This is a genomic window from Streptomyces sp. NPDC033174 (genome assembly GCF_055577795.1).
On sequence record NZ_JBVIPQ010000015.1, the window covers coordinates 1 to 105,559 of the forward strand.

The following is a 105,559-nucleotide window of genomic DNA, read 5'->3' on the forward strand; positions in this document are numbered from 1 at the left end:
CAATGACCCCGCAGCAGCCAAGTACTGCCAGCGGTTGCGACAGCTCGCTGTGCTCGTGTCAAGGAACCTGCCCAGCACCAAATGAGACAGACTCTAAGGGCTGTCCCGCAAGTGCGGCTGTGCCGTGACCTGAGGCCGCTCGATAGGGTCAGGGCCACAGCCGACGGAAGAGGATCGTTTGATGGCGACGTTCGACCAGCTGACCGAGTGGGCCGGTCTGGGGCATGTCGTGCGAGCCGGACGGGACGTTGTGGCCGGCTGGCGGATCCCGGACTTTATGAAGGCACAGCTCGTCGAGGTGGGCATCCCGGCCGCTCCGCGCCTCATCGAACGAGTCGTGATGCAGAGCGACGCTGAGCCAGCCCTCCTCACCTCCCGGGGCCCGCTCTACCGTCTCACCGAGCAGGCGGACCCCGATGATCAGGCCGAGCGGTCATCGTTCGGCGTCGAGCCGGAAACCGGGGCGGTCTACTTCGTCATGCCGGACGGGGAGGCGGGCTTCGCCAACTCGGGTATCGGTGTGTGGCTCGACGTCCTTCACTGTTATGGCAGTCGCGTCAAAGCCTCCGACCTCCTCAACGAGCCGGACGGCCCCGAGGAGTACCTCTCTGAAGAAGAGGAAGAGCGGGCCTTCGCCGAGCTGAATCGGCTGGCCGAGGAGCTGAAGGAGATCGATCCGGCGGCCTTCAACGGCTACGAGGGGTTCCTCTGGCCCGGGCTCCTGGACCGCTGGCTCTACTGACCTCGGCCGACAGATCCAGGGCCCGGAGGTTTGGACCGTGCAGGGATGCCAGGCCCACCACTGAGATGATCTTCATGTGGGGGCTGTGATCACGGCGTCGGAGCCGTCATGGATAGCGCCGTACTCCGGTCTGAGCCCGAAGCAGTTCGGGAAACTGATCACCATGCTGCGGCGCGAAGGGCCGCCCCGCGTTTGCCGGGGCCGTCCGTGGAGCCTGCCGCTGGCAGACCGGGTGTTGCTGGTTACCGCGTACTGGCGGACGAACCTGACCTTGCGGCAGCTGGCTCCCTTGTTCGGGATCTCGAAGTCGGCCGCAGGCGGGATCGTGAGCCAGCTCGGTCCCTTGCTCGCGCTGCGGCTGCGGAGCCGCTTCCGCAGAGACACGGTGCTGATCGTAGACGGCACCCTGGTGCCGACACGGGACCACAGCGTGGCGGAGCAATCTAAGAACTACCGCTACTCGACCAACCACCAGGTCGTCATCGATGCCGACTCACGCCTTGTCGTCTCCGTCGGCCGGCCCGTGCCAGGCAACCGCAACGACTGCAAGGCATGGGAACTGTCCGGAGCCAAGAGCTCGGTCGGCAACACCCCCGTGATCGCCGACGGTGGCTACCGCGGCACCGGTCTGATCATCCCGCACCGCCGCGAACCCGGCCAGACCGAGCTACCGGCCTGGAAGGAAGCCCACAACACCTCCCACCGCAAGGTCCGCGCCCGAGTCGAGCACACCTTCGCCCGCATGAAGACCTGGAAGATCCTCCGCGACTGCCGCCTGAAAGGCGACGGCGTCCACCACGCCATGCTCGGCGTCGCCCGCCTCCACAACCTCGCCTTGACCGGATAGTGGATCTATGCCGACGACTGATGAGGAGCACATCTGAGATCACTTGCGGGACAGCCCTTAAAGCGTGTTGCAGAAGGCTTCGGTTCGGGTATTTCCCCTGTATGGGCGGGGTGTTGAGGGCTGAGCCGTTGTGGGTGGAGACGTTCACGGGTCTGCGGATGCGGCAGTTCGAGCGGCTGCTGAAGGTCGTGCGGGAACGGGGTGGAAACGGTCCCGGTGGCGGCCGGCCGTGGTGCCTGCCACTGGCGGACCGAGTCCTGCTGGTGGCCGTCTACTACCGCACGAACCTCACCATGCGGCAGCTCGCGCCGCTTTTCGGCTGCTCGCCGGCGACCGTCTGCCGGGTGATCCAGCGGCTGCGGCCACTGCTGGCCATCGAGCCGGCCGCCCGCCCGGCCGACGCGGTCGAGCGGCTGTGGATCGTGGACGGCACCCTCATCCCGGTCCGCGACCGGAAGGTCGGTGCGTCCTCACGCAACTAGCGGTTCTCTGCGAACGTGCAGGTCATCATCGACGCCGACACCAAGCTGGTGGTCGCGGCAGCCCGGCCGGTGCCGGGCAACACCGCGGACGCGAGGGCCTGGCGGGACTCCGGTCTGGCCCGGCACTGCGAAGGCGTGACCGTGCTGGGCGACGGCGCCTACATCAACACCGGCCTCGTCGTCCCGCACCGCAAACGCCCCGGCCGAGCCCTCCTGCCGGGCGAGGAAGAGGACAACGCCGAGCACCGCAAGGTCCGGGCCCGCGTCGAGCACGCCTTCGCCCGCATGAAGCACTACAAGATCCTCCGCGACTGCCGCCAGCGCGGCAATGGACTCCACCACGCGGTCCAGGCCGTCGCCCACATGCACAACCTCGCCCTCGCCGCATGACCAGGCAGGCCCTGAAGTTGGTCCTGACCTGCCCAGACACGACCTTCTGCAACACGTTTTAGATTACCGACGCCGTCTGCCACACCTACGAGATGGCCGGCGTACGCCTGATCCTCATCGACGAGATCCACCAGCTCAACCCACGCACCACCACCGGTGCCGAGACCGCCGACCTGCTCAAAAGACCTCATCGAACGCATCCGCGCGACCTTCGTGTACGCAGGTATCGACGTCACCAACACCGCCCTGTTCTCCGGAGTACGCGGAGCACAACTCGCCGGGCGGGCTTCCCTGGTGGATTGCTGAGCCTTCCCCGCACGTCTCGGCACACACGAACCCTTCCGCGAGCTCATCACGAGCGTAGAAGCAGCACTCGATCTGCGGGCACACTCCCCCGCCTCGCCGCCTACCTCCACCAACGGACCGCAGGAAGGATCGGGAGCCTGACCCGCCTCATCCGCCAAGCAGCCGTCACCGCCATCAGCGACGGCACCGAACGCATCACCAAAACCAGCCTCGACGCGATCCGCCTCGACCTCGCCGAAACCCACCACCGCCCCACCATCCGCAGGACGCATACACCCAAGCAGTAGCTCCCGAGCCGCCCCGACACCCTCACGACACACAACGCTGCGACCAGGAAAAACACACACCGGCCTTTACAGGGCAGGACTATCCGAGGGACACGGAAAAACTCCCAAGGAAAACGGAAGAACCCCACACCAAAAGTCCCACAGCCCCACAAGACCCCGCCCACACAGTCTCAACCAAACCAGAAAACCCCCAGCACAAGACGACACCCACACCTCAACCGCACCCCCACGAAACGACACCAACGCGAAGCCGTGACGGCGCTGGGGAACGCTCTCAACCGCACCTGACGCACGCACGGCAACGGCGGCGAACCCCCAGTGTTCTCCGCCGTTGCCGTCAACTACTGCCGTCAAGCCCTTCAGAAGCCTCGACAGGACCCACCTGATTTGGCTTCCAATTTGCTGGAGCGTTGGGAAAATCGCGGGCGGATTCCCATGCCCGCGAAAGACCCCTGCAACAAAGGAAGCCACCTCATTCCAAATCTGGGCCTCGATCAAGAAATTCGGCGGCGGCTACGACCGCCTCCATCAAGCTGGCAGCATCGAAAGACGAACCAGATACTGAAGTATCTTCGACGCGATAGCGACCGGCATCCAGAGGCTTGATGTGAATCTCGCGCGATCCCTGCACTCCAAGATTCGTACTGAGCCGCAAAGTCCCATGACTCAAATTCGGAAACAGTCGGCGGAAGCGATACTCCACGTGAGCGGCCTCCACAAGAGGTCGCTCCTCTTCAAATATCTCCGAGTTCAGGAGCCAGTCCCACTGGGCCGGGACCGGATCACCCGCCTCCCGCGCCTTAGCGAGTCGCGTCAGCATCATGAAAGGAAAGTTCTCCGCGAACTCGCCTACCGGCATCCCATCACGCCACGCCACCGACGCAGCAACCAGCTCAGCGAGATCATCGGTGGCACCTTCCGCCCAGACAAACCGGCCCTCTTGGACACCAACGAAGAATGTCCTTGTAGACTCGTCGAGCCACACCAAGACCTTTCCACGACTTGAATCCACCTGCGCGGTGGAGATGACGCCCGGCCCAACCTCGGATTGGCTGCGCACTCCGGCCAAATCGAGGCCGACCTTATCTGCCGCTTCGGTCATGGCCGAAGATAGCGAGCCAGCATCCTGAATCTCCGGATAGAGATCGAAGTTGATCATTCCCATCAGCGCTACACCGTCCACAAACTTAATCTATGTAGGGGCGAATTCTACCGAACGAACCCCAGTCAGGCTCCGGCACTGAGAATTCAACGAGAGAACCACCCTTACCCGGCCGGTAGAACTTGACACTGTCCCATGAACGTCCACCATGAACCACAGATCTTGCAATCATGCCCATCTCGATATCTGTGGCATATGGGTGCCCCGGGGTAAGCCCGTCCCTCGCAGCGTCAGCGAAAGACCCAACTCCCTTCATGTTTACGTGAAGAGTGTTGCTGGTATCCCTGATCGCCGCCTCTACCGGCCCTTGCCAGCCTTCCAGTTTCCCGAAGTGTTTGTAGTCCAGCTTTTCGGCCCACTCATAGGTGCCTTCAGCTTTCTGACCCAGCGCAACGTTGCAATTGTGAACGAGTACTGGAGTCTGTCCAGCCAGCACATAGTACGCGTGGATGTCTTCGACGGTGAGGTCGTGCGTGCGCTGGAACTTGGTGTAGTGGCGGAGTGCGGTGATCTGGACGTGTGTTCCGGCGCTGGTGCGGAGCCACTGGCCGACTTCGAGGTCGCCGGCCTTGACCCATTTGCGCAGGGTGGGTACCCAGAAGGGGTGGGTGTCGGTGGCGACGATGCTTGACAGGACACCGTTGACGGTCACCGTGATTTCGGTGAAGTCCTTGTCGTCCTCTGTCCGGATGGTTTCGAGGACCTTCTTTTCGTGGTTCTTCCCCGTAGCGGTATCGGTTGTGACAACGACGTCTCCGGCCTCTACGTCTTCTATTTTCTTGTGGGAGCCGTCGGCCATGAGGACTTCGGTGCCGGGCAGGAAGGAGTGGCACTTGCCGAGACCCTTCGCGGCCCCCTTCGCGGCTCCCTTTGCCCCTCCGCCTACTCCGGTGAAAAGGAGTCCCAAGGTATCTACGAGGGCTTCACCGTCTTCGTAGCCCGGTGAGCTCGTGTCGAATCCTGCTTGCTCCGCGAGGCCGTCGTACAGGCCTTGTGCGGATGTTCCTGTGAGCGACAGCAGCGGTGTAGCGATGTCGACCATGGCGACAAGAGCCCGCCCTGCGCCGGCGGCGGTATTCCAGTTCCACTGGAGCTTGCGGCGATTGAGGTACGTCACCGAGCCCCAGTTGACTCCCCCGGTCTGGTACCAGCGCTTCCCGCCGCTCTCCTCCGTCCAGCTGCTCCATTTCCATCCGGTCCCCTTGTACTGCCAGGACTCGTGGTAGTTGACACTCGCGCCACTCTTGGAGTCACTCGGTACACACGTGCTCGAGTTTCCTCCACACACACCGTCCGGACGCAGGCCCGTGGGGTCGGAAGAGGTTGCGGGGCTGTTGTTGGCGTAGTTGTAGCCGTTGAGCGACTGGTGCTGGTCCAGGGAGAGCAGCGGGTCGACGCTGATGAACTGGCCGAGGCCCGGGTCGTATTCGCGTGCCCCGATGTGGGTCAGACCCGTGGTCGTGTCCGCGGGCTTGCCGAGGAAGGCCTTGTCGTCCGGCCAGGCCGTGGGCTTGGTGCCGCGGGGGGCGCCGAAGGGCGTTGAGTAGCGCTTGGTGATGGCCAGGGTCGGGGAGTCGAGTGCCAGGCTGCTGGTGCCGTGGTGGTCTCCAGCGAGGAAGGTCAGCTTCGTGCCGGAGACGCCCACTGTGGCGGTGCGAACGGCGATCGTATGGCCCGCGGCCGTGTAGTAGCGCGTGCCGGAGAGGGTCTGGCCGGTGCCCTTCTTGGCCAGGCGGACTTCGTTGCCGCCGAGGTAGAGGACGGTGTCGCCGTCGCCGGTGGCGCGGCGGATCAGGAGTTCGCCATTGGCGTCGTAGAGGTAGTCCGTGCTGAGCGCGGGCTTGGTGCCGGCGGCTGGCTCATTGGTGCCGACGAGCTTGCCCTCGGTGTTCCATTCGAGGGTCTGCTGCGCCTGGATGCCGGGACGGCTCGTGGTGTTGCCGGTGGTGTCGTAGGCGTAGGTCTTGGCCGTCGCCCCGGCGACGGTCTTGGCGAGGGTATGGGGCTGGCCGGTGGCGCTGCCGTAGGTGTATGTGGTGGTGATGTTGCCGGCGGCGCGGTTCTGTGTCTCGGTCTTGCGCTGGCCGCCCTCGGTGTATGTGTAGCTGGTCCAGTAGGGAGCGGCGCCGTCCAGGTTGGCGGCGGTGCGGCCGGTGGTAGCGCAGTCCGCGGTCTTCGGTGTCCAGGCCTCGGTGACGCGGCGGTGGCCGTCGTAAGTGAAGCACTGGTAGTCGGCCTCGGAAGTGCCGCCGAGTGTCGCCTTGTCGAAGATGGAAGTGACGTTGCCGGCCGCGTCCTGGCTGAAGGTCAGGTCTTGGGCCATGTATCCGTGGACGTCGTCCGTGACATTGGATCCGGTGAGCCGGCGGGTGCCGTCCTCGTAGTTGTAGGTGAGGTAGGCCTTGTTTCCGGTGGTGCTGGTGCCGAGGCTGAGCTGGCGCAGATCACCAATCGGCGAGTATGCCGCATTCTGTACGTAACCGGTCAGGCCGGTCGATGTGAGCAGCTGGCCCTGGCTGCCGTACTTGTAGCTGACAATTTCGGAGGACAGTCCACCGACGGCAGGGCTGCCGCTCTGCCTGACGGTGCCGTCCATGTTGTAGACGGTGGAGAAGTCGAGCGTCTGCGGGACGCCTGCGGTAACGAGTGGATCAGTGCTCGGCAGGGTCAGCTGGCTGCCGGTGACCTGGTACAGAGGGTCGTAGCTGGTGACCTTCTGGGTGTAGGCCTTGCCGGTCACGCCGCCGTCGTAGCGGACGGACGTATCCCCTTGGCCCTTGGCCAGGGTGTCGAAGGTCCAGGCGGCGAGCTTGGTGGCGTCGGTCTTGGCGGTGCCGTCCCACATGCCGGTCTTACGGCCGAGGGTGTCGTACTCGAAGGTCAGGGCCTTGTTCCGGCTGTCCTTGGAGGTGACGACCTGGTCGAGGGTGTTGTACGTGCTGGTGGACTTGCCCTTGTCGGGGTCGGTCGCGGTCGCCTGACGGCCGAACAGGTCGTAGGTGTACGTCCAGGCAGCTCCGTCCGGTCCCAGGACCGTCTGCTGCTGCCCCGCCGGTGTGTAGGTGTACTTCGTGGTGGTGTAGTCGGTGCCTGTCGGGACGGGGCGCGGGTACTCGCGGCGCTCGGTCGTCTGGCCGAGGGCGTTGGTGATCACCGCTGTCGCCTGTCCGCCAGCTGGTGCGGACGCGGTCACCATGTCACCGGTGTAGACGGTTTCGGTGGTCCAGCGGGAGACGTTCCTGACCTTCGTTTCCGCCTTGACCGCGCGGCCGGCGCCGTCGTAGGTCGTGTCGACCTGCATGGGAGCCTCACCGCCGTCGGTCTGGGCGGGAACACCCGTGGGGGCGGTCTGAGAGTCCCAGATGTCGGTGAGTGCGGAGGCGGCGAGGCCGCGCTCGTCGTAGAGAGTCTCGGCGATCAGCCGGCCTCCCTCGGGCGAGGGCGACTGGGTCTGCCGGGGGCGCAGCAAGGAGTCGTACAGGGCGTAGCTGGTGTTGTAGCCGCTGGCGTCACCCTTGAGCGTCGCGGTGGAGACCCAGGACATGGCTGAGGCGGTGACGCTGTAGTTGAAGACGTAGTTGGGGGTTTTGCCCAGGTCCTTAGATCTGTTGGGCAGCCACGTCTTAGTGACGCGGCCCAGTGCGTCGTATTCGGATTCCGTGATCTTGCCGTTGGGGTCGGTTGACTTGAGGGCGGCGCCGGTGGCGAAGTCCACGAGCCTCTCGGCTGCGTGACCCTTGGCGTTGGTGACGGTATTCCCGGTGAGCGGACCGGTCGTCGCGGGGGTGTAGGTGGTGGTCAGGGTCACCATGTCGTTGGTGTCCTTGACCGTGAGCGGACGGCCGAGCGCGTCGAAGGTGGTGGTGACCGTGTTCTGCCACACCGGCTCGTTCTCGGCGGTGTACGCCTTTACGCGGCTACTGCGCCACGGTTCGCCCTTGGTCGGCTGCTGTGCCGTGGTCCAGGTGGTGGAGTCGTAGGTGGTCGCTGTGTCCGAGATGATGTCACCGGGAGCGCCGGGTGTCTCTGGAAGGTCGAGCTCGGTGTCCAGCACTGCACAGGGCTTGGCGACCGTACGCGTTCGGGCGATGAGGGAGTTGATGCCGACCGAGTCGTTGCGGGCGTACCAGGTTCGGGTGCACGTCTCGTCGCCCTCGACGGCGATGTCGCCCTTGTCCTCGGCACGGAAGGGCATGCCGTAGTCGTCGTACTCCGTGATGGTGGAGCGGATCCGGTCGCGGATCGGGGCGACGGTGGTGATGCTGGTCCGGGTGTGCGTCGCGCCGGTCCTGATGTAGTACGCCTCGGTGTCGGCGTAGGACTTGTGCTGGGTGGCGGTGCGCTTGGACCAGGGGTCGTTGACAGTTCCGCCGATCTCCGCGCCCGCGGCCCCGTTGTAGGTGACGGTTTCCCGGGCGAAGCCCGCGTACTGGTCGGCGTCGGTGATGGCGGGGGCCTTGATGCCGGCCACGCTGACGGTCTTGCGCAGGTCCTTGTCCGGCGTTCTGCCGTCAGCTCCGAGGACGCGGTCGCCGTTCATACCGCGCAGGTAGATGGACACGGTCTTGGACTGCGTCTTGCCGTCGAGGCCGTGACCGGTGATGTGGGTGACCTTGCCGAACCCGCGCCAGCTCGACCAGGTGCGCTCCTTCTCCTTGGTGAACGGGTCGTCGTTGTAGTGCCAGGCTCCGCCACCCTGGTAGGTGTACTTGTGCTGAACGCCCTCCGAACCGCCCTGGGGATCGGTGGTCGACACTGTGAAGACGGGGTACTTCTGGAACCAGTCCAGCCGCGCCACTTCCTCACCGTTGGGTGACCAGTAGACCGGATAGCAGCGCTTGGTGTTCTTGTCCACCGCCGGCATCGTCTGGCCCGCGGCGCAGTCGGCCGCGTGGTAGTTGACGATGGTCGCGGATCCGGTTTCCGACGTGACCGTGTAGAGACGCGGCTTGTAGAACGGCAGGATGTCGTCGGTGTCGCTGTCGACCCGGTTCGCCAGGAAGGTGTGGGTGAAGGTGACAGGGTCCAGCGAGATCGCGGTGCCCCGCTTGCCCGTGTGCCGGATCTCCGATAGCCACAGTGACTGGTCGGTGGAGTCGCCGGTGTCGCCCGGGTCGAGGTACTGCTGCTTCAGTGCCCAGGAGTCGACGGCGACAAAGGCCGGCGTGGTGGCGGCGGCGTCCCAGGCGTAGGTGGTGATGCCGGTGATCCGCTTACGGTTGAAGAAGGACGGGCCGGTGTTGCCCGTGCACTTGGCGTCCTTCTTGCAGATCGCGTCGAAGGGGACGTCGGGCCAGTTGTCGCGCGTGTCCTCGGTCAGCGAGTCACAGCCCGTACCGGCGGCCACACATCGCTCCGCGACGGAGAAGACCACCTTGTTGGAGGCGGCCGGGGTGCCGCTGAAGAGGGCTCCGGCGCGCTGCCCGTAGCGGATCTCCCGCAGAACGCCACCCCGGGTGTAGGGGGTGCCGTTGTCGTCGTCGCCGAGCTTGTCGTAGTAATTGATCCCGGCGTCGTACCAATACGTCATGGCATTGCCGTGGGTGTCGACGACGTAGTCGAGGTTCCACCGCCAGGCCTGCGTCTTCGCACGGGAGGCGAACGCGGTGCCGGAGGAGTAGCCCGGCTCGCCGGAGTCGTCACCGAAGACCGGCACGGTCCACACCGAGTCAGTGGTGTCTGCCGCTGCGGCGCCGTCGAGCTTGTTCAGGCCGAAGACGTACTTCGTGCCCTCGCCGGTAATGACGGTCCAGTACTCGCCATTGTCGTCACCGTTCTCCGCGCCGGTGCCGGGTATGACGGTGGAGGCGTCGTCGTTCTTCAGCCGCCACTTGCCGCTCGCGTCGTCCTTGACCAGTTCGGTCGCCTTGCCGTTCAGGACGAGGGAGGCGTTCTCATACTTCCAGCACAGGTCGAACTTGTCCGTCTGGCCGTCGTCATCGCACGAGCCGTACTTGCGCTCGACGTAGGACGACGTGATGTCGAAGCCCTCACCGATCGCCGTGCCCTGGTTGTTGGTCGACGCGGTGCGGCCATCCACACTGCCGGAGTCGTACGAAATCGTCAGATCCGGCTTCGGGCCCGCCGCCGACGGCGGCACCCGCAGGGGATACGACCAGGTGAAGTTGCCGGAGGAGCCACCCGCCTCCCACGCCGACGAGGACGCCAGAGGGGTTGCCTTGTAGTCACCGGCGGCCGACTGGGCACCGGCTGCGAGTGCCAGCACCATCGTCTGCCCGGCAGCCGGCGCGGCCGACCGGGAGGCGGTGGACTTCACGGCCGTCGACTTCAAAGGGGCCGCTTTCGGGGCGGCGGAAGGCTGGAAGTTCAGCCGGGCATCGAGTTGCTGTGCCTTGCGTCGGTTGGTGAAGTCGAGCGGCGTACGGGTGCGGCATTTCGCCGCATCCGGATTGCTGAGGGCACAGTCGGGCAGACGCTGGGCCTGGAGCCGCCCTGCCCAGTCACCACCGAACGCGGAGGCGAAAGCCGCATAGTTGATGCCGAGCTCGGCGCTTCCACCCTCCGCGGGGCCGGTGACGGTCAGTACGACGCCGTTGACTCCAAGCGCGGCTGCCTGCTTCTGGTCGAGGACGTTCACCTTGACCGCGTTGCCGGCCTTGAAGGCCTTCTTCCCCTTGAGCACCTTCGGCTGGCTAAGCGTGAGAGGCAGGGCACCCGGCCGCGCTTGGACCGTGCCCTTGGCCGGCAAGGTGAGTGTGGCGGTGCCGGCCTTGGGCCAGCTCACGCTGCGGCCGCTCTGCTGGGCCTTGGCCAGGGCCGAGGCCTTGGCGGTGTTCGCCGCCGCCTTGGCCAGCAGCGCCGCGGTCTTCTTGTCCCCCTTCGCCGTGAAGGCAGAGACCTTGTCCGCGCGGGGGGCCTCCAGCTTGGGCTTGCCCAGCGGATCGACTTCGGCTGCGAAGACCGTGGGGGTGAGCAGACCGGGAAGAAGGGAGAAGCCCGTGAGCGCAGCGATACGGCGACCGCTTGCCTTGCTGCGCCATCGGTGCCGATCGCCTCTCAAGGCAGTCGGTATGAGCCGGTTCATGTGAAGTCCGTTTCCAAGTGGAGTCGCCGAACGGCGAACGTCTAGCGGCCCTCGCCCAGCAGCGAGGATGATGTCAGCGGTGGGAGAATTGGGCGGAGGAGCTGCCCCGGACGGGCCAGGTCAGGTGCAGTCCCGGCTGGTCTCGGACCTACTCGTCCCCGGCGGGGCCCATCACCTTGGAGTCGACCTGCTCAGATGTCATCGCGCCGGTCCAGATGCGGATTTCGTCGAGCGCGCCGGGCAGGTGATGCCCGGTGACGCCGTTGGCGGAGCCGCGGCCTGCCGCGAGATCCCCTGCTCCAAGCATCGGCCTGCCGAATGACGCCTTACCGTCCTCCGCCTGGGGGGCGGCTCCCAGATAGAGATGTGTGTTGCCGTATCCGGAATCGGCTGCCTCACCGGCGTCGAAGACACCGGTGACTTGTACCCAGGTGTCCAGCGCGGCCTCCTGCTCGGACGGCACGGAGGCGGACTCAACCACCTTGCCTGTCGCATCGGTCGCGGTACGGCCGAATCTCCAGAGGTAGCCCGTCGCCGACACCTTCTCCGCCCACAGTGCCCAGGACGACTCCGTCTTCGACGGCGTCTGCTGACCGAGGACCTGAGCGCGGTAGCCGACCGGTTTGCCCGCCAATTTGGCGCTGTCGAGCTTCACCCTTGCGGTCACCGTGAAGGATCCCGTCTCGTCGATGACCGGACCAGTGGTGGACATGGCGCCGGATACGCCGTCCAGGAGCAGTTCGTTGTTCACCGGGTCCAGCGTGGCGCCCGTGGAGGAGAGGGTCATGCCCGCGCTGGCGTACGGCGTCCGTTGCGGCACGGTGCTTCCGGAGGCGAGGGAGGCGTCCCAATAGCCCACCAGCTCAACCGCCGGCACGCTGTCGTCCTTGAGTGCGCTCTCCTCACGGATCTCGTCAGCGGTCAGCGGACGGTCCCAGGCCGCGATCTCATCGATGCGCCCGAAGAAGTGGTTCCCCAGCATCGACCGGCCGATGTACAGACCCGAGGGTGACGTTGTCGGCGTGTAACTTGCCTGGCCTGCGGACAGCACGACCGGAGCGCCCTGCGGGGCGCCGTTGACGAACAGCTGGATGGTGTCGTTCGTCTTATCCGCATCGCCCCTGGTGTCGAAGACGCCGGCCAGGTGCGTCCAGACCTTGGTCGGAGGATTGGCCGTGGCGGACCAGGAAGTGACGTACGCCGGATCCTGAACATCTGTGGCAGCGCGGTTGAAGCCCCACTTCTTGGCCGTGGCCGAGTAGTACAGGTTGAACAGCGTCCCGGAGGCGCCCGGCGCGGAGGCCACCACCCGGTTCTGGGAGGTGTTCGTCAGCAGTGCCCAGGCGGAGATCGTGAACGATTCCTTCGTGTTCAGCGGCGGCGCGTCGGTCGATGCGTAGCCGGTCTGCTGTACCGGGTCGGTGACGTCGTCGTTCAGGGCCAGGGAGTAGTCGCCTGTGCCGCGGCGGCCCATGACCGACCAAGTCGCGGCCTTGCCGCTTGTCGGCTGGCGCAGGATGGCCGGGTGACGCACACCTTCGGTGGCACTGTCAGCGGCCGTGGTGATCGTCGATCCGGGCGTGCCGTCGTCGAAGTGCCAACGTCCGACGGCGCCCTTGGCCGGGGCGACCTTGAAGGCGACTTCCTTCGGAGTTCCCCAGCGTTGGTTCACGTCCTTGGCCTGGACGGTGAGTACCTGGACACCTGACAGAGGCGGTACGGGGCGGATCGTCGCGCTTGAGCCCGTCTCCACGTGGGCAGTCTTCTCGGCAATCAGCTTCCACTGGAAGCCGGTGATGTCCGTGTCGGCCGCGTTCGGCTTGATCGTGAACGTGGCCGCCACCCCAGGACCGCCCGCGGGCTCACACGCGTCAGTGGTGCACTCGCTGTAGATGGGGTCCGTGGGGAAGAGGATCTGGGGTTCCTTCGGCGCGGTCGTGTCGACCTTGAAGTAGCACCACGCCGTCACCCCCGACCCCACACTGGACGTCACGCCGTTGGTCGTCCAGAACGAGCGCGTCCACGCCCGGTACCGGTACAACGAGCCATCGGACCGGGGCGTGACACGGACCCTTTCCAGGGTGTTGTCCGGGTGGTAGCCGCTGGTCGGAAGCGTCGCGGCCCATGACTTCACCCAGCCCTGGGCGGGATCGGAGCGCTCGACATCCATGTAGGCGCGCAGCGAGCCGGCGTATTCGCCCGACTTGGGAGCCACGAGCGTCTGCACCATCGCCTGCATCATGGGATCCGACCGCGTCGAGATGGTCGGCGCGGCGGCATTCGTGGAGCAGTACTGCACCGTCCCGTTGCCGGGGATGAGACCGACGCTGGTGGGCACGCCCGGCTTGGGCACATAGGTGACCTGCAATTCGGCGTTCTGGTTGAACCGCTTCCAGGCCGAGGCGTCGCCCTCGTCCTTGGCCCGCAGCATCAGCGTCAGGCGGGAGATCTTGCCATCGGCCAGCGAGCGCACCGTCGCACGCAGGTTCTCGTCCGTCTCGGCGCTGTTGTCATGGAACTCGATCCACGAGTCCGGCTGATCGGGCGAGCAGTTGGAGCCCCGGCCCGCCGATACGTCACGGTCACCGAGATGGTCGAGCTCGGCGGGTCCCGGCCAGCGGGTGGCCTCGGAGATGTTGTCGGTGCGCTTGAGGTCCACCCAATGCGGATTGCAGTCGAACGACCACGTCTCATAGGCGCGGAAGGTGGCGTCGATGACCTGCTTGCCGACGAGCTTGGTGGGGGCGAACTCGTAGTACATCCGGTTTGTGTACGAGGAACCTGTAGTGCAGTAGTACGGTCCTGACCGGCTGCAGTGGCCGACGCCGTAATCACCCTCGAAGTTCCAAAACCGGTCCCCGTCCGAAGACAGCACCGTGCGCTCGGAGTACCCCACACCCATCGGCGGATCGATGTAGACCGGGTAGACAGTGTCCGCACCCCGCAGGATGCCAAGGTCCGGCGTCAGCGTGACCGCGCCATCCGCGACCTGCACCGGCAAAGGAGCGCTCGCGTCGCCCTTGCCCGGCTGGGACGGATCCTCGGGCTCCGCAGGCCCCTCGTTTGCGATGTCCACGCCGGCGGTGCCGTAGGCCGGCGCCTCGACGGACACGGTGCGAGCCATCTGCGTCTGAAGACCGGCGGACGCGTCGCCCGCCGAGTCCCACATCTGACCGGCCGGCCCCTTGAAGACCACATTGCCGTCCTCGTCGATGGCCCGCAGGCCACCACCCGGACTCGGCCGCAGAGCCAGGCCCTGGCCCTTGGCGGACAGCTTGATCTGCCCGAGCTGCGGATTCGCCGCCGCCTCGGCCGACTTGACGACCAGGACCTCGCGGTAACCCTCGGAAGTCGCGGTCAGCTGCAGGTCGACACCCTTGAACACCTCCGGGTAGGTGGCCGTAGGACCATCGAGCACCGGCTCGGGCAGCTTGCCGGGCCAGCCGAAGGTGAGCGCACCCTGCTCGTTGGCCAGACGGATCATCCCCTCACCGCTGCCGCCCCCGGAGAACGACAACTGCACCCCGGCGGCCTTCGGCCCCACCGAACCGTCCGGACGGTGTTCCAGCGAGGCGTCGACCGCCCGCCACGCCCCGTCCGCACCCCGCACCCGCTGCGGAGTCGTCGACTGCGTCAGCGTGAACGTCCCATCCGGGTTCGCCATCGTCTGCGTGTACTCGCTGCGCTCGGCGACCACCTCCACCGGCTCGCCACTCGCGGCCGCCTCAGCGGACGCACCGGACAGCGCAAGAGACTGCGGCACCTGGGACACGACATCGGCGAATGCCGGAGTCGGCAACGCCCCCGCTCCGAGTGCCCCCGCGAGCAGTGCCACTGCCACCGGTCTGAAAGCGCGCAGGCGCACGAACATGACTCCCCCACCCCGGGCCTCCCCAGACCCGTAATAGAACACACGGTCCATTCACGGACCGCATGCGGACAGTACGGTTCCGTGGCCATCGAAGGCAAGGCCGAAAAGGCGACACCGGTGGCGCATACAGCAACCTCGCTGACCCCAAACCGCGCGAACCCCGGATAGACCTGACAGGTCCTCAAGTAGCGGTTTGGTTGAAGCAATCGCACCGCGCGGGTGTGAGGCGCGGACCCGGGTCGATTGAGCAGCCGGACGCAGGCGGCCCGTACAACGACTACGAACTCGTGCAGGCCTGGCGGCGGCAGCCGGAGCGCCGCAGGCCGCGGCGCCGGCCCCCGCGCGGTACGCCGCGATGGCGCCCGCGCGCCCGGCGCGCGCCCACCCAGGTGGTCGCATTCGCATGCAAGTTGGGCCCGTCGATAAACACCTCGACATCAGTCACGGTGATCGGGGACGCTTCGCGCGATGACCAGAATCGACGACACGCCGCCCGCGTGGGACGAGCGCACCCAGCTCACCACGTTTCTCGACTACACACGTGACACCACCCGCGCCAAGTGCGAGGGCGTCTCCGCGGAGAACGCACGCAAGGCGCTCCTGCCGGGCTCACCGCTGATGACCATGAGCGGAGTGATCAACCACCTCCGCTGGGTCGAGTACTACTGGTTCCAAGTGGTCTTCCTCGGCGAGGAAGACCAGGGCCCCTGGACCGAGGAAGACCCCGACCGCGAGATGCGCATCGCCGTCGACTTCCCGCTCACACAGTTGCTCGACGAATACGCCGAACAAAGCGCCCACTACCGCGAACTGGTCGCCGGGAACGGCCTGGACAAGCAGGCCCAACGAGCCGTCCGCAACGGCCTGCACGTCGACCTACGCTGGATCCTTCTCCACCTCACCGAGGAGACGGCCCGCCACAACGGCCACCTGGACATCCTGCGCGAGATCCTCGACGGCACGACCGGCGACTAGCAGTGCTTTGTTAGCTGGTGTCGTAGGGCTGTTCTGGGATGGGTTGTCGGCAGGTGGGGCAGGTGCCGGTCCAGGTGGCGAGTAGGTATTGGAGGAGGTCCAGGGCTTGGTAGAGGGTCAGGCCCCCGGCAGGGGCTTTTGGGGTCCTCCGCCGTTCGGTCAGGAACAGGTGGGCGGCGGTGACGAGGGTGACGTGGCGGTGCCAGCCGGTGAACGAGCGGCCTTCGAAGTGGTCCAGGCCCAGGGCCGTTTTCAGGTCGCGATAGTCGTGTTCGATCCGCCAGCGCGACTTCGCGAGCCGGACCAGGTCCTTGGCGGGTATGCCGGCGGGCAGGTTCGAGATCCAGTACTTCACCGGCTCGGCCTCGCCCTCGGGCCACTGCGCGATTAGCCAGACCAGCGGCATCGTCCCGTCCGCCGCCGGTTTCGGGCGGCGGCCGGCCAGGCGGACCCGCAAGAGCACGAAGTGCGAGCTCATCGCCGCTTTCGAGCCCTTTCGCCAGGTCAGCGTACTCCCGTGGCTGCGACCGGCGGCCAGCACGTGGTCGCGTAAGGAGACCGGCCGGGTGCGGTAACGGGGCAGCGGCTTGGGGCCGAGCCCGCCGTAGGCAGGCTGACGGGGTTGCACGGCTTCCGCGTGGGCGGTCATCTCGGCCTTGGCCTGGAGGACGTAGGCCAGGCCGCGATCCTCCAGGCCGTGACGGAAGTCGGCGTTCGCGCCGTAGCCGGTGTCCGCGACCAGTGCGGCGGGCCGCAGACCGATCCGCCCGAGTTCGTCGAGCATGTCCAGCGCGAGTTGCCACTTCGGACGGTGGTGCTCGTCATCAGGGATCCGGCAGGCCGTCCGGCGTGCGGCGGCCTGGGGCCCGTCCCAGCTTGCGGGCAGGAACAGCCACCAGGACAGCGGGCACGAAGCGGTGTCCGACGCGGCGTGGACGCTCACACCGATCTGGCAGTTGCCGACCTTGCCCAACGTGCCCGAGTACTGGCGGGCACCCCGGGCGAGGCCTTGCCGTCCTTGGGGAAACCGGTGTCGTCCACCACCCACACCTGCGGCCGCACCACCCGCACCGCCCGCCAGGCCAGCCGGGCCCGCACGTCGGCGACAGGCCAGGTCGAGGACGTCATGAACTGCTGCAACCGCTGATGGTCCACCCCGAGACGCTCGGCCATCGGCTGCATCGACTGTTGACCGCCTGCGGGCCCCGCGCCGAGGCCTCGTGGACCAGGCAGCGCGCCTCGTCAGGTACGGGGCGCCCCTGCCTTTCGATCAAGGACGACCTGGTCTCAAGGCCGCGTAAAGCGGCTGTTAATGTCGCGCGCACCTGTAGGAGGGGGAGGAATCTCTTGGGCAACAACCGAAGAATCGTCACTGCTGCGCTGACTCCGATGCTGGCCCTGGGGGCGGTCGGTGCCGGAACCGTGGCCATTGGCGTCTTGGCGCAGGCCACGGATGCGGCAGCAGCCCAGGCGGGCACTTGGAGCCCGCCGCGGGAAGGGGCGGAGTCGTTCGGCAGTGCAAGCATCGCCGACCTGGCGACGACGACGGACGGCACGGCCGTGGTCGTCTGGACCGACCTGGCCAGCGGGACGAACCAGTACAACGTGCATGAGGTGAAGGTCGCGATCCGGCCCGCGACCAGCACAGTCTGGGGTGAGGTCAAGGCTCTGGGCCTGACGTACTCGTCCTATTCGAACCAGATCGCTCTGGTTCCCGGATCGGACGGATCCATGACTGTGGCCTGGGAGGAGAGCCTGGGCCGGGGTCTGCGGACGAGCGTCATGGCGAAGGGGGCGACCACGTGGTCCGAGCCGACCGTCATCGCCGGCGTGTACGACATCAAGGACTTGGCGTTCGCCCATAGTGCGGCGACCGGTAAGAGCGTGGCCGTCTGGACCACTGCTGACTCGAGCCCGGACGGCAAGAACCGCCGCGTCTACGTGTCGGAGCGCACGGCCGGCGGCGGCTGGTCGGAGCCCGAGTTGCTGACCGATGTCTCGGTCGGGAGGCCCCAGGTCGCGATCGCGCCGAACGGCACGACCACCGTCGCCTGGACCGACCGGACCACGCCGGTGCGCACCGTCAAGACAGTCGACAAGGCACTGGGCGCATCCGGGTTCACCGACCCCGCGACGGTATCCGCCCCGAACGGCGGCGGAGTCGAGCTCGCCATCGGGCCTGACGGAACGGCCATGCTGGCCTGGGGCACGGTGACGCACTCGGAAGACGAGGTCCCCTACGCGAACCTCTCGGTCCGTCCGGCCGGCAGCACCACCTGGGGCACCCCCGAGCGGCTCCAGACCGAAGACTTTCCCTCCTTCCTCGACGGTCCGCTGATCGGGCCGAGCGGTGACGTCACCCTGGTCTGGAAGGCCTGGGACAGCACCGCGAAGCGTTGGACCGAGAACGTCGAGACAGCCACCCGTGCGGCGTCCGGAAGTTGGAGCACGGTCAAGCGCCTGTCGTCGACCGCGGACTCGTACGGTCAGGCCGACGCTGCCATCGGCTCCGACGGGACGATCCAGGTGGGCTGGCACCAGGCTGACGCCACCGGCCTGACGTCGTTCCACACCTCGGCCCGGATCGCCGGGCAGTGGACCACACCCGTCAAGCTCAGCACGGGCGATGCCTACAATGGCCGACTCGCAGTGGCGCCTGACGGCAACGCGTCGGCGGCCTGGCTACAAACGGACAGGCATCTGTGGACCGCCGGCACCGGGCTCACCACGCCCCCGCCCGCCAAGCACCGCGACTACGTCGGCAACGACGGGTTCCCAGACCTCTACGCACAGACGACGTCCGGCGTGCTGTACGTCTACCGGGGCAACGCCGGCAAGACGCTCACCTCAAGGGTCGGCGGCGGGACCTGGCCGACCACGTCCAGACTGGTCCCCTTCGGGGACCTCAACGGCGACGGCTGCAACGACACCCTCGTCACCACGGGCGCCGGTGAGTTGTACCGCTACCACCCCGTCTGCGGCACGCCGGTCACCCCCGCGGCGTCGCGCACGCTGATCGGCGGCAGCGGCTGGAACGGTTTCGACGCCCTGACGTACTCCGGCGACTTCAACGCCGACCGGCTCCCCGACCTGGTCGCCCGTCAGATCTCCACCGGCGACCTGTACCTGTTCACAGGAACGCAGTCCGCCGGGCTGACCCGGATCGGGAAGATCGGCTCCGGCTGGAAGTCGCTCACGATCGTCGGGACCGGCGACCTCAACGGCGACAAGCACGCCGACCTGATCGCCCGTACCTCCACCGGCTACCTCTACCGCTACCTCGGCACCGGCCGCGGCACCATCGGCTCCGGCATCAAGATCGGCTCCGGCTGGGGCAGCATGGTGAACATGATCGGCATCGGCGACCTCACCGGCGACGGCAAGAACGACATCCTCGGCCGCACCACCGCCGGCGACCTCTACCGCTACGCCGGCACCGGCACCGGCACCGGAGCCATCGGGACCGGAGCGAAGATCGCCACCGGCTGGAAGTCCTTCGCCAACATCAAGTAAGCCCGGCCGAGGAGCTCCGAGGAGTCCGCTATGAGGTCACGGTGCGCTTCGTGGACCAGTCCACGAAGCGCACCCGTCCTGACCGGGGTGCCGATCGCGACGGTGTGGATCGGCTGCCCGTCCGTCGGCTGATTCGCGCACGACGCCTGCCCATCGGCGACCGCTGCTGCCCCAGTTCCAGGCAATGGAGGATCGACGGGTTGGGCGGTGACCTCTTTTCCCACGAGACAGTCCAGATACTCACGCGCGCCATCACCCACCTGGTATCCCCCCACTACCTGCCGTTACAGTAACGCACGTTGACAGGCCGTCACCTGCTCCTGCCCAATCCGAGGGCGGTGGATCCGGGTTCGGACCACCGGGGGCGTACACATGAACGAGAAGCCAGGAGCGGGCCTCCCCCGGTCTCACTCCTCGAGGCCGGGCCGGCGCCAGTGGAGTGGAGCCGGATCGCCGAGCACGAGTCGTGGCGCAAGGAGGTGCACCGGCCCGCGACCTACGTGCACAAGTGGTGGGCGAGGCGCCTGGGCAGCGTCGCACGCCACTTACTGTTGGCTGCCGTGTCCGGACCGGACGACTCCGTTGCGGACGCCGCGGCCAGGCTGCGGGGGCTCGTCGTCTATGACCCCTTCGCCGGATCGGGCACCACCCTTGTCGAGGCGGCCAAACTCGGGGCCGCCGTCGTCGGCCGCGACATCAATCCCGTCGCGACGCTCACCCAGCGGCAGGCGCTGCAGCCATGGGATCTAGAGGTGCTCGCGGACCTCTTCGGGCAGGTCGTCAGGAAGTGCGCCTGTCCCGTCCAGGAACTGCACCGCACCGTCTCCAACGAGCCGGTCCTGCACTACTTCTGGGTGGCCCTCGCGTACTGCCCGGAGTGCGGCGAGGACGTGGAGCTCTTCACCACCCGGGTCTTCGCCCGCCATGCGTACCCGCGCCGATTCCCACGCGCGCAGGCCATATGCCCGGGCTGCCGGGGCATCTGCGTCACCGACCTGAGCAAGGACGAGAGGGGGCACTGCCCCGCCTGCGGCATGACCTTCCCGTTCCAAGGGGCGCCCGCGGAAGGTTCATGACATGTCGTCACGGACACCGCACCCCTGTCATTGCTGCGCTGAACGGCGCCGTCCCGGAGCGGCGCATGTACGCGAAGCTGGTGCTGCGCGCCAACGGCCAGCGTGAGTACCGGGCGATCGACGACTTCGACCTCTGCCTGTACGACAAGGCGGCGAAGTCCCTCGCCGACACATCGCCCGATGAGCTCGTCCACCCGCTCGGCGCGCTGGAGGAAGGCGTCAGCACCATCCAGGCGCTGCGCTGGGGGTACGACTCCTGGGAGCGGTTCTTCAACGAGCGCCAGCGTTACAGCCTCACTGATCGGCGCGGCGCTGCGCGATCTGCCCGGGGCTTCCGCGGAACGCGAGGCGCTCATCGCATCGTTCGGCAGAACCGTCGAACACCACAACCTGTTCTGCTCCTACAAGGGGGAGGGTACCGGTCCGGTCCGCTCGGTCTTCCACAACCACGTACTGCGACCGGAGAGGTGTAGCGTCGAAGGAGACCCCTGGGGCGCCCAGGGGGGATCGGCCGGGTTCTCCGGGGTGCTCACCCGGCTGCACAAAGCGGCCCAGTACAAGAGCACCCCGCTGGACTTCAAGGCCGAGGCCGACCGGATCCTCGCCGTCGACCAGTCCTCGCTGCCCGAACGCCCGCCCCCTGAGCACGACGTGGCAGCAGTTCGTGCGGAATCCCGCAACGGCCTACACCACCACTGGCGACGCCTCGCGAACGGATCTCCCCGACAACAGCGTGGATCTCATCGTCACCGACCCCCCCTACGTCGACAACGTCCACTACTCGGAACTTGCCGACTTCTTCCACGCCTGGCTCAGCGCCATGCGCCCCTACCAGGGCTACCCGGACATGCCCAGCACCCGGGCCGTCCAGGAAGTACAGAACGCCGCCCCTGACGGATTCCAAGCCACCGCAGCCCGCGTCTGGCGCGAGTGCCGACGCGTCCTCAAGCCCGGCGGCTGCCTCCTGTTCAGCTTCCACCAGTCGCAGACCACGGGCTGGTGCGCTCTGATGCGGTCGCTGTCCGACGCCGGCTTCACCGTTACCACCACCCGCGCCGTGATCGCCGAAGTGGCGACCAGTCTCTCCAAGACCGCAGCGGCGGAGCCCAACCGCATCGACGTCATCGTGCTGTGCCGGGACACTGCCGACACGTCTGCCGGGGCAGCCCCCGACCTCGACCAGGCCGCCGCGCAGGCGCTGTCGGAAATCCAGAGCCTCAGGGAGGCCGGGCTGCAGGTGGGCCCCGGCGATGTCCGCACCGCCGTACGCGCCGCGGTCCTGGCCGCAGGAACACGCCAGGCAGCCGCCGACTGGGAGACCCTGCAAGCAGAGGCAGACCAGCGAGCCACGGCGGCGGTAGCGGAATTCAACACCACCTGACTCCTGCGGGCCGGTGCCAGCCAGCCTCGCCCGGGCCAGCAGGGGAACCGGGTACGGTCCCAACACGCGGGTCGCCCACGCGGCTCCCCGCCCTCGTACTGCTGCCGGTCGCCTGCCGAGGAATGGGCGGCCGCGTCGCACTGCTCACGACCATCGCCGTGGTCCAGCTCAGGGGCGGAGGCGGTCTTGCGGCGGCGTTGCGCGGAAGAAGGCGTCCAGGGGTTCGTCGACGGCGCCTTCGCGGCCGGTGCCGGCGGCAGCGGCGTCGAGGAGGGGTGCGAGGTCTTCAGTGTCGCAGGGGGTGAGGACGAGCCAGCGCAGGATGACCTGCCGCACGATCAGCCTGAGGTCACGCAGGGCGGCCAGCTTCTTGCCCTCGTCCTGGTCCTTGAGGACGTCTCCGTGCACGTACTTGGAACGCGCGCTGTACGCCTCCTGCACGCTTGTCTCGACCTGCTCGCGCAGGGACGGGGTGAGGAACAGGGCAGCTGCACGGGACCGGATCTTTTCGCTGATGCCCTCATGCTGGTCGTTAGGGCTGGCCATCAGGGCTTCCAGCGCGATGACGTAGTCCAAGTGCAGCTCGTCGGCCTCCTGCTCCCACACGCCGTAATCGCTGTGGGTGCGCTGGTAGGCCTGCAGCAGGTGCCGGGCTGCGCGCTCCAAGCGCAGGGCGCGCCTCCTGGGCAGCCTTCGGCTGCTGGTGGTGCCGTCCATGACGGCGTCGATCTTTGCGGTCACGGCGGCGCAGAAGGCTTGCAGGCGCGGAAGTTGTTGCCATGTGACGTCGAAGCTGCCCGTCTCGCGGACTTCGACTTCCTCGTACCCGCCGTCGTGGTCCTCGTAGATCTGAAGGGTGGTGGGCACGTGGTTTGGGTGCAGCCCGAACTCGCGGCCGCGCTCGACGTCGAACACCGCGTCGACATGGAGGAGTTCGGGGCTCCACAGGATCAGCGGCAGCAGCGCCCTCCAGTGCCGGGCTTCCGGCCGCGGGCCGGTGAAATCGAACCAGGGTAGGCCGCTGCGGTCCGACGCACGGTCCGGATCGGGGGCGTGGACGAACGGTGCGCCGGCCAGGAGACCCAGGTCGAGTCCTCCCGGCTGAAGGCCGTGGAGGGCCGGCATCGGGCCCAACTGCCTCAGCTCGTCGGCGGTGAAGGTCTGCACGGTGTACTGGCCCAGCGGGATCCGTGTCCCCTCGGGGAGTTCGCCGCTCAGCAACAGCCAGTCCTCCACTGCCGGCGCGGGCGCCGTACAGAAAGCGACGAAGCTGTCCGCAACCTCTTCCACCGGCACCGTCGCCCCCTGGGCAACCAGACGGGTCGCGTCCCCGAGCCCTGATCCGCCCAGGAGTGTGGACCATCGGGGCACCCAGTCACCATCGGCCTTGCCGTACAGGTCGCGGTGCTCGGATTTCGGCGCGGCGCCCACCACCGCGTTGACCACGGCATCGAACTCCGGCTGCCTCGACAGCGCTACATCGGTGATCGCCTGGGGTATCGAGGGCAGGTCCCGCGCCTGCTCAAGCCAGGCGAGGACGGCCTGACGCAGTGGGACGGTGTCTTCCATGCGGCACGAAAATAGCGCACCTTCACCGCCCGCGAGACTCAACCACCTGGCCACCGCTCCTGGTCTGAGCGGCCGTTCCTTCGCCGGCCAGCCTGGCGCGGTCCCGGCGATTACCTGCGCCGAGGCCGCCCCGCTGGCGTGCTCAATCGCTCTTACCCGGTAGTCGTGACACCGCGTTTCAGCCGCTGTCCGTTCTTGTTGGCAGGGCCGCCGCGAGCGAACTGCGAGCGCTGCGCGCCCGCGTTGCTCGTCGAGCGGCCCCGGCCTGACGGGGGCTTGCGTTCGATCCGGTGGTTCTGCTCGTCCCGGATGAACTGCTCGGCGGGCTCGTTCAGGTTCTTGAAGAGTTCGTTGTCGTACCAGGAGTGCCTCTTGTCCCACACCCGGGACAGAGCGTCCAGCCAGTCCTGGTGTTCACGCTCGGGCACGTCACAGACCGTGAGGAAGGCCAGCATCTGGTCCTTGCTGAGCATGGTGGTGCCGTCGAGCATGCGGCGCATCGTGCTGCGCGGCAGACGCCCCAGGCCAGCCCGGCGTTCCATCTCGCGCAGCGGCATAGCACCGGCCCGGTGGTACATCTCGCGCAGAGCGGCACGTAGTTCCGCCGCGTTCTCGACCAGTCGGGGTCGGGGAGCACTGCCGAGCACGTGCATAATGCTGTGCTCCACGGCACGCGCGTGGCGCCAGCGGCGACGGGCCTGCTCCAACGATTGGCCGCAGGCCACGGCATACGCCTCCACCACCGGCAGGCGCGGGACGCGCTCACCGCTCGCAGCGCGCTGCAGCGTGGTGGCCGAGTACGCGTTGCCGGTCCTCGCCGCGAGCTCGACATACGTGAGCTGGGCGTTGGTACGGATCTCTCGCAGCCACCCGGCGAGAGCCAGGAGACCCAGGTTGAGCGCGGCGATCGGCTTCTCAGGACGTCCCATGACGCCCCCTCAAACTATCGGCAGGGGCAGCGGGACCCGGCGGCCGAAGCGCAGTGTCACCACAGCCCCCACCGCGATCAGACCGGCACCGGTGAGCAGTCGGAGGACGGTGCCCGGATCCATGCCGCCCCACGCGAGTGCGACGCTGGTCAGGACGATGACGATGATGACGGCGGTCTCGGTTCCGGTGAGACGGTGCGGGGCGGGCGTACGGCCCCCCGCGGCATGGCGTTTGCGACTCATGCGAACTCCCTGTTGTGATCAGGCGGCTGCACTCGTGGGTGTTGCCGCCGGCGGCTGCGGACTCCTCACCACACCTGGACGGTGGCACGTCCAAGGGGTCTAAGACGTCGTTTCTGATGGCGTGATCGCTCGTTGAGCCGTGCATGACGGATCTGGTCGAGAGGTTGGTGCCGGACGAGTTGTGGGTGCTGTTCCGGCGGGTGGTCCCGCCGACGGAGGTCATACGCCCGCAGGGCGGCGGGCGGCGTCGGGCCGGTGACCGCGAATGCCTGGCAGCGATCATCTTCGTGGCCACCTCGGGCTGTACCTGGCGGCAGCTGCCACCGGTGTTCGGGCCGGCCTGGCCCACCGTCTACCGGCGCTTTGCCCAGTGGAGCCGGGACCGGGTCTGGGCCCGGCTGCACCGGGTCATCCTCGACGAACTCGGTGCTCGGGGCGAGCTGGACTGGTCGCGGTGCGCGATCGACTCCGTCAGCGTGCGGGCCTCAAAAGGGGGCCGCTGACGAGACCGAATCCGACCGACCGCGGCAAGCCTGGATCGAAAATCCACTTGATCACCGACCGAAACGGCGTGCCACTGTCGCTGGGCATCTCCGGCGCCAACATGCACGACAGCCTCGGCCTGGAACCGCTCGTACGTGGGATCCCGCCCATCCGCTCCCGCCGCGGCCCGCGCCGCCGGCGTCCGGCCAAGCTCCACGCCGACAAGGGCTACGACTACGATCACCTGCGAAAATGGCTTCGCGAGCGTCGCATCCGCCACCGCACCGCCCGCAAAGGCATCGAGTCGTCCACGCGGCTCGGCCGACACCGCTGGGTCGTCGAAAGAACGGTCTCCTGGCTGGCCGGATGCCGAAGACTGCACCGCCGCTACGAGCGAAAAGCCGACCACTTCCTCGCCTTCGTCGGCATCGCCGCAGCCCTCATCAGCTACCGCCGACTCACCAACTGAAACGACGTCTTAGGAAACAGCGAACGAAGAAGTCAACGACCCCACGGCCCCGCCGCACAGGTTAAAGATCAAGTTAGGAGCAGGCACTGACACCCCACCGGGAAACGGTACGACGGGCACCTGGCCAGGTCCTCCTCCTGATCACGGATACGCGGAGATCAACCTCCTTGCACGAGGCCAGCCAACCAGCTTGTCACCACCGACCACGCCCGCAGCCGCGCTCTTGGCCCACCTCACTCCCACGCCACCACACCACCCCTGACCAGCACAGACTCGCTCCGCCTGATCCACCCGACAGTAGAAAATCCTTCAACGATCACTAGATTCCGCAACGATCACTGAACTCGCATTTCAGAGGACTCTTTGGCTCTTGAGCCTCCACGGAAACCCCAGCTCAGATCAATACGGCACGACGACTAGAAATCCCGTAACGATCACTAGATCAGCAGCTCAACGCATCACTCATGCAGTGATCCTTTATGGATTTGTCACACTCCGCGTTCGTCACGGTACGGACCCCGGCCATCGACACCCTCACCACGACCGTGCGCACGCTGATGATCCTGGGACAGCACCAGCAGACCACCGCACGGCCCTCGCTGATCGTCACCGGGCCGGCAGCGGCCGGAAAGACCACCGCCCTCCTGCATACCGGGCGCACCTGCCACCTCGCCCACACCCGACAGCACCCGCCATCGGACCGCAGCGCGCACGCATCGGTGCCCGTGGCGTATGTGCTTGTCCCGCCCGCGGCGAGTGCGAAAGCCCTCGCGACCGAGTTCGCCCGCTACCTCGGCATTCCCGTGACCGGCCGGATGACGCAGGCCCAGATCACCGACGCCGTCTGCCACACCTACAACCACACCGGCGTCCGCCTGATCCTCATCGACGAGATCCACCGCCTCAACCCCCGCACCACCACCGGCGCGGAAACCGCCGATCTCCTCAAAGACCTCACCGAACGCATCCGCGCGACCTTCGTGTACGCCGGCATCGACGTCACCACCACCGCCCTGTTCTCCGGGGTACGCGGAGCACAACTCGCCGGGCGGGCCTCCCTGGTGGAATGCGGAGCATTCCCCGCACGCCTGGGGAAACACGAACCCTTCCGCGAGCTCATCACGGGCGTGGAAGCAGCACTCGATCTGCGGGCACACCACAAGGGCACGCTCCCCCGCCACGCCGCCTACCTCAGCACCTCAACTACACCCCCACGAAACGACAATCCCGTTCGTCTTCTCGCCGACGTCCAGCTGGGCCAGGACCGGGCCGGTGGTGTGCTCCAGTGCGGCGAGCAGGTGCATCTTGCGGCCGTTCGCTTTGGCCGCGCCGCGCAGGCTTTTGCCGTCCACTGCGAGACCGCGCGGCCCGGTCACCTTCGGGCGGCGGTCGGCGAGCCAGCGTCCGACCGCCCGATCCAGCGCGTCGCCGTCGATGCGGGCCAGCAGCCTCCTGACCGTCGTTTCCGCAGGCAGGAGCCGCTTTGGGAGTAATGGGTCGAGGCGTATGCCGAGGCGTTCCAGGATGTGCGGCGGGGCGTCGGCGATCCACTCGCTGACTGCCAGCACAGAGGTCGCCCCCGTCAGAACCGCGCACGCGGTCAGCGCGAGCACGGCAACCAGAGCATGCCGTACGCCGCGTGGGTCCCGCGGTCGGGCACCTCAGCCAGTCGCTCCAGCAGGCGCGGTACCTCTCGGACACGACCTCGGGATGCTCGCGGAGCTGGTCAAGGGCCGGCGGGATCAGCAACGGGTGTAGCTCCTTTGGAGGGACGAGCTGAGCCGGTGCGTTGCCACTAGTGAATCCGCAGGGTCTGTGCCGGTGGGACCGTCCCTTCAATAGGAGCTGGACCCGACGGCGATGGTCTTCCGGGGGGCTTGGGGCGGTCGCCGCTGCTGGGCGCCAGGCCCGGGCCCCGGCGGTGGAGTGGCATCCGCGCCTACCTGACGGTGTTCCCCCGAGGCACCCCCAAGCCGCGCAACGGGAGCGTCCGACTGAGGACGAGGTTGGTGGTGGTGCTCCCGAACTCGGCCAGCTCGTCGACGATCTCCTCCAGGTGGGCCATCGACGTGGCCGCCACCTTCATGATGTAGCAGTCGTCTCCGGTGGTGCGCAGGCACTCCAGGATCTCCGGGCGCTCCTCCAGCAGCCGGCGCAGCGGCTCGTGCCGGGTTCCCGGCCCCGGGTACTTAAGGCGGACCACCGCCATCACTGGGTAACCGGTCCGCTCCGGGTTCACCTCCGCACGGTACCTCGTGATCACCTCGGCCTCCTCGAGTCGGCGCACTCGCTCCTTGGTCGCCGACGCGCTCAGGTTCACCCGCCGTGCCAGCTCGGTGAACGGGATCCGGCCGTCCCGTTGGACTTCTGTCAGGATCGCCCAGTCCGTCGCGTCAAGACTCTCGGTCATGCGTCCATTTTACCGGCGGATCCACGGCTGAACCGCCTCTGAACAGGCGGGAATCCCTTCTGACGACCCATACGTCCTGCCTAGGGTTGGGCCCTGTGAAGATCGGAGTGAACGTCCCCAATTTCGGCCCGGGCACTGACCCCGGAGTGCTGCGCAGCTGGGCCCAGACCGTGGAGGGCCTGGGCTTCGACCTACTGATGATCTCGGACCACATAGCCATCACGCCGGATGTCGCCGAGCGCTATCCGGCACCCTTCTACGAGCCCTTCACCACCTTGTCCTGGTTGGCCGGCCTCACCACCCGTATCCAGCTCGGCACGACGGTCCTCATCGCTCCCTACCGGCACCCGCTGCTCACCGCCCGGATGGCGGCCAATCTGAATGAGCTGAGCGGCGGCCGGCTGGTCCTCGGCGTGGGGGTGGGCTGGGCACGGCAGGAGTTCGCCGCCCTCGACATCCCGTTCTCACAGCGCGGACAACTTACCGACGACCACCTGCGGGACATCCGGGCCGCCTGGAAGGACACCGCGTCCTACGGAGAGCGCCGGATCCCGGTGTGGGTCGGCGGAAACAGCGACGCGGGGCTGCGCCGGGCCGTACGACTCGGAGACGCATGGCATCCGCTCCGCCCCACCGTGCCGTGGCTGCGCGAAGCCGCGGGCAGGCTGGAGACGTACGCGGACGAGCAGCACTTGCCCGTGCCCGCCCTGGCTCCCCGCATCGCCCTGCGACTCACCAAGGAACCGGTCGACGGAGCGGGACGGCTCGCCGGGGAGGGCACCATCGACCAGATCATGGACGATCTCGACCAACTGCGGCTGCTGGGCGCCAAGTCCGTCGTCCTCGACACCTACCCGGGCGACCCCCGCGCGACGTGTCACCCGCAGGCGGCCTGGCAGGCCCTCGCCACCGTGGCCGCGCACTTCCACGAGCCCGGCACCCCATTCCGCACCACGATGGAGCAGTCATGACCACACCCGACGACCACACCCTCCTCCGACAGGCCATCTCGCTCGCGGCCAGGGCACGCGCGAGCGGAAATCCGCCCTTTGGATCTCTGTTGGCAGGACCGGACGGGACGGTCCTGGCCGAGGAGTACAACACGACCCTCACCGACAACGACGTCACCGCACACCCGGAACTCAAATTGGCGAGGTGGGCCGCAAGAGAGCTCGACGCGCAGACGGCGGCAGGCACCACGATGTACACCAGCTGCCAGCCGTGCGGGATGTGCGAGGCCGTCATCCAATGGGCAGGGCTGCGGCGAGTGGTGTTCGCCCTGTCCAACGAGCAGCTCCTGGACATCAGGCCGGGCAGCAACCGACCGCCCGTGCCGCAGGACGGCCCCGCGCTGCTCGACGAGGTACGGCCCGCGGTCGAGCCCTACTACCGCTGACCGCCGGGCCCGGGAGCGGAGCCCGCCACCAGCGGAACGCACCTGGGTACGCTCGCCCTCCAAAGGAGCCACACCCATCAGCAATGATGCGTCGACAGGCACGGTCTCCCACTCGGATCATGGGGCGTTGAGAACTCCATGATCTTGGAAGCTGTGCCTGTCACATTCCGGGGCCAGCTCCGAACTGACAGCTCGTCACGAACCGGGCGTCACGCGACTACGCCGAAGCCCTGGCCTGTGACGCCGTTGGTAATCCAGGCTTCAGCCCTTCGTCCGCGTCACCTCACTCCCCGCAGATGCGTCGCCGGAAGGGCTCGTAATGCGCCCCCGTCGGAGAACGCGGCCTCGGTCAGGTCGTCGGGGCTCTCGCCATGGCGCGCGAGGAGCTCCGCGAGCGCAGTCCTGGCAAGGTCCGGGGTGGTCCGTACCGCGCTTGCGATGTCACCGTCGAACACCTCACCGGCCACCCCGCCCGCCCTTTCACCACCTGGGCAACCGACCACACTGCCGACTTCACCACCCCCTGATCGTCGGTACCCCCGGCAGAGGACTGTGCTCGCACAAATGGTCCTTTGCCAGAGCAAGATCAATCAGGGGTCCAGGAGATGCCGTAGGTCCCGGACTGACTCGCCCAACTCGTTCTCACTCAATTGACGTTCTTGCAGGCGGCCCACCGCTTCAAGCCGGCTTCCAACAGCGAATACGCCTCGTCCTGGCTGATCCGCAGGGTGAACAAGGACACCGGCTCGCCGCCACGCTTGTGCTGCTGGTAATGGGCGTTGCACAACCCTCTGCCGATGGCAGGCAAGCCGCACGGCACGGTGAGTTCCTCTGCCCCAGGCCCGGTACAAAACTCCGGCATCGTCCGCCGCCACTGTCGGATCGAGCGCAGTCGCACGGCCTGTTGGACCGAATCGGCCGTTCACACGGCGGGTACAGGGAGGTTCCCGGCGGGAACGCCTCGCAGGTCTTGTCGTCCCGACCAGAGTGGGCGGGTGAGAGATCATCTGCATGTCCGTCACGGCCGGAGGGTATGGGCCGGGTCTGACACTGCCTCCATGCCTGCCCCGGGACCGCCGACGGCTCATGCATGCTCGCCCGGACCTCCTGCGAGAGCTCACGGGTGACCCGCACCTCCGCCTCGGTCGGCGGATCCGCGTCAAAGTCTCACTCGTCGCAGGCCTCGAGCCCGCGTACACGTAGTCGCAGGCCTCGAGCCCGCGTACACGTAGCGGATGCCCAGCTTCTCGGCCACCGAGCGGTCTGATGCCGGCCGGCATCAGACCGCTCGCCACCAGCACGTCACCGTTCTCGGCCGCCTTGAAGGCGGCCGCGTCCGACGGCGGCGCTCCCGTCCGCAGCGCGCGCACATCCCGCCCGAAAGGCACCAGTTCCGCGCCGACACCGGCCAGAAGTTCGGCGAACTCCTCGTCCGGCGGTGCGCACACGCGTACCGCCGGACGAGCTTCCGCAACTACGCCGCCAGTCCCGCCAGGGGCGCGATGTCGCCGCGCGATCCGTACGCCATCAACAGCACACGCATGTCGTGTTTCTCGATTCTGCAGGTGCCGGCATCGGCCGGGTCGGTGCGGCAGGATCCGGGTCTTCCGGGTCTTGCCTGCCTCGCGCCCGTTGGGGCGGGTTCGTGTCGGGCGGTGCTGATCAGCGGGATGAGCGGGCCCAGGGCAGTTCGCGGGTGCCTTCGGTTCCGGGTACGGAGACGAGGGCGTAGCAGTCCATCGCGACGTGGGCCCTGGGCCGCTCCGGGCGCGGCATGGGTGCAGTCCGACCACTGCCCCATCCGCATGTGCTGAGGAAACGGACTTGCCGGCGATCAGTCCCCGATCGCCTGGTACAGAGTGGTCCAGAAGTCGTGCATCAGGTGGACCGAGTCGGGGACTGAGGTGCCGACCTGGGTGAGGAGGATGCCGACGACGTTGTTGACGGGATCGGCGTAGGTGGAGGTGCCGGCGCCGCCGTCCCAGCCGAACTGGCCGACGGGAGCGTAGTCGCCGCGGTAGGTCCGCACCGCCATTCCGAAGCCCCAACCGCCGTGCTGGCCCTGGCCGAAGGAGATGTGGACGTTGTTGGTGGCCAGCTCGGTGCGGGCGGCGTTCTGCGCGGGGGTGAGGCGGTTGGTGGTCATCAGCTGCACCGCCTGCCTGGACAGGATCCGCTCGCCGCGGTGCTTGCCGCCGTTCAGCAGCATCTTGAAGTAGGCGTGGTAGTCGTCCGCGGTGGAGACCAGACCACCGCCACCGCCATGGAACGCCGGAGGGCTGTTCCACCGGCCGCCCTTGGACTCGTCCCATACGTGGAACTCGCCGGACGCCGGGTCGGGGGCGTAGAGGACCGGCAGCCGATCGATCTTGTCGTCCGGGACGTGGAAGCCGGTGTCCTCCATCCCCAGCGGGCCGAAGACGCTGTCGCGCAGCGCCTCCTCGAAGGTCTTGCCGGTCACCCGGGAGACCAGTACGCCGACCAGGTCGCTGGCGAGCTGGTACTGCCAGTGGTCGCCGGGCTGGTGCATCAGCGGCAGCGCGCCCAGGCGGCGCAGCCACTCGTCCTGCTCGGGCATCGGCGTGGGCAGGTTGGGCGTCAGCCCCTGTGCGAAGACCTCGTTCATGATCGGCGTACCGATCGAGGTCATGTCCATACCGAGGCCGAAGGTGGAGGTCAGCACGTCCCGGACGGTGACTGGACGGCGCGCCGGGACGGTCTCGTCGATCGGGCCGTCGAACGCCTTCAGCACCTGACGGTCCGCCAGCTCCGGCAGCCACCGGTCCACCGGGTCGTCCAGCCGCAACCTGCACTCGTCGAGCAGCACCATCGCCGCCGCTATCGAGACCGGCTTGGAGGTGGACGCCATCCGGAAGATGGTGTCCCGGCGCATCGGGGCGCCGCCGTCGTGCTGCATCGTGCCGAGCGTCTCGACGTGCGTCTCGTCGTCCTTGCTGTACAGGGCGACCACGCCGGGAATCTTGCCGGAGTCGACGTGGCGGGCCAGCACGTCGCGGATCTTGCGCTGTCCGGAAGCGGTGAACTGGGACATGGTGGGGTGCTCCCTGGTCGGGTGGAAGTGTCGGGTGGAGGGGGAAGGAGGAGGTGACGGATGAGGGGGGTCAGAGGCTGCGGGCGGAGATGTTGCCGTTGCCGCTGGTGGCGCTGATCTCCAGCACGGGGGAGCCGTTGTTCTTCAGGGCGTTGCTGACGCGGCCGTGGCCGGGGTCGGCGTCCAGCGTGGCGGAGACGCCGGGGGCGGCGGCGATCGAGATGTCGCCGTGCTGAGTACGGAGCACCACCCTGCCGCGCACCGCCTCGCCGATGGTGATGCCGCCCCGCGCGGTGGAGATCTCCGCGGGGCCGCCCAGCCGACCGACGCGGACATCGCCGTCGACGGAGGTGAGACGCAGGCCTTCCACGTCGGCGATCTCGATGCGGCGGTGGGCGCCATGGACGGCGACGTCGCCGAGCCGGCCCTCGGTGCGCACCTCTGCGGCGGCGGAGGCGGCCTCGACGCGGGAGCCGGTGGGGAGCTGAACCGTCACCTCGACGGATCCGGGGTTGCTCAGCACCTGGTTCCTCGCCTCCGGCGCGATGACGCGCAGCACGCCGTCGCCGAACTCGACCGTGGTCTGCTCCGCGGCCTTCACATCGCGGCCCTTCCCGGCGTCCGCGGGACGCACCTCGACGGTGGTCTCGGCGCGGTCGGCGGCGAGGATGCTGATGCGTCCGGCAGGTATCTCCACAACGGCGGCGATCGCGCCGGGGGTCTCGAACTTCTGCATGGGGCGTTCTCCTTGGTGGGGTGGTCAGGCCGTGGCACGGCCAAGGCGGTGGGGTGGTCAGGCCGTGGCACGGCCAGGTGGTGGAGTGGTCAGGTGGTGGGCAGGTCGAGTTGGTATTCGTGGGTGCTGCGGTGGAAGCGGAAGCCCAGCTGCCGGTTCACGGCGAGCATGTGTGTGTTGTCCTGGGCGTTGTCGGTCTCGATCTCCACGATTCCGGGCTGCTCGGCGCGGAGCCTGCGCACCATCTCTGCCTTGACCCACAGCCCGAGCCCGTGGCCGCGGTGTGCGGGCACCACGGCGGTGTCGTACTGCAGTGCCCGGCGGGTCTCCCCGGCCCGGATGACGATCTCGGTGTATCCGGCCATCTCCCCCTTGCTGAGCGCGGCGATCGTCAGCAGTACGTCACCGCGCTGGGCCAGCACTTCGGCCATGGCCCGGACCCGGTCGGCGGTCCAGGTCTGGCTGCCGTAATCCATGTCGCCCATGGGCATGTCGTTCATCGCGTTCTTGGCAGCGGCGAACGCCTCGGCCAGGTCGTCGGGAACCGTGCCGGTCCAGCCGGCCAGTTCGTAGCCGGGATGCTCGGCGTCGGCCGCGGCATCGTCGGCCCGCGCGACGTCGAGCAGCAGGTGGTCCAGTGCCAGCACCCGGCGGAAGCCGTGGCGCTCACTGAACGCCTCGCCCGGGCTGTCGGCCGCGGCTGCCGCGACGAGGCTGCGCCGGCCCTCGGCGCGGCAGGCCGCCACGACCGCCGACAGGAGGAGCGAGCCGGTTCCCAGGCGCCGGTGTGCGGGATCGACGTGGAGTTCCAGTTCGGCCAGGTGCTGCTGGCCCGTTGAGGTGAACAGCCGCAGGCCGGCAACTCCGACGGGGGCGCCGTCCGCCGCGGTGGCGAGCCAGGTCAGCCGGCGGCTGCCAAGGGCGACCTGGGTGAGCTGGGCGTGGATATGTCCGGGGTCGGGGGCCGGTACTCCCGGCCGGTCGTGGGCCGTCGAGGCTGCAACGACCTTGTGCCACGCGGCGGCCTCGGTATCCGAGACTCGTTGGAGCGGCGTGACGTGTGCGGATGGGGACACTGTGATGCCTTTCGTGGTAGAGGTCGAGGGGCGAATTCGGCCGGGCGATGGACCAAGAGGGCGGCGTGGTGAAGGTGTGTCAGGCCGTGGTGCCTGCACTCCAACGGTCGAGAGCGGCGTACGCCGGGATCCATCGGGCGGTGCAGGCGGCGTACGCGTGCGCGGGCAGCTGGGCGAGGAGCCTCGTCATGGTCGGCTTGTCGGCGCCGTCCAGGAGCCACGGCAGCAGAAGGGGTGCGTCCTTGCCGATGTGCTGGGCGTGGACCTGGCTGAAATGGGCCCACTGCTCGGCGGTCAGCGTCCGCCGCATCAGCGGGATGGCCGTGTCCTCCTCGTGCTTGAGGTGTCCGGCCAGGCCGCGGGTCAGCGCGTCGATGAGCTGACCCAGCCACAGCGGGTCGGCTCCGGGCTCGGTCAGCAGCTCGTCGATGGCCTGGACCACCGGAGCAATGGCGGCGTGCTCGGCCTCCAGCACCTCCAGCAGCGCCAGGTCCTTCGGGCGGCCGGCCAGATTCAGCCGCAGTGACGGCCACAGCGCGCTGTCCTCGGCAGCGTGGTGCGCGCGGAGGGCCTGCTTGAACAGTGTCCATCCGGCAGAGGTGGCCAGTACGCGCACCGGGTCACGGTCCGCGGCGGTGGTGACCCGGTCGAGCTGGGCCAGTTCCCGGCGCAGGGCGCCATGCATCGCGTAAATCACGGTCAGGTCGATGGCGTCGCTCATCGGGCCGGACGAACGCGGCGTTCTTCACGTTTCTTCATGCGTGCTTGCATGCCTCAAACGATCTTGCGATCCGTGCATATGATCAAGCCATACTTCCACGCGGTTCGATAACCGCTGGGTTATCAACACAGGGGGCGGGGGCCGGTGGAGCTGCGGGACATCGAGATCTTCCTCGTGCTGGCGGAGGAGCTGCATTTCGGCCGAGCCGCACAGCGGCTGCACGTCTCCCAGGCACGCGTCAGCCAGGCCATCAAGAAGCAGGAGCGGCGCATCGGGGCCGAGCTGTTCGCCCGCACCAGCCGCACGGTTCGCCTGACGGAGGTCGGCCGGCAGTTCCGCGACGATCTGCAACCGGTCTACGCGGGCCTGCATACATCCCTTGAGCGCGCCAGGCTGGCGGCCCGCGGCATCACCGCACAGCTCCGCGTCAGCATGATGCCCTTCAACGTCGCCGATCTGCACCCCTACTGGAAGGCGTTCCGCTCGCGGTATCCGCATTGGGGACTCCAGATCCGCCCAGCACCCTTCAATGATCTGTTCGGCCAGCTCCGCAGCTGTGCCATGGACGTCATGGTTGTCTGGCTGCCGGTGGAAGAGCCGGACTTCACCGTCGGGCCGACCCTGTGCACCGACGCCCGGATCCTTTCTGTGGCCGCCGACCACCCGCTCGCCGGACGGGACACCGTGCCACTGGAGCTGCTCGCCGACTTCCCGCACGGCACTGCCCACGTCATGCCGGACTACTGGGAGGACAGCTATCTGCCCTTCTACACCCCACGCGGCCGACCGATCGAGCGCCTCACATCCGCAACCTCGGACAGCTCCGATGAGCTGATCAGCCACGTCGGTATGGGCGATATCATCAACATCTTCCCCAGCCACGTCATCAGGTACTGGGGCATGTCGCACATCCGATGGCTTCCCCTCCCCGACATGGCCACCATGCACTTCGCTCTGGTCTGGCGGACCGAAGCCGAGAACGACCTCATCCGCGCCCTGGCCGACACCGTGCGCGACCTGGGTGTATTCCGCTTCTGATGAAACATGCCGAAAGATCCCGCTTATCGTCAATAGCCCTGATTCTGGGGCGAGTTGGGAGCGCACCGCACAAGCCGCCTACGGGTACGCGAGGGCAAAAATCACCCTGCGGAGCTACGCCCCGGGTTCCCGGGCCGCACGAGCGGCCCGGGAACCCACAGGCGCGGCTAGGGTCTGTTGCAAAAGTGGATCTTGTTCGTTGATGATCACTTCCTGTGGGACGTGGGGATCTGACGAACGGCCAGTGGGCCCGGCTTGAGCCTCTGCTGCCGCGGGGTATCAAGCCGGGTCGGCCGCAGGTGTGGACGCGGCGGCAGCTGATAGACGGCATAGGTGGCGGACCCGGACCGGTGCCCCCTGGCGCGACGTGCCGGAACGCTATGGGCCGTGGGACCGGGTCTATGACCTGTTCCGGCGCTGGCAGCGGGACGGCACCTGGGCGAGGATCCTCACGCAGCTCCAGGCTGAGGCGGACGCCAAGGGCCTGATCACCTGGGACGTGAACGTCGACTCCACCGTCTGCCGGGCCCACCAGCACGCCGCAGGGGCGGCGAAAAGGGGGACCTCCAGAAGGAGCCGCCCGGCGGAGTCTTCGTCGAGCCGGCCGACCACGGTCTCGGACGGTCCCGCGGCGGACTGACCAGCAAGATCCACGTCGCGGTCGAGCAGGGGCAAAAGCCTCTGTCGGTGGTGATCACGGCCGGGCAGCGGGGTGACTCCCCGCAGTTCGAGCCGGTCCTGGAGGCGATCCGGGTCCCCCGGCTCGGGCTGGGCCGGCCACGCAAGCGGCCGGACCGCGTGCGGGCCGACAAGGCGTACGACTCCCGCAGCAACCGTTCCTACCTGCGCAGACGCGGGATCAAGGCCACCATCCCGGTGCCTGCGGACCGGGTTCGCAACCGGCTCAAGCGCGGCTCGCGCGGCGGCCGGCCGCCGACGTTCGACAAGGACGACTACAAGCAGCGGCACGCGGTCGAGTGCGGGATCAACCGCCTCAAGCGCCACCGGGCCGTCGCCACGAGGTACGACAAACTCGCCGTCCGCTAAGCAACCGTGCTGGTCGCAGCCATCAACGAATGGCTGTGACCAGCACCGTCGCAACGACCCTCAGACGACGTCGAATTCGTTGCCCTCGGGGTCCTGCATGGCGGCGGCGTAGAGCCCCATGTCCGGCTCATCCTTAATCCGCAGCACGGTGGCACCAGCTTTGACCAGCCGTTCCACCGTGGCCTGGACCCGCTGTGTGCGGACGTCCAGTGGGACGTCACGGCCCCCACCGACCTTCAGGTCGAAGTGCCACCGGTTCTTGGCGGCCTTCGGCTCCGGAACCTGCTGGAACCACACCCTCGGTCCACGTCCCGCGGGATCGGTGATCGACTCCGGAATATCCCCGGCACCGGCCGGCAACTCTGCCTCGGGCACCCCCACCGCCGCCCAGTAAGCACGCCACGTGGCGTGCCCGCCCGGCGGAGGCTCAGGCACGTAGCCCAGGGCTTCGGCCCAGAACGTCACCATTCTCTGCGGATCGGAGCAGTCGATCGTCAGCTGCACTGTCATCTCCATGCGCGGAGCATCCCAGGCAGGCCTGACAGACGATCAACTTTCGCAACAGGCCCTAGACGCCCGCGCCCACTCCGCCGCCATCAAGGCCGTCCTCGCCTTCGCCGATCTCGAACAGCACCCGACAGGCGACAAGAGCGCCAGGCAACGGCTCACCGACGCCGCCGACCAGCTCGACATCACAGCCGCGCACCTCACTGCCTGGACCGGCCGAATGCACCAGCTCGACTGGCTCAGCGCCCGCAGCCTGACCCAAAGCGCCTGGTCGAAGCTCGTCACCACCCTCAACACCGCACAGACACACCTGGACCAGCCCAGCTGGTACAACCCCGCCGACGCGCTGAACGACCTCCTGCACGTCTACCTCGCCAGCCGCAGCATCCGCGCCCCTGTCAAGGACTCCCCAGGGCTCACGGCGCTGATCAGCCCGGCCGTGGAGGCGCCGTTCGTACACAGCCAAGGCCTGCTGCACCAGCTGGAGCAGGCTCTCACCCACGACCCTCAGTTCACCGACCACCCGGACGCCCAGACGCTGTACGACGCTGTGCGCCAGCGGCGCCAGCAGTCGGCTGGTGAAATGGCACGGCAGGAGGCGGTGCCGGGAAAAGCCCTGGAGGGCCGTCCCGCACTTGCCGCGCTCTTCCGTTCTGACGCCACCGGCCTACGCGACGACCTCGAGCCTCACCAGCTCGACCGGCTCGAGAACCTCGCGCACCAACTCGCCAGGGACTACGCCCCCACCGGCAACGCTCGCGTGGACACACACCTGGAGACCCTGCTCGACATCCTGAAGACCAGCCCGGCCTGGAAGCCAAGCGACAGCCACTACTTCACCCCGCTGCTGGAGCACTTCCTGCGTTTCCTCTACGACCGGTTCGACGCCCAAGCCAACCTCTACGGTGAGCGCACCGCCTACCTCGGGCCGACGCGCAAGAACGCCGAGGGCGCCGTCGACTTCCACCAGCACATCGGCCCTCTCTTTCCACCAGGCAGCGTGGAACGGGAGAAGTGGGACGTCGCCAGCGGGCGCGCAGATGTCATCTATACGCCCGAGCTCGGGAGCCGCTTCGTCGCCGAAACCAAATGGCGCACCACGCGGTGGAAGACCCACGAAACTGTCGAGCGGGATTACCTCGCTCAGGCCGCCAATTACACGGCCACCGGGCCGCCCTTCGCTCTGCTGCTTGTCGGCGATGCCAGCGACCACTCCGCCGGATACCGCGACATCGAAGACAGCATCTGGATCATCCGGCATGCCCGGAGCGCTCCAGAAGTCCCGCGCCTGATCGTGACCGGCGTGCTCCCGACCACACGACCGACCCCACGCTCCCTACGCGTGGCACGCTCGTCGCCGCCGTTGACGGTGGCAGGGCGCGGCGGCCCCGGCTGACGCGCAACCGACTGAGCGCGCCCTATCCCCGGCCGCGGCCGTGTCGCTCATCCGCTGCACCCGGACGTAGGAGCGACCAGCCCACGTAGATGTCGGGGTCGATGTGCAGGTCGACGGCGGCGAGGACCAGACGCTGGAGTACGCCCGTCTCCAGTGCCTCCACCTCCCACTGCACCGGGTGGGCGACATCGAAGCCGTAGCGGCGGGCCAAGGCTGGCACCTCGTGCAGTCGCCGGGAGGCCGTACCTGCGGGCGGCGCCGTTACCGGCGCGGGAAACATCGATTGGCTCAAGCAGTTCGACCTGTAGGAACTTTGAGATACCGGGACGGCGCGGGCCGGGCACGGCGTGAGTTACACGGTCTTCTCAAAGCTCCTGTTCTCTTCTCGGATCATGCGTCGGAGGCTGGTGCGTGCTGCACCCAGGTCATCAGTGAGCTAGCTGAAAAGGCTCACTGCTGCTCGGGCCCGGTAGCGCCGGCGGCGGTCCACGTCGATACCGACGTGGACCGCACGGCCGGGCCTCCTTCCCGAGCTCATGCATATCCGACGATGGAAGTCGTCAGGCTGCGCACGGAGGGGCCCGGCCCTCATGGGGTCGGGTCAGCGGACGCCGGCCGTCTGCCGGCGGCGCACGTACACCCCCGCACCGCCGATCGCCACCAGGGCTGCGGCCGCGCTGACGGAGATCGGCTGCCAGGACGCCTCGGCCGCCGGTGTCCCGGACGCGGCGGGGACCTGTTCCGGCTGTTTCTCAACGAGGCCGCCGTATCCGCCGGCCAGGCCCTTGCGGTCGTACGCCGAGCCGGGCATCTTGTCGCCGTAGCGGGCGGTGACCAGCTTCTGGTAGGCGGCGAGGGTGACGCCGCGCTTTCCGCCGAGGCCGGTGGTCGCCTCCTTGTTGAGCGGCTTGACCATGCCGTCGGCGGTGAGCCGGTACCAGGCGTGGATCTGCGGCTCGGTGAAGGTACGGGCCTGTGCAGTGCCGCGCTCGGCGAAGCCGACCTCGGCGTCCCCGTCGCGGATGCCGGCCAGCTGCCAGCCCTCGGCACCGACGTTCCGCGGGCCGCTTCCCGTCGTGGCGGCGTTCCCCTTGGGCGCGAGCAGTACGGCGGCGTTCTTGCCGTCGGATGCGGTCACCCGGGAGGCCAGGTAGGAGAGCCGGAGCGCAGTCTGAGGGGTCGCCTGGGTCTTGCCGGTCACGAACTCGGGGCTGAGCTCGAACATCGGCACCGGGTCCTTGAGATCGAACCCGGGCGGCGCGGCGTCCGCGGCGGGTGCGTTCCCGGGGGTGCCGACGGCGCCGCCGTCCGCGGCGGGGGCACTGCGGGGCTGTCGGGCCGAGACCAGGAAGCGGGAGACGGTGTCGCGGAGTTGGTCGCTGCGGATGGCCTGCTGGGCGGACTGGTAGCCCGCGATGCCGTCGCCCTCCGCGGCCTGTGCGGGAACGATTCCGCACAGGACGGCGGCGAGTGCGGTCGTGGCGAGGACGGCGGCCCGGGGTGTCGCGTGCCTGGCGTGTCGCGTGGTCTGCATGGTCGGTCTGCTCCTCAGCCCTGGATGCCGATGCGGGAGTGGGTCCACTGGAACGAGTTGTTGTTCGTGTATGTGGAGTGGTTCCACCAGGTGTAGGTCTGGGTGGTCTGCCACGGGTCGCCGACCGCGATCATGTTGGTGGCCTTGTCGTAGCCGTAGATGACGTTCATGTGACCGCCGCCGGTGCGCCAGCCGAACCGGACGGCGAACGGGCGGTTCGCGTCGATCTCGGCGGCGGACTCGCCGAACGAGGCGTTGCGGTACAGGCTGCGGCCGCTGTTCCTCAGCCCCAGCTTGGCCAGGCCGTTGGCCATGTCCTCCAGCGTCGCGGGCTGGTTGTTGCAGTCCACCCAGGTGCCCTGCGCGGCGAGTTGGCAGAACCGCTCCTGGCTGACGGAGCGGCCCCAGTGTTTGGCGATGGTCACGCCGGAGGCGTCCCAGCACCACTGGGTCCTGACCTGCTTCTGCATGTCGATGCTGAGCGTCTTCGCGGTCACGGGTTTCGGGTTCGGGTTCGAACCGCAGGCCGGAAGGGCCGTGGTGTTCTCGTAGATGAAGGCGTCAGCGATGTAGTACGAGCCGGTGTAGATCCACCGCGGGTTGTTCTCCACGGTGTCGCCGGTGGTCCGGCAGGACATCTGGATCCTGTCGCCTACCTTCGAGGATCCCTTCACCTGGGCCGAGAGGGACGGCTTGGCCCGGTGGTTGATGGTCTTGTAGTTGCCCTGGCCGCCGATGACCGTGCCGCTGACCACATCGGCCTGGGCGAGGGCACCGAAGCCGAACAGCAGACCGCCGGAGACTGCGGCGGTGATCGCGGCTATCAGCGCTTTCTTGCGGCGGGACGCGCGACGCTTGTGCATCATGCTCCTTGATCTGAGAAATACGGAACTTGCCTGCCGGGCAGCCCGGTCGTCCGGTCTGCGCGACAGATGTCGAAGGGCGCCTGGCCCGGCGGGCGGCGCACCGTTAGGTGACGGGCAGTCAGCCAGCTGGCGCGGAACGGAACGGCGCGGAAACATCACGGCCGCCACGACGCTTGGGCTCACAGGACGCGCTGGTTACGGACCGCTTCACCCGTCGCCCCGCGGCTGCCTGCGGGATCGGGCCCGGCGGACCAGCAGCATCCCGGAAGCGGCCCCGGCGAGGGCGGCCATGGCCAAGCCCGTCGTGGCCCAGGAGAGGGTGCTCCCGTCGCTGGCCGGGGCGGGCTGTACGGATGCGGCGGCCGAGGGCACGGCTGTGGTCGAAGGGCTCGCAGGAACAGGAACGGGAGGGGTGGGCGCGGCGGAAGTGCTGGGCGGTGCCGGGTCGACGACCGGTACGGAGACCTCGCGTTCGGCGTGTCCGAGGGCGGGGAACCCGATGTTGACGTGCACCTTCCAGGTGCCGGGTGGCAGGACCTCTGCCGTGCTCCAGCCGGTGCGCGTGCCGGAATCCCGGACCAGCTTCCAGGGGCCCACGCTGCGGGTGCCGTCCGCGCTGGTCGCGTTCACCGTGGCGGCGACCGCCTCCTCGATGGCGTCCCCGTCGTTCTCCCAGGTGATGTCGGTGGTGAGGTGGCCTTCCCGCTGCCCGGTGATCACGACTTTGACGGTGTCGCCGTGGGCCTGGGCCGGGGGCGCCAGAGCCAGGGGCTGGGCGAGGAGGAGGAACAGGACCCCGAGTCCGGTACGTGCCCGGGGGCTGTGGCGTGTACGCATCGTTGTGGTGCTTCCTGGTGCGGTGGGGATGCGAGGGGCTGCCACCGCTGCGGTGCGGTGGATGTGGGGTGCTGTGAGGGAGCCGGCGGACGGCCGCAGAGGGAAGGTGGCCGTCCGCCGGCGGTTGATCAGACGGTCGAAGGTCAGCCGACCTTCTGGACCGTCCAGACCTGCGTTGCGCGCCCGTCGGCACGCTGGAGGTCGAGCAGCAATTCGCCGTAGTACGGGCGGTTGCTCACGGTGAGGGCGTATCCGCCGCCCGCGTCGGTGATGGTGGTGGTGCCTGAGCGGGAGTTCAGCTTCCACTGCTGGGTGGCGGCGCTGCCGCAGGGCTGCTGCGCGATCCACATGCCCTGGGCCGGGGCGCCGCCCGTTTGCAGGCACTTGCCGGACACCGCGGACTTGATGCGGAACAGCCCGCTGCCGGCGTCCTCGAACAGCCACTGCTGCTGGGCGTAGCCGTTGGAGCGGGCTCCCACGAGGAGGGTTCCGTCGGCGCTGCGGCCGCCCCACAGTTCGGCGGCCATGCCGGTGCTGCCGTTGCCGAGGGTGTAGCGGGTGCCGGGGGTGACGGTGCCGCCGCCGGCGCCGGTGGTGCGGAAGGTGGCGACGTTGCCGGGGCCGCTGTCACGGCCGGCGGCGTCGCGCACCGAGACGGCGACCTTGTACTCCGTGCCGGGCTGGAGGTTGTGGATGTTCAGCGTCTGCGACTGGACCCAGGTGAGGTGTTTGCCGTTGAGGAGCACCTGGTACCAGGCGGCGCCCTCGACCTTGGGCCAGCTTGCCACCGCGGAGTTGGACCGGATCTGGCCGACGGTTACGGCTGGCCCACCACCGGGCTTCTTGGTCGGGGTGGGTGTGGGGGTGGGCTGCGGGTTGGGGTCGGGGTTCGGGTTGCCGCCCTTGCCCTTCATCAGGAACTGGTTGTCGGCGATGTTCCAGTGTGTGGCCAGGTAGCTGCCCGGCTTGGGGCTGGTGTGGAAGTAGTCGTCGTGGTTGCAGTCCAGGATGTTCTCGGACGCCTTGTTGGTGCAGATGTTGCGCATCTGCGGGTAGTACGGCGTGTCCGAGTAGCACATCACGTCCCACTCGTCCGTGCAGTGGGCGCCGCGGCTGGTGTTGGGGGCGCTGTTGTTGACTGCGCCGAGGTTGTGGCCCAGTTCGTGCGCGGCGGTGTGGCCGCCCCAGCAGCCGGAGTCCGTACGGCCGTAGGAGGGGCCGAAGTTGCTCAGGTTGTTCTGGCCGGGGCGCTCGTCGCCGGCGAACGTGCCTATGCCGCAGTAGACCTGGCTGTCCGCGAAGATCATGTACTTGCGGTCGCGGCGGTCGAGGCCCTTGGCGGCCAGCGCGTTGTTGGTGGCGCTGAACTCGGCGAGGGCGGAGGCCGGGAGCTCGATGTTGAGCACGGTCGGCGTGCAGTCGGCGGCCGTCACGTAGCGGATGTGCCGGACGCCCGCGGTCTCCTGGGCGCTCGCCGAGTAGATGAGGTCGGCGTCGGCCGCCCACTTGCGGAACGACGCGAAGTACTCCGAGTAGCGGTCGCGGCCGGGGCCGTGCACGTATACGACCTGGACGCGGCTGCCGGTGCTTCCGTCACCGTCGCACTGGACGGTCTGCCCGGCGGGCCCGGCGGCCGCGGCCTTGCCGCTGCCGCCGGCGGGGGCCGGGGCCGGGGCCTTCGACGCCGGGGCCTTGGCGGATGCTGCGTCGGCGGCGGGCGCGCCCTGAGGACGCCCGCTGACTTCGGCGGCAGCCACTTCGCCGGACTCCGGGCGGGCCGGATCGGAAGCCACGGCCTTCGTCTTGACGACGGGGGCGACGTCGGCCTTGATGTCGACGCCCTTCGGCGGGGCGTCGGGACCATGGCTGCACAGCCCGGCCTCCGTGCGGTAGACGCCGACGCACTTGTCGCCCTTCGGCGCGGCCTTGAGGCCGTCGTAGACCATGCCGCGCCTCGTGTCGTTGACGGGCGCGTCCGCGATGGGCGCAGGCTCCGCGTCACGGGCCGGCGCGGCGGCCGGTGTGAGCGCGTCCGCGGCTGCTTCGGCCTGAGCGGCGGTCCCCGCCTGGGCGTTGTCGCCGAGCCCGAAGTAGGTGATGCCCCCCGCTAACACCGCGGCCGACGCCATGGCGGCGGTGAGGAGTATCAACCGGCGGGGCTTGCGCCGGTGTTCATGTCTCTTTCGACGGTGACCCGTCATGCGCACCTCAAATCCTTGGTCGGAGGAGTGGGTGCACGGAAGCCTGCCAGACGGGCGCGGTGGAGAATTCGGACAAACGGGAATGGACTTCGAGATACCTGACCGTTACCTTGGCGGCTGAATCTGATGACATATCAAGTTCCTTTAAAAGGAAGCTAGTTACGCGTGTAGAAACGTAAAGGTCCAGGCCATTTCGATGATGTCGTTATGGAATCGAGATAATTGAGTGAGGCTTACTGACGGAAATTCAGTCAGCAATTCATCCAATTACTACCGGACGAATTCCCCCTGTTACGATACGTAAGGAATCCCTCGCTCCGTCTGAGGGGTGACGGACTCGGCGATGCGAAGGCCTTAGACATCGTTTCTATGGCGTGATCGTTCGTTGAACCGTGCATGACGGATCTGGTTGAGCGGCTGGTGCCGGACGAGTTGTGGGTGCTGTTCAGGCGGGTGGTATCGCCGACGGAGGTCGTACGTCCGCAGGGTGGCGGCCGGCGTCGGGCGGGTGACCGCGAGGCATTTGGCCGCGATCATCTTCGTGGCGACCTCGGGCTGCACGTGGCGGCAGCTTCCGCCGGTGTTCGGTCCGAGCTGGCAGACGGTCTACCGGCGCTTCGCCCAGTGGAGCCGGGCCCGGGTCTGGGCCCGGCTCCACCGCGTCATCCTCGACGAACTCGGGGCCCGCGGGGAACTTGACTGGTCGCGCTGCGCGATCGATTCGGTCAGCATGCGGGCGGCAAAAGGGGGCCTCTGACGGGACCGAATCCGACCGACCGTGGCAAGCCTGGATCGAAAATCCACCTGATCACCGACCGGAACGGACTGCCGCTCTCGCTGGGCATTTCCGGCGCCAACATGCACGACAGCCTCGGTCTTGAAGCACTCGTGCGGGGCATCCCGCCGACCCGGTCCCGGCGAGGGCCTCGTCGACGGCGCCCCGCCAAACTCCACGCAGACAAAGGCTACGACTACGACCACCTGCGCCGATGGCTCCGCAAACGCGGCATCCGCCACCGCATCGCTCGGAAAGGCATCGAGTCCTCTGGGCGGCTCGGACGCCACCGATGGGTCGTCGAACGGACCGTGTCCTGGCTCGCCGGCTGCCGCCGGCTCCACCGCCGATACGAGCGCAAGACAGAACACTTCCTGGCCTTCGTCGGCATAGCCGCAGCCCTCATCTGTCACCGCCGCCTCACCAAATGAAACGACCTCTACTGAGTTTTTCGTTAGTTCTGTGGGTGTGACGGGCTTGTTGGTGGAACCCTGTTGTCGTGTCTTTCGAGCCTTCGTCCGTTGCCTCCAAGCCTGTTGTTCCCTCTTTGACCCGACCGCAGTTGGCCGAGGCCCGGCGTGTGCGGGCGGCCGAGTTGTTCGGGCAAGGGCGCTCGAATGCCGAGATCGCCCGGATGCTGGAGGTCAGTGACGAGAGCGTGCGGCGGTGGAAACGGATGTGGGAGAAGGGTGGCGCTCACGCCTTGCGGCGACGTCCGGCCACGGGTCGTCCGCCCAAGCTGGACGACGCCCAGGTCGAGCAGGTGCGGACCGCGCTGGAGCAGGGAGCCCAGGCGCATGGCTTCGAGGCCGATCTGTGGACGCTGGAGCGAGTCGGCCTGGTGGTCGAGCGGGTGGCGGGGGTGTCTTTGTCGCGGGCGTCGGTGTGGCGGTTGTTGACCGGCCGGCTGGGGTGGAGTCTGCAGCGCCCGGAGCGTCGGGCGGTGGAGCGGGACGAATCCGAGATCGCCCGCTGGATCGCCCATGAATGGCCGCGCATCAAAAGGGGGCGGTGAACACACGTGCCTGGATCGTCTTCCTCGACGAATCAGGAGTCTCGCTACTGCCTCAAGTCCGCCGCACGTACGCACCCCGCGGCCGCACCCCGACACTGAGGCATTGGCTGAACTGGAACGCGCCTCGATGGCCGCGGCCCTCGGGTATCACGCCGCGGACCCCGATCTTGGTCCGCGGTTGTGCTTCCACCTCAAACCGGGAAGCCATGACACCGCGGCTCTGATCGAGGTATTGGAACAGGTCAAAACGTTCTATGCCGGGGAGCGGGTGGTGCTGGTCTGGGACGGGCTGTCCGCCCACTGGAGCCGTGCGATGCGGGCCTGGGTCGCCGAACAGGACTGGCTCACCCTCGAGCGATTACCCGCCTACGCACCCGAGCTCAACCCGGTGGAACTGCTGTGGTCGGCGATCAAGACACGCGAACTCGCCAACCTCGCCGGCAACCACCTCGCACACGTCGCCGACGCCACCGAACGAGGCATTCGCCGCATCAGTCAGAACCATCAACTCCCCTGGTCCTTCCTCGTCCGCACCGGACTCAACATCCACCCACCAGGCCCACACAACTAACGAAAAACTCAGTAAGGGCGGCTCGGTCAGCGCGCCGGAGCCTGCTGGCCGGTGCGGTCCTTCAGGTCTCGCTCATGCAGCAGTCGTGCGGTCTGTTCAGACACTGGTGCGGCCAGCAGCGCGGTGACCAGGTCGACCAGTCGGCTGGTGAACAACCGGTCGTCCCTGCGAGGGCGGGCGGCGGCACGGGTGGCGAGTTCGGCGTGGCAGAAGCGCATGGCAGTGAAGCGGGTGTGGAGCACCGCGGTCGACTCGGGAGTCAGCAGAGGGTCCAGCAGGCGCCGCCACGCGTAGATGCTTGAGCTCTCGTTCGGCACGATGAGCTCGACCAGGGGTTCGGGCCGGTTGAGCAGTTCGGCCACGATCTGCAGGAACTCGCGTCCGCCGTCGGGGTCCGCAAGTTTCGCGGCGGCCGGCAGCACCAGGGCGGCGGCCAGCGAGCGAAGGTCGGCGGCCCCGCTGTCCTCGTACTGCTGCAGCAGCACCTCCCGGCGAGCGTCCACCGCAGGGAGGTGCTTGTCGAGTACGGCGCGCAGCAGCCCCGCCCTGTCACCGAAGTGGTACTGCAGGGCCATCGCGTTGCGCTGATCCGCAGCCCGTTTGATCTCACTGAGCGAGACGCCGTCGACGCCATTCGCCGCGAACAACTGCTCGGCGGCCCGGATGAGCTTGCCGCGGGTGTCACGGAGCTCCCGGCTCCGGGGCGGCATGCGGGGCTCGGGCGTCTCTTGTGCTGTCACGGAGGCCATGGTAGCGGCATCATGCCAAAGTGATACGCTTGCATTAATCATTGATTCAAGCATTTTGGTATACGTGGGAGACCATCCATGCCCCGGGACTTCGAGAACGACCCCGACGCCCTGCATCCCGCCACCTCGTTCCGTACGGATGCCGCCCTGCGACCGGACGGAGGGGTCCGGTGAAGGCGCTGACCTACCAGGGCCGTCACGACATCCGCTACGGGGACGTCCCCGACCCGGCCGTCACCAGCCCCACCGACGCGGTCGTCCAGGTCACCACGGCCGGTATCTGCGGCAGCGACCTGCACATATACGGCGGCAACGGGTTCAGCCCGGAGGCCGGCTACACCCCGGGACACGAGTGCGTCGGCGTGGTCGTCGACACCGGTAGCCAGGTCACCCGCTTCAAGCCCGGCGACCGGGTCCTGGTTCCCGCCTCGGTCGGCTGCACCCTGTGCGCAACCTGCGCGAAGGGGCTCACCGCCAGGTGCGAGCGCGCCCAGGCCCCGACGGACCTCTGCTACGGAGTCAGCCCCAAGCTCCAGGGCAGTCAGGCCCAGGTCCTGGCCGTGCCCCATGCGGAGGTCAACCTGGTGCACTTGCCCGACGGCATCTCCGACGAGGCCGCGGTCGTCCTGACGGACAACGCCCCCACCGCCTGGTACGGCTGCCGTCGCGCCCGCATCCAGCCCGGCGAAACCGTCCTCGTCATCGGTCTCGGGCCGGTCGGCCTCATGGCCGCACAATCCGCCTTCGCCATGGGCGCCGCCCGTGTGCTGGGCGCCGACCTGGTCGCCGAGCGCCGCGCCTTCGCCGCCACCCTGGGCGTCGAACCGGTCGAAGGCGAGGACGCACGGACGGCAATACGGGAGATGACCGCAGGACGCGGACCGGACGCCGTCGTGGAGGCCGTGGGCTCGGACGCCACCATCCAGCTCGCGCTCAAAGCCGTCCGGCAGGCGGGACGGGTCAGCGTCATCGGGGTCAGCCAGAACAAGGCCTTCCCCTTCCACATGGGAATGGCCCAGGTCAAGGAGCTGGAGTTCGCCATCGGACTGTGCTCGACTCACTATGAACTCCCTCCCCTGATCGCCCTCACCCAGGCAGGCCGGATCACGCCGGAGGTCGTGGTCTCCCACCGCTTCGCCCTCTCCGAGGGCCCCGCGGCCTACGACCTGTTCAACAGCCGCGCCGGCGGCGTCCGCAAGATCCTTCTCGACCCTGCCCGCTGATCACCTCGGCCCAACCGCGGCCGGCGGAGGCAGTCGCGCGCGGAACGTCTGCGGCTCGCGGGCCGGCTGGCCGACGATGCGGCGGACCGGCACTGTTGCTCGCCTTCTTCGGGGTCCGCGTCGATGGGCGCCGGAGAGTGCTTCGCCTGCACTATCCACTGACGGTCTCCGACCGTCGACATGGCGTCGACGAGCGGCTGTGTGCGGTTGAGGTACTCGTGCCTCTCGCTGGCCGTCATTGAGAGCGTCACCATCATCGCGAGGATGAACTCCGGCCATGTCGCCTTGCGGTCCTCGTCCCTTGCTGCTTGAAGGATGTGGTTGGGGGAGATCGTGTTGTAGATGGGCGACTGTCTCCGCCGGGTAGTTCCGGCCCCACCAAAACGGTGAGAAGTGGCTCCGTCATGCGTTCGAGTGCCGGGCCGGTCGGCGGTCCGGGCACAAGCGCAGCCAGCGAGAAGAGGCCGTCAGGGCCCGGGTGAACGGTCGCCCGCCCGTTCAGTGGGTGGGGCCAGAACTTTCCGTTCCCCCGGGGCCGCTGGACCCCGTTCAAGACAGGCGACCGCCTGTCGACGTCTGCCGCGTACCGTCACCGGCCTCGCTGACCGCCTGCCGGCCCAGACCTCCTCGCCCGGCCTGCCCGAGCATCCGGACTACCCCCGCATCCTCGCCGTCTTCAACGAGGCCACCGCCATGCTGCGGGCCCGTGATGTCTGCGAAGCCCTCGACCACGAGCTGCTGCCGAAGAACATCGAAGGCATCCGCGCCAAGCTGAAACACCTGGTCAAGCTCGACGTCCTCACCGAGACGCCGGCAGCTTCACCAGGAAGCAGTAGCCTCCCGAATCCCCGCCACCAGTACTCCCGCCCCCAACCTCACCAGGAAACGGACATCACCTCACGAACCGACCTCTGAGAGGGATCGGAGCAGGGATTTCTGCATCACCGGCTCATCACGGGCGCGGGAGTAGAGGCCCTGGTCGGCAGAGGCGTCTTTCAGTGCGTGCAGGATCGTGCGCTGGACGTCGGCGCCCAGGTCCCAGAGTTTGTCGTAGTAGGCGTCGGACTGGCCGAGGGAGAAGAAGGATCCGTCCAGGGCGTCGAAGCGCTGCGGTATCGGTGTCCGGCTCGGTGCTGTCATGCCGAACCGGCCGATCTTGACGAGGCCGACGTAGTGGCGGGCGACGGCGGCAACGAGCAGCAGCCACGCCAGATCCCGTAGCGTCGCCGGGTCCCGTCGCATCTGCCGGGCGCGACGGCGCCGTACCACCGCGTCGTACGAGGCGTGCAGCTGCCTGCCGTCGCGGTACAGACCGCTCTCGCGCGGACGGGGCTCCGGCGGCTCCGGCAGGTAGGGATCGCCGACGGGCGCGTCCGACCACCGCCCGGCCAGCTCGCGCCGAAAGCGCGGCAGCCGCCGTACCGCTTCCAGCACGCCAACCATGCCGAGGGCCATCGCGGCCACGGCGGGCAGCACGGCCAGCAACCCCATTACGCCCAGCGCTGCCAGCGCCACGCCGCGCAGGAGCGCCGCGGCGTGCGCGCGCAGCCGCGTCGGGGTGGCGACCGCTCCGGTCGGCACCCACGTCGTTCATCCCGGCCGATCGGAGCAAGCACCCACCCAGTCTGGCACGTCCGTTCGAGACCAGGCCCAGGAGGCGGCGCTGTCAGGCGACAGTTCCGCCCGCATTGCGGATCAGCCGCTGGAGCACCTTCACCGTGGTGATGTAGTCCGCCTCATCGATGCCGTCGTGGAGGGCGGCGCGGATCGCAGGGGCGTTGCGTGCGAGGTCGACGCGGGCCTGTTCCCCCTCCTTGTGAGCCACAGGCGGGCCTCGGTATCGCGCGTCAGCCAGCCGCGTTCCAGGAGTACCTCGGCCTCCGCCGCCAGATCGTCTTCGGGCCGGATGTAGGAGGTCATGGCCTCCCGCAGTTGTCCGTCTCCCAGCGGGCGAACCGCTCTCCGGGCGCAGCGCGACGGCAGTGGACGGCGGCCGAGCCGGGATGGCGACGGACGGCGGATCAGCGGCTGGCGGCCCAACTAACCTCACGCCCGTAGGCCACCGGCCCGCTGTGACTGTGGGTCGGGCAGCACCCGGTTATCAGTCTTCCTCGTCGATCAGTGGCGGCCCTGCGTAGCCAAGGTCGAGTACGTAACGTTCCTGGACGGGCGACTCCGCCCACGCCTCGGTGATCTGGTCCAGTGTCCAGTCGTCGGTGATTTGTTGCAGGACCTGGTCATAGTGCGCCTTGGCAGGTTGCCTTCCAGTCCACCAGGCATGACCGGTGTATACGCCAGGCTCGGGAAGGGTGATCTCTCCGGCGGGTCCGAAAGTGAGCTGGTTGACCACTAGGAGGCCTGTCTCGGACTCGAGCGTCACCGGTACTTGTCCTTCGGCGTCGGCGGGTGGTGTGGGTGGTGTGTCCCAGAGCCGGATGGTGACGTTGACGGGCATGTCTGGCTGCAGGGAGAGGAGGTACAGGTGGTAGCCGTTGCCGGCCACCACCTGCTGTCGGGCTGCCTCGATGGCCTGCTCGTCGCCTAGGTAGGCGTCAGCGTCGTAGACCTCGATGATGCGCCGGTCAGGGCGGGCAGTGACGCTGTGCTCGGCGACAGGCTTCACGGGGTGCTCCTTGGTCAGGGGGTGATCTTCACGTAGAAGGGGTCCCCGTCGAGTATGCGGTTGTTTATGTACATGGTATTGAGCCTGCGCCCGCCCGTTTCGTTGTCATCACCTTCGATGAGGCGGACAGAGAAGCGCCTGTTTCCCTTCAGGGACCCTTCATGGGTGCTGGCGAAGGGATACTCGTCACACTGGAGCCGTGTCCCGGAGTATTCGCCCCAGACCTTCTTGCACTCCTTGATGGAGTTCTTTCGCTGGTCTTCGATCAACTTGGCGTCCACGAGGCGATGGAGAGGCTCCTTCTCACCTGGCACAGATTTCCCCAGAAAGGACGGGAAGGTACGTTCGGGGCGCTTGAGCGCGTCGTAGATGTGCAAGGCACTCTCATTGACGGCTGGATCCTTCTGGCTCATCACGAGCTCGACACGTGCCTGCGTGAAGACGGCACCCTTGTGCTTCCCGGCTATGGAACCGGCGTACTCGAAGCGGAAGTTGCTGATGTAGCTTCCCACTTCGACGTAGGGATCGACGTTGGGTGAGTTGACGGTGGTCGTCATGTCGAGAACAGCCAAGACCCGCTGCATGTTGCCCTGCGCATGCTGCGGCCCCTTGTCCGGGGCGGTGTAGACGAGGGTCCACGAGGGCCGCGGGTCCCAGACGCCGAGCAACTCATCACGCTTGGTGACGGTGGGCTCCGTCAGCTGCTGCACGCCGCCGAGCTCCTCGACGGCGACCCGCAGGTCGACGACCTCGGACCGCTGTACGCGGCCGTCGCCCGGGTCAACGCCAGCGCCATGGAACGCGACATCTACGGCTCCCTCCACCTCAAAGCCGCCGCCCTGCTCCAGACCCTGGCGAAACTCCCCTGCCTCGAGCACTCGGGCGAGGCCTTCGCCTGGCACTCCACCGAGGCCTACCTCGCCCTGAACGGCCACCGCCTCGACTACCCGCCCAAAGCCGCCGTCGCCCTGATCCGCGACGCCGCCACCGGCGCCCTCGGCGTCCCCCGCATCGCCCGCCAGCTGCGCGACTGGACAGTCGACTGACCGGCCGGCACCGCAGCACGCACCCGTCGAGCTCCCCCATGTACTTCTCCACGTACATGCCCCCTGTCGGCGGCAGGCAGCATCATCCCGACCTGACAGACTGGCCATCGCGCTTTGCGTCGACGTCCGCCTGTACGTATGCGTTGCCCACTCCGGGTGCAAGATCTTGAGTGGTGCCTGACCGTGGTGACGCACGCGGTGGTCTGCCAGTGCACGAGTACATAAGCCTGCCCTTCGGCGAACTGCGTGGCGCCGGCCGCTGCGGGCCGCGGCCATGAACGATCTCGGAGCCGGGTTGTAACAGCAGGCGTCTGTCACTGCTGTACGGCGCGGCCGCCTCGTCCTTGTAGGACGAAGAATGCAAGGGATGGCCGCCGATAGCCTTTTGCTCTGTCCTAAGCTGCCGGATGACTGAGCTCGAACAAAGGGATCGCGGGGGGATTGACGTGGACGGGGGGATGCCACAGCCGCGGGAGGCCAAGGATTCCGCGCAGTTCGTGGCGGTGATGCGCCAGTTACGTGAGTGGGCGCATGTGAGTTATCGCGAGCTGGAACGGCGGGCGGGGGCGGTTGGCGACGTTCTGCCGCGCGCCACCCTCGCCGGCGTACTGAACCGGCGGGAGCTGCCCCGGGAGGAGTTGCTGGCTGCCTTTGTCCGGGCATGCGGTGGTGACGCGGTGACGGTCGAGGCATGGGTGGGAGTGCGAAAGCGACTGGCCGTCGAGCTCGAGGGTGGCTCTGACATCGCGCCGGGTGGGGACGCGCCCGCGGGAGAACCGCCTGCCACCCAGCGCTCACAGGGAGACCTTGACCCGAACGGTGCGGGCGGCGGTCCACGGGGTGGCACCGGCGCTCATGATGCCGCTGCTGCGGGCGTCGACGCGGGCCCAGGCGAGCGCTTGAATCCGGCTGCTGTGGAGACGCAGGAGGGCACGACCCCTCGACCTGCGGCCGACCTCTCCTCCCCGGGCACGAGCCGGGAGCTTGTGGAGCCGAAGAAGGTTCTGCGCCGTCTTCGGCGGCCGGGCCTGGTCATCACTGCCAGCGCCGTGATCGTGCTCCTGACCGCGGCTGCCACGGGGATCCTGCTCCCCGACGACGACCCCGGGGAACCGCAAGTGACCCGTCCGGGCGCACCGACGGCGACGATTTCTCCGTCGGGACGGTCCAGCCGCCCCTCGAGTGGTGCAACCTCCAGCGCTACCGCCACCAAGCCCGTCAAGGACAGGCCCGCTCCGGGCAGAACCGGGGACCCCTCGGCGCCCCAGCCCAAGAAACCGGACGGCCCCCGGAAGCCGAAGGTGACGCGCAGCCCGCGCCAGCCGGATCCGACCCCGTACGAGCCACCCCCGGCCACCTACGAACCACCGCCGCCGGCGAGTACTCCACCTGCGACCGGCGGTGGCGACCCTTTCCCCGAGGAGACCTGCTGGGACGTGACCAACGACTGCCTGTGATCGGGTCATCGGCCGGTTCCTATGCGGAGACGTGGCGGTAGGCGACGACCAGTGAGGACGGCGGCAGTGGTGCGGTGGTGATGGTGCGGCCGGGGCGTGGGGCGTGGATGACTGTGCCGTCGCCTACGTAGAGGGCGATGTGCCCGCCGCCCGCGGTGATGATCAGGTCACCGGGGACGAGTTGGGCGCGGGTGGTGGCCTTCCCGGCATGTATCTGGTCCCACGTGGTACGCGGCAGCTGCACCCCGGCTTTCTGCCAGGCACGCATGATCAGGCCTGAGCAGTCGTAACCGCGCGGGCCGGTGCCGCCCCAGACGTAGGGCTTGCCCAGCTGCGCCCTGGCGAAGGCGACGACGGCCTCCGGGGCGGACTTCGCCGTGGGCTTCACGGGCGGGCGCATGTTCGGCGTCTGCGCGGACGCCTGTGGTGTGGCCTTCGACTGCCTCGCGGTGCCGTGGGAGTCAGGCCCGGCGGGGACACGCAGCGTCTCTCCGGCGTAGATCAACGTCGAGGTTCCCAGTCCGTTGAGCCGCTGCAGGTTCTTGACGGTGGTTCGGTGCGTGCGAGCCAGAGCGTAGAGCGTGTCACCGGCCCGCAGAGTGACCTTCTTGATGGTCATCGGTTTGGTCGCCGGCTTGTGCGGCTTGGTGGGGCGCTCGGCGGGCTTCGTGCGTTCGGGCGGGGTGGGGGTGTCGGGCCGGAGGGTGACTGCCGGTCGGTCGGCTGCCGCCGAAGGGCCTGAGGGGCCGTGCACGGCCAGCAGCATGCCGGCGAGCAGTGAGAGCGCGAACGCCACCATCAGCCCCAGGACGGGCCATTGCCAGTCACCGCCCAGCATTCTGCCCCGGCTTGCGCTTCGGGTTCGCGGCCTGCGGTGCGAAGCCGGAGGCCGCCCCGATCGCGAGACCTGCCGGGGCGTCCGCTCTGTCGTCTCCCGCGTTGTCTGCCGCGGGGGCAAGGTCTGCTGCGCCATCACAACCTCCTTCGGGGGCCGGGTCTTTCGCGGCCCGTAAGGAGGCTGTGTCGCCCTGGGGGTGTCTCGCCAGATCTTCAGGCGTCCGGGACAGTCCGGGTCCGTCCACAGACCCAACACGCCCCCGTCGATGAAGTCAGGCGGTGCACGGACACCGCCCTTGACCAGCGCGGACGAGTCCGGACTGTCCCGTCCGCCGCAATCTGTTGCCCAGCCCATCGACTGCCCGCAACGCTTCTTCCACCGCCCCGCACCGCCCAGCGACGCCTCCAGTCGAAGGCGTCACCACGCGCTGCCGGGCCAGCCCTGCCACCACCGGTGTCGACGACCGCGAGCAGGCAGGCAAAAGGGGCCGCCGGGTCCCCGGCGCACCCGGCTCGTGCCGTTCTTGGCACTCCACTCCAGCTCTTCAACCGAAGGAGCATCAGCATGCGCAGCACACGAACCCGCACGACCCGCGCGATAGCGGTAGCCGCTGTCGCCGCAGGGCTGCTGGCCGGCGGCATCACCGCCACCACCACAGACGCCTTCACCACCACCGCACCGACCGCCAAGCCGACGAACAGGGCCGGCGACACGATCGTCAACGCGGCAGCGGGGAGGTCCCAGAAGAAGTCCAAGGCCCAGGGACGAAAGGCAGCGAAGGCTGGACAGGACAGCGCAGCAGGGAAGGCAGCCAGGTCAGAGCGTTGCCAGACCTACACCTCGCACTGGGAGTCCCGCAATCACTGGGTGAACATCAAGACCGCAGACTTCAAAGTACGCATCACGCGATGCGTGGATAAGTCCGGGGCGCTCACGTCCAGCACCACAACGCGCATCTTCGCCACCACGACCACGGCCGGCGACCTGCTCTACGGAGTCACGGTCACAGCAGAAACCGCCCCCGCCATCATCAAGGCGACAGGCGGCCGGTACATCCTGCGACAGGACGTCGATCACAAGAGCTGCCTGGCCAAGTACGGCCCGATGTGCTTCCACAACAACATCACCTTCACGATCAACGTGAACAAGACGGGACCCAAGTGGGAGGTGAGCGCCAAGGACACGAGCGGCGACGACGACATCGTGCCCGCCTGACCGCCCGTGGGCCCGTCCTTGACAAGGACGGGCCCACGGCCGTTCCGCCACAGCCGCGGACGGCGCTCACAGTCCGCTGGGACACCCAGGACCGGGCGGATGAGTCCCGTCCTCCGGTAACCCATCCATCCTCGATAGTCGGAGCCACGTTGAGCTGGTGACACCCGTCGGCCAGACACTCCGGGCCGGTCGAGCGAGGGGGCCTATTTGACGAACCGGAACACCCATCCAGGGTCATCAGAACAGTGCGCCTGGACGACCTCGACCCACTCCTCGGGGTTGATCTCATTGAAGTAGCCTCCGAGGCAGAGGTCTTGCCGCTTCCCTTCCGGCACCAAGCGCAGGTGGTCTGCTCTGATCCGGAAGCCGGTGGCCCCGCCGGTGCTGATTTTCTCAAGTCGGAACTGTTGGGCGCCGCCGGGGATGCCGCAGGATTCTACTTTCACCCAGATGCCTTCCTCGGTCCCTGCGCCGAAGACACCTAGGCAGCGGGGGCCTACGCTTTCCTCGGCGGGGAAGATGATCTTGTAGGTGCCGTCGCTGGCGGCATCGAGAGTCACCTTGTCGCTCTCGTGCGTGGTGCATGGCGTCAGAAACAGGCCGACCCAATTCGATCCAGGCGGATCCGTGCGCTTCACGACACAGCGTCCATTGGCCGCGCGCATCCGGTAGGTGCCCGGCGGGACCGGAGGCTTGGCAGAGGGGGACGGGGCAGGGGAGGATGCCCGCTTCGATGCTCCCGGAGCGGTGCTGGAGCGTGCGGCGCGGGGTTTGTGCGCTCCGTCGTCGCGGGTGTTGTCCGGCCAGAACGCCACCGTGCCCACGACGAGCGCCGTGAGAGCACTGCCGGCGCCTGCGGCCAGGGCCATCCTTCTGCGTAATTTCCGGCCCCGTATCCGCCACGGGGAACCAGCGGTTGCCGCTGGTGAGGGTGACGTGCTGTCGGACCCGGGCGCGAACGCCGCCCAGCCCCTGCCAACCGCCGCGCTGTCCTGCTCCAAGGCGGTCGAACTCTCGGCCGGCCCAGGCCCCGCAGCCGCCACCTCATGCCCGCCCGTTAGCGGCCCGGAGCCGAGAGCGGGAGCGGGCAGCGATTCGTCCGCTTGCTGCATGGGGGCGAGGACGGGCCGAGGCAGCGATTCGGCCGTTTGCTGCTCCGTGGGGAGAGCGGGAGCGGGCAGAGGTTCGGCGGCCACGGCCAGGCGCCGGCGGGCCGACACCCAGATGTCGACGGTGTCCGAGTCACCTCCGCAGGCGCGGACATATGCGATGACGAACTCTTCCCGGGGTAACTCGGTGCGGTTGAGCACCCCGGAGACGGTCGCGCGGGGCAGCGCCCCACCGGCACTGGCAGCACGTCGCTCCAGATCCCGCAGACTCAAGCCGGCCCAGCCGCGAAGCCGCCGCAGCATCGCGATGAACTCGGCTGACGTCGTGACCGATTGCGGCTGAGGTGCCGGCTCCATGACCACTCCTGCTCATTCACGTGACGAACAAGCCCAGTCTGGCGATCTCTTGATCCCCGACCACCCGGAATTACTCATTCCGTATGCGATCGGCAACGGAGCCGACGGAACACCGGCGAGGGAAGGCGGTTCAGCCCCGCCGCAGCCGGACGGCCGGTCGGACGATCTCGGACCCCCCTCTGACCAGGCCGGACAGGTCCGGACGCCCACAGCGTTGCCCGACAGGCCGATGACCCGCAACGCTTCTCTCGCTGCTTCGTACTCGTACCTCTCGGTGGCGTGCTGCCGACGTCGCGCCTGTCCGGGCGCTGGCCCTCGTTTTCGGGCCCAATTTGGATCAGCCGTCGAAGTCCGCGCGCGGCGTGCTGGCCTGCTGGTTCGGCGTGGACCGCTCCACCACCATGACTGCATACCGATGATCCCGGAGCTGGCGTCGTGGCCACCACGTCCACGAACATCCTCACGCGCCCTACAGGCCCAGGTAGGGGCCCAGAGTGGCCGCGGTGGCTGCGCAGGACAGGTAGTTCTTGGCGTGGTGGAATCCGAACGCGGCGTGGATGGAGTCGGTGAGGTCCAGGGCAATGCCCGTGAACGCGCGGGCGAGGTGAGGCGGGACAGCGACCGGGTCTCCGGAGTCTGCGATGTTCACCCATCGCGCGACACCGGCAGGGCGGGCGCCCACGCGAGTCGGCGGGTTACCGGTGGGGCGGGGGATGAGACGGTCGAAGACTGCCCGCGGCAGGGCAAGGGGAGAGCCCAAGCTGAGGAACAACTCCACGTGCAGATCGGGGTGCGCATGGAGGGCCTCGTAAGCAACGACGGTGCCCAGGGAGTGGGCGATGACAACGCGGGGACGGTGCCGGGCTATCCGGGCGGCGACCTCTTCCCGGGCCGCGAGTCGCTGCGGGGAATCTTCAGCGCGCAGGTAGGTTGCCACCTCCCGAAAGAACAGCCGAATGAAGAGTTGGGTGATCCGGCCGTCCAGGCTGAACTTCTCCGCCACCCACGCAGCGGCATAGCGCAGCGGCAGTGTCAGCGCCCCCTGGGCGACAGGCTGAGGGGCTCCCAATTCCTCGAGCCACGCGGCCACGAGTTCCCTGGCCACACAGTCGCCCAGGTCGTCCGTATCGCCCTGTCCTTGAACGGTCCGAACGGAGTTGAGCATGGGGGCGTAGTAAGCGAAATCGAGATCGAAGCGGGTGTTCTCGACCCCGAGCCCCCTGGCGAGATGGTCTGTCCACCGCTGGATGTGGACCGCGCGGACTTGGTCGGCAGTGGCGTGAAAATCGTGATGCCCCACACCGTGGACGGCGACAATGCTGAGGGGCTCGGACGTAGGACTGCTCATCGGAGTCTCCTGAGGACCGGTTCCAAGGTGAGGGCGATGACTTCGTGGTCCATACCGAACACCAGGGTGCCATCCGGCACGAGCTCCGCACACTGCGCGCCATAAGGCGATACAAGTACGGTCAGACATGTCGTTGTGGTCAGGTCCCACACCCGCACCGAGCGATCGCCTCCGCCGGTGACGGCGACGGGCCGACCGTTCACCTGCGCCGTCGCTACGGCCCACACCCGGCCCGTGTGGCCGACAATGGGCTTCCCCACCGGTGCACCGGTGGCGAGGTTCCACACCCGCACCGAGCGATCGGCTCCGCCGGTGACGGCGATGGGTCGGCCGTTCAACTCCGTGGTCGCCACTGCCAGCACCCAGTCGGTGTGGCCGATGAGGGTATCGGTGCTGCGGCCGGTGATCAGGTCCCACACACGCACTGAGCCCTCGTCGCTGGTGGTGACGGCGATGGGCCGTCCGTTCACCTGCGCTGTCGCCACTGCCCGTACGGGGCCGGTGTGCCCGGTGAGGGGTACGCCGACTGGGGTGCCGGTGGTGAGGTCCCATACGCGTACGGTGTGGTCGGCTCCGCCGGTGACGGCGACGGGTCGGCCGTTCAACTCCGTGGTTGCCACTGCCAGCACCCAGTCCGTGTGGCCGATGAGGGTGGCGGTGCTGCGGCCGGCGGTGAGATCCCACACCCGTACCGTGTGATCGGCTCCGCCGGTGACGGCGACGGGCCGACCGTTCACCCGCGCTGTCGCCACTGCCCACACCGGGCCGGTGTGGCCCGTGAGGGGGTTGCCGACTGGGGTGCCGGTCGTGAGGTTCCATACGCGCACTGAGCCTTCGTCGCTGGTGGTGACAGTGATCGGCCGTTGGTTCAGATGCGTTGTCGCTATGGCCCGCACGGGGCCGGTGTGTCCGGTGAGGGGGTTGCCGACTGGGGTGCCGGTCGTGAGGTTCCATACGCGCACTGAGCCTTCGTCGCTGGTGGTGACAGTGATCGGCCGTTGGTTCAGATGCGTTGTCGCTATGGCCCGCACGGGGCCGGTGTGCCCGGTGAGAGGTCTGCCCACCGCAACCCCGGTCGCTAGGTCCCACACGCGCACCGAGCGATCGCCTCCGCCGGTGAGGGCGATGGGCCGTCCGTTCACCACCGCTGTTGCCACCGTACGTACGGGGCCGGTGTGCCCGGTGAGGGGTTCGCCGACTGGGGTGCCGGCGGTGAGGTCCCATACGCGCACGGTGTGGTCGGCTCCGCCGGTGACGGCGATGGCTCGGCCGTTCAACTCCGCGGTGGCCACTGCCAGCACCCAGTCCGTGTGGCCGATGAGGGTGGCGGTGCTGCGGCCGGCGGTGAGATCCCACACCCGTACCGTGTGATCGGCTCCGCCGGTGACGGCGACGGGCCGACCGTTCACCCGCGCTGTCGCCACTGCCCGTACAGGGCCGGTGTGCCCGGTGAGGGGTTCGCCCACGGCGGCGCCGGCGGTGAGGTCCCATACGCGCACCGTGTGGTCGGCTCCGCCGGTGACGGCGACGACTCGGCCGTTCAACTCCGCGGTGGCCACCGCCAGCACCCAGCCGGTATGGCCGGTGAGGAGAGTTCCGACCAGGTCGCCGGTGACCAGGTCCCACAGCCGCACCCAACCCTCGTCGCTGGTGGTGATGGCGATGGGTCGGCCGTTCAACTCCGCAGTGGCCACCGCCCACACCCAGTCGGTGTGGCCGGTGAGGGTCGCGGTGCTGCGGCCGGTGGTGAGATCCCACACCCGTACCGTGTGGTCGGCTCCGCCGGTGACGGCGATGGGTCGGCCGTCCAGGTCTGACGTCGCCACCGCCGACACCCGGCCGGTGTGGCCGGTCAGGGTCGCGGCGAGCGATGCCGTGACCTGGGTCCCCGTGGCCCACAGAGGTCGCCAGTCGGCGCCGCGGGCGAATGCGTTGCTGAGTCCCGTTGAACGGAAACGGGAGGCATCGAGGGCGAGGATCTGCTGCCGATCGCCCGGGGCGAGGGCACGGTGGGTCGCGTACGACGTTCGGTAGATGGCCGCTGCCTCCAGTCCGCCCCGAGTGGTCGCTTCACGCAGGGCCGCGTTCACCATCTCGGGGTCGCCGTGGACGAGGAAACCTGGATCCTGGAGGAGCTCGTCCGCCCGTCCGGCGTCGGCTGCGTGCTGGGCGGCGTGACGGAGTAGGTAGGGGTCGGCGACGTGCCAGGCGGGCCGGCCGTCCTCCGCCGGAGGCAGCGACTGGAGTAGTCGTTCGTAAACGATCTTCGCGGAGGGCACGGGCGCGGCGGCGCTCATGAGGTCTGCTCCTGTCGTGGAGAGCCGTACGGGTCGGCCCGCAAGCGTTCGGCCAGACCTTCGTGGAAGAGCCGGTGCAGAGTCGTGCCGTCGACGTCGACGTCACGCCGCAGATAGAAGCGCGCCTGAGCCAAAGCCGTGCGCACGGCCGTAATCGGCAGGGGGAAGCCGCCGGACTCGGAGGGTGCGAACCCGGCGGCGATGTGGGCGACAACGCGTTCGGGCATACCGAGGCCCTGGGCGTGGGCGAGAGCGGCCAGGACGGGACGCAGATGCGGCCGGTCAGATCGGCGGGCGAGATCCAGTTCGAGAAGTTCGGGAAGGCCCAGGGGGACGGCGAGTCCGAGTCGGCGGGCGGCGGCCGGATCGCTCTCGGTGGGCAGGGCGAGGACACGGTGGAGGTAGAGACCGGCGACCAAGAATTCCCCCCACCCCAGGGTAATCGTCCTGTCCGGTGCCTGGATTCCATGACGTGCTGCGCCGTTGATGCCCGTCAGGCGTTCCGCGATGCCCTCGGCCAGGGCGTCGGCGGCCTCGGCCATGTCCCGCGTGGCATAGGGTGTACCGACCGCGAGGAGGTCGCCGACGTATTGCCGCAAGGCCTTGCGGACGTCGGCGGGCCGGGCGTCGTCAAGGTTGATGTAGCCGCCCGACCCCTGCGCCAGCTGCATGAGAGTGGCTAGACTCGGTGCGGAACGGGCGCCGACCAGCAGCCGTATTGCGCCATGGGTGGTGAGGGCCGCGCGGGCCAGCGGCAGCAACAGGGCCTGGGTGATGTCGTCGGGGTGTTCGGCTTCGTCGAGGGCGTCGATCACCAGCGTGTAGGCCGCGCCGGTTCCGGCGCGCGCGAACCGGGTGAGGCTTTCGGCGTCCCAGCCACCGGCGGGGCGATCCTCTTCGGCGGCGCCCATCTGCCGGGCGATGGAGTCGGCGATCTGTTGAAGGTCCCGGCGGCGCGCGTGGACCGCGGCAAGCCGGTCATTGCGGGCCGGCTTGGCGGGGAGCACGAACCAGAGGGGCCGCGTCGGGTCGCGCAGTGCGGGGTGCGCGGCACAGACCAGGACGCCCAGCAGGGCCGATTTACCCACCCCTGGTTTGCCGGTCACGATCTGGAAGCCGGGTCCCTGCCCGTTGAACCAGGCGGTCAGCGTGCGGACTTCTGCCTCCCGGCCACGGAAGTACCCCTGTCCCAGCCCACGGTCCAGCGGCTCGGAGCCGGCGCCGCGCAGCATGAAGTGGCGTGGGTCGAAGGCCTCGTCTAGCGGAGAGGTGATGCCCGAGTCGACCTCGGACAGCGCACTGCCCCCTCTGCGGTGGCCTGGGTTGGGGAAGAACGGCAGATCATCGAGGTAAGTGCGGTCGGTGAACGGAACCCGACTGACCTCGATCCGCTGGGTATAGCCCTCGGCCGCGTTGAGCTCCGCCACCGCACGGCTGATCTCATGGCCTACGGTGGGCAGGGGTATGTGCCGGTAGGACGGGTCCACCCGCAAGGAACCGTCCAGATACCGCTGGAGCACGGTGGTCGTGGCCCTGCTCAGCCGGTAGTCGAACGCCTTGTCCTCACGGCCGGTGGCCGCGATGACCCAGGCACGACGCCGCTCCGTCGGCATCTCCTGGTGCCAAGGCAGGGTTGCGGCAGCACCCGAGTGACACAGGTCCAGAATGAACAGCGTCAACGGCCGCTGCTTGCCCGGGTGTGATTCGATCAGGCTGATCCATGACGAGACCGGGTCGTCGAGGGTACCGCCGTCGCCGCCCACCACGTACAGACCGCGATCACCGCTCTCGGCCAGCGTGCCGTGTGCGACGACATGCACGACCAGCACAGAACTCTCGCTGGACATCAGCGCCGTGCGGATCTCTTCATTGAGCCCCGCTTCCGGGCTCGTCCGCCGGCGCTCGACATAGCCGAACTCGCTCAACACCCTCGCCAAGGATGCGGCATGCCCCGGAGCCTCGTGCAACGGGTCCAGCGCGCCAAGCGCGAGCAGACCGTCGTCGTACCGTGAAGTCACGGATACGCCCACAGCCAGCACTGACCGGGCCGCATCTTCGCGACCGAATCCCTCGTTCATGACACCCCCGCCCGTTCGAGCCCGAGGATATTCGGCCCGCTGCTCAACACCAGCAGGCTTCGTGGAAATGGGACCCCTGCTCCACACAGACATGCCCCACAGCACAAGTCACGTACCATGGCCTGGACTTGAGCCCAGCCGTCTCGTGCGGAGGTGGGGCCGGCCGAGGAGAGCCAGGTGGAGGGGAATTCGTGTCGAGAACTCAAGACGGTGTGCCGCTCGGGTCCGACGAGTCCCCTTCACCTGCGCAGCCGTTGTTCCTAATGGAAGCGGCCGACCTCGCAGAGCTCGCCACGGCGAGCCGCCGCCCGGCGCTTGCCGTCACCTTCGCCGCTCTGCGGCCGCGCACGCTGCCGAGCCATCAGGCCATGGCCTTCTACGCGGACGGACCCGACCCTTTTCCCGACGACAATCCGTACGACGAGCCCTACCGTCGGCCCCTCCGCCCGTTCGTTCCCGAGAAGCCGGACGAGTCTCCAGGTCCGGAGGCCCCTGAGGATGCGACGGAGCACGCTTCACCGGAAGAACCGGACGGTAAGGCCCGGGAGGGCCGGCGAGCCGGATCTGAAGCCCTGTCCCGGGTGACGTCCTGAAACCGGTGAGGGCGGCATGAGCGGCGAGTGGCCGAGCGAACTCCTTGATGTGGAGGGTCTGAGGGCCGCGGGTGTGCGCCCGGTGCCCTTCCGGCAGTTCGTGCTGAAGGTGCACGGCCGGTGCAACCTGTCCTGCACCTACTGCTACGTCTACCACTCGGCAGACCGAAGCTGGCGGGACAAGCCAGTACGGGTCTCCGACTCCGTCGTAGAGCTTGTGGCCGACCGTGTCGCCGAGCACGCACGTAGCCACGCGCTACGTACTGTCGAGGTGAATCTGCACGGAGGCGAACCTCTCCTCGGCGGACCGGGTCTGCCGATCAGTTATGCCGAAGCGGTACGGCGCCGGGTGGCCGACGCGACCGGCGGACGGTGCGCCGTGCACGCCAGCATCCAGACCAACGGCACCCGGCTGAACCGGCGGACACTGGACGCGCTCGCCGACGCGAAGGTCCGGGTCGGCATCAGCCTCGATGGTGGCCTCCCACAGCACAACCGGCTGCGCGTCGACCACGCCGGCCGACCCGCCTGGGCTGCTGCCTCGCGAGGTGTCAGAGCGCTGGCCGAGTACCCCGACCTCTATGCCGGCGTGCTGTGCACCATCGATCCACACACTCCGGCCGAGGCCGTGTACGCGTCGCTCGTGGACCTGGCACCGCCATCCTTGGAATTTCTGCTCCCGCACGCCACGTGGTCCTCACCCCCGCCCGGCGTACGCCCACATCCGGGCGAATCCAGGCCGACACCGTACGGCGACTGGCTGGCCGCGGTGTTCGACCTGTGGTTCGACGCTGAACGGCCCCCGCCACTCATCCGGCTCTTCACCGACGTCATCGCTCTCCTCTCCGGGCTTCCCGCCGCCTCCGATGCCGTGGGCACATCGCCCATGGCGGCGGTCGTGGTCGAGACCGACGGAACCGTCGAGCAGGTCGACTCACTCAAGGTCGCCTACCACGGGGCGGCTGTGACCGGCCTGGACGTGTTCCACCACTCCTTCGACGAGGCGCTGAACCACCCGGGCGTAGTGGCCCGACAGCTAGGTACCGCCGCTCTGGCCGCGAAGTGCCGAGCCTGCCCCGTGGTGACCGTGTGCGGCGGCGGGAACTACGCGCACCGTTACCGAGCTGCTGAGGGCTTCCTCAACCCCTCTGTGTACTGCCGGGACCTCGAACACCTCATCCGGCACGTCTCATGCCGCCTGAGGGAAGCGTGGAGCAAAATCGACGAAGCAGCCGGACGGCGTCCCCGAGACCCACGGCCTCGGCAGGCCTGACGCGCGGAAATGGTGACGTCGGGGACGCCCGCTGTCCTCACGGTGCCGTCCAAGTCGACGTCTTCCGGCGTGAACACGGTCACGACCAGCCCGCCCATCTCATCTTGGTCCACCATTCACCGCTCGTCCGGAAGCTCCGTGGCCTCGGCTGCGCGCCGCCAGAGAAGCGCTGCTGCTTCGTGCAGGACCCTGGCCTCCCCAGTGTCCTTCCGTCCGGTCGTGTCCGTATCACTGGATGCATCGCAGTTGGCCACACCGGCTGATCTGCCTCCTGAGTGCCGCCAGCTCCAGAGAGCACGGAGTTCGGGGCCGCGAGCTGTGGCCACCGCTCACGTACGCGTCGACAGGCGGGATTGTCGCCGCACCCACGGCCTCCCTGCCGGAGGCGATCGGCGGCGTCCGCAACCGGGACTACTGCTACACCTGGCTGCGGGACGGCGTTGGAGACGTAGGCCGCTTCCTACGTCTGGCGGCGTCGTCGCGGTTGTCGATGCTGTCGGCCAGCTCGCCGTGACTGGCCGAACGCGCCGCAGCCGTCCCACCCTGGAGAAGCGGAAAGAGGACGCTCGACCGAGGAGACACCGTGCCAACCCTGCGGGCCGGAAGGTCACTGGGCCCGTCGGCCCGGTCGACGGCCGCCTCCAGCAAAGCGCGGATCGTGCAGGCGAAGTTGGGGCCGGGCAGAGGCAGCTCGCTTTCGGGTTCGCGCAGGTAGCCGACGGCGACGGCGGTGGGCATGTATTCCATCAGCTCGGTGACCACGGCGGAACGGGCGCGGGCGGTATGCCCGGCGAGGCGGCGCAGGACGCGCAACGACCGGGGCGTACCGGGGCCGGCTCGGTGACGCCGCCGATGACGGACTCGGTCGTGTCGCGGCGGCGGACCTTGAACCAGCCGCGGACGCCCGGCAGGTATCGCTGCCCGAGCCCCTTGATGACCAGACCCTCCACGCCTGGAACTTCAGTCCAGGAAGTCAGCCACTCCTCGGCGACGGCCACGTCGGTCGTCATCGGACACAACGTCCACGGCGGCGCCAGACCATGCTCGGCGAACAGACCCTCCAACACGGCCCGGCGGCGCGCGTACGGCTCATTCACCATCTCCTTGCCATCGATCTGCAGGACGTCGAACGCGATGAAATGAGCCGGCATCGCGGCCGCCAACTGCGCAACGATGCGACCACCAGAAACTGCGCGGCGCTGCAAAGCCTCGAAGGAGAGCTGGTCTCCCGACCACACCACCAGCTCGCCATCGAGGACCAAGCCCTGCGGCAGCTGGTTGGCGGCGGTGACCAGGTCGGGAAAATGCCACTGAATCAGCGACCCGCGCCGCGACTGCAACAGCACCGGGCCGCCCGACCGGGCCGGAGTGAACAACAAGCATCGATAGCCGTCGAACTTCGCCTCAAAGGCATGGCCGCCGGGCGGCATCCCCGCTGCGGCCACCATCTCACAGGCCTGGCCGAGCATCGGCTCCACCGGAGGACGCAGCACCTCCGCTGTCAGCCGGTCGGGGGGACGGTCGTGGGCATCAGGCCTGAGGCCACCGTTCGTCTCCTTCCGCCGGGCTCCACCGGGGCCCGCGCCCTCGGGGGTAGCGCGGACCCCGGCGATGAGGGGCAGCAGCCCTGGTCCCGTCCTGCCGCCAAACCAGGACTGCGCCTGATCCCTGTGTACGGGCCCGGCCGCACCCACGCGACCGGGAAGGAGCAGCACGCCTACCGCAGTTACCCGTCCGGGCGGTCGCACGGCGTCCTGCGAATTAAGAGCGCACGCCGCAGCTAGCGGGGCGGGGCCAGCGGGCCCGCCGAATGCGGTGAAGGAGCGCCCAGACCGCCGCGTCGTCGACGAGACGACTGAGGTCTGTCATCTGCACCTGCTCCAGTTAGTCCGACAGGACCAGCGCCTCATCCGGGGTGAGCTTGATGATGATCTCCGGATTCTCCATCCCCCGAACATAGTCCGTCGACCGTGTGTTGTACGGGAGTTGAAGCGTGATGAAGTACATTCCTGTGTCCCATCACGTGACAGGCCGAGGTGGGAGCGAGGAGCAGGAACGATGACGAACCCGGCAGCCCCGGACCCTGCTGCGGGAAATGGGCAGGCCCCCAGCGGGGGCAGCAACGCCAGCCCAGGTGCTGCCGGTTCCGGCAGCGGTTCCACGAACGCTCCGGCAGCGTCTGCCCCACCTACGCCAGCCCCGCCGACGTGGCGCGATGAAGTGCTGGAGCAGCTATCTGGACAGGATCCGGCTCGCGGCCGAAAGCGCGCCTTCAGAGCGATCGCCGTCACCTGCGTGGTGGCCTCGGTCAGCATCGTTGGCGGCTTCGAGGTGTCGCATTGGCTGGAGAACAGGCACTCGCAGGGAGACGCCAAGCGCGACGACCACAACGCGGATGTCATCGAGGATGCAAAGAAGCCGTTCGACTGGAAGATGAACCCAGGGCTCAGCGACGAGGAACCGTGGACGAGCTGGGTGCTTGACCGGCGACTCACTCCCGAGGAGCAGGCAGAGCTTAAGGGGCTGAGGGACGACCGGAAGGCCATCTGGGCCTTCGTGAAGAAGCGCGGCGGGTGGCGTGTTGCCATGGAAGCTGATTCGTACAAGTTGCAGCTGACCAGCGAAAAGCAGAAGGCAGTAGTCGTTACGCAGTTGGCGGCACGGGCGGTTAACTGTCGGCCGTCGCCGGTGAAGACCAGCATCTCGATCGGGACTGGGGGGACCGAGGTGTGGGATAACGCGCACTTCAACCTCACCGCCGATGGCTCGTCAGTGCCTGCGCTCGTCTTCAAGCAGAAGGATCCGACGGACAGCCCGGAGGAAGCGCCGTTCGAGAAGGTGGTCTCTTTGGGCGGTGCTCAGTCCCCGGGCTTCTTGATCCTGACCCCCTTCTTGACCGCTCCAAAGCTGTGTGAATGGTCGGTGTCCTTGAAGTACAACGTGAACTCGGGAAAGACGCAGTCCCAGAGGATCGCCAAGGATGATGACGGTCGGCCTTTGCGGGTCACCGGACTGCGCGGGGAGGGGGTCGACTCCTGGATGTGGTCAGATGCTGGCACCTGGGTGCACTCCCCACCAGTGTCTTGACTGAGCGTGTGGTCCGGTAGTGTTGTAGGGCGATGAGTGTCTTCTCGCGTCGGACGGTTTTGCCCACGTCGTAACGGGTTGCCCGGTGCCTGTTTCTCGTGCCGGGTGGTCGTCCCGGTTTCGGCGCTCTGGCGGGGCAGGGCATGTGCTGGCGGAGGGTCCGAAACGTCCGGCGGACCCGAGCTGGGGTAAGCCGGCCTGGCGCGGCAGGTTTCTCCCAGGGGTGCCACAAGTCCTGGGCGAGTGGGCGGGCCAGCCGGAGCTGGGTGTAGGCGGTGATGATCAGCCAGGTCCAGCGGTCGGCCGCTTCCGGTTTCCGCAGGCGGTGCCTCGTCCAGCCCAGCGTCTGCTTGAACAGCCGGAAGGTGTGCTCCAGGTCGAAGCGTCGGAGGAATGCCTGCCAGGCGCGGTCGACGTCTGCGTCGGTGGCGCCGGTCTTCGAGGACCACAACCACACCGCCGGCGCTTCACGGTCCTTCGACAGGTGCTCGACCTCCAGCCGGATCAACGTGCCGTCGACCAGCGGAAGTTCGCCTTTGTGGCCGAGCCAGGATGAGCGGTGGGTCAGCCTGGGGTGGACCGGTCCCATGCCTGTGTCACGGCCTTGTCGTCGTTCGATGTTGCCGTGCGGGTCGTGACGGCCGGGTCGGGCCAGGTCTCCGGCTTGGCGAAGCGGAACTCTGGTCCGTGCTTGGGTGGCCGGCCGCCCTTGGGGTCGTAGATCCGCGGCGGCTTCGGCAGCCGCATGACGCGGTCCCCGCGGATGCGGCCGACCAGCTCGACCGGCAAGTCCCGCAGAACTCATGCTAGGCGGGTGACGTCGTATCCGGCGTCGGTCACGATCACGATGTCCGGGTCCCCCGCCTGCCACTGGTTCGCCTCGATCAGCCGTCCGACGAAATCACGGAGCTGAGCGGCGGTGATGGCGGTAGCGTCGTCGGCCGGACCGAGGCGAACCGCGTCCAGGATCTGCGTCCAGGGCGTGGCGCCCATCTCCAGTACGGCGACAAAGGAATACGGCCAGCCGGGAATGAACTGTGAGGCCGTCTTCGCCCGGCCGTAGACATGACAGAACAGCCGGTCCGGGGAGCACGGCGCGTCCGAACCGCAGCCACGGTGAGACGTCGACCGCCAGCACCAGACGGCCGTCCGGGAAGCGGGGCAGCGGCAGGCCGGCCAGTGAACGCAATCGGTTGGCGTCGATCCGGCCCCGGTTGAGGCCGTCGTACATCGCCCCGTGCCCACGCCGGTGCTCGGGCAGCAACGTCAGCTCCACCGCCGAGCGCACCGCACCCGGCGCACACAACACCGCATCCGCCAGCTCGAACAACTCGTCGCCTCGCACAGTCAGACACGCATACAACTCGTCCCGAAAGCGTGACGCTTCCGCGAACGCTTCCCCCACAGCAGCTTCAGGCAGCAGACTCACCTCACGGCCTTCGTCGTGGTCACGTGCACCTTGGTCGGAGCACATGATCAGACGAAGGCCGCCCTGGCGTCCGGCGAATACCCAGCAGGGCTACCCAGCTCGAGACGCTGTTCGAGGCCGGTGATGAGCAAACTCACTCAGGCAGTGCCACGGTGAGATCCACCTCGACGAGTTGTCCGGGAAAGCCCAACTGGGCGACGCCCAGGAGCGTGCTGGCGGTTGTGAACGCCGGGCCGATGGCAGAGTCGGTGAGCCGACGCCACGCGGCTGCGAGAGCGTCCCTGTCGTCGCTCCGCACGTAGATCACTGACCGCACCACATGGTGCGGCTGGGCATTCACGGCTGTGAGGGCAGTGAACGCGTTGGCGACCACCTGGTCGACCTGCGTCTCAAGGGAACCGGAACCGACAAGGTCGCCGTTTCGATCAAGCGGACACTGCCCCGCCAGATAGGCCGTACGGCCAGTCTCCACCACGGTGACGTGGTGGTAGCCAGGCGTTTCATGCAACTGCTCGGGGTTGATACGGGTGATCTTCTCAGTCATGTACGCGAGTCTGACCAGGGTGCTGCCAGCACGCACCGCAATTTCTTCCACCGGCAGGCACTCCGCAACCACCCGAGGTTAAAGAACAAGCTAAGTAGGTTTTTGAACCGCAGGCCCCGGACCCAGACGGCGTTGACGAGAAATCAGGTGGTGGCCAGCAGGAGGTTCTCTCCGCTTGACGGGCGAAGGCCGTCGGTCCGGTCGGCGAAGTAGCGCTCGGCGAGCGAAGTCGCCGGCACGTGCCGGGCGTCTTTGAAGCCGGCTTCGCGAGCCAGTGCCAGCATCTCCTGCGGAGTGTAGAAGCTGGTGAACGGCGTTCCAGAGGCTCGGGCGCCTTCCTGGCTGGCCTGGAGGCCGGGGCGGTCGGCTTCGTCGACAAGTTCGGTCGGCAGCAGGAAGGTCATGGCGAGCGTTGAGCCGGGTGCAAGCCCGGCAATCTGACGCAGGGTGGCAGCGGTGGCGTCTTTGGTGAGGTACATAGTGACGCCGGTGGAGACGATGACGGTTTGCCGGGCGGGATCGAAGCCGGCAGTGGACAGCTGCTCGGACCAGGACGCGCCAGCCTCGAAGTCGACCGGTACCAGGTGCAGCCAGTCGGGGATGCCGTAGCCGAGTTCGACCAGACGGTGGCGTTTCCAGGCCTGGGTGCCAGGCTGGTCAACCTCGAAGATCCGCAGGCGGGAGGCGAGTTCCGGCTTGCGCTGGGCGAAGGTGTCCAGACCGGCTCCCAGGATGACGTACTGGGTCACGCCCCGGTCGGCCTGCTCAGCGATCAGGTCCTCAACGAAACGAGCGCGGGCAACGATGGCTGCCCGGAATCCCCTGGTGGCCTGCGGGTCCATGTCCGGTCGGTCGCGCCAGTGATCGCCGGGGGCCGCCAGTTGCAGGCCGATCTCGTCCTCGACCACATGCGGGGGCGGGTCGAGCTGGAGGTGCATCGCCCGCCAGAGGGCGGTCCGCACCGCGGTGTTGTCCGGTGCATCCATCTGCTCGTGCGCCATGGTGTTCCCCCTTCGTCGCAGTCAGTTCTTGGCGGGAGCCTGGAGGCTCCACAGGCGCCCGTCGGGGTCGCGGACGGTCATTTCCTTAGTCCCGTAATGGGTGTCTTCGAACGGCGTGACCGCCTCGACGACAGGATCCGGACGGAACGCGTCTGCGTCCGGCACCTTCAGCACGATCCGCGTCTGGGGCTCTTGATCCTCGGGAACCTCAGCGATGAACACGTAGGGACCGTCGCCGTTGCGGAGCTGGCCGGAGTTGTGGTCTGTCGCGAACTCCAACTCGTAACCCAGTGCCTGGAAGAACTTCGCCGCCTTGCCCCAGTTGTGCGTCGTCAGGAACACGGCCTCGATTCCTTCGGTCATGTCAGGTCTCCTTCTCAGGCGATTGCTGTTTGTTCCCATGGGCGTCGTCGAGGTATGCGCGCAACGCGTCAGCGACGAGCGCCGACAACGACATGCCCGACTCGATGGCGCGGTACTTGACCTGCTTGATCAGCCCGATCGGCAGGTACACGTTGAACTGCTTGACTTCCTCATCACCCACAACGCAATGCTAGCATCCTAGCAAGCTAGGGTGTACCGATATGGCGTACCACCCGAGCCGGTTCAGGAGGTCGGTGTCGACTTCCTTGTCCAACTGTCCGTGCGGGGGCTCTTGCGGGTCAGGCGCCGGGTCATCATGGTGACGAGTGCCCAGTTCAGGTGGGCTTCGGAGTGCTGGGGCAGGCGTTCGTAGTCGCGTGCGTTGCGGCGGGCGTTCATGCACCAGCCGATCGTGCGCTCGACCTTCCAGCGGCGGGGCGGGACGACGAAGCCCTTGGCGCCCTTCGGCCTGGAGACGATGCGCAGGGTGATCCAGTGGCGTTCGCGGGCCCAGTCCACGAGTTCGCCGGCGTATCCGCGGTCTGCCCAGATCTGGGTAATCTGCGGTTGGGTGAGGCGGAGGCGCCAGAACACGTCGCGGGCGGCGTCGCGGTCCTGGAGGTCGGCGGGCGTCACCGTGATCATCACGGGCAGGCCGAGCGTGTCGACCGTGATATGTCGTGTGCGGCCGTTGATCTTTTTCGCGTCGTCGTAGCCGCGGTTGTTCCGGCCAACGGTGGAGGCTCCCTTGACCGACTGGGAGTCGACGATCAGCGTCACTGGGTGGGGGCAGCGGCCTTTGCCGGTACGGATCCGGCGGCGGAGCTGGTCGCGAATGTAGGCGACCACGCCGGGGCCCGGTTCCACCGCCAGAAAAACCCGCGCCGTTCCGCGACGCCCGCCGCTGACCGGCAAGCTCGCACCCCAAAGGCTGCTGGCCCGGCTCCCGCCACTCCTCGGTCCGTTCCCTGGAGCGATACGCCCGTCCCGGAGTCGACGCGGTCGCCCGTCACGTCGTGGAACGCGACCCCGCCGCGCGTCGCCGCACGTGACACTCGTCGTTTGCGGCTGGTGACAGCGTTCTTACCGGCACGTCGGCCGTGAGTTCGGCGTGACTGAGGCGCTTTCACCGGGAACCCACGGCGTCTTCGGCAGGCAGGCTCGAAAGTGTGGTGGGTTCGTCGCCTCTGAATCGGCAGGATACTCACTCACTCTCGGCGGTCTGCTCGATCTGATGCCGATCTCAGAAAATCCCCGGCTCTGCTCGTTGTCCCCTGGTTCGGTTTCCATGCGGTGTTGGGCTCAGTGAACGGAGAACCCGCCGTCGACGAAGATCGCCTGCCCAGTGACGTAGCCGGAGGCGCGGCTGGCCAGGAACACCGCCGCTCCGGCGAAGTCCTCGGCCAGGCCGTTGCGCCCGACCATCGTGCGCGCGGCCAGCGCTGCCACCTTCTCCGGGTCGGACGACAGCCGCGCATTGAGCGGGGTCAGGACGAAGCCGGGCACCAGCGTGTTGCAGGTGACGCCGTGTGGCGACCACGCCTCAGCCTGTGAGCGGGCCAGCGACTCCAGTGCCCCCTTGGAGACCCCGTAGGCACCACTCTGGACGAACGCCCGGTGCGCCTGCTGGGAGGTGATGTGGATGATCCGCCCGAAACCCCGCTCGGCCATGCCGGGCCCGAACCGCTGGCCCAACAAGTAGGGCGCCTCCAGGTTCACCGCCATCGTGGCGTCCCACACGTCCTCGCCTAGCTCGCCCATCGGCGGCCGCAGGTTGATCCCGGCGCTGTTGACGAGAATGTCGGGCTCGCCGAACACCTCGGCTGCCTGCTCCGCCGCTGCGCGCACCCCGTCGCGGGTGCTCAGGTCGGCGCTCACCCAGGCCGCCCGGCAGCCGTCCGCCGCCAGCTCGTCGACCGTGGCGGCCAGTTCCGACTCCTTGCGCGCCACGATCACCACGCTCGCCCCCGCTCGCGCGAGAGCCCCGGCGATGGCTCGGCCGATGCCGGAACTGCCGCCCGTCACCACGGCGACCCGGCCGTCCAGCGAGAACAGTTCGGAGAGGTAGCTATGCGAGATCATGCCCGCACCCTAGGCGGCGCGTCCACGGCGACAGCGCCCGGGGCGGAACGCATGGGATGGGTGGGGAGATCAACTGAGCAGGTTTGACCATCTCATGAGCACCAGGTGGGGAAAATCAAGGAGCGTCATCGGATCTGGTCGTCGAGCAGGTTCTGGGCGATGGTCGCTTAGCGGCTCGCGGTGGTGTGGGACAGGTTGAAGATCAGGGCGAGGTGCAGCGGGTCGGCGCCGACGGTCAGCGCCCCCGACTTCACCCAGACTGAAGGAATCCCGACAGGGATGAGAGTTGCGCACTCCATGCGAGGTTGGGTCAGAACGGCCTGCGGTCACCCGAACGAGGTAACAGGCCCGGGTCCAGGCACTTTCAGTCGCGCCAGGGAGCTGCGGACGAACGCGGAACTCGTGGACTATTGCTCACCCGACATCGCCGAGATCGTCCGCCAGTTGCAGGACCAAGGAGAGAAGGTCGACCCGGAGACCTGGCGCAGGTCTCGCCGTACCTGACCGAGCACATCCGCCGCTTCGGCGAATACTCCACCCACGAGCTCGCCGACGAACCCGACGCCTACGCCCCGCACCTGGACGTCGACTTCACCCCGATCCGCGGCGACGGCCCGCCGACCGACGGATTCAGCCAGGCCGCGTGAGCCGGCCAAGGGCCGGATGCCTGAGCCGGCCGGGCGGGTGGCGGCGAGCACGGAGCCTCGGCACCGCGTCCGAGGGCTGATCCTGGGGACCGGCGTGAGGTCACAGCATTCGGTCGACCAGCCCGTCGACGTAGTCCGGGGTGAGTTCCATGCCGAACAAGACGCGGATATACATCGGGGCCAGGATGTGGTCCAGCACGTCGAACGCGTCGGGTGCGTGCTCGCCACGGTCGCGGGCGCGATCGAGCATGGACTGCAGTTGCCGGGTGCGTTCGGCACGGAGGTCGGCACCAGCCTGCAGGCCCTGCTGACCGCTGCTCGACAGGGCGACGGCCAGGTGCAGCACCGCCGGACCGTCGGGTCCGGTGATCTCGCGGGCCACTTGGGCCGCGTAAGTGCGCAGGTCGCCGGCGAGGCTCCCGGTGTCGGGCATCGGCGACTGCGCATTGAGGCGGGTGAGCGCCACGTCGGTGAGCAGGGTTTCCAGGCTGCCCCACCGGCGGTAGATGCTGCTGTCGGCCACACCTGCGCGGGCTGCGACCTCGCCGACGGTGAAGTTGCCGTAGCCGCGCTCACTGATCAGGTCGGTGACCGCCTGGTGCACCTGCGCGCCGACGCGGGCGCTGCGCCCGCCGGGCCGCCGGGCTCGCTGTCGTTCGTTCATGCCCCCACCTTAACGCAGTCGATACTTGCGTTTGTGAGGCGGCTCTCCCTATAGTCACCTAACGCAGTCGTCGACTGCTTTAGTGCGCTCGGTGTATCGCCACCCGCGCCGACCGTGACCGGGCGCAACTAACGATTGAGGGGGATCCCATGGCTGCATCACGTGCGAACGCAGGCAGTCGATCAAACCGGGCCGTGCTGCTCACGGTGACCTGCCTAGGCCAATTCATGGTCCTGCTCGACAACACGATTGTCGGAGCAGCGCTGCCCGACATGCAGCACCGGCTGCACACGCAGCTGACCGGTCTGCAATGGATCGTCGACGCGTACGTACTGCTGGTCGCCATGCTGCTGCTGTCCGGCGGCGTCTTCGCCGACCGGTTCGGCCGCAAGCGGGTGTACCTGACCGGCGTGGCGGTGTTCACCACCGCGTCGGTGCTGTGCAGCCTCGCGCCCTCGCTCGGATGGCTGGTCGCCGGCCGGGTGCTGCAGGGCATCGGGGCTGCGGCGCTGAGCCCTGCCTCGCTCGCCCTGCTCGCCGCCGCCTATCCCGGGCCGCAAGAACGAATCAAGGCGATCGGGCTGTGGGCCGGATTCAGCGGAATCGGTCTGGCCGCAGGCCCCGTGGCCGGCGGCGTGCTGACGGATGCCTTCGGCTGGCCCGCCATCTTCCTGGTCAATCTGCCCATCGGCGTGGTCCTTCTGCTGGTCGGTCTGCGCAGCCTTGAAGAGGCCCGCAATCCGAGCGCCCCGGCGATCGATATCCCGGGGACGGTGCTGTCCGTTCTGGGGGTGGGGGCGCTGACCTACGGGCTGATCGAGGGTGGTGCCCGCGGCTGGACGTCGCCGGTGATCCTGGGCAGCTTCACCGCCGCGGTGATCCTCCTCGCCGCCTTCGCCGCCGTCGAAGCGCGTCGTTCTGCTCCGATGCTGCCGCTGCGGCTGTTCCGGCAGCGCCTGTTCACCGTGTCCAACACCGCCATGGTCGTGGTGGGGTTCGCGCTCATGGGTTCGTCGTTCTTCTTCTCCCAGTTCTTCGTGTACGTCCAGGGCAGCTCGATCCTGCGCGCCGGCCTGCAGACCCTGCCGGTATCCCTCGCCATGGTGATCGTCAGCCCGTACGCGGGCCGGCTCGCCGCCCGGTACGGCTTCCGAATCGTGGTTACCACCGGCCTGGCCCTGGCCGGCCTGGGACTGCTGGCGCTCGGTATGGTGCACGCCGACACCGGCTACGGGAACGTGTGGTGGCGGCTGGGAGTCATCGGCATCGGCTTCGCCCTGACCATGTCCCCACTGACGGGAGCCGCCATCCAAGCAGTCAGCCCGCAGGAAGGCGGTCTCGCATCAGGCATCATCAGCACCACTCGGCAAATCGGCGCGGTGCTGGGCGTGGCGGTACTCGGAGCCATCGTCCGCACCCGGCAGGCCGGCGGCGCCTCCTTCGAGACCGGCCTCAACAGCGCCTTCCTCGCTGCCGGCACCGTCACTTTGGCCACCGCCGTGTTCACCGGCCTGTGGCTGGCGAGGGCCAAGCCCGCGGAAGGCTCCGCGGCGCCGAAACGTTCCACCGATCCAGGTGCGGTCACCACCTCGAAAGAGGCACCCGCGACCAGCCGTTGACGGCGACACCGATCTGGTGGCGCAGGAGAACGGGTCCGACTACTGCCTGCGGGTGCATGCGTTCCGCGGGACCAGGATGGCCGGGCTGAGTGCGGCCGAGGCCACCCGCGCGCCGAGGCGAGGCTGATGACCCTGGGCCGCCGCTGTCTTGGATCTGGCCGCCGTGATGGTCCGTGACCGCGGAACCGTTGCCGACGAACAGCTGGCCGCGGCCCGGTGCGCCGGCCTGTCCGACGGGCAGATCGTCGAGGTCATCGCACCTGTCGCTCTCAACGTGTTCCCCAACTACCTCGCGACGGCTGCCCGTCGACATCGACTGGCCGCTCGTGCGCCACGCCGACTGAAAGAACGCGAACGCGATGACACGGTCAGAGCTGGATCGCCTGAACCTGGTTGCCCCAGCCCCCTCCAAGCCCCCACCGCTGCGGTGCCTCGACCGGCGAGAGCACGCCCTCACGCCATCGCGAATTACGACCGACCCGACCACGAAAGCCAACACTTTGCCCACATCAGTGCAAGTCAATACACTCCAGCGCGCTTCGGTCGCCGAGGCCGCCGCGTGGCATCAGGTCGTCGCAGCCTCGACGGCCCACGACCTGCCCGGAGTACCGCCGCCCGCGCCAGGGCAGATCCACGCCCAGCTCACCCAGCCCGCTCTGGACAGCCGCCGGTTGGCCTGGCTGGCCACCGGCGCGGACGGCGTCCCGGTCGCAGTCGCCGGCCTGCGGGTGTTCACCTCCCCGGGCCAGCATCACCTGGCCGAACTGGAACTCCATGTCGTCCCCGCACACCGCCGCCTGGGAACCGGCTCCCTCCTGCTGTCGGCGGCCGTGGCAGCCTGCCGCACCGAGAACCGGCGCAGCCTGATCGCCACAGCCGCGGCCGACGGTCCGGGCGAAGCCTTCAGCGCACGGTGGGGCTTCCGCCGCGCCCTGACGTTGAATCACCTCACGCTGCGCCTCGACGAGATGGGCCGAGCCGACCTGCTCCAGACCGCCGATGCCGAGCACCCCGGCTACCGGCTGACCGGATGGACCGGAGCGGTTCCCGACGGCCTCGCCGACGCCTTCGCCACAGCCAAGAACGCGATGAACGACATGCCCGTCGGAGACCTGGACTACGGCAGCGTGGCATGGGACGCCGACCGCGTCCGCGCCATGGCCACCGTGGTCGCCGACCGCGGAGACACCCTGCTGACCGTCGCCGCCGTCCGCGACGACGGCACCATGGCCGGCTACACCGAGATCGTCCTGCCCCATGGCGCGCCGTCGCGCGCCCAGCAGTACGACACGGCGGTCGTGCCCGAACACCGCGGCCACGGCCTGGGATTGTGGGTCAAGGCCGCCATGGTGTGCCGCCTGCGCGCCGAGCACCCGGGCGTTGTCGAGATCGAGACGGACAACGCCGACGACAACGTCCACATGCTGGCGGTCAACCACCGACTGGGCTTCAGCTCCTACCGGCGCACACGCGAATTCCAGCTCGACGTGCCCGCAGCCTGACCCGCACCTTCCTCACAGAATCGACAGCCCATGCGCAAGCTCACCTATTACGTCGCCACCACTCTCGACGGCTTCATCGCGGGCCCGGACGGCAGTGACCCCACCGGTCCGAACGGCTTCTGGCCCATAGCGGAGGACTACCTACAGCACCTCGTGGCCCAGTACCCGGAGACGCTGCCTGTCCAGGCCCGGCAGGCCCTGTCCGTCACGGCGGAGGGCACGCACTTCGACACTGTGATCGAGGGGCGGCGCAGCTACGAGATCGGTCTTGCGGCCGGCGTCACCGACGCCTACCCCCACCTGCGTCACCTGGTGTTCTCCCGGACCTTGACCGAGGTCCCGGACCCGGCCGTCGAACTGGTCGCCGACGACCCGGTGGCGACCGTGCGCGCGCTCAAGCAGCAGGACGGCAAGGACATCTGGCTCGTCGGCGGTGCCGAGCTTGCGGGCTCTGTGTACGCCGAGATCGACACGCTGGTCCTCAAGGTCGGCCCGCTGACCATCGGCGACGGGCTCCCGATGTTCTCCCACAAGGCCGTCTTCGACCCGCGCACCTGGACACTCGCAGAACACACCGTTCTCAAGAGCGGCGCGATATTCCTCACCTACACACGCGTCAGCAGCTGAGTGAGCGGGCGGGCGGCGCTTGTGGAGGCCGGGCGCGGGCGCGCTCGGAGCGCCACACGGGCGCAGCGCGCCGGGATCTTGCGGCACGACCCGGGTCGTGCCGCAAGATCCCCAGCTGAGGCCAGAACCTGCGGAAATGGGAGAAACGAAGTGCGTGTTGATGTCGACGACCGGGACGAGTTGGAACGCCGCGAAAGGTCGCGCGGGGAGTGGCCGGTGACGGACGCCGACGTGATCATCGTGGGCGCAGGGCCGGCCGGCTTGATGCTGGCTGGTGAGTTGCGGCTGGCCGGGGTGCGGCCGCTGGTGCTGGAGAGGCATCCGCAGCCCCGAGACACACCGAAGGCCAGCGGTATCGGCGGGCGGATCCTGGACCTGCTGCGGTACCGCGGCATTCTGGACCGGTTCGAAGCAGCCAGCAGTGACCCCAACATCGCTCCCCGATTCCCGTTCGGCAGTCTGCATCTGGACCTCACACGGCTTGCAGATCCTCCGATGCGGGCGCTGCCGATCTCACAAGCAGAAATCGAGCGACTCCTCGGCGAACGCGCCCGCGAACTCGGCGCCGACATCCGCCGCGGGCACGAGGTGGTCGGGGTGGCCCAGGACGATGCCACCGTGACCGCGGAGGTGCACGGGCCTGATGGGCCGTGCCGGGTGACCGCCCGATACCTGGTGGGCTGCGACGGTGCGCGCAGCCGAGTCCGCGACCTGGCCCGCATCCCGTTCCCCGGCACCACGTACCCGGAGGTCAACCGGCTCGCCGTGGTCACCGTGCCCGATTCGCTGACCGTGCACGACAACGGCGACATCGCCGTCCCCGGGCTGGGCACGCTCCACGCGGGTTTCACGCGAACAGACCGCGGCGTGTTCGCGTTCGCGGCCACCGACGGGGTTCTGTCCCTCATGACCACTGAAGACGAGTCCACCGAATACGACGATGACGAGCCAATGGCCCTGGCTGAGCTCGGCGCCAGCATTCGCCGGGTACTCGGCGGGGATATCCCCTTGGGAGAACCGAGTCGGCTGTCGCGCTTCACCTTCAAGGACCGGCAGGCCGACCGGTACCGCGACGGGCGGATCCTGCTGGCCGGCGATGCGGCCCACCTGTTCCCCGCCACCGGTACAGCGCTCAATGTCGGCATGCTCGACACGGTCAATCTTGCCTGGAAGCTGGGCGCGGACATCCACGGCTGGGCGCCGACAGGCCTGCTGGACACCTATCACGACGAACGCCAATTCGCCGGCGCACGTGCGCTGCTGCAGACCCGGGCCCAGGCGGCACTGCGGCGCGGACACGACGCGGCCGACGAAGCGCTTCGGCAGGTCTTCCAGGAACTGCTCGTCGACGAGCCGGCATTGCGCCGCATGGGAGCCCTTGTCGCCCACAATGACATCCGCTATCCAGTGCCCGGACCCGAGTCCCATGCCTTGACCGGCGCCTTTGCACCCGACCTCACCCTGCACACCGACCAAGGAGTCACCAGCGTCGCGGAACTCATGCGCCCCGCACGGCCCATCCTCCTCGACCTCGCCGACCGCCCGTACCTTCGCGAGGCCGCCCGGGGCTGGCAGCACCGCGTCCGCATCCACACCGCCAAGACCGATCACCCACCGGCCGACATCCTCCTGATCCGCCCGGACGCCCACATCGCCTGGGCCGCGGCCGTCGACGAACCCGCCGACACCGCCGTGCCCGCGCTGCGAGAAGCACTCGCCTGCTGGTTCGGCACACCCCTGGAGCCTGTCTGAAAGATCGTGTAAGTCTGTGATGTGACAGCCTGGCCCGGGGCTCGGCCTCGGGCTCTCGGGCCAGGTGGATCGGACGAGTCACGGCAGGCAAGACGGAACCGGTCGCCTCGGCGGCCGGGGACGGTCGTGGTCACGCTGGCCAGATTGCGCAACGGCTCCGGAGCAGGTACGCCGGAGTCTCGCCGTGCCGCAGGGAGCCGAGCAGTTCATGAACGCCGACCGGCTCGTGGAGCTCGGCGTCGCCCGCCGTGTGGACACCGCTGACGCCATTGCCGAGACCCTTCGCGCGGCGCTGAACGACCTGGTCGTGGATCCGGAACGCGTCGACCGGTCCAAGCAGTTGCAGGCCGCCGCCCGGGCCGAGGCGGCACCCCGCGCGCCGCCGACCTCATCGAGAACATGCTGGCCGCCGCCGAGGGCCCCGCTCTCTCAGGCAATGCCGCTTCCGTTCCCCGGCTGGCGCCGTCCTCATCCGAGAACATGTACCTGCAGGACAAGCGCGGAAGATCACCGCCAAGGGCGGGGCGGCGGAGTGGATTCAGAAGATGTACGCACAGCGGCGCACCCGCCCGGCCATGCCTCCACCGTGCGCCCGGCTCTGCTCAGGTGGATGCCGTGGCGCCCCGGCCCTCGGAAGCGCGCGGGCCGGGCACCGTCGCTGCTGGGGTCAACTCCAGGCCCAGGTCGAGGCGGCTGTTCATGTCCAGCTCGAACCTGCCGTACGGGTTCACGTGCGTCCAGAACAGCGGCGACAGCGCCCTCCGGTCCGCATCGGTGAGCGTGTCGGCCCACTTCGGGTCGGCGAGGACCTGCTGCATCAGCAGCGTGTTGACGTGCACCAGGGCGGACCTGCCGCTGGAGTCGGTGTTCGGCTCCGGGCAGACCTGCTGGCGACGCCTGGAACGTTGGCAGCAGGCAGGGGTTTTCGACCAGCTGCACCGGATCCTGCTGGCCGAACTGAACGCAGCCGGCCGCCTCGACTGGTCGAGGGCCTGCGTGGACGGCTCTCACATCCGCGCGAAAAAGGGGCCTCCGACACCGGTCCGTCGCCGGTCGACCAGCGGAAGACAGGCAGCAAACACCACTTGATCTGCGACGGACGCGGCACTCCGCTCAAGGTCATCACGACCGCGGCGAACGTCAACGACGTTACCCAGACCCTCGCCCTGGTCGACGGCATCCCGCCCGTCGCGGGCCGACCCGGCCGTCCCCGCAGACGCCCCGAGGCCCTGCTCGGCGACAAGGGCTACGACTCCAACGCCAACCACGACGACACCTTCCGTTCATCGCGGGCCATGAGGGGAACGTGATCGGCCAGCGGGGTGTGCGTCGCCTGGCGGTCCGGGCTGTGGAGGTACTGCAGGAGGTGTCGTCCCGGCGGAGGCTTCCGCTCCCGTGACGCTGGTTCGTTGGATGCCATACCGCACCAGCCGTTCCACGACGCGGTAGAAGCGGTCCGGCAGGAACACGGCATCTGCGACGATCATCGCGCCAGAGAACAGTGGCAGTCCCATGAGCACCGCGATATTCACGTGCATGCCCAGCAGCAGAATCAAGACAGGGTATTTGAGCCTGCTGAAGAGGACGAACGGAAAGGCGACCTGCACCAGCACCGTCATATAGGCGACGACGGTGAGCAGTGCGTGGTGGCCGTCGATGACTTGGGACAACTCAGGCCAGGGACGGAACAGGTCGATGTTCAGGACGTAGTGGAGGGCGGTGCCGTCGGCCCACTTGTGACCCTGCACTTTGTACAGTCCCGCGCATCCGTAGAGGAAGCAGACCTGGGCTGCGATGACGAACATGCCGCAGTTGTGCAGCACGGTGGTCAAGATGGAGCGCGTATCGCCGAGTTGGTGCCGGAGACCGTATCCGCGGGGAACTGCAGTCTTGCCGGCCGCGGCCTTGAGCCGGGTCCTGCGCGCGTCGAGGGACCAGCGACGACCACACGCGGTGAAGAGCAGGTAGACGGCCATGAGGACCATGAGGTTGTCCCCGCCGTCCGCCATGTAGATCGCTCTGGCGTGAAATGACACCACCACGACCGCGAACAGCACGGACACCGCACGCGTGCGCCAGCCCAGCACGAACAGCGCACACGTGACAAGGGCAACGGCGTAGCAGACCTCGAAGTACGCCCGGTTGTCGGACAGCATGAGGACGCTGGCCCATCCGCTCTGGTCGTACATAAGTCGGACCAGTTCGGGTGTCCATGGCGAACCAGGGCCCCACATCTCGTCGCGGTGTGGAAACTCACGGAGCAGGAAGACCAGATAGAGCAGCCCGTACCCGATGCGCAACATCGCCGCCGCGTACAGGGAGACCGGCCGCTCGGTCAGGAGGACAAGGAAGACGTGGATCCGATCGAGCACGCGCTGGAGCATGTGTACGGCGGCCTGTTCGGTGGTTGCTCGGGGCGCTGTGGCCGCCGCGTTCGGTGTCTGCTCACTCCGCTTCACTGCGAGTCCACCTTCCACCAGGGCAGGTGCCGGGTCACGGCCGGCGCAGGCGCCGCGGCGGCCGGACGGGAGCCGTTCGCCGGGCGGGGAGGGGCGATGGACAGCGTGGTCACCCGTAGCTGGATGGAGTCGAAGGTGCCGCCCCGTTGAGCGGTGACGCGGTCGGCTGCGATGTTGCGGAGATACTTCTGGATAAGAAGAGCCCGCTCCGAGTGTGGCTGGTCGTCGCTGCCGTGCGTTTTGAGGTAGGAATTCCAGGCTTGGCGCAACATGTTCTGTGCCGTATGGCTCGGGAAGACGTTGTGCTTGACGGCGGAATCGTCCCTGGAGCTCACGTCGATCCACTCACTTACTTGCGTGGTGCCGTTCGGCGCTGTGTACCCGACCCTCGCCGAGATCTGCCGATTGACAGACTGCGGATCCGGGGCGAAGAGCCGCCAGTTCTGCGAAAACAAGGGCCGGACCCACGCGTTGATCTGCTGGTTGTACGCCTTGGAAATGGCGTTCGAGGGCGCCACGTACAGAAACACCAGGACAACATGGGCCAGGGTCACTGCGAGGCACAGGGCAACTGCGACTCCCGTTCCAGCGATCAGTAGGCGAGGTGGCTCTGAATTTCCACGAGTCCCACGCGGTCCTTCGCCACCGTCCTGCGCTGCCGGCTCAGCGCCGGCCTGCTGTGAATCCTTCGCATTTGTCGACTCAACGCCGCCCAGCACGACCCCACCCGGTCCTTCCCATTGCGACTGCTCGCACCAGCTTCTCCTGCTTCCGCGTGGCGCGCGACGGAATCAACGACGATCCGCCGCGCGCCACCCCTTACTCGTGTGTGGGGGCGACCACCCGTGCGCGCACTCCGCAAAGGGGATCCACGCGCGACTCGCCACTCCCGCCGATTTGCGGGAGGAACTCACTCAGTGGTGAATGTGCACTTTGTGCCACGACGGCTTGCCGGACTTGCCGGGCTTCCCGTGCTTGCCGGGCTTGCCGGGCTTCCCGTGCTTGCCGGGCTTGCCGGGCTTGCCGGGCTTGCCGGGCTTGCCGGGGTGGTCGCAGTCATCGTCGTGACCGCCCGTGTCGTGACCACCTGTGTCGTCTCCCGTGGCCGCAGCGTCATCACCCGTTGCGGCAGCGGCGTCATCACCCGTGGCCGCAGCGTCATCACCCGTTGCGGCAGCGGCGTCATCACCCGTGGCCGCAGCGTCATCACCCGTTGCGGCAGCGGCGTCATCACCCGTTGCGGCGTCATCACCCGTTGCGGCAGCGGCGTCAGCGGTAGTGACAGCAGCGTCATCACCGGTGGCGGCAGCGGCGTCATCACCCGTTGTGGCGTCATCACCCGTTGCCGCAGCGGCGTCAGCGGTGGTGGTGGTGTCGCCCTCACACAGCGGTCGGGTGATCACGTTGGTGTCAAGCGTCACGGCGCCGTTACGGGCCAGCGCGCGACCCTGGATGTCCGCCCCCGTGGTGACACTGATAGAGGTCAGGGCCATGATGGTGCCCACGAAGGTGGTATCGGTTCCGAGGGTGGCCGAACTTCCGATCTGCCAGAACACATTGCACGGCGAGGCGCCGTCGATGAGGGACACCTCGCTGGCGGACGCCGTCGTCAGCGTCGAACCGACCTGGAACACCCAGACAGCGTCGGGGTCGCCGTCGGCGTCCAGGGTGAGCGTACCGGTGATGGCGGCACTGACAGGGGCCTTGTAGACGCCTGGAGTCAGCGTCCTACCACCGAGCTCCACCGGAGGATCGTCGGGGAAAACTACGTCCGGTGCCTGCCCGGCCGCATTGTTGTACGCCGTCGTCAGGTCGCTCTGGGCTTGATCAGCCACAGCATCCGTGACGTGCACGGCCCCGTTCACGGTTCCGGGAGGGAATCCGGTGATGGACGACTCCGGACTCACTCCGAGGTCTCCGTTGATCACCGAGGAGCCAGTGTTGGTGACGGCCGAGCCACCCAGTACCGCGAAGCTTTCCGCCGTTCCCAGCTCAACTTCGGTTGCGACGGCACTTGCCCGCATAGGTGTCACTGCCACAACGGCCAACGCGACCAGCAGGGTGAGTACCCCCGCGATCCAGGCCGTCATCGTGCGCCGATGCGACGCATCGGCGATATTCAGTCTCATCGAGGAGCCAACTCCTGGGGGGATGGTGACTTCCGGCGTTCCTCATCGAACGGAATCGCCTCTTTCTGTTCGGCGGCATATTACGCGGGGGCCCAACTCGGGTGATCATTGACTTGGGCGTGTTGCCGGAGTAATCAATTGCATCAAGAAATGTATGACCAAAGATTTAGCCGACTGGCTGTCATTCATCCGTGCGGCGATTCCGCCCTGGATCCAGTGATGCCTTCCGGCATGCCGGTCGTTGGTGCTGCCCGTCGCAGGAAAAAGGGAAGAGCCCGTGATTCACCCGAATCAGTGGTTTTCCTCGGCAGGAAGGTCGCTTGCGGTGGAATTGAAACAGGGCAGTGGACGTCACCCGGAAGGCGGAGGGCGGCGAAACATCCGCCCAGTCGGATCCGGATTCTCAGGGGCTATGACTGAGCCTTTTCAGCGTTGCGTCTTCAGGGTGAGGACGGCCTTGGCGATGACGGTCATGCGGTCGGCGCTGATGCGAGCTCTGCGGAAGATCTGCCAGGACTTCAGCCGTGCCATGCCGCGTTCGACGGGAGCTCGGGCCTGGGCCAGTACGCGGTTGACGGTGCGCTGTGGGGGGGTGAGTTCGCCGCCAGGTGGTCGTTTGAGGCCGGTGGTGACCCACGGGCCGGCACCCAGGTAGGCGCGGTCGGCCAGGACGGGGACGCCCTGTCGCTCGCAGATCCGGATGGTCCGGTGGCCGCGGGCCGTGGTCAGGTCGTGGGCGCGGCCTGGCAGCGCGGGCGAGATCCACAGCACCTTGCCGGTGGGGTCGGTGACGACCTGGACGTTCACCCCGTGGCGGCGGTGCTTGGCCGAGTAGTCGCCGCGGCCGTCGCCGATCCGGTCGCACTCGGCGAGGGTCCCGTCCAGCAGTACGAAGTCCGGGTCGCTCTCGCGCAGGACCTCCAGCAGGCCAGGAGCACGGTCGGCGAGCAGACCGACGACGCCCGTGACGTATGCGTGAGCGGTACCGACGGATATCCCGAAGCCGGCCACGATGCGCGCGAGGGTGTCGTGACGGCGCAAGTACACCAGGGCGACCAGCGCACGCTGGTGCGGCGGAAGCTTGCACCGCCGGTCGCCTCACGGGTGACGATGAGCATCGTGACCCACTCGACCAGGGTGTGAGGCAGGTCGAGTGCGGCACGATAGGGAACCAACGAGGCTCCTGTGCCGGTGGGTTGAGACTTCGAACACCTCCTCCAACGGCACGGGAGGGAGCCTCGTGCGTTGCGGTCCCTCGCCCCCAGCAGCACCGTCACCCGTTCAGTGGTCACCCTGAAAAGGCTCAGTGAGCGAGGTCGTGGCCGCGGCGTTCGCGGGCGATGGTGCTGAACTCGTGCGCGAGGTCGCGGGCGGCGGCGGTCCGCCGGGCGCCGAATGTACGTGCTGTGCACGCGTGAAGCGGTCACGCCGCACGAGGGCACGTTACCGTCGGCTGCCGACTATGCAGGTCGATCCAACACAGCATCACCGACGACGATCACCGCAGCGATGCCCAGCCCCTCGACGTCGGGCCACACCAGATCCCAGAACTGTTCGTCCCCCACGAACACCATGCTGGTGAAGGGGCATTGCCGGTCATGACGGATGTTTAGAACTGGCCATCACGAAATATCCGCCACAGCCGTTTTCAAAGGTTCTCATCAGAGTTGGCATCCCGCAGGGTCGACCCGGTTTCTGCTGTGCTCCGGCCCGAACCGACGGTGTCGTGGAGCAGGCCGCGCTCACGGGTCGCGAGATCGACCGGATGGGTTCTGGCCTAGCTAGCGGCCCATCCCGTCCTGCGGCGGGGCGGGACGGGTCCGGGACAGCTTCGCGGCCGTGCCGCGGGCCGTTTCGAAGGCGATGACCGGGTTCCCCTCCCTGCGCCAGGGCTGAGCGCCGCACCACGGCCCGATCAGACGAAACTGCTCCAGGGCGGGCGCGTACATCATCGACCGGAGCATGTAATGCGCCAGCAGGTGGCGCAGGACCGGCAGGCGCTCGTCGTCGGGCGCGACCCGCTCGAACGAGGCGGCGATCCGCTTGAGCACACTCCTCGCCAAAGGCATGGCGGCAGGCGCGACGGTGGCGGACCGCTCGGTGAGCTCGTTCAGCGCGTGCAGATAGATCCCGGCGAGCGGGCTGCCGGGCGGGGCTTTGCGGACCGCCCGGCGGGCGAACCGCATCATCCGCCAGTCGCTGCCGAACCACTTTGCGCACCAGTACTGGAGGGCCTGCCAGTGCCCTTCGTAGTGGTGGGGCGCGCGGGCGATGAGCCCATTCCAGAGCGGCTTGAACTGCGCGTGGCGGTACTGCGCTCCGCGCGCCGCAGTCACCATGACGACCCAGGGGCCCGGGTTCGCCGGGTCGAGTAGCGCGGCCTGCCGCGCCTCCTCGATCGCGGCCGTGAGCATGGCGCGGAAGCGGTTCATGTCCGAGGTCATGACCTCGTGGGCGTACCCGCTGCCCCGGATCTCCCAGGCGCGGTGAACCATGAGGCTCGCGTGGAGGGTGGCCGCGTCGCAGTTCCCGGGTTCGGCGGCGCGCCAGGCGACGAGCCAGGCGTCGTCCTCCCGGGCGACCTGCTGCAGGAGCTCCAGCCGGGCCCAGCGCTCGTCCCACTCTTCGCCCGCCGCCCGGACGTACCGCTCGGCGGACTTCCAGTCCCCTCCCCACGCAGCGTCGGCGACGGCCTGGCGCTCCTCCGTCCGGTGTGCCGCCGAGGGCGGGCCCGGACGCCGCGAGTCCAGCTGCTCACGGGACGGAAGACCGTAGGCGGACGCCACGAAGTGCTCTCCAACCCAGGCGTCAACACGACCGGGGGTTATCAGAAGGCGGTAGAGCACGGGGATGAACACGCCGAGTGCGACGGCGAGGAAGATGGCCACACCCGGGATCATTCCCGAGCCTGTCACTCTCCACAACAGTCCAGGCCACTAGATGAGGCGAGGTCAGGGGGTGCGCAGGGTCACATCCTGGGCTGCTTCGCGGACCGGTGACCGTCAGCGAGTGGACCGGCCAAGGACACGGGACCGGGGGCCGGACCTTGGAGTTCCCGCGAACCCGGCCATATCCGGGGGACGCGGGGGTTGCGCACACGGCTGCGGGCGCAGCGGCGTCTCGCGGGAGCTGCCGGCCATCCGAGACCGACACTTCGTGTGCCGGCCATGCCGCGATCGGGCAAACGATCGCCTCGGACGCGAACTAAGCGCAGCGCTGGCCATGGCCCTCGAGCAGCCGCAGAAAGCACCCCAGCCGCAGCAGCAAACCGCTCTACCGCTTGAGCCGGCAGATGCAGAAATCCGTGAGCTTGCCAGCCGAATGCAGTCGCTCCCCGTGACGAGCAAGAATCGCGTATTGCCCCTAATCCGCGGCCTCCTGGGCCTTGCTCGGCCGGAGAAGAACGATTCGACCAGCTGACGGGGCCGTCGGTCGGCACGAGGTGAGCCGCCGAGCTTTGGCGCTCGCCGCAGTTCACCACCAACCGCGGTCCGACATGCCTGGAGAAGTCGACGGTTCCGTTGATCGGCCACAGCTCGGCCATCGGCCCGTTGAGGACATTGCCGCTCCTGCCGGGCGCGGCGAGCAGTACGCCCCCTTGATCCGGGGCTCGACGAGGTGCACGTGGTCGGTGTCGGGGTCGGTGGAGCCGCCGAGCGAGTGTCTGGTGAGGGCGACCTTGGTGTGGTCGATGCGCACAGCGAGCTGCGTTGCTCGGTGCCGGCAACATGCCGCTGATTCGCAGCAGCCCCCGACGGCGCCGTTCGACGTGCTGGCCGGCGTCCGTGGGGGTGGGCAGGCCCTACCTCTACGGACGCGCGCTTACTTGATGGTGGCGAAGGGCTTCCAGCCGGTGCCGATCTTGACGCCGGAGCCGATGGTGCCGGTGCCGGCGTAGCGGTAGAGGTCGCCGGCACTGGTGCGGCCGACGATGTCGTTCTTGCCGTCGCCGGTGAGGTCGCCGATGCCGACCATGCTCACCATGCCGCCCCAGCCGGTGCCGACCTTCACGCCGGAACCGATGGTGCCACGACCCGTGCCGAGGTAGCGGTAGAGGTAGCCGGTCGAGGTACGGGCAATGAGGTCGGCGTGTTTGTCACCGTTGAGATCGCCGGTCCCGACGATGGTGAGCGACTTCCAGCCGCTGCCGATCTTGCTCACCCGAGTGACGCCGCCGGCCTTGGTCCCCGCGAAAAGGTAGAGGTCCCCGGTGGAGATCTGACGGGCGACCAGGTCCGGGACGCGGTCAGCGTTGAAGTCGCCGGAGTAGGTGAGCGCGTCGAAGCCGTTCCAGCCGCTGTTGCCGATCCGGGTACGGGGCGCGGCCGGGGTGACTGGCGTGCCGCAGGCGGGATGGTAGCGGTACAGCTCGCCGACACTGGTGGTGACAAGGGTGTCGTTGCAGCCGTCGCCGTTCAGGTCTCCGAAAGGGAGCACCGTGGACGTGGTCGGCCAGGTCCCGCCTCCGACCCTCGCGGAAACGGTCTTGCTGGCGTTGCCCCGGTACACGTACAGCGCGCCGGACGTCGTCTGCGCGTACAGGTCGGGGAATCCGTCGCTGCCGACGTAGTCGCGGTGCTTGTCCAGAGATGGTCTTCCTCTTCCCAGACCGCCGTGGCGTTGCCGTCAGCGCCGACCGCGACCTGGCCCCGGGCCTGAGAGGTAGGGGTTTTGCCGAGATTGATGGGGTTGTTCCACTTCCCGGCGATGCGGCCCGCGGTGTGAAAAGAAGGCGCGATCGCGACCTGGGGCTTCCCGACCGAAGCATTGCTCAGCATTTCGGGCGCCGACCAGCCACCACCAGCCGTGCTCTCCGACACGTAGACGAAGCGGTTCTTTCCGTCAGGATCTCTCCAGTCGGCTTCGGTCCAGACGGCGACGCTCTTGCCGGTGTCCGTGCTGTGCGCGAGCACCGTATTGGTGATGGTGTTCGCGTAGGCGATCGTGGTCGGCTCGGACCAGGTGGCCGTCCCCTTTGTCAGGGTGCTCGTACGTAGCCCTCTACCTGCGCCATCGTCCCAGGTCACGAGCATGGATCCGCCGGATCCGGGAACCAGCACGACGTTCGACGACGAAGACGGCGCGGTGGAGCCCAGGACTTTGGCCGCACCCCAGACCGCGCTGGTTGCGGGCCGGATCGCGACGTTCAACTCCCCCTCGAGCTGCCCGGGGGGCTGACGGATCCACACGGCCACCGCCGTGCCGTCCGCCGTCGTCGCCACGTCGAGGAGGGTTTTGTGTTGGGTCGACTCCGTCAGGTCCCGCGGGGCGGTCCACGTGGCCGCCTGGGCAGCTGCGGCTTCCGTGGCCGTTGCCAGGACGCTGGCGGCCACGGTACCGGCGCCGACCGACCCAAGCGCCAGCACTGGAGTCACCGCGGCCGCAACGATTCTTCTGTTGTTCTTCAACAGGTGTTCCTCCCCCGACTGACACATGCGTGATCGCACGTGCGCGCGACAGTAACAACCGTCCCTGGACGTCCCGGAAACCAGGGCAACCCGAGTCCCGTCGGAGCCTCCGGGGATGTCAGCAGGCTCCGCAGGGCATCTGGGACGCGCGTGCGGTGCCGGTAGGTGCTCGGCATCGCTCTTCAGGCGGACCCGCCTGCGCGTCGTCTTCATCGCCTTTTTGGTGGCTGTCCTCTTCGAGGTGGCCTTCTTTGCGGTAGACCCGTGGCGGTGGTCTTCTCGTAGCGGGTGTCCACACCGCGCCACTGCTCGTCTCCTGCCCAGTCGACTGGCCTGCGCGTGCCACGAACCGTGATGTCGATGCACCTGTTGCATCCCAAACCGTCACGCGTACGGCGCAGAGCTGCACGAACCCGACAAGCTCCACCTCACGCCACGGGATCTCCCCCTCAGAACCCGCTGTGCGTGAGCTGCCGCTCCCTCGGCGAGGCGGTGCGCGCGAAAGGTCGCATGACCCGCTCACTCCGGCTCATGAGTCAGGCTCGTGGACCCAAGCAGGTACGGAATCGGCTCGACGGCGGAGGAGTCCGCAGCGGGCGGCGGCGGACGGTCATCTGTCTCCCAGTACTGAAGCGCCAGGTCCTCGTCGGTCACGGTTGTGACGCGGGCTGATAGCCACAGGCGCGTGCCGCGCAGCTTCTTGACTGTCCGGTCCGTGGCAACCATCAGATCCCAGGTCAGAACGGACGCGAGAATCTTTCCGTCGTACCAGTCGGCCAGGGGCACCAGCGTGGTGAAGGGGCCGGCGCGGACCGCGGTCGCCCGGGTCCGCAGGTGTGGCGCCACACAGGCATGGGTGCCCCCTTGCTTCGTGCCGTGGGGTCTATTGATCATCACCCATGGCAGCGCCCGGGACCAGAGGCGCGCGTTCCGTTTTCCCCGGCAGCCCTCGTCGACCTCAGCCTTCACCCGTGGGTGCAGGCGGAATTGCTCGGCGATGCCCTCGGTGCGCATCGCGGTCTGAGCGTGATTCGTCCGGGCCGGTCGGCCCCGGACCACAGGGTCCGGCCTTGGCCGTCGCCGATCGTGGTGGTCTTCACGGTGTCTGCTTCTTCTTGCCGGACACGAACGCGCAGCGGCCGGGCCGGTGGGCCCGGGGGCGGCGGACCATGGCCTCGGTACCGTCGATCCGCAGCTTCACACCCTCAGCGGCTGCGTAGGCGAACACATCGGCCAAAGTCGCAGCCGCAGGCCGGGCCGGTCGGGGACGGCGAAACCGCGGTCGCCGAGCAGCGGCCGGAGTTCCCCAATGGCCTCGGTGACGGTGGAGCGGCCCACCCCATACAGTTCGGCGAGCGCGGCGTGCGGGAGCTGGGTGCGCAGGTGGACCAGCATGAGCAGCACCCGGTGGTGAACACCAGCTCGTGCTTGCGCCCGGCCCCGGCCTGCCGACGGCGGTCCCCAGCCGCGACGGTCACGCAGCGCGGACTCACGCCGTGCCTGCCAACGGCCCGGCCAGCTCCTCGATCAAACCGGCGAGATGTGCACGGGAGAGGCCGGTGAAGGCAGGATGGGACAAGGCCGCACGGGCCCACTTCTTGGGTCACACTCGAAGAACCCGTGCGGGCTCCTTCACGTCACGGCCGGTGACGTCGCGCTCATGGTCGGCGGGCGGGACGGGAGTCCCCCTCCGAAAAGAGGAAGGCCGAAACCGCCTCGGCGAACGCCTCCGGCGCTGCGTGATGGATCAGGTGTCCGACCGGGATGGTGACCATGTGCCCGCCGGGGATGCGGCGGGCCAGCTCGGCGATGCCGTCCTGGGGCACATGGCTGCGTGGACCGCCGGCCACCACGAGAGTCTCGGCGGTGATCTGGCTGAGCCGCTCCAGCCACCTCGGGTCAGGCAGGTCGATCTGCCTCCTGACGGCCAGCACCATCTCCCAGTCGAAGGCCAGGTCGCCGTCCGGCCTGGTCGGGGTGGTCGGCTCCCGGGGACGCGGAACCGAAACGTCCTCCAGGACCATCCGGCTCACCCGCTGCGGATGCTCCTCCGCGAGCAGGTAGGCCACGATCCCGCCCATGGAGTGCCCGATCAGGTCCACCGGGCCAAGCCCCAGAGCGTCCAGGAACCGGAGCACATCGGTCTGCATGAGTTCGAGGGAGTAGTTCCCCGGCCAATCGCTCCGGCCGTGACCGCGAAGATCGAGAGCGTATACCCGTCGGCTGCGGGCGAGGACGGGTGTCACCGCGTCCCAGTCGGTGACGTCCTCGCCCAGCGCGTGCAACAGGACGAGCGGAACAGCATCCAGCGGCCCCGACACCTGATAGGCCAGCCGGACCCCTCCCACGTCGACCGAGCGGTGATCAACCATGTCCGGAGGATATGCGCAAAGTCCTGCCGGAGGACCGGCGTTCACGAGCGGCCGAACCACCACTACCTGTCAGCACCTCGGATCCTCCACCCACACAGCCCTGGCCCCGACCTTCAATAGCCGACCACGTCGTTAGAGAGGCCTCAGGCAGCTGCGGCGACGAAAGCAACGACGTCGCCATGTCGGGCGCGGCTACAGGTGGGACAAGTGCTCCCGCACAGGGCCGGCCAACTCGGCCGGGCCCCAGGGCGCCGGGGTGTCCTAAGACGGTGTGGGCTTCTCTGTGAGGGGGTCAGCCGATGCGGACGGTGATCTCGGGGAGGGGTATGTCGGAAAGGTTCAGCTGGAGCCCGGTCAGGGTCAGGTAGGTCTGCGAGTCGGTCAAGGCGGAGGTGGTGGACGGCGCCTGGGTCTTCCCGCGCGTGCTCACCAGCAGGTACCAGCCCCCGCGCTTGTAGCTGCGGGAGGCGTCGGGGCGGTCGCCGTTCGGGTTCAGCGTCCAGCCCTGGCGCTCCAGGCCGGCGCAGATCGCGTTCATCTCCGACTGTGCGGCGGTCTTCTCGCGGACGGCCATCCAGCCCGTCCTGTTCGAGTTGGCGCCGGCCGCGACGGTCGGGCGGCCCTGTGCCGGGTCGAGGCCCGCCGCGCTGACCGCGGTCCGGATCACCTCGTCCACAGCGTCCCGTGTGAGGGGCGGTGACGTGGACTCCGGTGTGGGCGCCGCCGTGGATGGGGACGGCGTGGGCGCGGACGCGCCCAGGTGGATGCGCCCGTCGTCGTCTATCTGGATGTGGTCCGGCAGGACCACGGCGGCCAGACTCACGATCAAGGTCGCGGCCAGCCCGATCCACACCCTCTTCAACAGCGCGTTCAACGCGAAACTCCCCCCGAGTGATCAATTAGAGGAGTCTCACACATACTGCTCCGCGCCCGGCAGCCCTTCCCGGCCGCCGCCGCTCGCCGCGTTCGCGGCGGGATCGACCATCACCCGACGCCCATCACCCGCAAGGCGGTGGAGATCGACCAGCGGCGTGCCGAGGGCCTGCCGGTTCAGTCGTCGGCCGGGGCGCTGCCGGACGAGCGGCGCGAGCAGCTGGGGGAATTCGACCGCTCCTGGTGCCCGAGTTGGCCGGTGACGTGGCAACGCTGCTTCCACCTGGTGCGGATACACCTGGACGCCGGCGAGGCGCTGCCCACCAAGGCGGGCGAAGTTCTGCGCCAGGGCGAGGACCTCGGGCGGTGGGTGACGTCGGTGCGGCTCGGGTGGGACCAGCTCACGACCGTGCAGCAGTGGATGTGCGAACACGTCCTCGACACCGAACCCGAACCCGACCCCGACGACGAAAAGCCCAAGCCCGCCGTACGCAGGCCGACAAGTGGGCCATGCAACACGAGGCCGCCAAGCAGTTCTACGAGCGTGAGGGGCACCTTCAGGTCCCGAGGAAGCACATCGAGCGGATCGTCGGCGAGGACCAAGAGGAGCGGGAGCACCGGCTCGGTGCATGGATCGGCAATCAGCGGAGCAGGGCCTCGACGCTGACGCCGGAGCGGATGGAACAGCTGTCCGCAATCGGAATGCGGTGGTCGTGATGGACGTCGTGGCCGTCGCGCTCGCAGCTGGCGATCCGGCTCGGCCAGATCAGCCTGTGGCAGCGGGCGGACGAGCTCGTCGCCCAAGTGAGGCGGGGGCGGTCGCCGGGGAGCACACCTGGGTCTCCGCGAGCAGCTCCCCGCACGGCTCGGGCAAGAAGTTCGAGGACGGCTGGGACGAGGCGTGCGCGCGGTCGCTGCCGACCTGTTGCGCATCGCCGACACCTCCTTCGCCCAGCGCGGCCGCGCCCCGGCCCGGGTCGCCTGCTCCCCTCATGGAGAAGGAGGGGCGGGATAGCTCTGGGGCGCGGTCCGCCCGGTCACTGTTGGCGGTGCAGCTGGCTCCGTTCGGCGGCGAGTTGGTTGATGAGGTCGACGTCGCTGTCGGGCAGGGGCCGGCCGAGGAGTGAGATGTCACGGCGGAGGCTAAGCGCGGCACTGTCGTCGTCGGCGACAAGGAGTGTGGACCACAGGGGTCCTCAGGAGCGGTACCGGCCTCGACCAATACGAGCAGCTCGATCTTGTTCAGGTGGTCGAGGCTGCCGTGCTGGCGCAGGCCGGTCTTCTCCTGGAGTTCCGGCCATGTGGTGGTGCGGCGTTCGCGGGCCGCCTTGTTCAACGCGCCACGGACGGCCGGGGCGAGCTTCTCCACCTTCTCGACGCGCGCCTGCTGGATGGAGCGTTCACTGGCTTGTGCCTGTCTCGGTCCATGGCCGCGGCCCTCTCGGCCCGCTCACGCTCCGCAGCCTGGTGCCGGGCCTCGCGCTCCCGCTGCTCGGCCTCGCGCCTTTCCTCGCGCGCACGCTCCTTGGGCGGCTCGCTGCTCGACTCGAGCCTGCCTCCTTCGGGTCGCGAGGGCAGCGACGACGTCCTTCTCTTCTCGCGAGGCGTCAGGGTCGTCCTTCATCAGTCCGACGGCCAGGTAGTGCAGCTCCTGCGTCGGCTCCTCCTTCAGATGCTGCACAACCTTCCGCCGGCGCAGTGCGTGCTCCTCCAGCCGCCACTCACACCTCCGTAGCGCGAAGCGCAGCCGGTTGGCGTCGTCCGGGGGCAGGTCCGTCTCCAGAAGCCGCTGCATGTTGGCGACAGAGGCCCGGATGAGCTTCGGACTGTCGATGTCGAGGTGGCGCAGTACCTCCTGGACGGGGTCGGCTCGCCGTGGGTCGTGCGTGGTGCGGGAGGTGATGTTGACGATCTCCCGCTCGGCCGGAGCGCTCACCGGCTGCGGCGCGGCGGCCGGCACGGGGGCGGCGGGCGGCCTGGTCCTGGATTCAGCCCGTCGGGGGTGAGGACGATGTCGTCCAAGCTGTCCCAGTGGGCCGTGCCCTGGCCATGGAGTTCGGTGCCGAACCGCATGCTGAGGCCGCCCCCGTGCCGGTCGTCGAAGCGCACCCGGTAGAGGTAGCCGCGCTGAGCGAGGCGTACGGGTCACGTACGCCGGGTCCCAGGATGGTTCCCACGTGGTGGGTCCCAGGTGACGGGCTGGTTCCGGTCGAAGTGGACCAGGAGACTCCGTCCGTCTTCCAGGCGGACCGCCACTGCGGACCCAGCGGCTCGGGGAAGGTGAACTCGGGGGACGATGCCTTGAGCAAGCAGCCACGACGCCAGGTGGGGGCGGTGGCAGACCAGCCCGGCAGCGGAGGATGGCAGGCCCACCTGGCAGGTGCCGACCCGTACGTCCTGCGGCACGCAGCCCAGCACGCCGCGCGCGCCGGCAGGGCGGAAGAGCTACTGCAAGGTGTCGAGCTTGCATGTACAGGTCAGCATCGGCAACCGCCTCTCACGGAACTACCGTTCCCATCCAGCGGCTGAAATGAAGATCTTTCAGTAGACGTGCAGACAGGCCAGCTTCTCTGCTTCATCATGGCGACATGACGATCCAACGGCGACGGATTTTCTGGAGCTGCGGCCCTACCGGCGTGATCTTCCTCGTTATCGGCTGCTACTTCGCGTACATAGGCCTCGAGGACGCCGACAAATTCGCCAGCATTCTCGGATTCTTCGTCGGTTCACTCGGATTGGCCATCGCAGCATTCGCGACGTTCTACCAACACGGGAACCGAGGCACCACACAGAGCGCCGGGCACCCTGGGCAACCTGAAAATGAACCTCGTCCGGGAAGCGACGAGCCCAGTTCAGAAAGCCACCGAAATATCGCCAGCCAAAACAGATTCCACAGCCAAACCGCCATAAACATCGGCGATAACACAACACAAACAAATCACTGGAGCCAAAGCAGGGAATGACGCCAAGAAAGAGAGGATCCGAACACGCGGCGAAGTCGAATACGCTCAGCAAGTCTGAATTTCACGGCCCCACGTCGATTCAAATCGGAAACAACACAAGGCAACTGAACGTTTATGTATCGTCCCTGGCGCTACTCGCCCTCTTAGCCGCGATAGCCGTAGTACTGGCGGCGCCATGGGAGAGAGACGAAGTTCCCAAGGAGGAAAAGCCTCGGCGTGCAGCCCCCTCGAAGGTTGAACAAGGTGGGCGTTTTTACGTGGCCGATGACGCCGGTTTCCTGAGCGCGCTAGATCCGGCTACCGGTAAAGAGATGTGGAGCTTTCACCCGCAGGGAGCTGTGAGCGTGACCCACATCAGTGGCGGGGGCCGCGTGTACGCCAGCGCCGTAGGTCCAACTTCGATCGGCCTGTACGCGCTCGACGCGGCAAATGGTGACCCGATATGGAGCATCAGCGAGGGGTGCGTCGGCACTCCTATTGGAACTGGAAGCTCCACTCTACTCGTGAACACAAGAAGTGGAATATGCGCACTGGACCATGAGTCAGGCACCAAGGAATGGGAGCTAGAAGGAGAATTCGTCGATTCTATTGTCGATCTGAAGACTGACACCCTTTTTTCTAGCGGCGACCGCACCCTCAGGGCGAGCAACATCACGAACGGCTCCACGAAATGGCAGGTGACCGCAGAGGAAGGCGAGATTTTGGCGGCGACAGAAGGAACTGTGATTGTTAAGACCGAAACGGGACTCCGCGTGTTCGATTCGCGCACAGGAGGGCACAAATGGTCCCGCAAGGTGGAAAAACTACGTTCAGACGCAATGACCACCTCAGAGACGATGCTCTTCTTTTCTGACGCTACCGGCCTGCATGCGCTGGAAATAGATACGGGCCACGACATTTGGCATGCGGCTGAAAGTGTCGGCAACCCAGTCTACAACAAGGGCACTGTATACACCGCAACTACCGATGGTGTGGTAGCCCTGTCCGGCAAGACTGGCAGGAAACTCTGGGATGCGGAGGTGGCGGGGAACGACAGCCTCTCAAGCCTTGAGCACTACAGAGGCCATCTCGCTCCCCTCGACATGCTATACCTGGTCAATTCTTCTTCGACGGTAGCCATCTTTCCGAAAAATGGAGATGTCGCATGGAAGGCGCGCATAGAGCGAGAACTTCTTAGCTCGTTGATACACGGAAGTTCCTCGCTAGCGGCTCAGGGTGCGGTGTTGGTCAGGGAAGGCGGCAACGATGTGAAGGTATTCGATACTTCAAGCGGTCATGTGCGGTGGACCTACACAGCTCGAGGCCAGATTGAGAGGACGACATACAGCGGTCCGCCATCAGCCATGGAGATAATTGACCGCATTCGTTAACAACTGGGCGTTAACGGGACCACGGGCTTGGTGTCCCCCGTCGGCCAAGCTGGCTCCGGCGGTGACGCATCCGGCACGCGGTGATCAGCCAAACCGCCCTCCGCCGGGCCCGTAGCCTCGAGTGGCCGTCCGAATTGCCATGTTGCGGTGGCCTATCGGGACGACGTCAGAGACGATGCGGAGCGTTCTGGGAACCGGGCAGAGAACGCGTCCGGGGGACCGAACTCGAAAGGGGCTCCCAGCGCGTCGCCTACCGCTGAGCCGACTATCGTCGCGAGGGCTCGCTCCCGACTTCATCTGCGCAGGCTATCGGCGTCACACGGCAGCCGGTCTTTTCTTCGCCCTGTTGCCGGACGCCCAAGGCAGCTTCCGTTCCTATCGTTCGATCACTGCCGACAGGCAGCGCCCCCGAATCCGTGCGGGTTGCCGCGTTGCAGCGCATCCTCAACAGCTCGGTCTGCGACACCTGTCGTGCACCCGCGCCGGATCGACACAAGCCGTTGACCTGGGTCACCAATGCGATCCTGGGATCTCAGATCCAGCCAAGCCCCAGAGAAGCGACGTGGCGGGTGCAGGCGAGACGGCCGACGCGGCTGGACTGGCCCGGATTGCGGTCGCGCTGACCCTTGTCGGCACTCTGGACCGAGGTCTGCACCCAGAGGTCCCCGATCGTGTGTGCGATCCACAGGGTCGCGACGACAGCGGCGAACGTGGCGATGCTGTCCGTGCATTGGGACTCTCCAGTTGGTGGCGCAGGCTGCCTGGAGCCGGTCGCGCTCGTTGCGGAGGTCTTTTCAGTCGGCGACGGCGAATATGCCGACCGCGACGCCGACCGCGACAAGGTCGTCGTCGCACGGCAACCGCGCACGTCACCGCCGTGGACCTGGCCGGCTGAGCTAGCCGGGTTCGGAGTCGTCGTGGATGGTCAGTGCTCCGGCGAGGTCAAGGTCGGCGTTGGTGCCGTGTGCCCCGGCGCGGACGAGCAGCACTGCGCCGAGCGCGGTGCTCCAGAACGTCCTGGCCTCCACGTCGAGTGATCGACGGGCCTTCCAGCCGCGACCGGCGATGAGCTGGCTCACATAGCGCTCGGATTGTCGGAACAGCAACTGGAGGTGCTGGTCGACGACGGGGGCGAGCTCGGGCTTGGAGATCCCGGCTGCGAGTGCTCGGGCGACTGATGGGAGCGAGGGCAGAGACAGTACGGCGCGGGCGATGTTGCGCCGAAATGTCGCCGCATCGGGGGCTTGGCGACCGATGCGCTCCATCCGTCGGGTGTCGTGCAGCAGGCCGAGGAAAGCGGCGTGCACGAGCAGCGAGTCCTTGGAGCCGAAGTAGTAGGTGACCTGGTTGGGGAAGACCCCTGCCGCGTTCGCGATCTCCGCGACGCTCACCTCTGCACCGGGCCGCTCCTTGCAGAGCTGGGCAGTGACCTCAATCAGCCGGCGCCTCGTCGCGCGACCACGGTCGAGCGCCGGAGTCGGTGTTGCTCGGGCTTCGGTTCGCTTCTTGTCCACGCCCCAATTGTATGTGATACAAACAAGGCCTGCTCACTTGTATCGCATACAAGAAAGGTCGAGGTGCATGCACCGGACTGAAGTCGTCGTGACCGGACTCGGCGCGATCACACCACTCGGTGGAGACGTGGCGTCCACCTGGGACGCCCTGCTTGCCGGCGAGTCCGGCATCCGTGGAGGCGTCCTGCGCGGCCACAAGGACAACGGCCTTCCCGACACCGTCGCGGGGACGATGGCGATCGACCCCGCCGAGTTGCTGCCGCCAGTGCAGGCCAGGCGGCTCGACCGCTCGCAGCAGGCGGCGTTCACCGCGGCGGCCGAAGCCTGGGCCGATGCCGGCGCCCCGGAGGTGGACCCGGACCGGCTCGCATCGGCGATCGGCACGGGCATCGGTGGCGTAGGGACGCTGTTGAAGGAAGACGACGTGCTGGAGGCGGCCGGCACTCGGCGCGTCTCGCCACGCACGGTCCCGATGCTCATGCCCAATGCAGCGGCGGCGCTGATCAGTATCGAGTACGGCGCACGGGCCGGTGTGTACACGCCCGTCTCGGCGTGCTCTTCCGGTGCCGAGGCGATCGCCCTGGGGGCCAGGCTCATCCGCGCCGGCGAGGCGGACGTGGTCATCGCGGGCGGAACCGAGGCCGCGATCACCCCGATCACGGTCGCCGGCTTCGCCCAGGCACAAGCACTGTCTCGGCACACCGCCGAACCCGCCTCAGCGTCACGACCGTTCGCCGCGGACCGCAGCGGATTCGTCCTCAGTGAAGGCGCCGCTGTCATGGTGCTCGAAAGCGCCGAGCATGCCAACGCCCGGAGCGCGCGCGTCCACGCAGTACTCGCGGGAGCTGGCATCGCCGCCGACGCTCACCACATCACGGCACCCGCTCCCGACGGCTCCGGTCAGATCTCCGCTATGCGGAAGGCCCTCGCGCAAGCCGGCTTGGCTCCCGAGCAGATCAGCCACATCAACGCCCACGCCACCGGAACTCCGGTCGGCGACGTCGCCGAGGCGCGTGCGATCGGAGAGGTCTTCGGCCGCGCCACCGTGACAGCCCCCAAGGCAGCGCTCGGCCATCTCTTCGGCGCAGCCGGCGCAATCGAAGCGCTCATCGCCGTCCTCAGCGTGGAGCACGGCGTCATCCCGCCGACCCGCAACCTCACCAAGGCTGGCGTCGGTCCCGACATCGACCTCGATGTCGTCGCAGAGCGACGAGACGTCCCCCAGGAGGCCGTGCTCAGCAACTCCTTCGGCTTCGGTGGGCAGAACGTCTCACTTGTCTTCACCGGCTTTCCTGCTTCCGCAGGAATGTGACGTGCGGGGTAGCCCGGAAGTGGTCGACCGTGCCGCCTCATTCGAGGGAGCAGACAGCGCAAGGAATGCTCATGTCCCCTGACGGAAGCAACGGCATCCACAGCGTCGGCAGCATCGGCGGCCTCGGCGCCTTCAGCGACATCGCCCGCGGCCTCAGCAGCCTCCTCGGCAAGGTCATTACCAAGGGCGAGGGCGGGACAATCACAAAGGACATGGTCGACCAGGCCAAGCAGATCAAGCCCGCCATGGACCAGGCCAACGGCTGATCTCACCAGCACGCCTGGACCGAGGCACTGTCCGGCAATTCACCCACGAACCACCGGACAGCGCCAAAGACGCCTCCCCGCTGACACCGGCATAGCCGGCCCGCGAACTTCGGCCGACAGGTCCAGGCCCTCGCCTTCGACGCTACGGACCAGCACTGACAAGCTGGCTTCGGCGGAGGCATTCCCGGCGCCGACGCGCTGCGGCACAGTACGACGGCGAAAGGCCGCCACCCCCGCGGGGTGGCGGCCCTCGAGGTTGTCGGCCTGTCCACGGAGCGGGGGTGGCCACACGATGCCGCCGCAGCTGGCCGCAATGTCCTGCAGCCGGTCCCGTTCCAGCTCATCCACCGCCAGCCCCCAGCGGAGCTTGGTCGCCGTCCACTCCGCGCCGTACCGGCACAGCACCTCCGACGAACCCATCGGCGGCAGCCACTCCGCCGGATCCTCGTCGCTCTTGCTGCGGTTCGAGCGGGCCGTCACCGCCACCAGAGACGTCTCCTGGCCGAGGTCGTTCGCGTACGCCTCCCGCCGCGCCGCCACGAGGATCGCGCGGCCGGAGTGCTTGCCGCCGTACAGAGCGGCGTCGGCCGCCCTCTGCAACGCCGCCGAGTCGAGGGAGTCGAATCCTCCATGAAGCTCAGCATCCGGGCGTTGACCAGGTCGGGGTGGCCGATCTGCAGGCCGTGGCCGGTCGCGGTGACGATCCCGGCGCGGACCCCCGGGATCAGGCGCGGTACGCGCTCCAGCTGCCGCTTCGGGTGCACGAGCAGGCTGCGCTTGCCCATGACAGGTAGAACGGCGTCTGGAGGGAACCCAGTTCAGTGTCCGACAGCGGCAGCGGCGCGGGCCGGCGGATCCGGAAGGCCCGCACGCCGGCCTGGATCATCGCGCGCTGGGGATCCAGGGTGGCGGCCCCCGGTCGGCGCAACCATCCCGGCCCAGCGCCGTTGACGCTCCAGCGGCCCCATGCCGAGAAGACGGGCTGCCCGCAACGTCGCCCGGAATGTCAAAACCACCGAACCCCGGCCGAGACGCTTCCAGCCCCTCACAGCAGCCGAGGCCCTACAACTCCTCCATGCGGCAGGCGGTGACAGATTGCACGCACTGTACGAACTAGCCCCGCGCACCGAACTCCGCCAAGGCGAACTCCTCGGCCTCCACTGGGAAGACCTCGACCCCGATGGTGGTACGGCAAGCATCCGCCGGTCGCTCCAGCGCACCAGCAGTGCCGGCCTCACGTCGCTCCCCACCAAAACCCAGACCTCCGGTCTCGTCTTCACCACAACGGCGGGCAGCTCCCTCGATCCCGCCAATGTCACCCGCCACTTCCTCGGACTCCTCAATCGGGCCGGGCTCCGCCGCATCCGCTTCCACGACCTACGGCACTCGACCGCCACACTGCTCTGGAACTTCTTGAGAGCCTCTTCGACGAGCACGCGATCGACCCGGTCGTACCCAAGCTGGCCTCTGTCATCTGATCAGCTCAGGGCCAGCCCAAGTACGGAGCACCGGAAGCCGGAACCGAGGGCTCGCTCAAGCCATGAGAAGGATCCGCTTGCGAAGGAGGCCGAGGCGGGCGCCCGCAGCGACGCTTGAGCAGCAGCCCTGCCAGCCGTGCTTCATGAGGCCTCCCGGATGGCCGTCCATCCGGCCGTGTTGAACGCGGCGTCGCCTGGTGCCACCATCTCCGGCTTCGTCTGCCCATTCACAGACTCAAGAGCGTGCACGGTGGAGTCCCCGGTGATCTTCCAGTCACCGTCCTGCCACTGAACGCCGAGCACAGTGCGGGTGTACGAGCCGGACTCCTTCTCCAGCTCCCCGGCCTTCACCACAGCACGGGCAAGCAGCCACACGCTGACCTCGTCGTCCGACTTCTTGATGATCTTGTAGCCCACCACGTGGTTGCGCACATGTGCGCCGGGCGGCAGCGGCTGCCCCGCCTTCACGCCCATCTGCTTGGCGAAGGACTTGTCGGTCTGCCGGGCGTTCGCCTCGACCTGTTCGGCCTTGTCCGGCGACTGCTCGGCCTTGCGCACATACGAGTAAAAGAGGCGCAGCTGCTCGTCGACCGTAGACCTGTCGCCCTCGATCCTGGTGGTGTTGGCGGCCGCCGTCATCGCTACGGCCCCCTCGGTGCTGTGCGGGAAACTTACCTGGCTGCCGCGGTCGTCGGTGCGCCGCCCGCTCGGCAGCGCCGTCCACCGCACCGGCTCAGTCCACTCCTCCGGTGCCGCATACGTCGACGGCGAAGGGCTGACAGAGCCGGACGCGCTCGAATCCCCACCGCCCTTGGCCGGCGTGCTGGAGCCTCTCTCACCAATGTCACCTCTTGTCCGGCTGGCCAGAGGCGGGCCCTCACTTCCACCAGCGCAAGCTGTCAGGCCGAACAAGCAGGCGGCCGCTACTAAGCCACACACGATCACACGCACAACAACTCCGCCAAACCGTCGATTACTTGGCGGTGACACTCAACAGCAATCCGCAGCCGGTGTCACGAGACGACCGCCTACCCCTGTCGGCACGAAGGTGAGCACACGAACACCCGAAGCGCCCGGCGGGCTGCACGCGAAGGGACTCGCTCGGAAGTGCGGCTCTCTACGATCGGCGCATGGTCTCTGAGCACGAAGTTCGGTTCAGGTCCCTGGACGGTACGGCGCTGGTCGGGACGGTGACGGCTCTGCCCGAGGCGCAGACGGTGGGTGTCGTGGTACTGGTTCACGGCGCGGGCGTGACGCGGGAGGAGGGCGGGTTCTTCGCACGACTGGCCGCCGGCCTGGCCGCCGCGGGTGGGCGGGCATTGCGTTTCGACCTGCGCGCGCACGGGGCGAGTGGTGGGCGGGCGGAGGACATCACGATCGCCGGGGTGGCCAACGACATCCGGGCGGCGAGTGATCACCTCCGGCAGGTATGAGGTTCGACGGCCCGTCCCACGTGGTCGGGGCGTCGTTCTCCGGTGGCGCGGCAGCAATGCACGCGGCGTACCGGCCACGCGACGTCGACCGTCTGGTGCTTTTGAACCCGCGCCTGGACTACCGCGACCGCTACGTGGACAGCCGCCCGTACTTCGACGGCGACTACATCACCACCACCGGCGCCCGGAACCTGGACGAGCGCGGGCTCACGGAGAAGTCACCCTTCGAGCTCGGTCGTGCCTGCACAACGAGGTCTTCTATCCGGACCCGTCCACCTCCGCGCGGTGCGTGCGCCAGTCCTGCTGGTCCACGGGACGAAGGACACCTTCGTGCCGGTGGAGTCGTCCCGCCGGTACGTGCCCGCCTTCGGCGGGCCCGCCGAGCTGGTGGAGCTGGACGGCGCGCAGCACGGCTTCGCGGTGCACGAGGACCCCCAGTATGCGGACCCGCGGGCCCAGGCGTGGCAGGCCGAGGTCATCGAGCGGGTGACCGAGGCAGCACACCTGCGGCGAACACTCCTCCGGGCGGCTGCGCGGCCGCCGGCGAACCGGAGGCCGCGACGCGTCCCCGCAGGGGACATACGCGCCGGATGAACGGTGCGGGGTGGTGATTTCGGCGCCGGGCGGCTGCCACTGCCGCCCGGTGCCGGGGTGTACTACGGGTCAGCGCGAGGTGCAGAAACGCTCCGGGCGCGGCGGGAAGTCGCCGAGGTAGTTGCGCAGCCATGTGGTGACCGCGCGGGCGCACAGGGCCGCGGCGGCGGCGGCATCCAGCGGGGCCGATGATCCGTCGAAGATGGTGGCGACGTAGTCGCCATCGGCGCCGTGCAGGTGCGCGGACCAGGGCCGGCGGTGCTCCGAGGCGGGCCGGCCGGCCCGGCCGGCCTGCTCGCCGGTGTACATCAGAATGTGCGGGACGCCGCAGGCGGCGGTCTCATCGTCCGGGACAGCCGCGTCGACGGCCATGATCAGGCACGTAACTGCCCTGTCGCGGCCGAGGAAGGCATACCGGCCCAGCGCGGCCAGCTCGGCGCGCAGCAGGTCACCTTCGGTCAGCAGGTCGGTGGTCGTCATCTCGGGCCTTTCGGCTTGATACGGAGCGGCCGGCGCCGACCGGGTACCGGTGAACACATCCGCTCACCGCAATCCGGCGCGCAGTTGGCGATGCTGAGGGCGGGCGGCGGGTCCCGCCGCGGAGAACGGGCGGTGCAGCACGGCACGGGCGGCCGGCGCGCCGCGCCCACACCCGTCCCGGTCCGGTAGAGGCCGGCACAGGCGGCACGGGCGCCACGGGTAGGGAGGGAAGGCCGGCAAGCTCGATGGCGGCGAAGGTGCGGAAGAGGCGGAGCGTCTCCGGGCCACTGCACACCCGCCAGGACCTTCCGCCGCACAATCCGCCGGACTCTGAAAGCCCCCGCAGCGCCGCTCACCGGCCAGGCCCGGAATGCTCATCGGACGCCTGGCCGGAGTCCGGGGCCGGTGCGGCGAGTTTGAGGGCGTCCTTGCGTGTG

The 105,559-nt window shown here is 68.0% G+C and carries 90 protein-coding genes and 14 pseudogenes; 42 read left to right on the forward strand and 62 right to left on the reverse strand.

The features are described from left to right. Nucleotides 1-181: 181 nt before the first annotated feature. From ACZ5VC_RS31755 to ACZ5VC_RS31770, 4 genes and pseudogenes are all read left to right on the forward strand, one after another. Entirely contained in the window at nucleotides 182-742 is a 561-nt protein-coding gene (locus ACZ5VC_RS31755; protein WP_469123435.1) for an SUKH-4 family immunity protein, read from the forward strand. A 76-nt stretch (nucleotides 743-818) separates the two neighbouring features. Then, nucleotides 819-1,589, forward strand: a complete 771-nt coding sequence (locus tag ACZ5VC_RS31760; protein WP_469123436.1) for a transposase — start codon at nucleotides 819-821, stop codon at nucleotides 1,587-1,589. 101 nt (nucleotides 1,590-1,690) lie between these two features. Further along, nucleotides 1,691-2,461: pseudogene (locus ACZ5VC_RS31765) on the forward strand (transposase family protein). Nucleotides 2,462-2,523: 62 nt separating this feature from the next. Continuing rightward, a pseudogene (locus tag ACZ5VC_RS31770) lies at nucleotides 2,524-3,054 on the forward strand (TniB family NTP-binding protein); the annotation flags it as partial. A gap of 472 nt (nucleotides 3,055-3,526) precedes the next feature. Here the strand turns inward: ACZ5VC_RS31770 and ACZ5VC_RS31775 are convergent. The 3 genes from ACZ5VC_RS31775 to ACZ5VC_RS31785 form a co-directional block, all read right to left on the reverse strand. Beyond that, a complete protein-coding gene (locus ACZ5VC_RS31775; RefSeq protein WP_469123437.1) occupies nucleotides 3,527-4,237 on the reverse strand; it encodes a DUF6193 family natural product biosynthesis protein in 711 nt (236 codons plus the stop codon). 4 nt (nucleotides 4,238-4,241) lie between these two features. Further along, entirely contained in the window at nucleotides 4,242-11,261 is a 7,020-nt protein-coding gene (locus ACZ5VC_RS31780; protein ID WP_469123438.1) for a polymorphic toxin-type HINT domain-containing protein, read from the reverse strand. A 148-nt stretch (nucleotides 11,262-11,409) separates the two neighbouring features. Continuing rightward, nucleotides 11,410-15,060 carry a laminin G domain-containing protein gene (locus ACZ5VC_RS31785; protein WP_469123439.1) on the reverse strand — a complete coding sequence of 1,217 codons (3,651 nt, stop codon included), beginning with the start codon at nucleotides 15,058-15,060 and terminating at the stop codon, nucleotides 11,410-11,412. A gap of 540 nt (nucleotides 15,061-15,600) precedes the next feature. Between ACZ5VC_RS31785 and ACZ5VC_RS31790 the strand changes: the two genes are divergently transcribed. After that, on the forward strand, nucleotides 15,601-16,107 hold the full coding sequence (locus ACZ5VC_RS31790; protein WP_469123440.1) for a DinB family protein: 507 nt from the start codon (nucleotides 15,601-15,603) through the stop codon (nucleotides 16,105-16,107). 127 nt (nucleotides 16,108-16,234) lie between these two features. On the opposite strand, the pseudogene ACZ5VC_RS31795 reads toward ACZ5VC_RS31790, so the two are convergent. Further along, nucleotides 16,235-17,304: pseudogene (locus ACZ5VC_RS31795) on the reverse strand (IS701 family transposase); the annotation flags it as partial. A 225-nt stretch (nucleotides 17,305-17,529) separates the two neighbouring features. Here ACZ5VC_RS31795 and ACZ5VC_RS31800 point away from each other — a divergent pair. The 4 genes from ACZ5VC_RS31800 (at nucleotide 17,530) to ACZ5VC_RS31815 (ending at nucleotide 22,077) form a co-directional block, all read left to right on the forward strand. Continuing rightward, nucleotides 17,530-19,620 (forward strand): FG-GAP repeat domain-containing protein, encoded by a 2,091-nt coding sequence (locus ACZ5VC_RS31800; RefSeq protein WP_469123441.1) that lies wholly within the window; start codon nucleotides 17,530-17,532, stop codon nucleotides 19,618-19,620. A 560-nt stretch (nucleotides 19,621-20,180) separates the two neighbouring features. Further along, complete coding sequence (locus ACZ5VC_RS31805) at nucleotides 20,181-20,696, forward strand: DNA methyltransferase (RefSeq protein ID WP_469123442.1); 516 nt, start codon at nucleotides 20,181-20,183, stop codon at nucleotides 20,694-20,696. A gap of 65 nt (nucleotides 20,697-20,761) precedes the next feature. Then, on the forward strand, nucleotides 20,762-21,169 hold the full coding sequence (locus ACZ5VC_RS31810) for a hypothetical protein (protein ID WP_469123443.1): 408 nt from the start codon (nucleotides 20,762-20,764) through the stop codon (nucleotides 21,167-21,169). Between the two features lie 191 nt (nucleotides 21,170-21,360). Further along, nucleotides 21,361-22,077: a DNA methyltransferase gene (locus tag ACZ5VC_RS31815; protein ID WP_469123444.1), complete on the forward strand. Its 717-nt coding sequence runs from the start codon at nucleotides 21,361-21,363 to the stop codon at nucleotides 22,075-22,077. A gap of 168 nt (nucleotides 22,078-22,245) precedes the next feature. Here the strand turns inward: ACZ5VC_RS31815 and ACZ5VC_RS31820 are convergent, their stop codons facing one another. The 3 genes from ACZ5VC_RS31820 to ACZ5VC_RS31830 all read right to left on the reverse strand — a co-directional run bounded on the left by ACZ5VC_RS31820 (nucleotide 22,246) and on the right by ACZ5VC_RS31830 (nucleotide 24,818). Beyond that, nucleotides 22,246-23,646, reverse strand: a complete 1,401-nt coding sequence (locus tag ACZ5VC_RS31820) for a hypothetical protein (protein WP_469123445.1) — start codon at nucleotides 23,644-23,646, stop codon at nucleotides 22,246-22,248. A 152-nt stretch (nucleotides 23,647-23,798) separates the two neighbouring features. Further along, nucleotides 23,799-24,575, reverse strand: a complete 777-nt coding sequence (locus ACZ5VC_RS31825; protein WP_469123446.1) for a helix-turn-helix domain-containing protein — start codon at nucleotides 24,573-24,575, stop codon at nucleotides 23,799-23,801. A gap of 9 nt (nucleotides 24,576-24,584) precedes the next feature. Beyond that, nucleotides 24,585-24,818, reverse strand: a complete 234-nt coding sequence (locus ACZ5VC_RS31830; protein ID WP_469123447.1) for a hypothetical protein — start codon at nucleotides 24,816-24,818, stop codon at nucleotides 24,585-24,587. 143 nt (nucleotides 24,819-24,961) lie between these two features. On the opposite strand from ACZ5VC_RS31830, the gene ACZ5VC_RS31835 reads away from it, so the two are divergent. Both ACZ5VC_RS31835 and ACZ5VC_RS31840 read left to right on the forward strand, forming a co-directional pair. Further along, a protein-coding gene (locus tag ACZ5VC_RS31835) for an IS5 family transposase (protein ID WP_469123448.1) occupies nucleotides 24,962-25,770 on the forward strand; the annotation gives its coding sequence in 2 pieces (ribosomal slippage) (nucleotides 24,962-25,309 and nucleotides 25,312-25,770; 807 coding nt in all). Nucleotides 25,771-26,315: 545 nt separating this feature from the next. Next, nucleotides 26,316-27,263 (forward strand): TniB family NTP-binding protein, encoded by a 948-nt coding sequence (locus ACZ5VC_RS31840; protein ID WP_469123449.1) that lies wholly within the window; start codon nucleotides 26,316-26,318, stop codon nucleotides 27,261-27,263. Here the strand turns inward: ACZ5VC_RS31840 and ACZ5VC_RS31845 are convergent. Together ACZ5VC_RS31845 and ACZ5VC_RS31850 are read right to left on the reverse strand one after the other, a co-directional pair. Next, nucleotides 27,225-27,383 (reverse strand): annotated as a pseudogene (locus tag ACZ5VC_RS31845) (ISAs1 family transposase); the annotation flags it as partial. The gene ACZ5VC_RS31840 and the pseudogene ACZ5VC_RS31845 overlap by 39 nt on opposite strands. Nucleotides 27,384-27,709: 326 nt before the next feature. After that, the gene (locus ACZ5VC_RS31850; protein ID WP_469123450.1) at nucleotides 27,710-28,180 is read right to left on the reverse strand and encodes an Lrp/AsnC family transcriptional regulator; all 471 of its coding nucleotides are present in this window, start codon (nucleotides 28,178-28,180) and stop codon (nucleotides 27,710-27,712) included. Between the two features lie 95 nt (nucleotides 28,181-28,275). On the opposite strand from ACZ5VC_RS31850, the gene ACZ5VC_RS31855 reads away from it, so the two are divergent. Next, nucleotides 28,276-29,151, forward strand: coding sequence for a TIGR03619 family F420-dependent LLM class oxidoreductase (locus ACZ5VC_RS31855; protein ID WP_469123451.1), 876 nt, complete (start codon nucleotides 28,276-28,278; stop codon nucleotides 29,149-29,151). Continuing rightward, nucleotides 29,148-29,576 carry a nucleoside deaminase gene (locus tag ACZ5VC_RS31860; protein WP_469123452.1) on the forward strand — a complete coding sequence of 143 codons (429 nt, stop codon included), beginning with the start codon at nucleotides 29,148-29,150 and terminating at the stop codon, nucleotides 29,574-29,576. Before ACZ5VC_RS31855 ends, ACZ5VC_RS31860 begins: the two co-directional genes overlap by 4 nt. 278 nt (nucleotides 29,577-29,854) lie before the next feature. Here the strand turns inward: ACZ5VC_RS31860 and ACZ5VC_RS31865 are convergent, their stop codons facing one another. The 6 genes from ACZ5VC_RS31865 to ACZ5VC_RS31890 all read right to left on the reverse strand — a co-directional run bounded on the left by ACZ5VC_RS31865 (nucleotide 29,855) and on the right by ACZ5VC_RS31890 (nucleotide 35,161). Continuing rightward, nucleotides 29,855-30,043: a hypothetical protein gene (locus ACZ5VC_RS31865; protein WP_469123453.1), complete on the reverse strand. Its 189-nt coding sequence runs from the start codon at nucleotides 30,041-30,043 to the stop codon at nucleotides 29,855-29,857. Nucleotides 30,044-30,222: 179 nt separating this feature from the next. Then, complete coding sequence (locus ACZ5VC_RS31870; protein ID WP_469123454.1) at nucleotides 30,223-30,384, reverse strand: hypothetical protein; 162 nt, start codon at nucleotides 30,382-30,384, stop codon at nucleotides 30,223-30,225. A gap of 1,026 nt (nucleotides 30,385-31,410) precedes the next feature. Beyond that, complete coding sequence (locus tag ACZ5VC_RS31875; RefSeq protein WP_469123455.1) at nucleotides 31,411-32,628, reverse strand: serine hydrolase domain-containing protein; 1,218 nt, start codon at nucleotides 32,626-32,628, stop codon at nucleotides 31,411-31,413. Nucleotides 32,629-32,698: 70 nt separating this feature from the next. Further along, on the reverse strand, nucleotides 32,699-33,364 hold the full coding sequence (locus ACZ5VC_RS31880; protein ID WP_469123456.1) for a DUF4097 family beta strand repeat-containing protein: 666 nt from the start codon (nucleotides 33,362-33,364) through the stop codon (nucleotides 32,699-32,701). Between the two features lie 89 nt (nucleotides 33,365-33,453). Next, a complete protein-coding gene (locus tag ACZ5VC_RS31885) occupies nucleotides 33,454-34,440 on the reverse strand; it encodes a GNAT family N-acetyltransferase (RefSeq protein ID WP_469123457.1) in 987 nt (328 codons plus the stop codon). A gap of 79 nt (nucleotides 34,441-34,519) precedes the next feature. After that, nucleotides 34,520-35,161: a hemerythrin domain-containing protein gene (locus tag ACZ5VC_RS31890; protein WP_469123458.1), complete on the reverse strand. Its 642-nt coding sequence runs from the start codon at nucleotides 35,159-35,161 to the stop codon at nucleotides 34,520-34,522. A 144-nt stretch (nucleotides 35,162-35,305) separates the two neighbouring features. On the opposite strand from ACZ5VC_RS31890, the gene ACZ5VC_RS31895 reads away from it, so the two are divergent. Further along, nucleotides 35,306-36,199: a LysR family transcriptional regulator gene (locus ACZ5VC_RS31895; protein WP_469123459.1), complete on the forward strand. Its 894-nt coding sequence runs from the start codon at nucleotides 35,306-35,308 to the stop codon at nucleotides 36,197-36,199. A 215-nt stretch (nucleotides 36,200-36,414) separates the two neighbouring features. Then, nucleotides 36,415-37,246, forward strand: a pseudogene (locus tag ACZ5VC_RS31900) (IS5 family transposase). A gap of 60 nt (nucleotides 37,247-37,306) precedes the next feature. Here ACZ5VC_RS31900 and ACZ5VC_RS31905 read toward each other — a convergent pair. Continuing rightward, nucleotides 37,307-37,762 carry a VOC family protein gene (locus tag ACZ5VC_RS31905; RefSeq protein ID WP_469123460.1) on the reverse strand — a complete coding sequence of 152 codons (456 nt, stop codon included), beginning with the start codon at nucleotides 37,760-37,762 and terminating at the stop codon, nucleotides 37,307-37,309. Between ACZ5VC_RS31905 and ACZ5VC_RS31910 the strand changes: the two genes are divergently transcribed. After that, on the forward strand, nucleotides 37,761-39,149 hold the full coding sequence (locus tag ACZ5VC_RS31910; RefSeq protein WP_469123461.1) for a hypothetical protein: 1,389 nt from the start codon (nucleotides 37,761-37,763) through the stop codon (nucleotides 39,147-39,149). The genes ACZ5VC_RS31905 and ACZ5VC_RS31910 overlap by 2 nt on opposite strands. Nucleotides 39,150-39,171: 22 nt before the next feature. Here ACZ5VC_RS31910 and ACZ5VC_RS31915 read toward each other — a convergent pair whose 3' ends face one another. From ACZ5VC_RS31915 to ACZ5VC_RS31935, 5 genes are all read right to left on the reverse strand, one after another. Further along, nucleotides 39,172-39,360 (reverse strand): hypothetical protein, encoded by a 189-nt coding sequence (locus ACZ5VC_RS31915; RefSeq protein ID WP_469123462.1) that lies wholly within the window; start codon nucleotides 39,358-39,360, stop codon nucleotides 39,172-39,174. A gap of 390 nt (nucleotides 39,361-39,750) precedes the next feature. After that, nucleotides 39,751-40,683: a hypothetical protein gene (locus ACZ5VC_RS31920; protein ID WP_469123463.1), complete on the reverse strand. Its 933-nt coding sequence runs from the start codon at nucleotides 40,681-40,683 to the stop codon at nucleotides 39,751-39,753. Nucleotides 40,684-40,697: 14 nt separating this feature from the next. Further along, nucleotides 40,698-41,546, reverse strand: coding sequence for a papain-like cysteine protease family protein (locus ACZ5VC_RS31925; RefSeq protein WP_469123464.1), 849 nt, complete (start codon nucleotides 41,544-41,546; stop codon nucleotides 40,698-40,700). Nucleotides 41,547-41,756: 210 nt separating this feature from the next. Next, nucleotides 41,757-42,386 carry a hypothetical protein gene (locus ACZ5VC_RS31930; protein WP_469123465.1) on the reverse strand — a complete coding sequence of 210 codons (630 nt, stop codon included), beginning with the start codon at nucleotides 42,384-42,386 and terminating at the stop codon, nucleotides 41,757-41,759. A gap of 143 nt (nucleotides 42,387-42,529) precedes the next feature. Then, a complete protein-coding gene (locus ACZ5VC_RS31935) occupies nucleotides 42,530-44,587 on the reverse strand; it encodes an RICIN domain-containing protein (RefSeq protein ID WP_469123466.1) in 2,058 nt (685 codons plus the stop codon). 396 nt (nucleotides 44,588-44,983) lie between these two features. Between ACZ5VC_RS31935 and ACZ5VC_RS31940 the strand changes: the two are divergent. From ACZ5VC_RS31940 to ACZ5VC_RS31950, 3 genes and pseudogenes are all read left to right on the forward strand, one after another. After that, nucleotides 44,984-45,793 (forward strand): annotated as a pseudogene (locus tag ACZ5VC_RS31940) (IS5 family transposase). Nucleotides 45,794-45,861: 68 nt separating this feature from the next. Then, nucleotides 45,862-46,377: a winged helix-turn-helix domain-containing protein gene (locus ACZ5VC_RS31945; RefSeq protein ID WP_469123467.1), complete on the forward strand. Its 516-nt coding sequence runs from the start codon at nucleotides 45,862-45,864 to the stop codon at nucleotides 46,375-46,377. A gap of 103 nt (nucleotides 46,378-46,480) precedes the next feature. Beyond that, on the forward strand, nucleotides 46,481-46,948 hold the full coding sequence (locus ACZ5VC_RS31950; RefSeq protein WP_469123468.1) for a transposase: 468 nt from the start codon (nucleotides 46,481-46,483) through the stop codon (nucleotides 46,946-46,948). 26 nt (nucleotides 46,949-46,974) lie between these two features. Here the strand turns inward: ACZ5VC_RS31950 and ACZ5VC_RS31955 are convergent, their stop codons facing one another. Next, nucleotides 46,975-47,688, reverse strand: coding sequence for a TetR/AcrR family transcriptional regulator (locus ACZ5VC_RS31955; protein WP_359125234.1), 714 nt, complete (start codon nucleotides 47,686-47,688; stop codon nucleotides 46,975-46,977). A gap of 179 nt (nucleotides 47,689-47,867) precedes the next feature. On the opposite strand from ACZ5VC_RS31955, the gene ACZ5VC_RS31960 reads away from it, so the two are divergent. Together ACZ5VC_RS31960 and ACZ5VC_RS31965 are read left to right on the forward strand one after the other, a co-directional pair. Continuing rightward, nucleotides 47,868-48,920 (forward strand): alcohol dehydrogenase catalytic domain-containing protein, encoded by a 1,053-nt coding sequence (locus ACZ5VC_RS31960; protein WP_469123469.1) that lies wholly within the window; start codon nucleotides 47,868-47,870, stop codon nucleotides 48,918-48,920. Nucleotides 48,921-49,613: 693 nt separating this feature from the next. Next, on the forward strand, nucleotides 49,614-49,835 hold the full coding sequence (locus ACZ5VC_RS31965; protein ID WP_469123470.1) for a hypothetical protein: 222 nt from the start codon (nucleotides 49,614-49,616) through the stop codon (nucleotides 49,833-49,835). Here the strand turns inward: ACZ5VC_RS31965 and ACZ5VC_RS31970 are convergent. The 4 genes and pseudogenes from ACZ5VC_RS31970 to ACZ5VC_RS31985 form a co-directional block, all read right to left on the reverse strand. Continuing rightward, a complete protein-coding gene (locus tag ACZ5VC_RS31970) occupies nucleotides 49,818-50,501 on the reverse strand; it encodes a hypothetical protein (protein WP_469123471.1) in 684 nt (227 codons plus the stop codon). The genes ACZ5VC_RS31965 and ACZ5VC_RS31970 overlap by 18 nt on opposite strands. An 85-nt stretch (nucleotides 50,502-50,586) precedes the next feature. Further along, nucleotides 50,587-50,855: pseudogene (locus tag ACZ5VC_RS31975) on the reverse strand (MarR family transcriptional regulator); the annotation flags it as partial. 166 nt (nucleotides 50,856-51,021) lie between these two features. Further along, the gene (locus ACZ5VC_RS31980; RefSeq protein WP_469123472.1) at nucleotides 51,022-51,543 is read right to left on the reverse strand and encodes a hypothetical protein; all 522 of its coding nucleotides are present in this window, start codon (nucleotides 51,541-51,543) and stop codon (nucleotides 51,022-51,024) included. A gap of 14 nt (nucleotides 51,544-51,557) precedes the next feature. Continuing rightward, nucleotides 51,558-52,100, reverse strand: coding sequence for a NucA/NucB deoxyribonuclease domain-containing protein (locus ACZ5VC_RS31985; protein WP_469123473.1), 543 nt, complete (start codon nucleotides 52,098-52,100; stop codon nucleotides 51,558-51,560). A gap of 39 nt (nucleotides 52,101-52,139) precedes the next feature. Between ACZ5VC_RS31985 and ACZ5VC_RS31990 the strand changes: the two genes are divergently transcribed. Together ACZ5VC_RS31990 and ACZ5VC_RS31995 are read left to right on the forward strand one after the other, a co-directional pair. Next, entirely contained in the window at nucleotides 52,140-52,589 is a 450-nt protein-coding gene (locus ACZ5VC_RS31990; protein ID WP_469123474.1) for a fic family toxin-antitoxin system, toxin component, read from the forward strand. A gap of 407 nt (nucleotides 52,590-52,996) precedes the next feature. Further along, entirely contained in the window at nucleotides 52,997-54,046 is a 1,050-nt protein-coding gene (locus ACZ5VC_RS31995) for a helix-turn-helix domain-containing protein (protein WP_469123475.1), read from the forward strand. Between the two features lie 19 nt (nucleotides 54,047-54,065). On the opposite strand, the gene ACZ5VC_RS32000 is transcribed toward ACZ5VC_RS31995, so the two are convergent. After that, nucleotides 54,066-54,884, reverse strand: a complete 819-nt coding sequence (locus tag ACZ5VC_RS32000) for a C40 family peptidase (RefSeq protein WP_469123476.1) — start codon at nucleotides 54,882-54,884, stop codon at nucleotides 54,066-54,068. 564 nt (nucleotides 54,885-55,448) lie between these two features. Here ACZ5VC_RS32000 and ACZ5VC_RS32005 point away from each other — a divergent pair. After that, complete coding sequence (locus ACZ5VC_RS32005) at nucleotides 55,449-56,099, forward strand: hypothetical protein (RefSeq protein ID WP_469123477.1); 651 nt, start codon at nucleotides 55,449-55,451, stop codon at nucleotides 56,097-56,099. A 203-nt stretch (nucleotides 56,100-56,302) separates the two neighbouring features. Here the strand turns inward: ACZ5VC_RS32005 and ACZ5VC_RS32010 are convergent, their stop codons facing one another. The 4 genes from ACZ5VC_RS32010 to ACZ5VC_RS32025 all read right to left on the reverse strand — a co-directional run bounded on the left by ACZ5VC_RS32010 (nucleotide 56,303) and on the right by ACZ5VC_RS32025 (nucleotide 63,138). After that, entirely contained in the window at nucleotides 56,303-57,565 is a 1,263-nt protein-coding gene (locus tag ACZ5VC_RS32010) for a helix-turn-helix domain-containing protein (RefSeq protein ID WP_469123478.1), read from the reverse strand. 469 nt (nucleotides 57,566-58,034) lie between these two features. Next, nucleotides 58,035-58,913 (reverse strand): hypothetical protein, encoded by an 879-nt coding sequence (locus ACZ5VC_RS32015; protein WP_469123479.1) that lies wholly within the window; start codon nucleotides 58,911-58,913, stop codon nucleotides 58,035-58,037. Further along, nucleotides 58,910-61,210, reverse strand: a complete 2,301-nt coding sequence (locus ACZ5VC_RS32020; protein ID WP_469123480.1) for a WD40 repeat domain-containing protein — start codon at nucleotides 61,208-61,210, stop codon at nucleotides 58,910-58,912. The genes ACZ5VC_RS32015 and ACZ5VC_RS32020 overlap by 4 nt, the downstream gene beginning before the upstream one ends. Further along, nucleotides 61,207-63,138: an AAA family ATPase gene (locus ACZ5VC_RS32025; protein WP_469123481.1), complete on the reverse strand. Its 1,932-nt coding sequence runs from the start codon at nucleotides 63,136-63,138 to the stop codon at nucleotides 61,207-61,209. The genes ACZ5VC_RS32020 and ACZ5VC_RS32025 overlap by 4 nt, the downstream gene beginning before the upstream one ends. 759 nt (nucleotides 63,139-63,897) lie before the next feature. Between ACZ5VC_RS32025 and ACZ5VC_RS32030 the strand changes: the two genes are divergently transcribed. Together ACZ5VC_RS32030 and ACZ5VC_RS32035 are read left to right on the forward strand one after the other, a co-directional pair. Further along, nucleotides 63,898-65,154, forward strand: a complete 1,257-nt coding sequence (locus tag ACZ5VC_RS32030) for an FxsB family cyclophane-forming radical SAM/SPASM peptide maturase (protein WP_469123482.1) — start codon at nucleotides 63,898-63,900, stop codon at nucleotides 65,152-65,154. 235 nt (nucleotides 65,155-65,389) lie between these two features. Next, nucleotides 65,390-65,668, forward strand: a complete 279-nt coding sequence (locus tag ACZ5VC_RS32035) for a glycoside hydrolase family 15 protein (protein ID WP_469123483.1) — start codon at nucleotides 65,390-65,392, stop codon at nucleotides 65,666-65,668. Here the strand turns inward: ACZ5VC_RS32035 and ACZ5VC_RS32040 are convergent. Continuing rightward, nucleotides 65,572-65,916 (reverse strand): hypothetical protein, encoded by a 345-nt coding sequence (locus tag ACZ5VC_RS32040; RefSeq protein WP_469123522.1) that lies wholly within the window; start codon nucleotides 65,914-65,916, stop codon nucleotides 65,572-65,574. The genes ACZ5VC_RS32035 and ACZ5VC_RS32040 overlap by 97 nt on opposite strands. Continuing rightward, nucleotides 65,901-66,623 carry an ATP-dependent DNA ligase gene (locus ACZ5VC_RS32045; RefSeq protein WP_469123520.1) on the reverse strand — a complete coding sequence of 241 codons (723 nt, stop codon included), beginning with the start codon at nucleotides 66,621-66,623 and terminating at the stop codon, nucleotides 65,901-65,903. The genes ACZ5VC_RS32040 and ACZ5VC_RS32045 overlap by 16 nt, the downstream gene beginning before the upstream one ends. Nucleotides 66,624-67,374: 751 nt before the next feature. On the opposite strand from ACZ5VC_RS32045, the gene ACZ5VC_RS32050 reads away from it, so the two are divergent. Next, a complete protein-coding gene (locus ACZ5VC_RS32050; protein ID WP_469123484.1) occupies nucleotides 67,375-68,241 on the forward strand; it encodes a hypothetical protein in 867 nt (288 codons plus the stop codon). Here ACZ5VC_RS32050 and ACZ5VC_RS32055 read toward each other — a convergent pair. The 8 genes and pseudogenes from ACZ5VC_RS32055 to ACZ5VC_RS32090 all read right to left on the reverse strand — a co-directional run bounded on the left by ACZ5VC_RS32055 (nucleotide 68,159) and on the right by ACZ5VC_RS32090 (nucleotide 73,959). Next, nucleotides 68,159-69,715: pseudogene (locus ACZ5VC_RS32055) on the reverse strand (NF041680 family putative transposase). The gene ACZ5VC_RS32050 and the pseudogene ACZ5VC_RS32055 sit on opposite strands and share 83 nt — an antisense overlap. Nucleotides 69,716-69,803: 88 nt before the next feature. Beyond that, on the reverse strand, nucleotides 69,804-70,214 hold the full coding sequence (locus tag ACZ5VC_RS32060) for a RidA family protein (RefSeq protein WP_469123485.1): 411 nt from the start codon (nucleotides 70,212-70,214) through the stop codon (nucleotides 69,804-69,806). Nucleotides 70,215-70,357: 143 nt separating this feature from the next. Continuing rightward, nucleotides 70,358-71,215 (reverse strand): class I SAM-dependent methyltransferase, encoded by an 858-nt coding sequence (locus ACZ5VC_RS32065; protein ID WP_469123486.1) that lies wholly within the window; start codon nucleotides 71,213-71,215, stop codon nucleotides 70,358-70,360. Between the two features lie 21 nt (nucleotides 71,216-71,236). Next, entirely contained in the window at nucleotides 71,237-71,578 is a 342-nt protein-coding gene (locus ACZ5VC_RS32070) for a VOC family protein (RefSeq protein WP_469123487.1), read from the reverse strand. A 1-nt stretch (nucleotide 71,579) separates the two neighbouring features. Further along, complete coding sequence (locus ACZ5VC_RS32075; protein ID WP_329536949.1) at nucleotides 71,580-71,759, reverse strand: ribbon-helix-helix domain-containing protein; 180 nt, start codon at nucleotides 71,757-71,759, stop codon at nucleotides 71,580-71,582. A 62-nt stretch (nucleotides 71,760-71,821) separates the two neighbouring features. After that, nucleotides 71,822-72,427 (reverse strand): transposase, encoded by a 606-nt coding sequence (locus ACZ5VC_RS32080; protein WP_469123488.1) that lies wholly within the window; start codon nucleotides 72,425-72,427, stop codon nucleotides 71,822-71,824. A gap of 453 nt (nucleotides 72,428-72,880) precedes the next feature. Further along, the gene (locus tag ACZ5VC_RS32085; protein ID WP_469123489.1) at nucleotides 72,881-73,660 is read right to left on the reverse strand and encodes an SDR family NAD(P)-dependent oxidoreductase; all 780 of its coding nucleotides are present in this window, start codon (nucleotides 73,658-73,660) and stop codon (nucleotides 72,881-72,883) included. A gap of 167 nt (nucleotides 73,661-73,827) precedes the next feature. After that, the gene (locus tag ACZ5VC_RS32090) at nucleotides 73,828-73,959 is read right to left on the reverse strand and encodes a hypothetical protein (RefSeq protein ID WP_469123490.1); all 132 of its coding nucleotides are present in this window, start codon (nucleotides 73,957-73,959) and stop codon (nucleotides 73,828-73,830) included. A gap of 111 nt (nucleotides 73,960-74,070) precedes the next feature. Between ACZ5VC_RS32090 and ACZ5VC_RS32095 the strand changes: the two genes are divergently transcribed. Then, the gene (locus ACZ5VC_RS32095) at nucleotides 74,071-74,307 is read left to right on the forward strand and encodes a hypothetical protein (protein WP_469123491.1); all 237 of its coding nucleotides are present in this window, start codon (nucleotides 74,071-74,073) and stop codon (nucleotides 74,305-74,307) included. 100 nt (nucleotides 74,308-74,407) lie between these two features. On the opposite strand, the gene ACZ5VC_RS32100 is transcribed toward ACZ5VC_RS32095, so the two are convergent. Then, complete coding sequence (locus tag ACZ5VC_RS32100; RefSeq protein WP_469123492.1) at nucleotides 74,408-74,971, reverse strand: TetR/AcrR family transcriptional regulator; 564 nt, start codon at nucleotides 74,969-74,971, stop codon at nucleotides 74,408-74,410. Nucleotides 74,972-75,120: 149 nt separating this feature from the next. On the opposite strand from ACZ5VC_RS32100, the gene ACZ5VC_RS32105 reads away from it, so the two are divergent. The 5 genes and pseudogenes from ACZ5VC_RS32105 to ACZ5VC_RS32125 form a co-directional block, all read left to right on the forward strand. Then, nucleotides 75,121-76,590: an MFS transporter gene (locus tag ACZ5VC_RS32105; RefSeq protein ID WP_469123493.1), complete on the forward strand. Its 1,470-nt coding sequence runs from the start codon at nucleotides 75,121-75,123 to the stop codon at nucleotides 76,588-76,590. Between the two features lie 512 nt (nucleotides 76,591-77,102). Next, nucleotides 77,103-78,092, forward strand: coding sequence for a GNAT family N-acetyltransferase (locus ACZ5VC_RS32110; RefSeq protein ID WP_469123494.1), 990 nt, complete (start codon nucleotides 77,103-77,105; stop codon nucleotides 78,090-78,092). Nucleotides 78,093-78,122: 30 nt separating this feature from the next. Further along, entirely contained in the window at nucleotides 78,123-78,719 is a 597-nt protein-coding gene (locus ACZ5VC_RS32115) for a dihydrofolate reductase family protein (RefSeq protein ID WP_469123495.1), read from the forward strand. 216 nt (nucleotides 78,720-78,935) lie between these two features. Continuing rightward, the gene (locus tag ACZ5VC_RS32120; protein ID WP_469123496.1) at nucleotides 78,936-80,471 is read left to right on the forward strand and encodes an FAD-dependent monooxygenase; all 1,536 of its coding nucleotides are present in this window, start codon (nucleotides 78,936-78,938) and stop codon (nucleotides 80,469-80,471) included. A gap of 178 nt (nucleotides 80,472-80,649) precedes the next feature. Continuing rightward, a pseudogene (locus tag ACZ5VC_RS32125) lies at nucleotides 80,650-80,876 on the forward strand (glycosyl transferase); the annotation flags it as partial. Between the two features lie 197 nt (nucleotides 80,877-81,073). Here ACZ5VC_RS32125 and ACZ5VC_RS32130 read toward each other — a convergent pair. After that, nucleotides 81,074-81,310, reverse strand: a complete 237-nt coding sequence (locus ACZ5VC_RS32130) for a Tn3 family transposase (protein ID WP_469123497.1) — start codon at nucleotides 81,308-81,310, stop codon at nucleotides 81,074-81,076. A gap of 246 nt (nucleotides 81,311-81,556) precedes the next feature. Between ACZ5VC_RS32130 and ACZ5VC_RS32135 the strand changes: the two genes are divergently transcribed. Continuing rightward, entirely contained in the window at nucleotides 81,557-81,781 is a 225-nt protein-coding gene (locus ACZ5VC_RS32135) for a transposase (RefSeq protein ID WP_469123498.1), read from the forward strand. Here ACZ5VC_RS32135 and ACZ5VC_RS32140 read toward each other — a convergent pair. From ACZ5VC_RS32140 to ACZ5VC_RS32195, 12 genes and pseudogenes are all read right to left on the reverse strand, one after another. Then, on the reverse strand, nucleotides 81,755-82,855 hold the full coding sequence (locus tag ACZ5VC_RS32140) for an HTTM domain-containing protein (RefSeq protein ID WP_469123521.1): 1,101 nt from the start codon (nucleotides 82,853-82,855) through the stop codon (nucleotides 81,755-81,757). The two genes, ACZ5VC_RS32135 and ACZ5VC_RS32140, sit on opposite strands and share 27 nt — an antisense overlap. 71 nt (nucleotides 82,856-82,926) lie before the next feature. Then, nucleotides 82,927-83,460 (reverse strand): DUF5819 family protein, encoded by a 534-nt coding sequence (locus ACZ5VC_RS32145; protein ID WP_469123499.1) that lies wholly within the window; start codon nucleotides 83,458-83,460, stop codon nucleotides 82,927-82,929. A 384-nt stretch (nucleotides 83,461-83,844) separates the two neighbouring features. Then, nucleotides 83,845-85,059, reverse strand: coding sequence for an ice-binding family protein (locus ACZ5VC_RS32150; protein ID WP_469123500.1), 1,215 nt, complete (start codon nucleotides 85,057-85,059; stop codon nucleotides 83,845-83,847). Between the two features lie 426 nt (nucleotides 85,060-85,485). Continuing rightward, nucleotides 85,486-86,234 (reverse strand): annotated as a pseudogene (locus tag ACZ5VC_RS32155) (transposase). Between the two features lie 606 nt (nucleotides 86,235-86,840). Beyond that, on the reverse strand, nucleotides 86,841-87,947 hold the full coding sequence (locus ACZ5VC_RS32160) for a hypothetical protein (protein ID WP_469123501.1): 1,107 nt from the start codon (nucleotides 87,945-87,947) through the stop codon (nucleotides 86,841-86,843). Between the two features lie 934 nt (nucleotides 87,948-88,881). After that, the gene (locus tag ACZ5VC_RS32165; protein ID WP_469123502.1) at nucleotides 88,882-89,568 is read right to left on the reverse strand and encodes an FG-GAP repeat domain-containing protein; all 687 of its coding nucleotides are present in this window, start codon (nucleotides 89,566-89,568) and stop codon (nucleotides 88,882-88,884) included. Then, entirely contained in the window at nucleotides 89,475-90,467 is a 993-nt protein-coding gene (locus ACZ5VC_RS32170; protein ID WP_469123503.1) for a hypothetical protein, read from the reverse strand. The genes ACZ5VC_RS32165 and ACZ5VC_RS32170 overlap by 94 nt, the downstream gene beginning before the upstream one ends. 519 nt (nucleotides 90,468-90,986) lie before the next feature. Next, nucleotides 90,987-91,481: a hypothetical protein gene (locus tag ACZ5VC_RS32175; protein ID WP_469123504.1), complete on the reverse strand. Its 495-nt coding sequence runs from the start codon at nucleotides 91,479-91,481 to the stop codon at nucleotides 90,987-90,989. Between the two features lie 183 nt (nucleotides 91,482-91,664). Beyond that, nucleotides 91,665-91,862 (reverse strand): transposase family protein, encoded by a 198-nt coding sequence (locus tag ACZ5VC_RS32180; RefSeq protein ID WP_469123505.1) that lies wholly within the window; start codon nucleotides 91,860-91,862, stop codon nucleotides 91,665-91,667. Nucleotides 91,863-92,125: 263 nt separating this feature from the next. Continuing rightward, nucleotides 92,126-92,839, reverse strand: coding sequence for an alpha/beta fold hydrolase (locus tag ACZ5VC_RS32185; RefSeq protein WP_469123506.1), 714 nt, complete (start codon nucleotides 92,837-92,839; stop codon nucleotides 92,126-92,128). A gap of 292 nt (nucleotides 92,840-93,131) precedes the next feature. Beyond that, entirely contained in the window at nucleotides 93,132-93,713 is a 582-nt protein-coding gene (locus ACZ5VC_RS32190) for a hypothetical protein (protein ID WP_469123507.1), read from the reverse strand. Between the two features lie 36 nt (nucleotides 93,714-93,749). Then, nucleotides 93,750-94,145, reverse strand: coding sequence for a hypothetical protein (locus ACZ5VC_RS32195; RefSeq protein ID WP_469123508.1), 396 nt, complete (start codon nucleotides 94,143-94,145; stop codon nucleotides 93,750-93,752). 77 nt (nucleotides 94,146-94,222) lie between these two features. On the opposite strand from ACZ5VC_RS32195, the gene ACZ5VC_RS32200 reads away from it, so the two are divergent. Next, nucleotides 94,223-94,429 carry a helicase associated domain-containing protein gene (locus ACZ5VC_RS32200; RefSeq protein WP_469123509.1) on the forward strand — a complete coding sequence of 69 codons (207 nt, stop codon included), beginning with the start codon at nucleotides 94,223-94,225 and terminating at the stop codon, nucleotides 94,427-94,429. Nucleotides 94,430-95,162: 733 nt separating this feature from the next. On the opposite strand, the gene ACZ5VC_RS32205 is transcribed toward ACZ5VC_RS32200, so the two are convergent. After that, on the reverse strand, nucleotides 95,163-95,672 hold the full coding sequence (locus ACZ5VC_RS32205) for a hypothetical protein (RefSeq protein WP_469123510.1): 510 nt from the start codon (nucleotides 95,670-95,672) through the stop codon (nucleotides 95,163-95,165). Between the two features lie 628 nt (nucleotides 95,673-96,300). Here ACZ5VC_RS32205 and ACZ5VC_RS32210 point away from each other — a divergent pair. Together ACZ5VC_RS32210 and ACZ5VC_RS32215 are read left to right on the forward strand one after the other, a co-directional pair. After that, entirely contained in the window at nucleotides 96,301-96,675 is a 375-nt protein-coding gene (locus ACZ5VC_RS32210) for a hypothetical protein (protein WP_469123511.1), read from the forward strand. Then, complete coding sequence (locus ACZ5VC_RS32215; protein ID WP_469123512.1) at nucleotides 96,672-98,045, forward strand: PQQ-binding-like beta-propeller repeat protein; 1,374 nt, start codon at nucleotides 96,672-96,674, stop codon at nucleotides 98,043-98,045. Before ACZ5VC_RS32210 ends, ACZ5VC_RS32215 begins: the two co-directional genes overlap by 4 nt. A 185-nt stretch (nucleotides 98,046-98,230) precedes the next feature. On the opposite strand, the pseudogene ACZ5VC_RS32220 reads toward ACZ5VC_RS32215, so the two are convergent. Then, nucleotides 98,231-98,314, reverse strand: a pseudogene (locus tag ACZ5VC_RS32220) (ADP-ribosylglycohydrolase family protein); the annotation flags it as partial. 627 nt (nucleotides 98,315-98,941) lie between these two features. After that, nucleotides 98,942-99,559: a TetR/AcrR family transcriptional regulator C-terminal domain-containing protein gene (locus tag ACZ5VC_RS32225; RefSeq protein WP_469123513.1), complete on the reverse strand. Its 618-nt coding sequence runs from the start codon at nucleotides 99,557-99,559 to the stop codon at nucleotides 98,942-98,944. A 67-nt stretch (nucleotides 99,560-99,626) separates the two neighbouring features. Here ACZ5VC_RS32225 and ACZ5VC_RS32230 point away from each other — a divergent pair, with 67 nt between their 5' ends. Both ACZ5VC_RS32230 and ACZ5VC_RS32235 read left to right on the forward strand, forming a co-directional pair. Then, the gene (locus ACZ5VC_RS32230; protein ID WP_469123514.1) at nucleotides 99,627-100,871 is read left to right on the forward strand and encodes a beta-ketoacyl-[acyl-carrier-protein] synthase family protein; all 1,245 of its coding nucleotides are present in this window, start codon (nucleotides 99,627-99,629) and stop codon (nucleotides 100,869-100,871) included. A 71-nt stretch (nucleotides 100,872-100,942) separates the two neighbouring features. Next, nucleotides 100,943-101,137, forward strand: coding sequence for a hypothetical protein (locus ACZ5VC_RS32235; RefSeq protein WP_469123515.1), 195 nt, complete (start codon nucleotides 100,943-100,945; stop codon nucleotides 101,135-101,137). A gap of 300 nt (nucleotides 101,138-101,437) precedes the next feature. Here ACZ5VC_RS32235 and ACZ5VC_RS32240 read toward each other — a convergent pair. Together ACZ5VC_RS32240 and ACZ5VC_RS32245 are read right to left on the reverse strand one after the other, a co-directional pair. Further along, nucleotides 101,438-101,695 (reverse strand): annotated as a pseudogene (locus ACZ5VC_RS32240) (HNH endonuclease); the annotation flags it as partial. A 65-nt stretch (nucleotides 101,696-101,760) separates the two neighbouring features. Beyond that, nucleotides 101,761-102,068, reverse strand: a pseudogene (locus tag ACZ5VC_RS32245) (alpha/beta fold hydrolase); the annotation flags it as partial. 56 nt (nucleotides 102,069-102,124) lie between these two features. Between ACZ5VC_RS32245 and ACZ5VC_RS32250 the strand changes: the two are divergent. Continuing rightward, a pseudogene (locus tag ACZ5VC_RS32250) lies at nucleotides 102,125-102,541 on the forward strand (tyrosine-type recombinase/integrase); the annotation flags it as partial. A 215-nt stretch (nucleotides 102,542-102,756) separates the two neighbouring features. Here ACZ5VC_RS32250 and ACZ5VC_RS32255 read toward each other — a convergent pair. Next, entirely contained in the window at nucleotides 102,757-103,254 is a 498-nt protein-coding gene (locus tag ACZ5VC_RS32255) for a DUF8175 domain-containg protein (RefSeq protein WP_469123516.1), read from the reverse strand. Nucleotides 103,255-103,745: 491 nt separating this feature from the next. On the opposite strand from ACZ5VC_RS32255, the gene ACZ5VC_RS32260 reads away from it, so the two are divergent. Together ACZ5VC_RS32260 and ACZ5VC_RS32265 are read left to right on the forward strand one after the other, a co-directional pair. Continuing rightward, nucleotides 103,746-104,048, forward strand: a complete 303-nt coding sequence (locus ACZ5VC_RS32260) for an alpha/beta fold hydrolase (RefSeq protein WP_469123517.1) — start codon at nucleotides 103,746-103,748, stop codon at nucleotides 104,046-104,048. A 285-nt stretch (nucleotides 104,049-104,333) separates the two neighbouring features. Further along, a complete protein-coding gene (locus tag ACZ5VC_RS32265) occupies nucleotides 104,334-104,642 on the forward strand; it encodes an alpha/beta hydrolase family protein (protein WP_469123518.1) in 309 nt (102 codons plus the stop codon). Between the two features lie 69 nt (nucleotides 104,643-104,711). Here ACZ5VC_RS32265 and ACZ5VC_RS32270 read toward each other — a convergent pair whose 3' ends face one another. Continuing rightward, entirely contained in the window at nucleotides 104,712-105,122 is a 411-nt protein-coding gene (locus tag ACZ5VC_RS32270) for a hypothetical protein (protein WP_469123519.1), read from the reverse strand. Between the last annotated feature and the right edge of the window lie 437 nt (nucleotides 105,123-105,559).

Coding starts and splice junctions, on each gene's coding strand:
- ACZ5VC_RS31820 (WP_469123445.1), bottom strand. CDS start 23,646: ATGGAAGACACCGTCCCACTGCGTCAGGCCGTCCTCGCCTGGCTTGAG.
- ACZ5VC_RS32060 (WP_469123485.1), bottom strand. CDS start 70,214: ATGACTGAGAAGATCACCCGTATCAACCCCGAGCAGTTGCATGAAACG.
- ACZ5VC_RS32100 (WP_469123492.1), bottom strand. CDS start 74,971: ATGAACGAACGACAGCGAGCCCGGCGGCCCGGCGGGCGCAGCGCCCGC.
- ACZ5VC_RS31910 (WP_469123461.1), top strand. CDS start 37,761: ATGCGCGGAGCATCCCAGGCAGGCCTGACAGACGATCAACTTTCGCAA.
- ACZ5VC_RS32235 (WP_469123515.1), top strand. CDS start 100,943: ATGTCCCCTGACGGAAGCAACGGCATCCACAGCGTCGGCAGCATCGGC.
- ACZ5VC_RS32105 (WP_469123493.1), top strand. CDS start 75,121: ATGGCTGCATCACGTGCGAACGCAGGCAGTCGATCAAACCGGGCCGTG.
- ACZ5VC_RS32010 (WP_469123478.1), bottom strand. CDS start 57,565: ATGGAGCCGGCACCTCAGCCGCAATCGGTCACGACGTCAGCCGAGTTC.
- ACZ5VC_RS31925 (WP_469123464.1), bottom strand. CDS start 41,546: ATGCACAAGCGTCGCGCGTCCCGCCGCAAGAAAGCGCTGATAGCCGCG.
- ACZ5VC_RS32030 (WP_469123482.1), top strand. CDS start 63,898: ATGAGCGGCGAGTGGCCGAGCGAACTCCTTGATGTGGAGGGTCTGAGG.
- ACZ5VC_RS32045 (WP_469123520.1), bottom strand. CDS start 66,623: ATGCTCGGCCAGGCCTGTGAGATGGTGGCCGCAGCGGGGATGCCGCCC.
- ACZ5VC_RS31875 (WP_469123455.1), bottom strand. CDS start 32,628: ATGTCCCAGTTCACCGCTTCCGGACAGCGCAAGATCCGCGACGTGCTG.
- ACZ5VC_RS31755 (WP_469123435.1), top strand. CDS start 182: ATGGCGACGTTCGACCAGCTGACCGAGTGGGCCGGTCTGGGGCATGTC.
- ACZ5VC_RS31810 (WP_469123443.1), top strand. CDS start 20,762: ATGTACGCGAAGCTGGTGCTGCGCGCCAACGGCCAGCGTGAGTACCGG.
- ACZ5VC_RS31880 (WP_469123456.1), bottom strand. CDS start 33,364: ATGCAGAAGTTCGAGACCCCCGGCGCGATCGCCGCCGTTGTGGAGATA.
- ACZ5VC_RS31860 (WP_469123452.1), top strand. CDS start 29,148: ATGACCACACCCGACGACCACACCCTCCTCCGACAGGCCATCTCGCTC.
- ACZ5VC_RS31905 (WP_469123460.1), bottom strand. CDS start 37,762: ATGGAGATGACAGTGCAGCTGACGATCGACTGCTCCGATCCGCAGAGA.
- ACZ5VC_RS32005 (WP_469123477.1), top strand. CDS start 55,449: ATGCGCAGCACACGAACCCGCACGACCCGCGCGATAGCGGTAGCCGCT.
- ACZ5VC_RS31825 (WP_469123446.1), bottom strand. CDS start 24,575: ATGGGACGTCCTGAGAAGCCGATCGCCGCGCTCAACCTGGGTCTCCTG.
- ACZ5VC_RS32180 (WP_469123505.1), bottom strand. CDS start 91,862: ATGCTGGTCCACCTGCGCACCCAGCTCCCGCACGCCGCGCTCGCCGAA.
- ACZ5VC_RS32065 (WP_469123486.1), bottom strand. CDS start 71,215: ATGGCGCACGAGCAGATGGATGCACCGGACAACACCGCGGTGCGGACC.
- ACZ5VC_RS32270 (WP_469123519.1), bottom strand. CDS start 105,122: ATGACGACCACCGACCTGCTGACCGAAGGTGACCTGCTGCGCGCCGAG.
- ACZ5VC_RS31935 (WP_469123466.1), bottom strand. CDS start 44,587: ATGACGGGTCACCGTCGAAAGAGACATGAACACCGGCGCAAGCCCCGC.
- ACZ5VC_RS32090 (WP_469123490.1), bottom strand. CDS start 73,959: ATGGAGTGCGCAACTCTCATCCCTGTCGGGATTCCTTCAGTCTGGGTG.
- ACZ5VC_RS32185 (WP_469123506.1), bottom strand. CDS start 92,839: ATGGTTGATCACCGCTCGGTCGACGTGGGAGGGGTCCGGCTGGCCTAT.
- ACZ5VC_RS32140 (WP_469123521.1), bottom strand. CDS start 82,855: ATGCTCCAGCGCGTGCTCGATCGGATCCACGTCTTCCTTGTCCTCCTG.
- ACZ5VC_RS32175 (WP_469123504.1), bottom strand. CDS start 91,481: ATGCGCACCGAGGGCATCGCCGAGCAATTCCGCCTGCACCCACGGGTG.
- ACZ5VC_RS31890 (WP_469123458.1), bottom strand. CDS start 35,161: ATGAGCGACGCCATCGACCTGACCGTGATTTACGCGATGCATGGCGCC.
- ACZ5VC_RS32260 (WP_469123517.1), top strand. CDS start 103,746: ATGGTCTCTGAGCACGAAGTTCGGTTCAGGTCCCTGGACGGTACGGCG.
- ACZ5VC_RS32115 (WP_469123495.1), top strand. CDS start 78,123: ATGCGCAAGCTCACCTATTACGTCGCCACCACTCTCGACGGCTTCATC.
- ACZ5VC_RS32215 (WP_469123512.1), top strand. CDS start 96,672: ATGACGCCAAGAAAGAGAGGATCCGAACACGCGGCGAAGTCGAATACG.
- ACZ5VC_RS31850 (WP_469123450.1), bottom strand. CDS start 28,180: ATGACCGAGAGTCTTGACGCGACGGACTGGGCGATCCTGACAGAAGTC.
- ACZ5VC_RS32150 (WP_469123500.1), bottom strand. CDS start 85,059: ATGAGACTGAATATCGCCGATGCGTCGCATCGGCGCACGATGACGGCC.
- ACZ5VC_RS32200 (WP_469123509.1), top strand. CDS start 94,223: ATGCAACACGAGGCCGCCAAGCAGTTCTACGAGCGTGAGGGGCACCTT.
- ACZ5VC_RS31790 (WP_469123440.1), top strand. CDS start 15,601: ATGACCAGAATCGACGACACGCCGCCCGCGTGGGACGAGCGCACCCAG.
- ACZ5VC_RS32070 (WP_469123487.1), bottom strand. CDS start 71,578: ATGACCGAAGGAATCGAGGCCGTGTTCCTGACGACGCACAACTGGGGC.
- ACZ5VC_RS32255 (WP_469123516.1), bottom strand. CDS start 103,254: ATGACGGCGGCCGCCAACACCACCAGGATCGAGGGCGACAGGTCTACG.
- ACZ5VC_RS31965 (WP_469123470.1), top strand. CDS start 49,614: ATGCTGCGGGCCCGTGATGTCTGCGAAGCCCTCGACCACGAGCTGCTG.
- ACZ5VC_RS32015 (WP_469123479.1), bottom strand. CDS start 58,913: ATGAGCAGTCCTACGTCCGAGCCCCTCAGCATTGTCGCCGTCCACGGT.
- ACZ5VC_RS31780 (WP_469123438.1), bottom strand. CDS start 11,261: ATGAACCGGCTCATACCGACTGCCTTGAGAGGCGATCGGCACCGATGG.
- ACZ5VC_RS32000 (WP_469123476.1), bottom strand. CDS start 54,884: ATGCTGGGCGGTGACTGGCAATGGCCCGTCCTGGGGCTGATGGTGGCG.
- ACZ5VC_RS31920 (WP_469123463.1), bottom strand. CDS start 40,683: ATGCAGACCACGCGACACGCCAGGCACGCGACACCCCGGGCCGCCGTC.
- ACZ5VC_RS31995 (WP_469123475.1), top strand. CDS start 52,997: ATGACTGAGCTCGAACAAAGGGATCGCGGGGGGATTGACGTGGACGGG.
- ACZ5VC_RS32035 (WP_469123483.1), top strand. CDS start 65,390: ATGCATCGCAGTTGGCCACACCGGCTGATCTGCCTCCTGAGTGCCGCC.
- ACZ5VC_RS31830 (WP_469123447.1), bottom strand. CDS start 24,818: ATGAGTCGCAAACGCCATGCCGCGGGGGGCCGTACGCCCGCCCCGCAC.
- ACZ5VC_RS31930 (WP_469123465.1), bottom strand. CDS start 42,386: ATGCGTACACGCCACAGCCCCCGGGCACGTACCGGACTCGGGGTCCTG.
- ACZ5VC_RS32020 (WP_469123480.1), bottom strand. CDS start 61,210: ATGAGCGCCGCCGCGCCCGTGCCCTCCGCGAAGATCGTTTACGAACGA.
- ACZ5VC_RS32085 (WP_469123489.1), bottom strand. CDS start 73,660: ATGATCTCGCATAGCTACCTCTCCGAACTGTTCTCGCTGGACGGCCGG.
- ACZ5VC_RS32210 (WP_469123511.1), top strand. CDS start 96,301: ATGACGATCCAACGGCGACGGATTTTCTGGAGCTGCGGCCCTACCGGC.
- ACZ5VC_RS32230 (WP_469123514.1), top strand. CDS start 99,627: ATGCACCGGACTGAAGTCGTCGTGACCGGACTCGGCGCGATCACACCA.
- ACZ5VC_RS31985 (WP_469123473.1), bottom strand. CDS start 52,100: ATGACGACCACCGTCAACTCACCCAACGTCGATCCCTACGTCGAAGTG.
- ACZ5VC_RS31990 (WP_469123474.1), top strand. CDS start 52,140: ATGCTGCGGCCCCTTGTCCGGGGCGGTGTAGACGAGGGTCCACGAGGG.